Annotated in this window: 104 protein-coding genes and 1 other RNA gene (2 of these 105 only partly in view); 68 read left to right on the top strand and 37 right to left on the bottom strand. The window is 58.5% G+C overall.

All coding sequences use genetic code 11. The features are described from left to right. A protein-coding gene (locus ACZ5A6_RS14705) for a cupin domain-containing protein (protein ID WP_112178511.1) crosses the window boundary here: on the top strand, positions 1–31 show its 3' portion. Its footprint begins 404 nt before the window's first position; 31 of the gene's 435 nt are visible here — the last part of the coding sequence; its start codon lies beyond the left edge, outside the window; it ends in the stop codon at positions 29–31. Continuing rightward, positions 28–603, top strand: coding sequence for a DUF4865 family protein (locus ACZ5A6_RS14710; protein ID WP_035199704.1), 576 nt, complete (start codon positions 28–30; stop codon positions 601–603). Before ACZ5A6_RS14705 ends, ACZ5A6_RS14710 begins: the two co-directional genes overlap by 4 nt. 47 nt (positions 604–650) lie before the next feature. Here the strand turns inward: ACZ5A6_RS14710 and ACZ5A6_RS14715 are convergent, their stop codons facing one another. Continuing rightward, on the bottom strand, positions 651–1,682 hold the full coding sequence (locus ACZ5A6_RS14715; protein ID WP_003511482.1) for a fatty acid desaturase: 1,032 nt from the start codon (positions 1,680–1,682) through the stop codon (positions 651–653). Positions 1,683–2,252: 570 nt separating this feature from the next. Then, entirely contained in the window at positions 2,253–2,867 is a 615-nt protein-coding gene (locus ACZ5A6_RS14720; RefSeq protein ID WP_019564940.1) for a TetR/AcrR family transcriptional regulator, read from the bottom strand. Positions 2,868–3,173: 306 nt separating this feature from the next. Between ACZ5A6_RS14720 and ACZ5A6_RS14725 the strand changes: the two genes are divergently transcribed. The 4 genes from ACZ5A6_RS14725 to ACZ5A6_RS14740 all read left to right on the top strand — a co-directional run bounded on the left by ACZ5A6_RS14725 (position 3,174) and on the right by ACZ5A6_RS14740 (position 9,337). Further along, on the top strand, positions 3,174–4,250 hold the full coding sequence (locus ACZ5A6_RS14725; protein ID WP_025595357.1) for an efflux RND transporter periplasmic adaptor subunit: 1,077 nt from the start codon (positions 3,174–3,176) through the stop codon (positions 4,248–4,250). Beyond that, positions 4,250–5,335 (top strand): efflux RND transporter periplasmic adaptor subunit, encoded by a 1,086-nt coding sequence (locus ACZ5A6_RS14730; protein WP_076845428.1) that lies wholly within the window; start codon positions 4,250–4,252, stop codon positions 5,333–5,335. The genes ACZ5A6_RS14725 and ACZ5A6_RS14730 overlap by 1 nt, the downstream gene beginning before the upstream one ends. Next, a complete protein-coding gene (locus ACZ5A6_RS14735; RefSeq protein WP_112291819.1) occupies positions 5,332–8,403 on the top strand; it encodes an efflux RND transporter permease subunit in 3,072 nt (1,023 codons plus the stop codon). Before ACZ5A6_RS14730 ends, ACZ5A6_RS14735 begins: the two co-directional genes overlap by 4 nt. A gap of 217 nt (positions 8,404–8,620) precedes the next feature. Continuing rightward, entirely contained in the window at positions 8,621–9,337 is a 717-nt protein-coding gene (locus ACZ5A6_RS14740; protein ID WP_019564936.1) for a FadR/GntR family transcriptional regulator, read from the top strand. On the opposite strand, the gene ACZ5A6_RS14745 is transcribed toward ACZ5A6_RS14740, so the two are convergent. Further along, entirely contained in the window at positions 9,306–10,718 is a 1,413-nt protein-coding gene (locus ACZ5A6_RS14745) for an aspartate ammonia-lyase (RefSeq protein ID WP_013761875.1), read from the bottom strand. The two genes, ACZ5A6_RS14740 and ACZ5A6_RS14745, sit on opposite strands and share 32 nt — an antisense overlap. 289 nt (positions 10,719–11,007) lie before the next feature. On the opposite strand from ACZ5A6_RS14745, the gene ACZ5A6_RS14750 reads away from it, so the two are divergent. From ACZ5A6_RS14750 to ACZ5A6_RS14795, 10 genes are all read left to right on the top strand, one after another. Then, positions 11,008–12,465, top strand: a complete 1,458-nt coding sequence (locus ACZ5A6_RS14750) for an amino acid permease (RefSeq protein ID WP_013761874.1) — start codon at positions 11,008–11,010, stop codon at positions 12,463–12,465. Then, positions 12,462–13,415: an asparaginase gene (locus tag ACZ5A6_RS14755; protein WP_038494287.1), complete on the top strand. Its 954-nt coding sequence runs from the start codon at positions 12,462–12,464 to the stop codon at positions 13,413–13,415. The genes ACZ5A6_RS14750 and ACZ5A6_RS14755 overlap by 4 nt, the downstream gene beginning before the upstream one ends. A 166-nt stretch (positions 13,416–13,581) precedes the next feature. Next, entirely contained in the window at positions 13,582–13,719 is a 138-nt protein-coding gene (locus ACZ5A6_RS14760; RefSeq protein ID WP_003497749.1) for a hypothetical protein, read from the top strand. 12 nt (positions 13,720–13,731) lie between these two features. Next, positions 13,732–13,821, top strand: a complete 90-nt coding sequence (kdpF, locus tag ACZ5A6_RS14765) for a K(+)-transporting ATPase subunit F (RefSeq protein WP_003511473.1) — start codon at positions 13,732–13,734, stop codon at positions 13,819–13,821. Between the two features lie 33 nt (positions 13,822–13,854). Then, positions 13,855–15,558, top strand: a complete 1,704-nt coding sequence (kdpA, locus tag ACZ5A6_RS14770) for a potassium-transporting ATPase subunit KdpA (protein ID WP_003511472.1) — start codon at positions 13,855–13,857, stop codon at positions 15,556–15,558. Between the two features lie 9 nt (positions 15,559–15,567). Beyond that, the gene (locus ACZ5A6_RS14775) at positions 15,568–15,732 is read left to right on the top strand and encodes a hypothetical protein (protein WP_162995269.1); all 165 of its coding nucleotides are present in this window, start codon (positions 15,568–15,570) and stop codon (positions 15,730–15,732) included. 44 nt (positions 15,733–15,776) lie between these two features. Then, positions 15,777–17,861 (top strand): potassium-transporting ATPase subunit KdpB, encoded by a 2,085-nt coding sequence (gene kdpB / locus ACZ5A6_RS14780; RefSeq protein WP_035199695.1) that lies wholly within the window; start codon positions 15,777–15,779, stop codon positions 17,859–17,861. Between the two features lie 11 nt (positions 17,862–17,872). Then, positions 17,873–18,439, top strand: a complete 567-nt coding sequence (gene kdpC, locus ACZ5A6_RS14785; RefSeq protein WP_112292097.1) for a potassium-transporting ATPase subunit KdpC — start codon at positions 17,873–17,875, stop codon at positions 18,437–18,439. A gap of 54 nt (positions 18,440–18,493) precedes the next feature. Beyond that, positions 18,494–21,196 (top strand): DUF4118 domain-containing protein, encoded by a 2,703-nt coding sequence (locus tag ACZ5A6_RS14790; protein WP_112291821.1) that lies wholly within the window; start codon positions 18,494–18,496, stop codon positions 21,194–21,196. 18 nt (positions 21,197–21,214) lie between these two features. After that, positions 21,215–21,904, top strand: a complete 690-nt coding sequence (locus ACZ5A6_RS14795; RefSeq protein ID WP_003511468.1) for a response regulator transcription factor — start codon at positions 21,215–21,217, stop codon at positions 21,902–21,904. 36 nt (positions 21,905–21,940) lie between these two features. Here the strand turns inward: ACZ5A6_RS14795 and ACZ5A6_RS14800 are convergent, their stop codons facing one another. Then, complete coding sequence (locus ACZ5A6_RS14800) at positions 21,941–22,993, bottom strand: threonine aldolase family protein (RefSeq protein WP_003511467.1); 1,053 nt, start codon at positions 22,991–22,993, stop codon at positions 21,941–21,943. 371 nt (positions 22,994–23,364) lie between these two features. Here ACZ5A6_RS14800 and gltB point away from each other — a divergent pair, with 371 nt between their 5' ends. Genes gltB through ACZ5A6_RS14815 form a run of 3 tightly spaced genes read left to right on the top strand, consistent with a single transcriptional unit; the run spans position 23,365 to position 29,747 of the window. After that, positions 23,365–28,110, top strand: a complete 4,746-nt coding sequence (gene gltB / locus ACZ5A6_RS14805; protein WP_038494278.1) for a glutamate synthase large subunit — start codon at positions 23,365–23,367, stop codon at positions 28,108–28,110. Positions 28,111–28,118: 8 nt separating this feature from the next. Next, positions 28,119–28,277, top strand: coding sequence for a hypothetical protein (locus ACZ5A6_RS14810; RefSeq protein ID WP_155846257.1), 159 nt, complete (start codon positions 28,119–28,121; stop codon positions 28,275–28,277). Between the two features lie 15 nt (positions 28,278–28,292). After that, on the top strand, positions 28,293–29,747 hold the full coding sequence (locus ACZ5A6_RS14815; protein WP_003511464.1) for a glutamate synthase subunit beta: 1,455 nt from the start codon (positions 28,293–28,295) through the stop codon (positions 29,745–29,747). A gap of 181 nt (positions 29,748–29,928) precedes the next feature. On the opposite strand, the gene ACZ5A6_RS14820 is transcribed toward ACZ5A6_RS14815, so the two are convergent. From ACZ5A6_RS14820 to ACZ5A6_RS14835, 4 genes are all read right to left on the bottom strand, one after another. After that, positions 29,929–31,284 carry a sensor histidine kinase gene (locus ACZ5A6_RS14820; protein WP_019564928.1) on the bottom strand — a complete coding sequence of 452 codons (1,356 nt, stop codon included), beginning with the start codon at positions 31,282–31,284 and terminating at the stop codon, positions 29,929–29,931. Beyond that, entirely contained in the window at positions 31,281–31,955 is a 675-nt protein-coding gene (locus ACZ5A6_RS14825; protein ID WP_003511462.1) for a response regulator transcription factor, read from the bottom strand. Before ACZ5A6_RS14825 ends, ACZ5A6_RS14820 begins: the two co-directional genes overlap by 4 nt. Positions 31,956–32,161: 206 nt before the next feature. Then, a complete protein-coding gene (locus tag ACZ5A6_RS14830) occupies positions 32,162–33,397 on the bottom strand; it encodes an SGNH/GDSL hydrolase family protein (protein WP_112292098.1) in 1,236 nt (411 codons plus the stop codon). A 64-nt stretch (positions 33,398–33,461) separates the two neighbouring features. Next, a complete protein-coding gene (locus tag ACZ5A6_RS14835) occupies positions 33,462–34,685 on the bottom strand; it encodes a lytic murein transglycosylase (protein ID WP_003511460.1) in 1,224 nt (407 codons plus the stop codon). Positions 34,686–34,880: 195 nt separating this feature from the next. Between ACZ5A6_RS14835 and galU the strand changes: the two genes are divergently transcribed. After that, the gene (gene galU, locus ACZ5A6_RS14840; protein WP_025595371.1) at positions 34,881–35,768 is read left to right on the top strand and encodes a UTP--glucose-1-phosphate uridylyltransferase GalU; all 888 of its coding nucleotides are present in this window, start codon (positions 34,881–34,883) and stop codon (positions 35,766–35,768) included. Positions 35,769–35,827: 59 nt separating this feature from the next. Here the strand turns inward: galU and uppP are convergent, their stop codons facing one another. Further along, entirely contained in the window at positions 35,828–37,306 is a 1,479-nt protein-coding gene (uppP, locus tag ACZ5A6_RS14845) for a polysaccharide biosynthesis protein UppP (protein WP_065660457.1), read from the bottom strand. A 404-nt stretch (positions 37,307–37,710) separates the two neighbouring features. Between uppP and ACZ5A6_RS14850 the strand changes: the two genes are divergently transcribed. Beyond that, complete coding sequence (locus ACZ5A6_RS14850) at positions 37,711–38,076, top strand: PAS domain-containing protein (RefSeq protein WP_013761857.1); 366 nt, start codon at positions 37,711–37,713, stop codon at positions 38,074–38,076. Between the two features lie 60 nt (positions 38,077–38,136). Further along, entirely contained in the window at positions 38,137–39,132 is a 996-nt protein-coding gene (locus tag ACZ5A6_RS14855; protein ID WP_013761856.1) for a KpsF/GutQ family sugar-phosphate isomerase, read from the top strand. Between the two features lie 3 nt (positions 39,133–39,135). Here the strand turns inward: ACZ5A6_RS14855 and ACZ5A6_RS14860 are convergent, their stop codons facing one another. The 6 genes from ACZ5A6_RS14860 to ACZ5A6_RS14885 form a co-directional block, all read right to left on the bottom strand. Continuing rightward, positions 39,136–39,603 (bottom strand): NfeD family protein, encoded by a 468-nt coding sequence (locus tag ACZ5A6_RS14860; protein ID WP_003511454.1) that lies wholly within the window; start codon positions 39,601–39,603, stop codon positions 39,136–39,138. A 2-nt stretch (positions 39,604–39,605) separates the two neighbouring features. Continuing rightward, the gene (locus ACZ5A6_RS14865; protein ID WP_003511451.1) at positions 39,606–40,655 is read right to left on the bottom strand and encodes an SPFH domain-containing protein; all 1,050 of its coding nucleotides are present in this window, start codon (positions 40,653–40,655) and stop codon (positions 39,606–39,608) included. Positions 40,656–40,715: 60 nt separating this feature from the next. Next, on the bottom strand, positions 40,716–41,750 hold the full coding sequence (gene hemH / locus ACZ5A6_RS14870) for a ferrochelatase (protein WP_003511450.1): 1,035 nt from the start codon (positions 41,748–41,750) through the stop codon (positions 40,716–40,718). Positions 41,751–42,105: 355 nt separating this feature from the next. Next, positions 42,106–44,037, bottom strand: coding sequence for a 5'-nucleotidase C-terminal domain-containing protein (locus tag ACZ5A6_RS14875; protein WP_112291824.1), 1,932 nt, complete (start codon positions 44,035–44,037; stop codon positions 42,106–42,108). 217 nt (positions 44,038–44,254) lie between these two features. Continuing rightward, positions 44,255–44,629 (bottom strand): outer membrane lipoprotein Omp10, encoded by a 375-nt coding sequence (gene omp10 / locus ACZ5A6_RS14880; protein ID WP_003511448.1) that lies wholly within the window; start codon positions 44,627–44,629, stop codon positions 44,255–44,257. 148 nt (positions 44,630–44,777) lie between these two features. Next, positions 44,778–46,223, bottom strand: coding sequence for a homospermidine synthase (locus ACZ5A6_RS14885; RefSeq protein ID WP_019564920.1), 1,446 nt, complete (start codon positions 46,221–46,223; stop codon positions 44,778–44,780). Between the two features lie 323 nt (positions 46,224–46,546). Here ACZ5A6_RS14885 and ACZ5A6_RS14890 point away from each other — a divergent pair, with 323 nt between their 5' ends. Then, positions 46,547–47,455 (top strand): sensor domain-containing diguanylate cyclase, encoded by a 909-nt coding sequence (locus ACZ5A6_RS14890; protein ID WP_003511446.1) that lies wholly within the window; start codon positions 46,547–46,549, stop codon positions 47,453–47,455. On the opposite strand, the gene ACZ5A6_RS14895 is transcribed toward ACZ5A6_RS14890, so the two are convergent. Both ACZ5A6_RS14895 and ACZ5A6_RS14900 read right to left on the bottom strand, forming a co-directional pair. Next, positions 47,452–48,087 carry an aminotransferase class IV family protein gene (locus ACZ5A6_RS14895; protein ID WP_013761850.1) on the bottom strand — a complete coding sequence of 212 codons (636 nt, stop codon included), beginning with the start codon at positions 48,085–48,087 and terminating at the stop codon, positions 47,452–47,454. The genes ACZ5A6_RS14890 and ACZ5A6_RS14895 overlap by 4 nt on opposite strands. Before the next feature lie 42 nt (positions 48,088–48,129). Then, entirely contained in the window at positions 48,130–49,980 is a 1,851-nt protein-coding gene (locus ACZ5A6_RS14900; RefSeq protein WP_112291827.1) for a M3 family oligoendopeptidase, read from the bottom strand. A gap of 169 nt (positions 49,981–50,149) precedes the next feature. On the opposite strand from ACZ5A6_RS14900, the gene ACZ5A6_RS14905 reads away from it, so the two are divergent. Together ACZ5A6_RS14905 and ACZ5A6_RS14910 are read left to right on the top strand one after the other, a co-directional pair. Next, positions 50,150–51,694: a sigma-54-dependent transcriptional regulator gene (locus ACZ5A6_RS14905; RefSeq protein WP_112291830.1), complete on the top strand. Its 1,545-nt coding sequence runs from the start codon at positions 50,150–50,152 to the stop codon at positions 51,692–51,694. A gap of 176 nt (positions 51,695–51,870) precedes the next feature. Then, complete coding sequence (locus ACZ5A6_RS14910) at positions 51,871–53,778, top strand: peptidoglycan L,D-endopeptidase MepK (protein ID WP_019564917.1); 1,908 nt, start codon at positions 51,871–51,873, stop codon at positions 53,776–53,778. Positions 53,779–53,863: 85 nt separating this feature from the next. Here the strand turns inward: ACZ5A6_RS14910 and pyk are convergent, their stop codons facing one another. Together pyk and ACZ5A6_RS14920 are read right to left on the bottom strand one after the other, a co-directional pair. Beyond that, positions 53,864–55,303: a pyruvate kinase gene (gene pyk, locus ACZ5A6_RS14915; RefSeq protein ID WP_003511440.1), complete on the bottom strand. Its 1,440-nt coding sequence runs from the start codon at positions 55,301–55,303 to the stop codon at positions 53,864–53,866. Continuing rightward, entirely contained in the window at positions 55,303–55,707 is a 405-nt protein-coding gene (locus ACZ5A6_RS14920; RefSeq protein WP_370647635.1) for a DUF1036 domain-containing protein, read from the bottom strand. The genes pyk and ACZ5A6_RS14920 overlap by 1 nt, the downstream gene beginning before the upstream one ends. Before the next feature lie 273 nt (positions 55,708–55,980). Between ACZ5A6_RS14920 and ACZ5A6_RS14925 the strand changes: the two genes are divergently transcribed. From ACZ5A6_RS14925 to ACZ5A6_RS14935, 3 genes are all read left to right on the top strand, one after another. Continuing rightward, on the top strand, positions 55,981–56,769 hold the full coding sequence (locus ACZ5A6_RS14925) for an N-formylglutamate amidohydrolase (RefSeq protein ID WP_038494249.1): 789 nt from the start codon (positions 55,981–55,983) through the stop codon (positions 56,767–56,769). Positions 56,770–56,784: 15 nt separating this feature from the next. After that, positions 56,785–57,090 carry a DUF1244 domain-containing protein gene (locus tag ACZ5A6_RS14930; protein WP_038494246.1) on the top strand — a complete coding sequence of 102 codons (306 nt, stop codon included), beginning with the start codon at positions 56,785–56,787 and terminating at the stop codon, positions 57,088–57,090. A 151-nt stretch (positions 57,091–57,241) separates the two neighbouring features. Next, a complete protein-coding gene (locus ACZ5A6_RS14935) occupies positions 57,242–57,499 on the top strand; it encodes a DUF2312 domain-containing protein (protein WP_006314683.1) in 258 nt (85 codons plus the stop codon). A 69-nt stretch (positions 57,500–57,568) separates the two neighbouring features. Here the strand turns inward: ACZ5A6_RS14935 and ACZ5A6_RS14940 are convergent, their stop codons facing one another. The 5 genes from ACZ5A6_RS14940 to ACZ5A6_RS14960 all read right to left on the bottom strand — a co-directional run bounded on the left by ACZ5A6_RS14940 (position 57,569) and on the right by ACZ5A6_RS14960 (position 60,480). Then, positions 57,569–58,189 (bottom strand): tetratricopeptide repeat protein, encoded by a 621-nt coding sequence (locus ACZ5A6_RS14940; protein ID WP_112291832.1) that lies wholly within the window; start codon positions 58,187–58,189, stop codon positions 57,569–57,571. A gap of 100 nt (positions 58,190–58,289) precedes the next feature. Next, positions 58,290–58,415, bottom strand: coding sequence for a type B 50S ribosomal protein L36 (gene ykgO / locus ACZ5A6_RS14945; RefSeq protein ID WP_003497670.1), 126 nt, complete (start codon positions 58,413–58,415; stop codon positions 58,290–58,292). A 139-nt stretch (positions 58,416–58,554) separates the two neighbouring features. Then, complete coding sequence (locus tag ACZ5A6_RS14950; RefSeq protein ID WP_003511433.1) at positions 58,555–59,643, bottom strand: 5-(carboxyamino)imidazole ribonucleotide synthase; 1,089 nt, start codon at positions 59,641–59,643, stop codon at positions 58,555–58,557. An 11-nt stretch (positions 59,644–59,654) separates the two neighbouring features. Next, a complete protein-coding gene (purE, locus tag ACZ5A6_RS14955) occupies positions 59,655–60,155 on the bottom strand; it encodes a 5-(carboxyamino)imidazole ribonucleotide mutase (RefSeq protein WP_112291834.1) in 501 nt (166 codons plus the stop codon). Between the two features lie 121 nt (positions 60,156–60,276). Continuing rightward, positions 60,277–60,480 carry a YdcH family protein gene (locus ACZ5A6_RS14960; protein ID WP_003511431.1) on the bottom strand — a complete coding sequence of 68 codons (204 nt, stop codon included), beginning with the start codon at positions 60,478–60,480 and terminating at the stop codon, positions 60,277–60,279. Positions 60,481–60,716: 236 nt separating this feature from the next. Between ACZ5A6_RS14960 and ACZ5A6_RS14965 the strand changes: the two genes are divergently transcribed. After that, positions 60,717–60,893, top strand: a complete 177-nt coding sequence (locus ACZ5A6_RS14965) for a YdcH family protein (RefSeq protein ID WP_003511430.1) — start codon at positions 60,717–60,719, stop codon at positions 60,891–60,893. Positions 60,894–60,993: 100 nt separating this feature from the next. On the opposite strand, the gene ACZ5A6_RS14970 is transcribed toward ACZ5A6_RS14965, so the two are convergent. After that, the gene (locus ACZ5A6_RS14970; protein ID WP_112291836.1) at positions 60,994–61,758 is read right to left on the bottom strand and encodes a sulfite exporter TauE/SafE family protein; all 765 of its coding nucleotides are present in this window, start codon (positions 61,756–61,758) and stop codon (positions 60,994–60,996) included. Positions 61,759–61,861: 103 nt separating this feature from the next. On the opposite strand from ACZ5A6_RS14970, the gene ACZ5A6_RS14975 reads away from it, so the two are divergent. From ACZ5A6_RS14975 to ACZ5A6_RS15000, 6 genes are all read left to right on the top strand, one after another. Further along, positions 61,862–62,515: a thiamine phosphate synthase gene (locus tag ACZ5A6_RS14975; protein WP_003511427.1), complete on the top strand. Its 654-nt coding sequence runs from the start codon at positions 61,862–61,864 to the stop codon at positions 62,513–62,515. Positions 62,516–62,523: 8 nt separating this feature from the next. Then, positions 62,524–63,624 carry a tetratricopeptide repeat protein gene (locus tag ACZ5A6_RS14980; RefSeq protein ID WP_013761840.1) on the top strand — a complete coding sequence of 367 codons (1,101 nt, stop codon included), beginning with the start codon at positions 62,524–62,526 and terminating at the stop codon, positions 63,622–63,624. Positions 63,625–63,788: 164 nt separating this feature from the next. After that, positions 63,789–64,589, top strand: a complete 801-nt coding sequence (locus ACZ5A6_RS14985; protein WP_003511424.1) for an inositol monophosphatase family protein — start codon at positions 63,789–63,791, stop codon at positions 64,587–64,589. 200 nt (positions 64,590–64,789) lie between these two features. Then, positions 64,790–65,809 (top strand): hypothetical protein, encoded by a 1,020-nt coding sequence (locus ACZ5A6_RS14990; RefSeq protein WP_013761839.1) that lies wholly within the window; start codon positions 64,790–64,792, stop codon positions 65,807–65,809. A 2-nt stretch (positions 65,810–65,811) separates the two neighbouring features. Beyond that, positions 65,812–66,843, top strand: a complete 1,032-nt coding sequence (locus ACZ5A6_RS14995; RefSeq protein ID WP_003511422.1) for a peptidoglycan -binding protein — start codon at positions 65,812–65,814, stop codon at positions 66,841–66,843. Between the two features lie 89 nt (positions 66,844–66,932). Next, positions 66,933–68,579, top strand: a complete 1,647-nt coding sequence (locus ACZ5A6_RS15000; protein WP_112291839.1) for an FAD-binding dehydrogenase — start codon at positions 66,933–66,935, stop codon at positions 68,577–68,579. A gap of 11 nt (positions 68,580–68,590) precedes the next feature. Here ACZ5A6_RS15000 and ACZ5A6_RS15005 read toward each other — a convergent pair whose 3' ends face one another. Then, entirely contained in the window at positions 68,591–70,390 is a 1,800-nt protein-coding gene (locus tag ACZ5A6_RS15005; protein ID WP_111788891.1) for an ABC transporter transmembrane domain-containing protein, read from the bottom strand. 261 nt (positions 70,391–70,651) lie between these two features. Between ACZ5A6_RS15005 and rpmE the strand changes: the two genes are divergently transcribed. Continuing rightward, entirely contained in the window at positions 70,652–70,873 is a 222-nt protein-coding gene (gene rpmE / locus ACZ5A6_RS15010) for a 50S ribosomal protein L31 (RefSeq protein ID WP_003506183.1), read from the top strand. Between the two features lie 152 nt (positions 70,874–71,025). Here the strand turns inward: rpmE and rcdA are convergent, their stop codons facing one another. The 3 genes from rcdA to ACZ5A6_RS15025 all read right to left on the bottom strand — a co-directional run bounded on the left by rcdA (position 71,026) and on the right by ACZ5A6_RS15025 (position 73,424). Continuing rightward, positions 71,026–71,541 carry a protease adaptor protein RcdA gene (rcdA, locus tag ACZ5A6_RS15015; protein WP_003511419.1) on the bottom strand — a complete coding sequence of 172 codons (516 nt, stop codon included), beginning with the start codon at positions 71,539–71,541 and terminating at the stop codon, positions 71,026–71,028. A 405-nt stretch (positions 71,542–71,946) separates the two neighbouring features. Next, entirely contained in the window at positions 71,947–72,138 is a 192-nt protein-coding gene (locus tag ACZ5A6_RS15020) for a DUF1192 domain-containing protein (protein WP_003511418.1), read from the bottom strand. Continuing rightward, the gene (locus ACZ5A6_RS15025) at positions 72,135–73,424 is read right to left on the bottom strand and encodes an MFS transporter (RefSeq protein WP_003511417.1); all 1,290 of its coding nucleotides are present in this window, start codon (positions 73,422–73,424) and stop codon (positions 72,135–72,137) included. The genes ACZ5A6_RS15020 and ACZ5A6_RS15025 overlap by 4 nt, the downstream gene beginning before the upstream one ends. A gap of 136 nt (positions 73,425–73,560) precedes the next feature. On the opposite strand from ACZ5A6_RS15025, the gene ACZ5A6_RS15030 reads away from it, so the two are divergent. Continuing rightward, a complete protein-coding gene (locus tag ACZ5A6_RS15030; protein WP_013761835.1) occupies positions 73,561–73,716 on the top strand; it encodes a hypothetical protein in 156 nt (51 codons plus the stop codon). Positions 73,717–73,772: 56 nt separating this feature from the next. Here the strand turns inward: ACZ5A6_RS15030 and ACZ5A6_RS15035 are convergent, their stop codons facing one another. The 3 genes from ACZ5A6_RS15035 to ACZ5A6_RS15045 all read right to left on the bottom strand — a co-directional run bounded on the left by ACZ5A6_RS15035 (position 73,773) and on the right by ACZ5A6_RS15045 (position 78,125). Next, positions 73,773–74,798 carry a class I fructose-bisphosphate aldolase gene (locus ACZ5A6_RS15035; RefSeq protein WP_003511414.1) on the bottom strand — a complete coding sequence of 342 codons (1,026 nt, stop codon included), beginning with the start codon at positions 74,796–74,798 and terminating at the stop codon, positions 73,773–73,775. Between the two features lie 190 nt (positions 74,799–74,988). Beyond that, the gene (locus ACZ5A6_RS15040; protein ID WP_464111083.1) at positions 74,989–76,191 is read right to left on the bottom strand and encodes a phosphoglycerate kinase; all 1,203 of its coding nucleotides are present in this window, start codon (positions 76,189–76,191) and stop codon (positions 74,989–74,991) included. Positions 76,192–76,259: 68 nt separating this feature from the next. Continuing rightward, entirely contained in the window at positions 76,260–78,125 is a 1,866-nt protein-coding gene (locus tag ACZ5A6_RS15045; protein ID WP_026330715.1) for a potassium/proton antiporter, read from the bottom strand. Positions 78,126–78,511: 386 nt separating this feature from the next. Between ACZ5A6_RS15045 and ACZ5A6_RS15050 the strand changes: the two genes are divergently transcribed. Then, positions 78,512–78,778, top strand: a complete 267-nt coding sequence (locus ACZ5A6_RS15050) for a hypothetical protein (protein ID WP_112496005.1) — start codon at positions 78,512–78,514, stop codon at positions 78,776–78,778. 198 nt (positions 78,779–78,976) lie between these two features. On the opposite strand, the gene gap is transcribed toward ACZ5A6_RS15050, so the two are convergent. Then, on the bottom strand, positions 78,977–79,987 hold the full coding sequence (gap, locus tag ACZ5A6_RS15055) for a type I glyceraldehyde-3-phosphate dehydrogenase (protein WP_003511409.1): 1,011 nt from the start codon (positions 79,985–79,987) through the stop codon (positions 78,977–78,979). 62 nt (positions 79,988–80,049) lie between these two features. Further along, complete coding sequence (gene tkt, locus ACZ5A6_RS15060; RefSeq protein ID WP_019564906.1) at positions 80,050–82,032, bottom strand: transketolase; 1,983 nt, start codon at positions 82,030–82,032, stop codon at positions 80,050–80,052. A 324-nt stretch (positions 82,033–82,356) separates the two neighbouring features. On the opposite strand from tkt, the gene ACZ5A6_RS15065 reads away from it, so the two are divergent. The 7 genes from ACZ5A6_RS15065 to ACZ5A6_RS15095 all read left to right on the top strand — a co-directional run bounded on the left by ACZ5A6_RS15065 (position 82,357) and on the right by ACZ5A6_RS15095 (position 87,232). Beyond that, the gene (locus ACZ5A6_RS15065; RefSeq protein WP_003511407.1) at positions 82,357–82,629 is read left to right on the top strand and encodes a DUF4164 domain-containing protein; all 273 of its coding nucleotides are present in this window, start codon (positions 82,357–82,359) and stop codon (positions 82,627–82,629) included. A gap of 11 nt (positions 82,630–82,640) precedes the next feature. Then, the gene (locus tag ACZ5A6_RS15070; RefSeq protein ID WP_003511406.1) at positions 82,641–83,018 is read left to right on the top strand and encodes a cell division protein ZapA; all 378 of its coding nucleotides are present in this window, start codon (positions 82,641–82,643) and stop codon (positions 83,016–83,018) included. A 78-nt stretch (positions 83,019–83,096) separates the two neighbouring features. After that, positions 83,097–83,255, top strand: a non-coding RNA gene (gene ssrS / locus ACZ5A6_RS15075) — 6S RNA. A 233-nt stretch (positions 83,256–83,488) separates the two neighbouring features. Beyond that, on the top strand, positions 83,489–84,751 hold the full coding sequence (locus tag ACZ5A6_RS15080) for a hemolysin family protein (RefSeq protein WP_003511405.1): 1,263 nt from the start codon (positions 83,489–83,491) through the stop codon (positions 84,749–84,751). Continuing rightward, entirely contained in the window at positions 84,751–85,332 is a 582-nt protein-coding gene (locus tag ACZ5A6_RS15085; RefSeq protein WP_035199653.1) for a 5-formyltetrahydrofolate cyclo-ligase, read from the top strand. The genes ACZ5A6_RS15080 and ACZ5A6_RS15085 overlap by 1 nt, the downstream gene beginning before the upstream one ends. A gap of 105 nt (positions 85,333–85,437) precedes the next feature. Continuing rightward, the gene (locus ACZ5A6_RS15090; protein WP_003511403.1) at positions 85,438–86,262 is read left to right on the top strand and encodes a TIGR00282 family metallophosphoesterase; all 825 of its coding nucleotides are present in this window, start codon (positions 85,438–85,440) and stop codon (positions 86,260–86,262) included. A 127-nt stretch (positions 86,263–86,389) separates the two neighbouring features. Continuing rightward, positions 86,390–87,232 carry an MBL fold metallo-hydrolase gene (locus tag ACZ5A6_RS15095; RefSeq protein WP_013761825.1) on the top strand — a complete coding sequence of 281 codons (843 nt, stop codon included), beginning with the start codon at positions 86,390–86,392 and terminating at the stop codon, positions 87,230–87,232. A gap of 37 nt (positions 87,233–87,269) precedes the next feature. On the opposite strand, the gene ACZ5A6_RS15100 is transcribed toward ACZ5A6_RS15095, so the two are convergent. After that, a complete protein-coding gene (locus tag ACZ5A6_RS15100; RefSeq protein ID WP_003511401.1) occupies positions 87,270–87,773 on the bottom strand; it encodes a pyridoxamine 5'-phosphate oxidase family protein in 504 nt (167 codons plus the stop codon). Positions 87,774–87,973: 200 nt separating this feature from the next. Here ACZ5A6_RS15100 and ACZ5A6_RS15105 point away from each other — a divergent pair, with 200 nt between their 5' ends. Beyond that, a complete protein-coding gene (locus ACZ5A6_RS15105; RefSeq protein ID WP_003497595.1) occupies positions 87,974–88,720 on the top strand; it encodes a YebC/PmpR family DNA-binding transcriptional regulator in 747 nt (248 codons plus the stop codon). 52 nt (positions 88,721–88,772) lie between these two features. Here ACZ5A6_RS15105 and ACZ5A6_RS15110 read toward each other — a convergent pair whose 3' ends face one another. Next, positions 88,773–89,774 carry an LLM class flavin-dependent oxidoreductase gene (locus ACZ5A6_RS15110; protein WP_019564904.1) on the bottom strand — a complete coding sequence of 334 codons (1,002 nt, stop codon included), beginning with the start codon at positions 89,772–89,774 and terminating at the stop codon, positions 88,773–88,775. Positions 89,775–89,907: 133 nt separating this feature from the next. Continuing rightward, a complete protein-coding gene (locus tag ACZ5A6_RS15115) occupies positions 89,908–92,217 on the bottom strand; it encodes a methyl-accepting chemotaxis protein (protein ID WP_464111084.1) in 2,310 nt (769 codons plus the stop codon). Between the two features lie 248 nt (positions 92,218–92,465). Here ACZ5A6_RS15115 and ruvC point away from each other — a divergent pair, with 248 nt between their 5' ends. The 22 genes from ruvC to ACZ5A6_RS15225 all read left to right on the top strand — a co-directional run. Then, positions 92,466–92,978: a crossover junction endodeoxyribonuclease RuvC gene (gene ruvC / locus ACZ5A6_RS15120; protein ID WP_003511398.1), complete on the top strand. Its 513-nt coding sequence runs from the start codon at positions 92,466–92,468 to the stop codon at positions 92,976–92,978. 31 nt (positions 92,979–93,009) lie between these two features. After that, entirely contained in the window at positions 93,010–93,627 is a 618-nt protein-coding gene (ruvA, locus tag ACZ5A6_RS15125) for a Holliday junction branch migration protein RuvA (protein WP_003511397.1), read from the top strand. A 126-nt stretch (positions 93,628–93,753) separates the two neighbouring features. Next, positions 93,754–94,794, top strand: a complete 1,041-nt coding sequence (gene ruvB, locus ACZ5A6_RS15130) for a Holliday junction branch migration DNA helicase RuvB (RefSeq protein ID WP_003511396.1) — start codon at positions 93,754–93,756, stop codon at positions 94,792–94,794. A 52-nt stretch (positions 94,795–94,846) separates the two neighbouring features. After that, complete coding sequence (locus ACZ5A6_RS15135) at positions 94,847–95,065, top strand: hypervirulence associated TUDOR domain-containing protein (protein ID WP_075807662.1); 219 nt, start codon at positions 94,847–94,849, stop codon at positions 95,063–95,065. A 37-nt stretch (positions 95,066–95,102) separates the two neighbouring features. After that, on the top strand, positions 95,103–95,681 hold the full coding sequence (locus tag ACZ5A6_RS15140; protein WP_142851197.1) for a DinB family protein: 579 nt from the start codon (positions 95,103–95,105) through the stop codon (positions 95,679–95,681). Next, positions 95,681–96,208 carry an NUDIX hydrolase gene (locus ACZ5A6_RS15145; protein ID WP_142851196.1) on the top strand — a complete coding sequence of 176 codons (528 nt, stop codon included), beginning with the start codon at positions 95,681–95,683 and terminating at the stop codon, positions 96,206–96,208. Before ACZ5A6_RS15140 ends, ACZ5A6_RS15145 begins: the two co-directional genes overlap by 1 nt. After that, complete coding sequence (locus ACZ5A6_RS15150) at positions 96,205–96,741, top strand: NUDIX hydrolase (protein ID WP_065662464.1); 537 nt, start codon at positions 96,205–96,207, stop codon at positions 96,739–96,741. Before ACZ5A6_RS15145 ends, ACZ5A6_RS15150 begins: the two co-directional genes overlap by 4 nt. Then, positions 96,738–97,178: a tol-pal system-associated acyl-CoA thioesterase gene (ybgC, locus tag ACZ5A6_RS15155; protein ID WP_003511391.1), complete on the top strand. Its 441-nt coding sequence runs from the start codon at positions 96,738–96,740 to the stop codon at positions 97,176–97,178. Before ACZ5A6_RS15150 ends, ybgC begins: the two co-directional genes overlap by 4 nt. A 261-nt stretch (positions 97,179–97,439) precedes the next feature. Then, on the top strand, positions 97,440–98,159 hold the full coding sequence (gene tolQ / locus ACZ5A6_RS15160; protein WP_003511390.1) for a protein TolQ: 720 nt from the start codon (positions 97,440–97,442) through the stop codon (positions 98,157–98,159). Between the two features lie 46 nt (positions 98,160–98,205). Continuing rightward, complete coding sequence (tolR, locus tag ACZ5A6_RS15165) at positions 98,206–98,664, top strand: protein TolR (RefSeq protein ID WP_003511389.1); 459 nt, start codon at positions 98,206–98,208, stop codon at positions 98,662–98,664. An 8-nt stretch (positions 98,665–98,672) separates the two neighbouring features. Beyond that, positions 98,673–99,842, top strand: coding sequence for a hypothetical protein (locus ACZ5A6_RS15170; RefSeq protein WP_013761817.1), 1,170 nt, complete (start codon positions 98,673–98,675; stop codon positions 99,840–99,842). A gap of 20 nt (positions 99,843–99,862) precedes the next feature. Further along, a complete protein-coding gene (gene tolB, locus ACZ5A6_RS15175; RefSeq protein ID WP_003511387.1) occupies positions 99,863–101,170 on the top strand; it encodes a Tol-Pal system beta propeller repeat protein TolB in 1,308 nt (435 codons plus the stop codon). Between the two features lie 210 nt (positions 101,171–101,380). Continuing rightward, entirely contained in the window at positions 101,381–101,914 is a 534-nt protein-coding gene (gene pal, locus ACZ5A6_RS15180; RefSeq protein WP_003511386.1) for a peptidoglycan-associated lipoprotein Pal, read from the top strand. A 158-nt stretch (positions 101,915–102,072) separates the two neighbouring features. Beyond that, positions 102,073–103,065, top strand: coding sequence for a tol-pal system protein YbgF (gene ybgF / locus ACZ5A6_RS15185; RefSeq protein WP_464111085.1), 993 nt, complete (start codon positions 102,073–102,075; stop codon positions 103,063–103,065). A 30-nt stretch (positions 103,066–103,095) separates the two neighbouring features. Beyond that, positions 103,096–104,433 carry a tRNA lysidine(34) synthetase TilS gene (tilS, locus tag ACZ5A6_RS15190; protein ID WP_464111086.1) on the top strand — a complete coding sequence of 446 codons (1,338 nt, stop codon included), beginning with the start codon at positions 103,096–103,098 and terminating at the stop codon, positions 104,431–104,433. A 154-nt stretch (positions 104,434–104,587) separates the two neighbouring features. Beyond that, positions 104,588–106,552: an ATP-dependent zinc metalloprotease FtsH gene (gene ftsH, locus ACZ5A6_RS15195; RefSeq protein WP_013761814.1), complete on the top strand. Its 1,965-nt coding sequence runs from the start codon at positions 104,588–104,590 to the stop codon at positions 106,550–106,552. A gap of 188 nt (positions 106,553–106,740) precedes the next feature. Next, positions 106,741–108,093, top strand: coding sequence for a phosphoglucosamine mutase (gene glmM / locus ACZ5A6_RS15200; RefSeq protein WP_003511381.1), 1,353 nt, complete (start codon positions 106,741–106,743; stop codon positions 108,091–108,093). A 188-nt stretch (positions 108,094–108,281) separates the two neighbouring features. Next, positions 108,282–109,127 (top strand): outer membrane protein, encoded by an 846-nt coding sequence (locus ACZ5A6_RS15205; RefSeq protein ID WP_112291860.1) that lies wholly within the window; start codon positions 108,282–108,284, stop codon positions 109,125–109,127. Positions 109,128–109,343: 216 nt separating this feature from the next. Then, positions 109,344–110,522, top strand: a complete 1,179-nt coding sequence (locus tag ACZ5A6_RS15210; RefSeq protein WP_065660478.1) for a phosphoserine transaminase — start codon at positions 109,344–109,346, stop codon at positions 110,520–110,522. An 83-nt stretch (positions 110,523–110,605) separates the two neighbouring features. Beyond that, entirely contained in the window at positions 110,606–112,201 is a 1,596-nt protein-coding gene (gene serA / locus ACZ5A6_RS15215) for a phosphoglycerate dehydrogenase (RefSeq protein WP_003511378.1), read from the top strand. A gap of 225 nt (positions 112,202–112,426) precedes the next feature. Then, on the top strand, positions 112,427–113,509 hold the full coding sequence (locus tag ACZ5A6_RS15220; protein WP_003511377.1) for a Tim44 domain-containing protein: 1,083 nt from the start codon (positions 112,427–112,429) through the stop codon (positions 113,507–113,509). A gap of 489 nt (positions 113,510–113,998) precedes the next feature. After that, on the top strand, positions 113,999–114,859 hold the 5' portion of the coding sequence (locus ACZ5A6_RS15225) for an OpgC family protein (protein WP_035199646.1). Its footprint extends 330 nt past the window's final position; the window shows 861 of its 1,191 coding nt (coding positions 1–861); its start codon is at positions 113,999–114,001; its stop codon lies beyond the right edge, outside the window.

Here is a 114,859-nt window from a genome sequence, read left to right on the forward strand (position 1 = left end):
ACCTGTCAAAAAAGAGGAGAGCACGTCATGATCGCCATGCAATACAGCTTCACGCTGCCTGCCGGCTACGACATGGCGATCATAGACCGGCGCATAAGGGAGAAGGGGCCGCTGCTCGATGGCTTTCCACGCCTGCGTTTCAAGGCCTATCTTTCGGCCAGAAAGCAGGATGCCGGCTTCACCAGTGCTGAAAACCTCTACGCGCCGTTCTATCTCTGGGACGAGCCAGAAGGGATAGACAGCTTCCTGTCCGGTCCAGGTTTTGCGGTTCTGACACGGGACTTCGGCTGGCCATCGGTGCAGACATGGCTGGTCTGGCACGCCGACCACGTACCTGATCTTACAGCTTCGCGATATGCCACACGGGAGGCTCGGTCCATAGCGCCCCATTCTGATCTGGCCAAGCTGCGCGATACTGCGACCGCGGACGCGCGTTCAGCAATCAGGGCCGGCGCGCTCGCGGCCATAGCCGCATTCGATCCAACAAAATGGCTGCTGCTACAATTCAACCTCTGGCCGACAGTGCCGGCCGTTACTGAAACAATGCAAACCTACACTGTTGGCCACGTCTCATTGGGGTCGGTTCTGCATTTAGCGGAATGATACCTCACACACCGGCTCCAGGGGTATTGCGTCGTTCCAGCTCTCGTCTATCGCGGTTGCTTTTCTGCCTCACGTAGCGAAATCAGCCGTTTGGTGGATTCGTCCCACAGAATGAGCTTTACGCAGCCCAGGCTGTCGCGAAGGCTGATGCGACCAAGTTTCGCAAGCTCCGGGTAGTCGTGCAGAATCTCTGGCAACCTGTAAAAAGGTACCTTGCTCGACAAATGGTGGACATGGTGCATGCCGATATTGCCGGTGATCCAACGCAGCGGACCCGGCAGATCGTAATACGAGGCGCCATGCATCGCCGCATGGGGAAAAGCCCATTCCGGAGGCTTGGACCAGTGGGTTTCTTCAAACTGGTGCTGGACATAAAACAGCCAGACACCTGCTGACCCGGCAAGCAGCACTATTGGCAGATGAACCAACAGAAAAGGCACGAGCCCTATCGCCCAGATAAGAAGAATGGCCAATACGGCCACACCGGCATTTGTTGCCATTGTCGAAATCCAGGGCAACGCTCCAGACCGCATCATGCCAAACGGTAGCCTTTGTTTGAACAGAAACAGGAAAGCAGGACCGATGCCGAACATCACTAGCGGATGCCTGTACAAGCGATAACCGAGTTTTCCGCGCGGGGAGAGCGCACGATATTCGGTCACGGTCAGAGTTGTAATGTCGCCAACCCCTCGCTCATCGAGATTGCCGGCTGACGCATGGTGTTCCGCATGCGCGCGGCGCCAATAGTCGTAGGGCGTCAGCGTCAGGATACCGATTGCGCGACCCGTCCAGTCATCCCAGCGACGGCGCCCGAAAAAAGAGCCGTGTCCGCAATCGTGTTGCAGTATGAAGAGCCTCAACAGGAATCCGGCTGCGGGGATCACCAGAAGCAGGCCAAGCCAGTAACCAAAATGAATCGATACCGACGCTGCTGCCCAAAGGAATACGAAGGGAACAAGCGTCACAGCAAGTTCGTACAAGCTGCGGCCGGTCCGGGGTTTGCGATAATTCGAAAGTATTTTAAGCAGGGCCTTTTCACTCGCGCCGCCAGGTAATTGGGCTGTTAACGTCGCGGTCATGGTTGATAGCAATCCTTCTGGTCGCCTGCATTTCGAAAAAAGTGTTCGCCGCGCTGGCGGTCGTTTTCTGGAATAGCCCGATCTCTAGCCAACACGCGTTGCCGCGGCGGTTCCGTGCTCTGCTCGGCGCGGGCATTCACTGTTTTGTTCATAAATGTTCGAGCTGTAAGCTCGCTCCTGAAATCTGAAACGGTTAATTAAGTCGATCTGCTCGGCGAGGATCTCGCACAACTCTGCGCGGCTGGAACCTGTTCTGTCTAATTGTACCGGCGCTGTTTGCACAGAGGGGCAGGGTGACCTCAAATTGATTGAAGGGTACTAGAATTTAATCGGCACTGGCATTCTCGCGCAGGAGCATAGCTCGACTCGGCAACTAAAATCGCTGAAAAGTTGGAGTGGTGAGCGGTTCTCGGCAGCAGGATGGCAATTACTCGTTCAAATACGAGCAATATGCTCGAGGCAACAAACCCTTACCGCAGCATTGTGGCTGTATCGCGCCCGACATGTAAGGTTTCTTGCGATGTATCAGATCGCAGCATCAGGGGTCATCGACTGGCAGGAGAGTGCCCCTTATGCCAGCAGCCCGCGCATGATCAGTTCGAGATGAATCTTCAGAACGACCTGCTTGTCCAGACTGCGCCGATCGTCGAAAATCAACCGGAAAACCAATGTTCCGACTATGGGTGACATGACGACCTTGGCCAGTTCGGTGGGGTTGGCTCTAAACCTTTTTTTCGCCACGCCCTCTTCGAGGATCGTATTGATCCGCTCGAATACCGGCGCCATCACCACGTCATGGTGCTGGTCGATGAGATCGGGAAATTTTGCTCCTTCCGCAACGATGAAGCGAAACAGTTCCCGCATCTTTCTATTGTCGACGAGGGCGTCGAACAGGAATTCAAGAAGCATCCGAAGCTCCTCGACGGGATCATCCGACGTGCGTGCATAAGCCTTGAATGCCTCCTGAAAAGGTGCCGAGGCATGCCTGATCATCGCCTCGAAAAGAGCCTCCTTGGTTTCGAAATAGACGTAGACCGTGCCTTTCGTCACTCCCACCCGCTCGGCAATGTCCTCCACCCGCGTGGCCGTAAATCCTCTCTTGGTGAATTCCTCGAATGCGGCGTCGAGAATTTCCAACGGACGTTGTATCTTCTGTTCTGCGCGTGTCAGTTTTGCTTTTGCCATAACCCCGGATCCCTACGTATTCTTTCGGCACTTGCCTTTTTACCCGTCGCAATCGGCGGAAATGACAGGTGGTTTGCCTATAGCACCGGCGTAAAAACCGGAATCGATTTTTACAAGACGTGGTGCGTGGTTCAATATGTCGGCACATCCCCCGATGCGTCCGAGAGGACGCGCCGGGCAATTCGGAATGATCATTCGGGGAGCCCGGTTTGACGTCCGGACGGTTCCCGATCGGCGACACAAGAATTTCATTGACTATTCAGTCAGTCAAATATTATAGGGTGAGGCGAAGATCAAGAGGTCACCATGAAAAGCATTCTTTTAGCAATGGCGGTCGGCGGCATTTTCGCCCTGTCGTCCTGCAGCAACGAAGAGCCGCCTGCTGAAAAGCCGTTGCGTGTCGTCGATGTGGTTGCGGCAGCGAAAAAGCCCGTCGGCCGTGGCAGCGTCATCACCGGTGAAGTAAGGGCACGGGTCCAGACGGACCTTTCCTTTCGGGTGAGCGGCAAGATCACCGAGCGGCTGGTGGATGTGGGTACCCCGGTAAAGGCCGGGCAATTGCTTGCTCGCATCGACCCGGAAGAGCAAAAGGCGGATATCGACGTTGCGGTGGCCAACCTGCAATCTGCCGAAGCGCAGATGACGCAGGCGCAGTTGGCATTCGATCGCCAGCAAAGTCTTTTCAAGACGCAGGTGACTTCGCGCTCCGCGGTCGACAAGGCGCAGGAAACCCTGCTCACCACACAAGGCGCCGTCAGATCGGCGCAGGCCCAGCTGGATACGGCGCGCGATGCGCTTTCCTACACCGAACTCAGGGCCGATGCGGATGGTGTGATCACCGCGCGCAATGTCGAAGTCGGTCAGGTGGCGCAGGCCGCTCAGCTCGTTTTCACGCTGGCGCATGACGGGCCGCGCGATGCGGTATTTGATGTCTACGAATCCCTGTTCCTCGAGCGCGATATCGACAATCTCGTCAATGTCAGCCTCCTGTCGGATCCCGCCCGCGCTGTCGAGGGACCGGTGCGGGAGATTTCCCCGACGATCGATCCCGACAATGGGACGATCCGGGTCAAGGTTGGCCTGAACGGCGATATGACCATGCCGCTCGGAGCACCGGTATCGGGTCATTTCCGCTTCAAGCAGGTGGAGGCGATTGAGCTTCCCTGGTCGGCAATGGCGTCGCAGAACGGCCTTCCCGCCGTCTGGGTGGTCGATGCGCAGTCCTCGGAAATCGCCATGCGCCGGGTTGAGGTCTCCGACTATGAGACGGGTCAATTCGTCGTGGCGGAAGGACTTCTTCCCGGCGATCTCGTCGTGACCAGCGGGACCAAATTTCTCCGTACCGGTGAAAAGGTCGCCTATGAAAAGGGGCAGGCACAATAATGTTCAGGATAAACAGAAGCTTGTTTTTGCTGCTTCCGGCGATTGCGGTCTCGTCCTGCCAGGAAAAGCAGGAAGCGCCCGCTGAGGCGCCGCGCCCGGTGCTCTCCGTTGTCGTTGGGGAGACGCGCGCCGATGCGCTGCGGCTGACCGGCACGGTGGAATCGAGAATTCAGACCGATCTCGGCTTTCGTGTTCTCGGCCGGATCATTGCCCGCAATGTCGATGTGGCCGATCTGGTCAAGAAAGGCGATGTGGTGGCCTCGATCGATCCGCTCGCGCTGGAACTTTCGGTAAAGAGCGCCCAATCCGATCTGTCCAACGCCGAAGCGCAACTGGCCAATGCGGTGACGACCGAGCAGCGTCAGCGCGTGCTGGCCGAGGCCCGCAGCGGCACGGAAGCAGCACTTGAAGAGGCCGAGCAGGCCACGCGAACGGCCAATGCCGCCGTCGCCAAAGCCCGTGCAAATCTTGATAAGGCCGAGGAGCAACTGGGCTATACGCAGCTGCACGCGGAATTTGACGGCGTGGTGACTGCGACATCCGGTGAAATTGGCCAGGTCGTCTCTGCCGGACAGACGGTCGTGACCATTGCCCGCCCGGAAGTGCGCGATGTTGTGGTCGATGTTCCGCAATTTGCGGCGCAGCGACTTGATATCGGATCGACCTTCGATATCGCCCTGCAACTGGACCCAAAGATACGCACCACCGGCGTGGTGCGTGAGATTGCCCCAGAAGCCGAAACCGCGACACGCACGCGCCGCACGAAAATCAGCCTTCAGGATGCGCCGCCGACATTCCGGCTCGGCTCGGTCGTCACGGCCTCGGCAGTTGCCGCCTCCGAATCGCAGATCATGCTCCCCTCGTCGGCCCTGCTGAAAACCGAAGACGGTTGGAGTGTCTGGATCGTCAATACCGATACGGCCACGGTCACCTCGCGCCCGGTCAAAATAGAGGGCGAGCCCGCTGAAGGCGGCAGTGTACGCATCACCGGCGGCGTCAAGCCCGGCGAACGTGTCGCCAGTGCCGGCGTTCACAAGCTTAAGGATGGTCAAGCCATCAGGATCGATCAGGAGGTCCATCAGTGAAGAAATTTAATCTTTCCGACTGGGCGCTCGAGCACCGTTCGCTCGTCTGGTACTTCATGCTGGTCTTCGTTCTTGCCGGTGTTTTCTCCTATCTCAACCTCGGACGTGAGGAAGATCCGAATTTCACCATCAAGACAATGGTGATCAGCGCGCAATGGCCCGGCGCTTCTGCGGAGGAAGTGGCCAGGCAGGTGACCGACAGGATCGAGAAGAAGCTCGAGGAGCTCGACAATCTCGACTATCTTCGCAGCCAGACAGTGGCTGGCAAGACGACGATTTTCGTGGAACTCGTGCCGGAAACCAAAGCCAAGAATGTTGAACCCACCTGGGTGCGCGTGCGTAACATGATCGGCGACATCAAGGGCGACTTCCCCTCGGGCGTTGTCGGCCCGTTCTTCAACGACCGTTTCGGCGATGTTTATGGCAATATCTACGCCTTCACCAGCGACGGTCTCAGCCAGCGGCAATTGCGCGATCTGGTGGAGGACGCGCGTGCCAAGGTTCTGACTGTCGATAATATCGGCAAGGTTGATGTCATCGGCGCGCAGGACGAGGCGATCTATCTGGAGTTTTCCACGCGGCAGATCGCAGCGCTGGGAATCGATCAGCAATCGATCATCAAGACGCTGCAAGCCCAGAATGCTGTCACCCAGTCCGGCTTCGTCAATGCCGGGCCGGAACGTGTTGCGCTGCGTGTCAGCGGCCAGTTCACCTCGGAAGACAGCCTTCGCGCCATCAATCTGCGCGTCAACAACCGGTTCTTCCCGCTGACGGAAGTGGCGACGATCCGGCGCGGTTATGTCGATCCGCCGTCTTCGCTGTTCCGCTTTAACGGGCAACCGGCCATCGGTCTTGCCATAGGCATGAAAACCGGTGCGAACCTCGTGCATTTCGGCGAGGAGCTGGATGCACAGATGAAGCGTATCGTGGCGGACCTGCCTGTTGGCGTCGATGTGCATCGCGTGTCCGATCAGCCGGCCGTGGTCGATGAGGCGGTCTCCGGCTTCACTTCGGCGCTGTTCGAGGCAATTGCAATCGTTCTCGTCATCAGCTTCATAAGCCTCGGATTGCGGGCGGGCATGGTGGTTGCGGTCTCTATACCGCTCGTGCTGGCGATCACCTTCGTCTACATGGAATATACCGGCATTTCGCTGCAACGCATCTCTCTCGGCGCGCTTATCATCGCGCTCGGGCTTCTCGTCGACGATGCTATGATTGCTGTCGAGATGATGGTCGCACGCCTCGAGGTCGGCGACGATCTCAGAAAAGCGGCGACCTATGTTTATACTTCGACCGCATTCCCGATGCTGACCGGTACGTTGGTCACCGTTGCCGGCTTCATTCCCGTCGGCCTCAACAACAGCGCGGCGGGTGAGTTCACATTCACCCTGTTCGTGGTGATCGCCGTTTCGCTGATCGTATCGTGGATTGTCGCGGTTGTGTTCACGCCACTGCTTGGCGTGGCGATGTTGCCCAAGACGATGAAATCGCACCATGAGAAGAAGGGCCGTTTTGCCTCTGGCTTTTCCTGGCTTCTATCCCGGGCGCTGCGCTTTCGTTGGGTTACGATCATCCTCACGGTTGCGTTGTTTGCCATTTCCGTTGGCGGCATGAGCCTCGTGCAGCAGCAGTTCTTCCCGGCCTCCGACCGTGTGGAACTGATCGTGGACTGGAACCTGCCACAGAACAGCTCGATTGCCGAAACCAACCGGCAGATGGCACAGTTCGAGCAGGAAGCGCTGGCGAAAAACCCTGACATCGACCACTGGACGACCTATGTCGGTGAAGGCGCACCACGTTTCATCCTCTCCTTTGACGTGCAGACGCCTGATGTCACCTTCGGCCAGACGATCATCGTCACCAAGGGGCTTGATGTGCGCGACAAGGTGCGCGCTGAGTTGCAGGACTATCTGAACCGGACGTTTACCGGCACCGACGCCTTCGTGAAATTGCTCGACATCGGCCCTCCGGTCGGAAAGCCGGTGCAATATCGCTTGAGCGGTCCGGATATCCAGCATGTCCGCGAACTCGGCCAGCAGCTGGCGGGCATCGTCGGCGAACATCGGCTGCTGTCCAACATGGTCATGGACTGGAATGAGCCGACGCGGGTGGTCAAGGTCGACGTTTTGCAGGACAAGGCCCGCCAGCTCGGTGTCTCTTCGGAAGACATCGCCAATGCCATGAACAGCATTGTCGAGGGTTCCACCGTGACGCAGGTCAGGGATGATATCTACCTCGTCAATGTGGTGGCGCGTGCGCAGCTGGCGGAGCGCGGCTCCATCGAAACATTGCAGAACCTGCAATTGCCGGCCACGAACGGCAAGGCCGTGCCGCTGTCGGCAATCGCCAATTTCCGCTACGAGCTGGAACAGCCGACCATCTGGCGTCGCGACAGAATTCCGACAGTCACGGTCAAGGCTGCCATCATCGGCCCGACGCAGCCGGCGACGATCGTGGAGCAGTTGAAGCCGAAACTCGAGGCTTTCGAAAAGTCGCTCCCCGTGGGGTACAAGGTGGAAATAGGTGGCTCGGTGGAATCCAGCGCGGATTCGCAGGCGCCAATCGTAGCCGTGGTGCCTCTGATGCTGTTTGCGATGGCAACGATCCTTATGGTTCAGTTGCAGAGCTTCAGCCGGCTGTTTCTTGTCTTTGCCGTTGCCCCGACGGCGCTGATCGGCGTGGTGGCAGCGCTGCTGCTCTCCAACGCGCCGATGGGTTTCGTCGCCATTCTCGGCATATTGGCACTGATCGGTATTCTGATCCGAAACTCGGTCATTCTCGTCGTTCAGATCGAACATCTCAGAAGCGAGGGGGTCTCGGCCTGGCATGCCGTCATCGAGGCGACCGAGCATCGCATGCGACCGATCATGCTGACGGCTGCGGCGGCAACACTTGCTCTCATCCCCATATCTCGGGAGATATTCTGGGGTCCGATGGCCTATGCCATGATGGGCGGCATCGTGGTTGGCACGGCGCTCACGCTGCTGTTCCTTCCGGCACTCTATGTCGCGTGGTTCCGCATTCCGCGCGAGCATGACAAACAGGAAGTTCAGGAAATCAAGACGTAATTTCCTGCGAGACAGCCACACCCTCGTGATCGCGAGGGTGTGGCGCCGGCAAAGCCACTGTCCCGCTTAAATTCTGCAAATGTGCCCGCCATCGTTGTTCCTTCGGCGCAGATAGTGTTAGGAAGATCGGCTTAGCTGCGGGAGCGGCGCTGTCCTTCAATAGATAAGCGTTTGCTTCTGCGTCGTTGACAGACCAAGGGTGCCGGAGGGTTCAAGGATGGGCGGGTTGTCGGATTGGCTTGCGGACGCAAAGCCGATCAATCGCAAGAATGCCGCAGAAGTGGTGTTCGAAGATATCCGTTCGGCCATCACCTCTGGTCAGCTCGTGGTCGGAACCCGGCTGCCCTCCGAAGCCCATCTGGCGGAAAGATATGGTGTCAGCCGGCCGATCGTGCGCGAGGCGTTGCGATCTCTCCAGACTCTGGGGTTGACGCAGACGCGCACGGGTAGCGGCACCTATGTAATGACCGCCACACCGCCTGCTGAATTGAGTTACGGAGCATATTCCGCCCGTGATCTGATCGAGGCACGCCCCTTCATCGAGGTGCCGGCGGCCGGTTGGGCGGCGCTGCGGCGCACGGATGCCCAACTAGAGACCCTGCTCGAACTCTGCGACAGGATGGAGGCTGAGGAAAGGCCGCATCCGTGGGTGCTGCTGGACGGGCAGTTTCATTGCGCCATTGCGGAAGCCTCGTCCAATGCACTGTTTGCCAAGGTTGTGGCCGATGCGCGCGAGGCTCTTTCCCAACAGTCCGAGATGGTCAACCTGATGGCTGGCCGGCGCGTTGCATCGAATTTGGAGCACCGCCGGATCGTCGAGGCGATCCGGCGGGGTTCATCCCCCGATGCGCGCGAAGCGATGGAGCTTCATCTGGGTCAGGTGAAGCAAGTGGTAACGACCATTATTGGAGAAGATCGGGCTCGACACCCGTGAGCGCGGGTAGGTTGGCGAGGTGGCGGGGGCTCAGTGCCTGCTGAAGTTGCGCCTCTGTCAGATAGCCGCGCTCCAGCACCACCTGCGGGACGGTGCGGCCGCTAGCCAGCGCCTCCTTTGCGACGTCAGTTGCTGCATAGTATCCGATAAGCGGGTTAAGCGCGGTTGCGAGACCGATCGATTCCTCCACACGCTGTGCCATGATGGCGGGATTGGCGACGATGCCATCGACACAACGTGCCGCCAAAGTCCGGCAAGCGGCGCTTAGCTGGCTGATGCTCTGGGAAAGGGCACGCACCATGATCGGCTCGAAGGCGTTCAGCTGAAGCTGCCCGGCTTCGGCGGCCATTGTGATGGTGATGTCGTTGCCGATTACCGCATAAGCCACCTGATTGACCATTTCGGGAATGACCGGATTGATCTTGCCCGGCATGATGCTCGACCCTGCCTGAACGGAGGGCAGGGTGATTTCGCCGATGCCGGCGCGTGGGCCGGAAGAGAGCAGGCGAAGGTCGTTGCAGGTTTTTGACAGTTTGACGGCGACACGTTTCAACACGCCAGACAGATGCACAAATGCGCCGGGGTCCTGCGTCGCTTCGATCAGGTCGGCGGCCGTCACCAGCGGGCGTCCGGTCAACCGCGCCAGATGCTGGCAGGCAAGCGCCGCATAACCTCGCGGTGCATTGAGCCCGGTGCCGATGGCGGTGGCGCCGAGATTGATCTCGTGCAGCAGGGCTGCGGATTCGATGAGGCGGGCCTGATCCTCACCCAGCATCACCACGAAAGTGCGGAACTCCTGACCGAGCGTCATCGGCACGGCATCCTGCAATTGCGTCCGTCCCAGCTTGATGAAGCCGGAAAACTCCTGTGCCTTGCGATCGAACGCGTCTTTCAACACACCCATCGAAGCCGCGAGATCGTCGATCGCTTCGATCATTCCTACATTGACCGCCGTCGGATAAGCATCGTTGGTTGACTGGCTGAGATTGACGTGGTCGTTTGGGTGAAGGTGGGCATAATCGCCTTTCGCGTGGCCGAGCAGTTCAAGTGCCCGGTTGGCGATGACCTCGTTGGCGTTCATGTTGGTGGAAGTGCCAGCACCGCCCTGAATTTCATCCACGACGAACTGCTCGTGAAGCGCACCCTCACGAATTTCGCGGCAGGCTCTGACGATTGCTTCCATTCGCTCCCGGTCAAGCAAGCCAAGCTCGTGATTGGCGAGGGCGGCGGCCTCCTTCACATAGGCCAGTCCCCTGACGAGATAGGGGTTGTGGCCGATCGTTACGCCGGTGATCTGAAAGTTCTCCACCGCGCGCGCCGTGTGCACGCCCCAATAAACATCTGCCGGAATTTCCTTCGTTCCGAGCAAATCATGCTCCATGCGCGTCACGCCCACTTTTTCCTCCAATAGCTCAAAGCGTTACCTAAATCTGTAAAGCTGTCTTACAGATTTTTCGACCTTAATCCTTCGCCGTACGAAGGTCAATAATGCTTCGATCCCCTTGACGAACGGCATTCTCTGCAATTATGAGGGCAAAAATCTGTCATGCAGCTTTACAGCGATGCATGAGCTTGCTGGTGCTGTATCCAGCACCGAGCATGCCAGTTCCAATTATGATTTCCGGCGTATCGCCGACTGCAAAGCAAATTCATTGGGAGGAGAAATATCAATGAAATCTGTAAAAACGGCACCTGCCGAACGCGAGGTCTTCACGGAAGAAGACCTCGGATACCACAAGGCACTCAAACCGCGTCAGATCCAGATGATCGCGATTGGTGGCGCAATTGGCACCGGGCTGTTCCTGGGCGCCGGTGGACGGCTGGCGCAGGCCGGTCCGGCGCTGGTGTTCGTTTATGCGCTTTGCGGCTTCTTTGCGTTTCTGGTGCTGCGTGCACTTGGCGAACTAATCATGCATCGCCCGAGTTCCGGCTCGTTCGTGTCCTATGCCCGCGAGTTCTATGGCGAGAAGATGGCTTTCTTTGCCGGCTGGATGTATTGGTTGAACTGGGCAATGACCTCGGTGGCCGATGTGACCGCCGTTGCGCTCTATATGAACTTCTTCAAGCACTACGTCCCCTGGCTGGCGGGCATCGACCAATGGGTGTTTGCACTTACGGCACTTCTGGTCGTGCTGGCGATGAACATGCTGTCGGTGAAGGTTTTTGGCGAGCTTGAGTTCTGGTTCAGCCTGATCAAGGTGCTGGCGCTTGCGATCTTCCTCGTCGTTGGCGTCTATTTCGTCATCTTTGGCACGCCCATTGAAGGGCATGTGACAGGCTTCAGCATTATCACCGACAATGGCGGCTTCTTCCCGAACGGCATTCTTCCCGCCTTCGTCATCATTCAGGGAGTAGTGTTCGCGTACGCCTCGATCGAACTGATCGGCACGGCGGCAGGGGAAACCGAAGACCCGCGCAAGGTCATGCCCCGTGCCATCCGTGCCGTGGTGCTGCGCCTCGTGGTGTTTTATGTCGGCTCGGTATTGCTGTTCACGCTGCTTCTGCCTTATACCGCCTATAAGGCTGGCGAGAGCCCCTTCGTTACCTTCTTCGGTTCCATCGGTGTTCAGGGTGCGGATGTGATCATGAACCTTGTGGTGCTAACCGCCGTGTTGTCTTCGCTCAATGCCGGGCTTTATTCTACCGGCCGTATTCTTCATTCGATGGCGGTCTCCGGATCGGCGCCGGCAGCGCTGGCAAAGATGAACAAGGCCGGCGTGCCCTATGGCGGTATTGCGGTGACCGCCGCCGTCACCGTTCTCGGTGTGGCGCTGAACGCCGTCGTGCCAGCTGCGGCCTTCGAAATTGCACTCAACCTGTCGGCGCTCGGCATCATCTGCGCATGGGCCGTCATCGTGCTCTGCCAGCTCAAACTCTGGCAGCTTTCCAGGCGCGGCGAACTGGCTCGCCCGGATTTCCGCATGTTCGGTGCGCCTTACACTGGCATTCTCACACTCGTCTTCCTGTTCGGCGTGCTGGTGCTGATGGCTTTTGATTACCCTGTCGGCTCGTGGACCATCGCTTCGCTGCTGGTCATCATCCCGGCGCTGGTCATCGGCTGGTATATGCTGCGCGACCGTATCCACCGTCTGGCCGGCGAACGTGCAGGCGTGGGAGCATCGCATTGAGCGGGCATGGTGAAGCTCCACTGGTGGCGGTCATCGCCACCGGTGGTACCATCGCCAGCAGGCGCGGCGCCGATGGCGCCAGCACACCAAGCCTTTCGGGTGAAGACTTGCTTGCACTGGTTCCGCAAATCAACGCGAGGCTGAAGCCGGTCGATCTGATGGCGAAGGATTCCTCCAGCCTGACATTGGCCGACATGCAGCGCATCAGCGATGCGGTAGGCGTGGAGCTCAATGATCCCGCTGTCACCGGTGTCGTCGTTCTGCATGGAACCGATGCGATGGAAGAATCCTCGCTGCTCGTGCATTTGCAGCATGCTATCACCAAGCCGGTTGTCTTCACCGGCGCACAGTTTACGGCCGACCATCCGAATGCGGACGGGCCGTCCAATCTGGCCGCGGCCATAGAAACGGCGCTTGATCAGACGAATGCCGAACGCGGCGTGCTTTTATCCTTCGGTGGCAGATGTCTGCCGGCATGGGGGCTGTACAAGCTGAGCGCGGATGCGGCGGATGCGTTCCGCTCTGCGCGGCCGGCGGCCCATGCCGCAGCGCTGGAGCTTGCTGTGCCCCTCGCCGATCTGCGGGTTGATATCGTTGCCATTTATCCCGGTTGTGATGCCGCCCATATCGAGGCAAGCCTGCAGGCCGGTGCGGATGGGATCGTGCTTGCCGCACTTGGCTCCGGCAACGCCAATCCGGGCATCGCTGTGGCGGTGAAGCGCTGTGCCGAGCGAGGCGTTCCCGTTGTCGTCTCCAGCAGGGTCCCGGAAGGACTGCTGGTGGCGAGTTACGGCGGTGGCGGCGGCGGTCACGATCTGGTCGCGGCCGGTGCCATCCATTCGTCAACGCTGCGCCCCGGACAGGCGCGTATACTGCTTGCGGCGCTGATTGCCGCCAACAGCCCGGCGGAAAAGATCGTTTCCGCGTTCAAAGACGGCTCGCTCTCTTAAGCAGCGGCTGCAAGGCCCGCATTGGCGAGCATCGAAATTCCTATGGGATTCCTATTTTATTCCATCTGCCGCCGTCTCGAACCTTTATGCGGTTCGGGTGCATTCTTCTGTGCGGGAAGGGATGGTGTTTCTTCCCAGCCAGAAAGAATGAAAAGCGACGTCCCACATGACGGCGCTTTTCTTCCTGTCCGGCTCCTCGGTTAAAAAAGGAGTCCCATCGATGATGGACGTTATTCTGATCGGCGCAGCCACGGTGTTTTTCGCGCTCTGCTTTGCCTATACGCGCGCCTGCGACCGGCTTTAGGCGGAGGTCGAGATGTTATTCGACTATGTTTTGAGCGGTGCCGTCACCGTCTTTATCGCCGCCTACCTCACCTATGCTCTCATTCGCCCCGAACGCTTCTGATCGGGAAGCGGCGGCTATTGAAAGTTCAATACCATGACCCTCAATGGATGGTTTCAGATCCTGCTTTTCTGCGGGATCGTTGTCGCGCTGGTGAAGCCTCTCGGCTTCTATATGGCGCGAGTCTTCAATGGCGAACGCACCCTGCTTTCGCCGGTTCTCGCACCCGTCGAGCGCGGCCTGTATGCCCTTGCCGGGACAAGCGAGCGCGAAGAACAGCACTGGACGACCTATGCGTTTTCCATGCTCCTCTTCAACCTCTTCGGTTTTGCCCTGCTTTACGCCCTGATGCGCTTTCAGGGTATGTTGCCATATAATCCGGAAGGAATGGCAGCAGTCGGGCCGGAACTGTCTTTCAACACGGCAGTCAGCTTCGTCACCAACACCAACTGGCAGAACTATGGTGGCGAAAGCACCATGTCCTATCTGACCCAGATGGCTGGTTTCACCGTGCAGAACTTTGTTTCTGCCGCGACGGGCATGGCGATTGCAATCGGGCTAATCCGCGCCTTCGCGCGCGCTTCCGGCAAGGCCATCGGCAATTTCTGGGTGGATATGGTGCGCTCGACGCTCTACATCCTGCTGCCCGCCTGTATCGTGCTGACCCTGGTTTACGTATGGCTCGGCGTGCCGCAGACGCTTGGCGCTTATGTCGGCGCCCAGACGCTTGAAGGCGCGCGGCAGACGATCGCAGTCGGCCCGGTAGCGTCGCAGCTGGCGATCAAGATGCTCGGCACCAATGGCGGCGGTTTCTTCAATGCCAATTCCGCGCATCCGTTCGAAAACCCTGATGCCATCTCCAACATGATCCAGATGGTGTCGATCTTCGCGATCGGTGCTGCCTTCACCAACGTCTTCGGCCGTATGGTCGGCAACACCCGTCAAGGCTGGGCAATCCTTGCTGCCATGGGTGTTCTGTTCATCGCCGGTGTTGCAGTGACCTATTGGGCGGAAGCAGCCGGAAATCCGCTGATGCACAGCTTCGGCCTTGCCGGAAGCAACATGGAAGGCAAGGAAGCTCGCTTCGGCGTGGCACTCTCGTCGCTCTTTGCGGTCATCACCACCGCTGCCTCCTGCGGTGCGGTCAACGCCATGCATGGTAGCTTCACGGCGCTCGGTGGTCTCATTCCGCTCATCAACATGCAACTGGGTGAGGTAATCGTCGGCGGCGTTGGCGCGGGTTTCTATGGCATTCTTCTCTTCATCATCATCGCCATTTTCGTGGCGGGGCTGATGGTCGGGCGCACGCCGGAGTATCTCGGCAAGAAGATAGAGGCCAAGGAGATGAAGATGGCGGTTCTGGCCATTCTCTGCCTGCCGCTCGCCATGCTGGTTTTCACAGCCACCGCCACAATTCTGCCCTCGGCGGTCGCGTCGGTCGGCACAGCCGGACCGCACGGGTTCTCCGAGATTCTTTATGCCTATACCTCGGCTGCTGCCAACAACGGCTCTGCCTTCGGCGGCCTCACGGGCAACACGACCTGGTACAACATCACGCTTGGTTTTGGCATGTTGATGGGACGTTTTCTGGTGATCATCCCGGCGTTGGCGATTGCCGGCTCGCTGGTTACCAAAAAGACCGTTCCGGCATCAGCCGGCACCTTCCCCACGGACGGCCCGCTCTTCGTCGGTCTGCTCGTCGGCACGATCGTGGTCGTCGGTGGCCTCACCTTCCTGCCGGCCCTGGCGCTTGGTCCGGTCGTGGAACATCTGGTCATGGCCGCCGGCCAGGTATTTTGAGGTGGTGCCATGACGAAGGATACTCCCCGACGTAACCGCACCCTTCCTGTCCGCACTGGCGCTCCTGTTCACGGGAGCGCCGGCCCGGGCGGCTGGTGCGCATCCAATCTCATTCTTGCAATGATGGCGGCTCTGTTCGCCGCCGTCTGCGCTCTCGAAGTTCTCACGGGCTGATCGACCCTCATCGGTCGCCCTGTTTCAAACGCTGGAGTCTCTTCATGAGCCAGTCCAAACAAGCGAGCATCCTTGATTCTCGCATTCTCGTTCCGGCAATTGCCGACGCATTCAAAAAGCTCAATCCGCGCACGCTTGCGCGCAATCCGGTCATGTTCGTCGTGGCAACGGTATCGGTGCTGACAACCGTGCTGTTCGTTCGCGATCTCATCATCGGCAATGCAAATCTCGGCTTTTCCTTCCAGATCAATCTGTGGCTTTGGTTCACCGTTCTCTTCGCCAATTTTGCCGAGGCCGTAGCCGAAGGGCGCGGCAAGGCGCAGGCGGATTCGCTGCGGAAAACCCGCACGGAAACCCAGGCGAAACTTCTGACAGGTGATGATCGTAGCCAATACACGATGGTAGCTGGCGCTGGCCTCAAGGTGAACGATGTCGTTCTCGTCGAGGCTGGCGACATCATTCCGTCCGACGGTGAAGTCATCGAAGGTGTTGCCTCAGTCAATGAAGCGGCAATAACGGGCGAATCCGCCCCTGTTATCCGCGAATCCGGCGGCGATCGCTCGGCCGTCACCGGTGGTACGCAGGTGCTGTCGGACTGGATAAGGGTTCGCATCACCGCTGCTGCCGGCTCCACCTTCCTCGACCGGATGATTTCGCTCGTTGAAGGCGCCGAGCGCCAGAAGACGCCGAACGAAATCGCGCTCAACATTCTGCTTGCGGGCATGACGCTCATCTTCGTTCTGGCCACCGCGACCATTCCGAGCTTTGCGGCCTATGCCGGTGGCTCCATCCCGATCATCGTGCTGGTGGCGCTGTTCGTGACGCTCATCCCGACGACCATCGGCGCTCTCTTGTCGGCGATCGGCATTGCCGGCATGGACAGGCTGGTGCGTTTCAACGTGCTTGCCATGTCCGGCCGCGCGGTGGAAGCCGCCGGCGACGTCGACACGCTGCTGCTCGACAAGACCGGCACGATAACGCTCGGCAACCGCCAGGCAACCGAATTCCGCCCCGTCACCGGTGTTTCCGAACAGGAACTGGCCGATGCGGCGCAGCTTGCATCGCTTGCCGACGAAACGCCGGAAGGCCGTTCCATCGTCGTTCTCGCCAAGGAAAAATACGGCATCCGTGCCCGCGACATGCAGAAACTGCACGCCACTTTCGTGCCCTTCACCGCCCAGACCCGCATGAGCGGTGTGGATTTCGAAGGCTCTTCCATTCGCAAGGGGGCTGTCGATGCCGTTCTTTCCTATGTCGATGGGGGTGTTACGCAGCAAGGCAATACGGCGCTTGCCGTTAAAACCGAAACGGATGTAACGCGCGACATCCGCACGATCGCGGAAGAGATAGCCAAGACAGGCGGCACACCGCTTGCCGTCGTGCGCGACGGTAAGCTGCTCGGCGTCGTGCAGCTGAAGGATATCGTCAAGGGCGGCATTCGCGAGCGTTTCGCCGAACTTCGCCGCATGGGCATCCGCACGGTGATGATCACCGGCGACAATCCCATGACGGCCGCTGCCATCGCGGCGGAAGCAGGGGTGGACGATTTCCTCGCCCAGGCGACCCCGGAAAACAAGCTGGAGCTTATCCGCGAGGAACAGGCCAAGGGCAAGCTCGTCGCCATGTGCGGTGACGGCACGAACGATGCGCCCGCACTGGCGCAGGCCGATGTGGGTGTCGCCATGAACACCGGCACGGTCGCAGCGCGCGAGGCTGGCAACATGGTCGATCTCGACAGCGATCCGACGAAGCTCATCGAAATCGTCGAAATCGGCAAGCAATTGCTGATGACGCGCGGCGCGCTCACCACATTCTCCATCGCCAACGACATCGCCAAATATTTCGCCATCATCCCGGCAATGTTCCTGGCCTTCTATCCGCAGCTTGGCGTGCTGAATGTCATGGGTCTTTCGACACCGCAAAGTGCGATCCTGTCTGCCATCATCTTCAACGCGCTCATCATCATCGCGCTCATCCCGCTCTCGCTGAAGGGCGTCAAATACCGCCCGATCGGGGCCGGGGCGCTGCTGTCGCGCAATCTCGTCATCTATGGTCTGGGCGGCATCATCGTGCCCTTCATCGGCATCAAGGCCATTGACCTCGCCATTACGGCGCTTGGTCTCGCCTGAGGAGTATGGAAATGTTGAAACAGCTACGTCCCGCACTGGTGCTGATCCTTGCCACCACCGCAATCACCGGCCTTGCCTATCCTCTTGGAATGACGGGCCTCGCACAGGCTATCTTTCCCTTCCAGGCAAATGGCAGTCTGATCGAGAAGAATGGGACTGTTGTCGGGTCGCAATTGATAGGGCAGGCCTTCACCGGCGAGAAATATTTCCACGGCAGGCCGTCGGCTGCCGGCGACGGCTACAATGCCGCGTCGTCTTCCGGCTCCAACCTGGGACCGACGAGCGCAAAGCTTATCGACCGGGTGAAGCAGGACTACGAGGCTGCTAAAGCCGAAAATCCGGCAGCCGAGGTTCCCATTGATCTGGTGACGGCATCGGGCAGCGGTCTTGACCCGCATGTGTCGCCTGAGGCCGCCTATTTTCAGGTCTCGCGTGTCGCCAAGGCAAGGGGCATGAACGAAGCGTCACTGCGCGCCGTCGTCGACGCCCATGTGGAGGCGCCTGAATTGGGCTTCATGGGCGAGCCCGTTGTAAATGTGCTGGCTCTCAACATGGCTCTTGACGCAGCCGGCTCATGAACTGAAATGGCTATGGCTTCTTTGGAAGCCATAGCTTGTCCACTGGTGGGTTAAATGCCTGACGATAATCGTGATATGCCGAGCAGACCATCGCCGGATGCGCTGCTTGAAAACGCCCGGCGCGAGGCGCGAGGGCGGCTGAAGATTTTTCTGGGCGCAGCTCCCGGTGTCGGCAAGACCTATGAAATGCTGATGTCTGGCCGGGCAAAACTCGCAGATGGTGTCGATACCATTATCGGTGTCGTGGAAACGCATGGCCGCAAGGAAACCGAAACACTTGTGCAGGGTTTCGAGATCATTGCGCGCCGGAACATTGATTATCGCGGCCAGGCGCTGAACGAGATGGATCTCGACGCCATTCTTGCCCGTCGACCGGCGCTGGTTCTGGTCGATGAGCTGGCCCACACCAATGCGGCCGGCAGCCGGCATCCCAAGCGCTATATGGATGTTCAGGAAATTCTCGCGCAGGGCATCGATGTCTATACGACATTGAACATTCAGCATGTGGAAAGCCTGAACGATGTGGTGGCGCAGATCACCCGTATCCGCGTGCGCGAAACGGTGCCGGACAGCATCATTGACCGGGCTGACGATGTTGAGATCATCGATATCACCCCCGACGATCTGATCAAGCGCCTGCAGGACGGCAAGGTCTATATGCCCCGCACCGCGCGGCGCGCCATCGAGAACTATTTTTCGCGCGGCAATCTGACGGCCCTGCGCGAGCTTGCGCTACGGCGCACAGCGCAGCGGGTGGACGAGCAATTGCTCAACCACATGCAGTCGCACGCCATCTCCGGGCCGTGGGCTGCGGGAGACCGTGTTCTAGTCTGTCTGGACCACGGCGGCAACGGCCCCGGTCTGGTGCGTTATGCCCGAAGGCAGGCCGATCGCCTGCGCGCGCCGTGGACGGCACTGCATCTGGACACGCCTCGCTCTCAGCAATTGTCGGAGGCGGAGAAGGATCGGCTGGCCGGCACCATGCGGCTCGCGCAGCAGTTGGGCGGCGAGACAGTAACCCTGCCGGCGCTCGACCTGACGCACGAAATCATATCTTATGCCAACGCCAATAACTTTACCCACATCATCATCGGCCGTCCCAGAAGGTCGTGGTGGCAGAGAATTCTGCAGCGTTCGCTGACGCATGATCTGATAGACCATGCCGGCGATATCAGCGTGCATGTCATTTCCGGCGACAAAAACGTGGAGAAGCCGGTCCAGACCGTGAAACCGGCAACGGCTCAATCGCGGTTTTCGATACTGCCCTATCTCAACAGCACCCTGTTTGTCGGACTGGCAATAGTGGCCGGCATCGTGCTTGACCAAGCCCTTGATGTTCAAAATCTGGCGCTGGTGTTCCTGATGGCGGTTTTCGCGGCAGCCGTGCGCGGAGGGCTGGGGCCTGGCCTATATGCTTCCCTGCTTGGTGCCTTTGCGTTCAATTTTTTCTTTCTTGAACCGCGTTATACCCTGACTGTCCGCGATCCCGAAAGCGTCGTGGCGCTGCTGTTCTATCTCGGTGTGGCGCTTGTCGCCTCAAATCTGACTGCGGCGGTGCAGCGGCAGGCCGCAGCTGCACGGATGCGTGCGCGAACCACGGAAGATTTGTACCTTTTTTCCAAAAAACTCGCGGTTACCGGCACGCTGGATGACGTATTGTGGGCAACCGCGTTCCAGATGGCGTCGATGCTGAAAGTCAGGGTCGTCCTGCTTCTGCCCGAAAACAATTCGATCACCGTCAAGGCGGGCTATCCGCCCGATGACACGCTCGTGGATGCTGACATTGCGGCCGCACACTGGGCCTGGGAACACAACAAGGCTGCAGGCCGGGGTGCCGATACGCTCCCGGGTGCCAAACGCCTTTATCTGCCGCTGCGCACCGGCAGCGGCGCCGTCGGGGTGGTGGGGCTGGACGACGACCGGCTTGGCCCGCTTTTCACACCTGAGCAGCAGCGGCTTTTCGATGCGCTGGCGGATCAGGCGGCACTTGCCATCGAGCGCATCCAGCTGGTTTCGGATGTCGATCGGGCAAGGCTTGCGGCGGAAACCGACCGGCTGCGCACCGCGCTTTTGACCTCCATCTCCCACGACCTGAAAACGCCGCTCGCCGCCATTCTGGGTTCCGCCGGAACGCTGAAGGATTTCGCCGACGACATTCCGCTCGAGGCGCGCACCGAACTGCTTCTAACCATCGTCGAGGAATCCGAACGGCTGAACCGCTTCATTTCCAACCTGCTCGATATGACGAGGATCGGTTCGGGCGCGATGGAGCCGAATTACGGATTGCATTTTGTTGGCGATATGGTCGGAACAGCGCTTTCACGCGCGGCGAAAATCGTTGTCAGGCACGAGATCGTTCTGGACATTCCCTCCGATCTGCCGATGCTGAAGGTCGATCCGGTGCTTTTTGAGCAGGTTCTGTTCAATCTGATCGACAATGCCGCCAAATACGCGCCCGAACAAACCGTAATCCAGATTCGCGGGTGGCGGCAGGGCAGACATGTCTTCCTGTGCGTTGCCGACGAGGGGCCGGGTATTCCCCCTGATGATACCGAGCGGGTGTTCGACAGTTTCTACCGTGTGCGCAAGGCGGACCATGTGCAGGCCGGGACCGGCCTCGGGTTATCCATCTGCAAGGGGTTTATCGAGGCCATGGGTGGATCTATTCGCGCTGAAAACAGATCAGGTCGCACGGGCGCGCAATTTATCATAAGCCTGCCCGTTCCCGCCGAAGTGCCGGTGCTGAATCATGACTAGGGCTGAAGGAGATCGGCAATGACCAATTCCGCCGTTCGCATTCTGATCGTCGACGATGAACCGCCGATCCGCAAACTTTTGCGGGTCGGTCTCTCGACGCAGGACTATGCGGTCAGCGAGGCGATGAATGCCCGCGTCGCGATGGAGTTGATGAACGAGGACAAGCCCGATCTCGTGGTCCTTGATCTCGGTCTTCCGGATATGTCGGGACACGAGCTTCTGGAGAAATGGCGGGGCGAGGGGCTTTCCCTACCCGTCATCATTCTTTCCAGCCGCACTGACGAGGCGGGTATCGTCAAGGCACTGGAGCTGGGTGCCGACGATTACATCACCAAGCCTTTCGGCATGAACGAGCTTGTTGCCCGCATTCGTGTCGCCCTGCGCCATCGCCTTCAGAGCCAGGGTGAGAGACCGGTGTTTCATACCGGCGATCTTTCGGTCGATCTCGTCAGACGCATCGTCAAGGTGGAGGACCGGGAGGTGAAACTCTCGCCCAAGGAATATGATATTCTGCGGGTTCTGGTCCAGCATGCGGGCAAGGTGCTGACGCACCGTTTCCTGCTGGAGCATGTGTGGGACGAGTTGACCGACGTGCAATATTTGCGCGTTTATGTACGCCAGCTTCGCCAGAAGATCGAAAAAATTCCGGATCAGCCGCGCTATATCCTTACGGAAACTGGTGTCGGCTACCGGCTGCAGGAGGTTTGAGGGCGCCGTTACGACACGGCGCCCCCGAATGTTTTGTCAGACAGCGGCGCAGATCGACAGGAATTCGTCGACATCAGTCTCGGTCGTTGCGAAGCTGGTGACCATGCGGATCAGCACCTCGTCCTTTCCAACCTTTTCCGGCATATCGCGGGGCACCAGCCAGTCGTAGAACTTCGCGCCTTTCTCCGTTGCCGCTTCAGCGGCGGCCTTCGGCAGAATGGCGAAAACCTCGTTTGCAGTGGTCGGCCATGCCAGACGGGCACTGTTAAGCGAGGCGAAGCCGGCGCGCAGCCGATTAGCCATGGCATTGGCGTGGCTTGCGAGACCCAACCAGAGATCGTCCTGCAGATAGGCTTCGAATTGTGCGGCGATGAAGCGCGACTTCGAAAAAAGCTGGGCGGTGCGCTTGCGCAGGAAGGCGAAGTCTTTGGCGAGCGCGGGGTCGAAAAACACGATGGCTTCCGCGCACCAGCAGCCGTTTTTCGTGCCACCGAAAGAGAGCACATCAACGCCGCGTTTCCAGGTCATTTCGGCGGGCGTGGTGCCGAGTGCGGCAAGCGCATTGGCAAAGCGTGCGCCGTCCATATGCAGCGGCAGGCCGTTCTCCTTGGCGATTTTGGCAATCGCGTCGATTTCATCGAGCGTATAGACAGTACCGGCCTCGGTTGCCTGTGTCATCGTAACCGCTGCGGCACGTCCGTGATGAACGGCGTCCTGCGGATAGCGCGAAATGCGCTCGATCAGATTTTCCGGCAGCATCTTGCCGTTCGGTCCCTCGACGGCAACCATGCGCATGCCGGAGAAGAAATCCGGCGCTCCACATTCATCCTCGATCACATGGGCTTCGGAATGACAGAAGGTCAGGCCGCCGGGGCGGGCAATGCTTGCCAGCGAAAGAGAATTGGCCGCCGTACCTGTAGCGACGAAAAACACCGCCACTTCGCGTTCGAATATTTCATTGAAGCGCTTTTCTATAGAAAGGTCGAGGGCGCTGGTGCCATAGGCAGCCGCAAATCGGGTGGATTCCCGCGAAAGGCGCTCGTTGATGGCAGGGTGGGCACCGGCCCAATTGTCTGAGGCAAAAAACATCTCTGAAAGCTTTCCGATGGCTGTTGTGCTGGTGTTGGGAATGCGTTGACGATGAACCGCAAAGTTCTAGGACCTAACCTCGCGGTTGGCAAATCCGGCAATGAAAGCAACGGCCCGAAGCGTTTTGTGACAAGAAAGTTTCGCGCAATGGGTCAGTATCGAAACTTCGCTGCAAATCTGCACTGCGACTAATTGGATTCGCACCCTTGCTAAACCCGCGGGTTTCTGCCAAAATTCTCTCGAATTGAGACAGCTTTGCTGTCCTAAATTTGGTCGAGCCGGATTGAATGCGGATTTTTCGGAAAGCGAAATTCGTGTCGAGCCGGATCTTCGCATGAAACCATGCAAGTAATTTTGCAGGAGGGACGAAAATGACAAACAAGCTGCAGGCAGACAACGTCGCCGCAACCCTGACCACAGACTGTCCCACCGCGGCTGCGGCCGCACCCGTTTCTGCGAAGGGGCGTTTCGCGGGCGGCCTGCCGGAAAAGCAGGGTCTTTACGATCCGCGCAATGAGCACGATGCCTGCGGCGTCGGCTTTGTTGCCCATATGAAGGGTCAGAAATCCCACCAGATCGTCAAGGACGGCCTGTTCATTCTTGAAAACCTGACGCATCGCGGTGCTGTCGGCGCTGATCCGCTGATGGGCGATGGTGCGGGCATTCTCGTGCAGATCCCCGACCGCTTTTTCCGCGAGGAAATGGCGAGCCAGGGTGTGACGCTGCCGAAGGCCGGCGAATATGCCGTTGGCCACATCTTCATGCCCCGCGATCCGTCCCGTATCGATCACTACAAGAAGGTCATTGTCGACGTGATCGGCGAGGAGGGACAGCAGTTCCTCGGCTTCCGCGACGTGCCAGTCGATAATTCTTCCCTTTCCAAGGCACCCGATATCGCTGGCACCGAACCGCACCATGTTCAGGTTTTCATCGGCGCCGGCCGCGATGCCGCGACCAATCATGACTTCGAGCGCAAGCTGTTCCTGATCCGCAAGGTTCTCTCCAACCGCATCTACGACGAGGGCGGCGGTAAGGAAACGCAGGATTTCTATCCCGTCTCGCTGTCCTCCTCCACCATCGTCTACAAGGGCATGTTCCTCGCCTATCAGGTTGGAGCCTATTACAAGGATCTGGCGGACCCGCGTTTCGAATCCGCGGTTGCGCTGGTGCACCAGCGTTTCTCCACCAACACCTTCCCGTCCTGGAAGCTCGCGCATCCCTATCGCATGGTCGCCCATAACGGCGAGATCAACACGCTGCGCGGCAACGTCAACTGGATGGCGGCGCGTCAGGCGTCTGTTTCGTCGGCGCTGTTCGGTGACGATATCTCCAAGCTCTGGCCGATTTCCTATGAAGGCCAGTCGGACACCGCCTGCTTCGACAACGCGCTCGAATTCCTCGTGCGCGGCGGTTACTCCATGGCCCACGCCGTGATGATGCTGATCCCGGAAGCCTGGTCGGGCAACCTGTCCATGTCGGCTGAACGCAAGGCTTTCTACGAATATCATGCCGCGCTTATGGAGCCGTGGGACGGCCCGGCCGCCGTTGCCTTCACCGACGGCAAGCAGATCGGCGCAACCCTCGACCGTAACGGTCTGCGCCCGGCGCGCTATCTCGTCACCGACGACGACCGCGTCATCATGGCATCCGAAGCCGGTACGCTGCCGGTGCCGGAGGAACGCATCATCAAGAAGTGGCGCTTGCAGCCGGGCAAGATGCTGCTGATCGACATGGAAAAGGGCTCGATCATTTCCGACGAGGATGTGAAGCACGAGCTTGCTGCCAAGCACCCCTATCGCACCTGGCTAGACCGTACCCAGCTCATTCTTGAGGATCTGAAGCCGGTGGAGCCCCGGGCGCTGCGGCGTGACGTGTCGTTGCTCGATCGCCAGCAGGCCTTCGGTTACACCAGCGAAGATACCAAGCTCCTGATGTCGCCGATGGCAACAACGGGCCAGGAAGCCATCGGCTCGATGGGTACCGATACGCCGATTTCGGCGATGTCGGACAAGTCCAAGCTGCTTTACACCTATTTCAAGCAGAACTTCGCGCAGGTCACCAACCCGCCGATCGATCCGATCCGCGAAGAACTGGTGATGAGCCTCGTTTCGTTCATTGGCCCACGCCCGAACCTTCTCGATCACGAGGGTGCGGCCCGTGCCAAGCGTCTGGAAGTGCGCCAGCCGATCCTCACCAATGGCGATCTGGAAAAGATCCGCTCCATCGGCCACACCGAAGACCGTTTCGATACCAAGACGCTCGACTTTACCTATGATGTGGAGCGCGGCGCCGAAGGCATGCCTGATATGCTCGACCGTCTGTGCGAGCGGGCTGAATCCGCTGTTCGCGGTGGTTACAACATCATCGTTCTGTCCGACCGCCAGCTTGGCCCGGACCGGATTGCGATCCCCGCGCTGCTGGCGACGGCTGCTGTGCATCACCACCTGATCCGCAAGGGTCTGCGCACCTCTGTCGGCCTCGTCGTTGAAACCGGCGAACCGCGCGAAATCCATCATTTCTGTCTGCTCGCTGGCTATGGCGCGGAGGCCATCAACCCCTACCTCGCCTTCGACACGCTGCTCGACATGCACAAGCACGGCGCCTTCCCGAAGGAAGTGTCGGACGACGAAGTCGTCTATCGCTACATCAAGGCGGTGGGTAAGGGCATCCTCAAGGTCATGTCCAAGATGGGCATTTCCACCTACCAGTCCTATTGCGGCGCGCAGATTTTCGACGCCATCGGCCTGTCGTCGGAATTCGTCGAGAAGTATTTCTTCGGCACCGCCACCTCCATCGAGGGCGTGGGTCTGACCGAGATCGCCGAAGAAACAGTAACGCGCCACACGGCGGCTTTCGGCAAGGATCCGATCCTCGCCAACACGCTCGATATCGGCGGCGAATATGCCTATCGCATGCGCGGCGAAAGCCACGCCTGGACGCCGGATGCCGTCGCCTCGCTGCAACACGCCGTGCGCGGCAACAGCCAGGAGCGCTACCGTGAATTTGCCGCCATGGTGAATGAGACGGCGCTGCGCATGAACACCATTCGCGGCCTCTTCAAGGTCAAATCGGCGGAAGCGCTCGGCCGCAAGCCGGTTTCCATCGACGACGTCGAACCGGCGGTCGATATCGTCAAGCGCTTCTCGACGGGCGCCATGTCCTTCGGCTCGATCAGCCGCGAGGCGCATACCACGCTTGCGATTGCGATGAACCGCATCGGCGGCAAGTCCAACACCGGCGAAGGCGGCGAAGAATCCGACCGTTACATGCCGCTTCTGAACGGCAAGCCGAACCCCGAGCGTTCCGCCATCAAGCAGATCGCATCCGGCCGCTTTGGTGTGACGACGGAATATCTCGTCAATGCCGACATGTTGCAGATCAAGGTCGCGCAGGGTGCCAAGCCCGGCGAAGGCGGCCAGCTGCCCGGCCACAAGGTGGATGCCACGGTTGCAAAGACCCGTCACTCCACGCCGGGCGTCGGCCTCATTTCGCCGCCGCCACACCACGATATCTACTCCATCGAAGATCTGGCGCAGCTGATCTACGACCTGAAGAACGTCAACCCGGAAGCAGATGTTTCTGTGAAGCTGGTGTCGGAAGTGGGCGTTGGCACGGTTGCGGCGGGTGTCGCCAAGGCGCGCGCCGACCATATCACCATCGCCGGTTTCGATGGCGGCACCGGTGCTTCGCCGCTGACGTCGCTGAAGCATGCCGGTTCGCCCTGGGAAATCGGCCTTGCCGAAACCCAGCAGACGCTGGTGCTGAACGGCCTTCGTTCGCGCATCGCGCTGCAGGTGGATGGTGGTCTGAAGACCGGCCGCGACGTCATCATCGGCGCGCTGCTTGGTGCGGATGAATTCGGCTTTGCCACCGCGCCGCTGATTGCTGCGGGCTGCATCATGATGCGCAAGTGCCATCTGAACACCTGCCCCGTCGGCGTCGCAACGCAGGACCCGGTTCTGCGCAAGCGCTTCAAGGGCACGCCGGAACACGTCATCAACTACTTCTTCTTCGTGGCTGAAGAAGTGCGCGAAATCCTCGCCTCGCTTGGCGTTACCAAGCTGGACGAGATCATCGGCGCTTCCGAACTTCTCGAAAAGGATGAGATGCTGGCGCACTGGAAGGCCAAGGGTCTGGATTTCAGCCGCATCTTCCACAAGGTAGAGGCTCCCAAGGAGGCAACTTTCTGGACCGAGCGTCAGAAGCACCCGATCGACGATATTCTCGATCGCAAGCTGATCGAGAAGTCGCTACCGTCGCTGGAAAACCGCGAGCCTGTCGTTTTCGAAGTGCCGATCAAGAACGTCGACCGTTCCGCCGGTGCCATGCTGTCAGGCGCGCTTGCCAAGCGCTGGGGCCATAAGGGTCTGAAGGACGATACGATCCACGTGACGCTGCGCGGCACGGCCGGTCAGTCCTTCGGGGCGTTTCTCGCTCGCGGCATCACCTTCGATCTGGTAGGTGACGGCAACGACTATGTCGGCAAGGGTCTTTCGGGTGGCCGCATCATCGTGCGCCCGCCGGAAAACACCCGTATCGTCGCGGAAAACTCGATCATTGTCGGCAACACCGTTCTTTACGGCGCCATCACCGGCGAGTGCTATTTCCGCGGTGTTGCGGGTGAGCGCTTTGCAGTGCGCAACTCCGGCGCGGTCGCGGTTGTCGAAGGTGTCGGCGACCACGGTTGCGAATATATGACGGGCGGTATTGTCGTGGTGCTCGGCGAGACGGGCCGTAACTTCGCGGCCGGCATGTCCGGTGGCGTGGCTTACGTTCTCGACGAGAAGGGCGATTTCGCCACCCGCTGCAACATGGCCATGGTCGAGCTGGAGCCGGTTCCGGAAGAGGACGACATGCTCGAGAAGCTGCACCATCACGGTGGCGACCTCATGCACAAGGGACGCGTTGACGTCTCCGAGGACATGACGCGTCACGACGAGGAGCGGCTCTACCAGCTGATTTCCAATCACTTCCACTACACCAACTCTGCACGCGCCAAGGATATACTCGACCGCTGGAGCGAGTTCCGTCCGAAATTCCGCAAGGTCATGCCGGTCGAATACCGTCGTGCGCTTGAGGAAATGGAGCGCATGCGCATGGGCGTCGCGGCGGAATAATCCGCCGCGTGAGGATACTACACCAACTGGTCTCGCTGATGATCGCGGTCGCCGTTCCCATGGTGATCTATTGGACAAGCGGCGAGACCGGATTTGAATTCATCGTATTGGGGGCGGCTTTCGGTTTCGCTTACTGGTACTGGGGCCCGACAGGCGCTCCGCTTTGATGTGAGGACATAAACGTGGGCAAGGTTACAGGTTTTCTTGAGATCGACCGGCAGGTGGGCAAGTATCAGCCCGCATCGGACCGTATCCGCCATTTCCGCGAATTCACCATTCCGATGTCGGATGCCGAGGTGCAGAAGCAGGCGGCGCGCTGCATGGATTGCGGCATTCCCTACTGTCACGGCCCGACGGGCTGTCCCGTGCACAACCAGATCCCCGACTGGAACGATCTGGTTTATAACAACAATTGGGAAGAGGCGATCCGCAACCTCCATTCCACCAACAACTTCCCGGAATTCACCGGCCGCGTCTGTCCGGCACCCTGCGAGGAAGCCTGCACGCTGAACCTTGAGGATGCGCCGGTCGCCATCAAGACCGTCGAGCAGGCGATTGCCGACAAGGCCTACGAGCTGGGCTTTATCGTGCCGAAGCCGGCGACGATCCACACCGGCAAGAAGGTCGCCATCATCGGTTCCGGTCCTTCCGGCATGGCGGCAGCGCAGCAGCTTGGCCGCGCTGGTCATGAGGTCCACGTTTACGAGCGTGAATCGAAGCCCGGCGGTTTGCTGCGTTACGGTATTCCGGATTTCAAGATGGAGAAGAACTTCATCGACCGCCGTGTCGAGCAGATCAAGGGTGAAGGTGTTACCTTCCATTGCGGCGTCAACGTCGGCGTGGATGTAACGGTCGAAGCGCTTCTGGCTGATCACGATGCGGTTCTTTATTGCGGCGGTTCGGAAACCCCGCGCCCGGCCGGCATCGGTGGCGCCGATTTCAATGGCGTTTACGACGCAATGCCCTATCTCGTGCAGCAGAACCGCCGCGTTGGCCGCGAAAACATCGACAGCATCGGCTGGCCGGCCGATCCGATCCTCGCCGGCGGCAAGCATGTCGTCGTCGTCGGCGGTGGCGATACGGCGTCTGACTGCGTCGGCACGGCCTTCCGTCAGGGTGCGGTTAAAGTCACACAGCTCGATATCCGCCCGATGCCGCCGGAAAAGGAAGACAAGCTCGCCGTATGGCCCTTCTGGGCAACGAAAATGCGCACCTCTTCTTCGCAGGCAGAAGGTGCCGTTCGCGAGTTCCAGGTTGCCACGCTTGAATTCGTCGGTGAAGACGGCGTTTTGACGGGTGTGAAGTGCTGTCAGGTGGACGACCGGCGCAAGCCCATTGCCGGTACGGAATTCATCATCAAGGCTGATCTTGCCTTCATCGCCATCGGTTTCTCCGGTCCTTTCACCGATAGCGTGCTGAAGGAAATGGATGGCAAGCTGTCGCTCAACACCGATCGTCGCGGCTCCACCAACGTGATCGCCAACGAAACGGACTACAAGACCTCGGTCGACAAGCTGTGGGCGGCGGGCGACGTTCGCCGTGGCCAGTCGCTGGTGGTCTGGGCAATCCGCGAAGGCCGTCAGGCCGCACGTGCGATTGACGAAGAGCTGATGGGCGCAACCGTCCTTCCGCGCTGAGCGAGTTGATGCGGCGCAAGCCGTCGTAACGAAAACAAAAAGGCCTGTTGTATTTTACAACAGGCCTTTCGTTTGACTGGAGAACTGAAACGCGATGGAGGTTTCGCATTCAGGGGGATGGGCAACATATCGCGCCTGAGAATTGCAATGACATTACGTGCTTCCGAAGACAGGATTCGTTTCAGCAATAGGGAAGGCTGATGCGGAAGGAGGCGCCGCCAGATGGGGAATCACTGATGCTGATCTCGCCTCCATGGTAGCGGACGATTTCCTGCACGAGATTGAGACCGAGCCCGGTACCGCGATCCTTCGGTATCAACCGGTGAAATGCGTCAAACACGGCTTCCCGGTCCTCTTCGGGAATTCCGTTGCCTTCGTCGGATATGTCGATCACGCGGTTGGCCCCCACTTTTATGGTGATCGTTCCGCGATTGCCGCCATGTTCGATGGCGTTTTGCACGACGTTCATCAGGGCGCGTTGCAGCGAGGCGTCATCGGCAAGGGCAAGGATCGGCTCTTCGTCCGGCTCGAACGAAAGTTCGTAGCCTTGAGAGATTGCAAGCGGCGCCATATCAGCGACGACTGACCGGCAGAGGCCAACAAGATCTAGTGGAATAAGCGGCGCCTTTTGCCCGCCAAGTCGTTGCAGATCGAGCAACTGTTCGGCAAGCACGGCGATGCGGCTGGCATCGGCTAATATCCGGCTCCGGTCCGGTCCGTCCAGCAACGTTTCGACACGGGTCTGGAGAATGGCGACAGGGGTCCGCAATTCATGGGCGGCGTCGAGAATGAAGCGCTTGTGCCGCTCGTAACCATCGTCCAGCCGTTTCAGCGCGCCGTTGACGGCATGCACGAGCGGCTGCACCTCCCATGGAATATCGCCATCCGGCAATCGATATCCGCGCTTGTCGATGTCGATGCTTTCCGCCGTTCGCGCAATAGCGGAAAGTGCAAAAAATTCCCGACGAATGATCCATGGAATGGTCACGATTGTCACAATGGACATGATAAGAAGGATCGGCATGATCAGTATGTTGGAGAACAGCAGGACGGGGAATGCCATACTGAAGGCTCCGCCCTTGCCGACCATAACGAATTCGCCCGCCGGTCCCGATGCACGACGCACGACGGCGATTCGCAAGACAGCAAGATAGGAGTAGGACAATGCCGCATCGCGTACGTCCGACACTTTGACGTCGCTAAGCTGTTGGTCCATGTTGCTAAAGGCCTCAGGCACCGGCCCACCCTGCACGATCTCACCTTTCTCGCTGACTGCAACGAACCAGAAGCCGGGCATGCTGTCGCGCAGCTCGACAAATTCATTTGTTTCGTCAAGCATCAGCCGGCCATCCTTGTCACGCATGATGGCATTGGCTGTAATCTGGGCCGCTGCCGGGCTGAGAAGGGCGCTGCCAGAGGCGCCGCTGGACAGGTAAGCGACGAAGGCGGCAGTGACGATGAAAAGGCTGCCGATCTGGAAAAGCAGCAATTGAATGGTCAGGCGTCGCTTGAGCGATTTCCTTCCGGCCGATTTCATGAGGCCGCCCTCAGCAGATAACCGACGCCGCGAATACCGTGAACCTCCAGACCCGCATCCGCTGCCTGCAATTTGCGGCGCAGACGGGAGATATGGGAATCAAGCGCATTCGACTGGATTTCATCGTCGAAATTATAAACCGCCTCTTCCAGTACCGATCGCAGCACCGTTCTGCCCTGCCGACGCAACAGGGCTTCAAGGATCAGCAATTCGCGTCTGGTCAGAGGAATAAACTCTCCCTTGATGCGGACTTCGCGGGTTTCGAAGCAAAATTCCAGCTTGCCCAGTTTCGCCGTCATCGTCACGCTGCCGGCTGGCCGGCGCATCAGGGCGCGGATGCGCGCAAGGAGTTCCTCGACAGCGAAGGGCTTGGCCAGATAATCGTCCGCACCAAGGTTCAGGCCGTTTACCCGATCCGCAAGCGTGCCTTGCGCTGTCAACACGATGACGGGCGGTGTGACGGGCAGCAGACGCAGATCTTCTATAAGCTGGATGCCATCGCCATCGGGCAATTGCCGGTCGAGTACGACAAGATCGTGAACACCGTCCATGATCGCATGCCGGGCAAGATCGAGCGTGCCGACATTGTCCACGATGATATCGAACCGGTGCAGGGCGGCGGAAAGGGCTGCTGCCATTTCGCGTTCGTCTTCAACAAGCAGCAGGCGCATGAATTGTTCTCGGCAGTGTCTGGCGTACGCCTTCCCGGAGAGGAAGGGGCGCGGGGGCATCGGATAAATATCACCGTGCAGTAAGACGCGGGCAGGGGAGGGCAATTGGCCGACCCCGCATTTGCTGCAAAGCTGAATTTATCCTGCCATTGCCGGGTTGCCTCAACATTACGCCGGTTCGAGCCCTAGCGACGGCGGAGAAGTGGCTACTGTCTGGCCTGAGCAGTATCCGGGACAATCCGGTAGTCATCGATACGACCCGCCGGTGCATCGGCCATCTCGCCCCGCTTGGTCAGCCGTTCGCGTGGCGATTCCACCACCGAGACACGTGTCGATACGGTCGTCGAAGGGACATCGCCAAGCAGCTTGTCACCGCCATCGAGGTTCGGATCGGTCAGGCTGATCGGCTGGGTGCGCACCTGTCCCGCGTCGATGCCAAGCGCGGGCAGGGAGGTGAGTGCAGGCAAATTGCTGCCGTCCAGTTTCACGAGGTCCGGTCCGGCGCTGTCGAGGTGCCTGCGCACGAATTTCTCGACGTAAAAAGCAAGCTTGCGTTTGCCGGCCTGCGTCATGCCGACGCCATCTGCCTCACGCAGACGGGCCTGCTGGCCGTTCATGTCGTAGCCGGTGATGACAAATTTACCGGCCTCGTCGACAAAGCCGTCCCAGACATCGACGAATTCGCCGCCGAATTTTTCGATATGGCTGCGATAAAGCCGGTTGAAGCCGACGAGATCGGCCGAGAGTGAGGTTGACTGGAAGGCCGGCAGGCCAACCCACAGCAGCGGCACCTTCGGGCGGCCGGCAAGGGTCAGAAGTTCATCGATCCGCCGCTCATATTCCTTGAACCAGACATCGGTGCCAAATTTTTCCCTGGTATCGCCGATCTGCATCTGCTGGCGATCGTTCGATCCCATCATGATGACGATGTTGGCGGGATTTGTTTCGGTTATGAACTGCGGCAGATTGGCGAACCAGTCGTAATAATCCGTGCGTACGAGGCCCGAAGAACCATTCGCGCGCACATCGACCGAAATTCCCGGAGAGCTGGCGAAGGCATTGACCAATTCTTCCCCCATCCCACCGGCCAGAAAATCACCGACGACCAGAACACGCCTTGCATTTTCAAGCTTGGCGGTCGGCTCCGGTTTTATGGTTCGCATCTGAACCACCGAAGGCGCTTTTCTTGCGGGTTGCGGGCGGGTGACTGATTTTTCACGCGGGGCAGCCGGGAAATCCCGGCGACTGCGGGGCTGGTATTCGCGGCCGGGCGTGTCCTCCCGGCCCACGGGCCGGCCAAACAGCATTTCGAACAGGGTGCGTCGCTGTTCCTGGGCGAAGGTTTGCGAAGGGACAAGCGGCGTGCACAAGACAGCACAAAGAATGATGGCGCAGATGCGCCAGCCCGTACTTGTGCTTTTCGCCGCAGGTTTCCTACTCATGACATCGATCCTTCCGGATGCTTCGGCGGCGTTGAAGACCGCCGCCGAATTCACCGGCATATTATCAATTCCGCAGTGCTCTCAGCAATCGCTGCGACGGCTGACCGTCGGTTTCGAGGCCCATGCGCGACTGGATGGCGCTGATCGCCGCCTTCGAGCCGGAGCCGAAATTGCCATCGACTTCGCCATCGTAATAGCCAAGTTCTTTCATGCGGGTCTGGAGTTCGAATTTTTCACGAATATCCAGCGTGCCGTCCGGACGCGGCCATTTCTGCTGCATGCCGCCATAACCGGCGATCTCGTCAGCAAGCAGGCCAACGGCCAGCGCATAGCTGTCGGATGCGTTGTATTTCTTGATGGTGAAGAAGTTTTTCATCATCAGGAAACCTGGACCATTTGCCCCACCCTGCAGTTTCAGCATGGCGCGATCGGAGCCGCGGGTGAAATTCTTGCCGTTCGGGCGGGCAAAGCCAAGCTTGGTCCATTCCGCAATGGACTTCGTTTGCCCCTCATAACGGGCGCCGCCACGCGGCACGGCTGTTTCGTAACCCCAGGTCCGTCCGGGTTCCCAGCCGTTCTTGGCGAGTAGATTGGCGGCCGTCGCCAGCGCGTCCGGAACCGAGTGCCAGATGTCGCGCTTACCGTTGCCGTCCGCATCGACAGCATAGAGCAGGTAGCTGGTCGGAATGAACTGGGTATGGCCCATCGCACCCGCCCAGGAACCCGTAAGCTGCTTGGGCGTGACATCGCCTGCCTGCAGGATTTTGAGTGCGGCGATCAATTGCGTGCGCGCGAACTTGGCGCGTTTGGGGTCGGAATAGGCGAGCGTGGCCAGTGCCTGCGGAATATTGTGCAGGCGCTCCGGCTTTTCGAGAACCGCGCCGTAATTCGATTCCATCGACCAGATGGCGAGAATAATATGTTTGTCGACGTTGAAGTTACGCTCGATCCAGTTGAGCGTCGTCGCGTGCTTCATCTTCATCTCGCGGCCGATGCGCACCGTATAGGGGTTGACGCGGGAATCGAGATAATCCCAGATCTGGGTGGTGAATTCCGGCTGGAAGGTCGCCTTTCGCAGCGCATCCGGATCCGGCTCGCTGACACCAGCAAAGGCTTTCTGGTACGTCGCCTTGCTAATGCCTTCTTTCGCGGCTGTTGCGTAGAACTGGTTGATCCACTGCTTGAACCCAGCATCGGCCCGGGCCGAGACGGGGGCCAGCGAGATCGCCAGACCTGCAACCATCATGCAGCCGAATTTGCGGACATTTGAAAGGATCATCTTTGTCATCGTCAGTCTTTCGTTCTCTCGAATATCATTTCGATTGCGAAAACGCATCGGGCGTCGTCATGCATAACAAAAGAATGTCAACAAATTCTTTACCATTAATAGATGGTAGCGTCACCCTTTACAAAACGTTGTTATTTTTGAAATAACAACACTGTGCGGGGATTGTGATCAAGTTTTATCTCTCAGGAGGGATATGTGGTAGAACATAAGAAAATTCGGAAGGCCGTATTTCCGGTCGCAGGTCTGGGTACGCGTTTCCTGCCCGCAACCAAGGCGGTTCCGAAAGAAATGCTCACTGTCGTTGACAAGCCGGTCATTCAATACGTCGTCGACGAGGCGGCGGAAGCGGGCATCGAGCATTTTGTATTTGTCACCGGCCGCGGCAAGGCGGTGATTGAAGATTATTTTGATATTCAATTTGAACTCGAACAAATGCTGCGCGAGCGCAACAAGAATGCCGAGCTGACATTGCTTGCCGGCCTTCTGCCCAAGGCGGGCACGGCAAGCTTCACGCGTCAGCAGGTGCCGCTCGGTCTTGGCCATGCGGTCTGGTGTGCGCGTGATATCGTCGGCGACGAGCCTTTCGCCGTGCTGCTGCCTGATATGATCATGCATTCACAGAAAAGCTGCCTCAAGGGCATGGTCGAACTTTATGACCAGACCGCCGGCAACGTCATCGCGGTGCAGGAATGTGCTCCCGATCAGACGCATAAATACGGCATCGTCGGCGTGGGTAACGCCGTGGGCGAGGGTTTCAAGATCACTGAAATGGTCGAGAAGCCTGCCAAGGGTACGGCACCTTCGAATTTCTACATCAACGGTCGCTACATCCTTCAGCCTGAGATTTTCGACATTCTGGAAAATCAGGAACGGGGCGCCGGCAACGAAATCCAGCTGACGGACGGCATGTTGACGCTTGCCAAGTCGCAGGAATTCGCTGGCTATCATTTCCGCGGGCAGACGTTCGATTGCGGCGCCAAGGATGGTTTCATTCTTGCCAACGTCGCTTTCGCGCTCGAACGCTCTGACATCCGCCCCGCAATCGAGGAGCCGATCAAGGCTCTTATCGACGGACTGAAGTAATTTATCAACTGGACAACGGGATCCCGGCCTTCGCGCCGGGATTTCTGTTTGGGGCGACGTTATCGTTTCAGGACAAGACCCGCGCCGACGCGCAGTTCGTTGCTGTCATAAATCGGCGTCCACTGATAACTGACGTCCGCCGTCAGATCGAGATAGCGGTTCAGCCCCCAGGTTAAGCCAGCGCCTGCGGTGTATTCCACAGCATCCTCGATATCGGAGGAGGGAAATGTCCGGTGCACGATCTGCCCGGTCAGCCGCGCGACTAGATTGCTGCGCAACTCATGGGTCAGCCCGGCATCCAGCCGATAGGAAATCCAGCCGCCCTGCGGTCCGCCGGCGAAATCCTCTATCGTCGTGCGCAGGCCAAGATTGACGTTGGTGCCGCGCTGCGGCGACCAGTTCAGTTCGCCGTCCAGTGTCAGCGCGCCGATGGAAGCGATGCGGTCGTCGTCATATTGCTTGCGTAGATAGCCGATGGCGGCCTCGCCGCGGGTCTTCTCGCCAAGATCGACCTCGGCTCCAATTTTGGCGCCGTAGGAATTCGAGGACCGTGCGTAACCGGTATTGTCCAGGCGCCTGTCATATTTGGTCGTTCCCGCGTTCAATTCGAGGAACGGGATCAGGGCCGGTGACAATTCGTAGCCGATGCGGCCGCGCAGGTTCGCGCCGTTCTGGTCGCGATCGCTAAGACTGATCGGCTGGCCGTTTATGCCCTTTGCATCCGTGTAGACCGTACGCGACAGATCGAGCGCAGCCAGCCCGCGCAGCTTGCCGAAATCCCGTTGGATCGATGCGCCGGTCGTGAAACGGTGTTCTCCGCCCTGCACGGCAGCGCCGGTCAAAGCGTTGGGGTCCGTGGTGCCTTCACGACTGAATTCGTAACCCGCCTTGAGATTAGCCGTCGTTTCTTCGCCGAGATCGAGGCGCAGATCGGCTTCTATCCGCGCCCTCGGCTCTTCACCATTCTTGCTGCCGAAATTTTTCTCCCAGGCGCCATCGCCTGTTACAGTCAGCGCATGGCGGGACCAGTCGCTGGTTAGCGTGCCGCGAATACCCGTCGTCAGGTAGTTACGTCTGGAAGGGCCGCCGGTGTTCGTCTGCTTTTCCGTATTGATCGTCTGGCTGATCGAGGGCCGCAGCAGGAATGTACCGAGCCGGATGCCGGGGGTTTGTCCGGGTTCGGTGGCTCTTTGCGGGTTTTCACCGCCGTCTACCGTTGGCTCATATGGGTTTTCCGCGTCGGCATAAGGCTGGCCCGCTTCTTCCTGCTGTTCGGAAATCGGGTCGCCCGGATTATTCGAGGGGCGCCATAGTTGCTGTGGCGGTGCTGCTCGCACCGTGCTTGCCTCGTTTTCAGTTGTCGTTGTCGGGTTCTCGGCCGGCGTTGCATCGCCGGATGGAACTGCGACCGGCAGCCGCGTGGCCGCTGTTTGCGCGAAAACAGTTCCCGGGGTGTAGAGAAGCGTACAGGCAAGCAGCAGCAGGGTTGCTGCTTTCCGCGACGTCGGCAGACGTGTGGCGGTGCCCTTCACAATCATTCCTCTTCACCCGGCGCATTTGGCCCATGTCGGATCGAAAGTTCGTCTCAGCATTTCCTGAAGCCGAATGAGCGGCAGACAGATGAAGTGGACGACCAAGAGACCAGACACGCGACGCAAGTTTTAATATCGCTTTAACAATAGGATTTTTATGGTTAACAGTTGATAAAGACCTCCCCGATTTCACCACATCTGTGGCTGCGGCAAAGCTGGGGGGCTTCCTCGTTCGATCTGGCCGCTTCGGCACCGCGACTGAAGAAAATTTGCCGAGATGCCCAATATTTCGAATATGATCAGATTTAAACGTTTCATTTTGATACGGAATCGCCCTATGATTGGGTGGAACTCATCCGTTTTATTTTAGCAATCCAATTGATTTTTATTTTGTGTCACAGCGTCGTTTCATGAATCCCGTTTTGAACGTCAAGCAGGTCGGTTTTTATTGCTGGGATATTACCAATGACCGATTCTATCTAGACGAAGTCTGCGCTGAACTCTTGGGCATTCCTTTGCGGCAGGCGATGCAGGGCATCAGCATTTTTCAGATGCTCGAAAAAGTGGATATCGGCCATCGCAATCATGTGATCGAAACTGCGCTCACGACGCTCAAGGCCGCCAGCTTTTACCATCAGGAATATGCCGTGCGCCGTGATGACGGCTCTATCTCGTGGATAAGGACAGTAGGGCGATATCTGGTCGATGAAGAGAACATCCCTTTCAAGCGGATGGGAACGATGGAGGAGATTTCTCCGCCGAACCTGCGCCACTAAAGAGCGGCGATTTTCGGCTGTAGAGTGGACTTATTCCGGTTGAAATAGTAACAGTCGGCCATGATTACGAGAGCCGTCAAACTGGTTGAAGACAATGCGATTGAATCCGCCGTGCGGACGATTTCGATGGAGAGGGCTGGCCTTGCCGCTCTTGAAGAGGCCCTCAGGAACGGGCTTTCCGAACCTTTCTGCAAGGCGATCGAGACGATCGGCCAGTCTAATGGCCGCCTCATCATCACCGGTGTCGGTAAAAGCGGCCACATAGGCGCCAAGCTCGCGGCCACCTTCGCCTCCACGGGAACGCCTGCGTTTTTCGTGCATGCGGCAGAGGCCAACCACGGCGATCTGGGCATGATCGGCGGTGATGACGTAGTGCTGGCGATCTCCAAAGGCGGTGAAAGTTCAGAGCTGCGTAGCATCATCAACTATTCGCGCCGTTTCTCCATCCCGCTGATTGCACTTACATGTTCGGAGAGTGCATCGCTGGCGAAGGCAGCCGATATCGTGCTTCTGGTTCCCAATGAACAGGAAGCCTGCCCGCTCGGTCTTGCGCCTACCACCTCCACATTGATGCAGCTGGCACTTGGCGATGCCCTTGCCGTTGCGCTTCTGGAAGCACGCAATTTCACTGCCGGTGATTTCAAGGTGTTTCACCCCGGCGGCAAACTGGGCGCGGGCCTTACGCTGGTCAGCGATATCATGCATACCGGCGACCGGGTGCCGCTAGTCGGCAAGGGAACTTCCATGCCGGAAGCAGTCAGTGTTCTTTCCCGCAAGCATTTCGGCTGCGTCGGTATTCTGGACGAGGATGGCCGTCTGTGTGGCATCGTCACCGAGGGCGATATGGCGCGCAACCTGTCGCGCAACCTCGCGGAATTGACGGTGGACGACATTATGACCCGTACTCCGAAAACGGTCAAAAAATCGGTGCTGGCGACCAGCGCTCTCGCGACGCTGGAAAAATTCCATATCGGTGCGCTGATCGTCGTTGATGACGATAACCGACCGATAGGGCTGGTGCATTTCCACGATCTGTTGAGAATCGGTGTAGCCTGATCGCTATGGGCGGTCGAGCGGCTCTATTGTCAGGGTGCGGCCACGCGCAGCTGCGATCCTGACACGTGTTCCGGCTGGCATGTCCTCACCGTTAACGGACCACCAGGTATCGTCCAGCCTTATGCGGCCGCGTCCTTCGACAACTGGCTCCTGCAGGGTCGCTGTGCGTCCAACAAGGCTTGCTTCCCGTTGATTGAGGAAGGGTTCGTCGCTTGCCTCACGGTTTTTGCCGAAATATTTCCTGCCAAGCAGGGCGAAGGCGATGGAGAGGGCGGCAAACAGCACCAGTTGCAATTGCCACGCCCAGAATGCAGCATCCCAGAGCAGCAGGGAGAGCGCGCCGATCACCAGCGCGGCAATGCCAATCCAGATCAGAAACACGCCCGGAGCGACCAACTCGGCAGCCAGCAGAATGAAGCCGGCAATCCACCAGCTCCATGGTCCCAGTTCCGTGGCAAGCCGTTGCAGCATCGTCACTTCTCCGATGAAGAGCCGAAGGGATTACCGGGAATTGTCACGTTGATGGCCTGGGCCGAAGGCCGCGACGGCGGCACCGAGCGGGAAGATGCGGGGACGGCGGGCGCGGTTGGTGCATCGCCCTTGTCGCCGAAAACGTCACGGGCGATTGCCCCTATGCCGCCGAGCGAGCCGATCAACGCAGAAGCCTCCATCGGCATCAACACGATTTTCGAGTTTTTGGCGGTGCCGATATTGGAGAGCGCTTCGGTATATTTCTGGGCAACGAAGTAATTGATCGCGTGGACATTGCCGGCAGCGATGGCTTCCGACACCATGCGGGTGGCGCTGGCTTCGGCCTCGGCCAGACGCTCGCGGGCCTCGGCATCGCGAAACGCCGCTTCGCGCTGGCCTTCCGCCTCGAGAATGGCAGATTGTTTTGCGCCCTCTGCGCGCAGAATCTGAGCATTGCGGGCGCCCTCGGCCTCCAGCACCTGCGCGCGTTTTTCACGCTCCGCCTTCATCTGTCTTGCCATGGAATCGACGAGATCTTTCGGCGGCGCGATATCCTTGATCTCGATGCGCGTAACCTTGATACCCCATGGTCCCACCGCCTCGTCAACCACGCGCAGCAGGCGATCGTTGATGGCATCACGGTTCGACAATAACTCATCGAGATCCATCGAGCCCATTACCGAGCGGATGTTGGTCATGGTGAGGTTTTCAATCGCCATTTCCAGATTGGTGATCTGGTAAGCGGCCTGTGCGGCATTGAGGACCTGATAGAAAGTGACGGCATCAGCTGAGACACTGGCATTATCGCGGGTGATAACTTCCTGTGTCGGTATATGCAGAACCTGCTCCATCACATTCATCTTCGAACCGATGCTTTCGAAGAACGGCACGATGAGGTTGAGGCCCGGCTCGAGTGTGCGGGTGTAGCGCCCGAACCGTTCAACCGTGTAGCGATGTCCCTGCGGTACGGTCTTGATGCCGGCAAAGAGCACCAGAATGACCAAAACAACCGCCGCTATGACGACGATATCGAAACCGCCCAATGCAATCATCACTTCCTCCTCCAGCACCACAACCTTTTGGGATCGTACACCCGCATCGTTATGGCAAGATTACACCCAACCTTGCAACTCTTGTCGTACAACCTTTTCGAGAACTGTCATACCCTCGACGCTGTCGTTGAGACACGGGATGTGGGTGAATTTCTCGCCGCCATTATGCAGGAAGATTTCTCCGGCCTCACCGGCAATTTCCTCCAGCGTTTCAAGACAATCCGATACGAAACCGGGGTTCATGACGGCGATGCGTTTGATGCCCTCGGATGCCAGCTTTTCCATGGTCTTGTCGGTATAGGGCTGCAGCCATTCTTCTGGCCCAAAACGCGACTGGAAGGTGATCATGAAGTTCTTCTCGGTCCGTCCCAGCGCGTCCTTCAGCAGACGGGCGGTCTTCTGGCAGTGGCAATAATAGGGATCGCCCTTCCTGAAGTAGGATTGCGGAATGCCGTGGAAGGAGGTGATCAGCATCTCGGGTTCCCAGTCCAGCGTTGCCAGATGGTTTTTGACGGAGGCGGCAAGCCCCTCGATATAGGCAGGATCGTCATGATAGGGCGGAACGGTACGGATGGCGGGCTGCCAGCGCAGCTTCATCAGATGTTCGAAAGCCTTGTCGTTCACCGTCGCCGTGGTCGATGCGGCATATTGCGGATAGAGCGGGAATAGCAGGATTTTCTCGCATCCCTGCTCCTTCAGCGCGTCGATTTTCGAGGCGATGGAAGGCTGGCCGTAGCGCATGGCCCAGTCAACGACGACATTCGGCAAATCCTTCAGCGCCTGTGCCATCAGTTCGCCTTGGCTGCGAGTATAGGTGCGCAGATAGCTTTCGTTGCGATCGCGGTTCCAGATTGCCTCATAGGCCTTGCCGACCTTCTGCGGGCGCTTGTTGAGGACGATGCCGTACAGGATCGGATACCAGTAGAGGCGCGACCATTCGATCACGCGTTTGTCGCTCAGAAATTCCGCCAGATAACGGCGCATCGGCCAATAGTCCGTACCATCCGGCGTGCCAAGATTGACAAGCAGAACGCCAACCTTGCCAAATCTTACGCGGGGATGGTCTACGGGAAGTGCGGATAATTCTGTCGTCATGAATGACACCCTGAACTCGTACTGGTTGCGTGAGAACGTTTCCGTTTGGGATAAAGGGCGGAAACGCTCCATTTTTTGTTTTTATACATGGCCGGACGCAAACCGTGACGCGGTTTTGCCGGAAATGCTCAAGCTATATGCTCGTGCCGTCAATTTGTTCACGTGTTCTAGACGAAATTTGTAAGGATTGAACCACCTGCGGAGGTGATTTCCGAGGTGCGGTAACGGACGCATTGTCTTTTGATAAAACGCAGCCTGTAATGATCTGTTTTTAAAGGGAAAATAAGAAGCCGGCCTCATGGTGCGAGGCCGGCTTCCCGTCTGCGGCAAATTGCCCTGTCTGTGTGTTCGCGGCTTATTGAGCCGGAACCTCCAGTTCCTCGCCGATCTCGATATGGTTCGGCTGCTTCAGCGTGTTTGCCTTGGCAATCCTGGTCCAAAGGGCACCGTCGCCATACTTCTCCGCCGCGATCTTCCAGAGCGAATCGCCCTTTGCGACAACATATTTGCTGGCGGCAGCCGCGGCCGCTGCCGGCGTGGTGGTGGCAGGTGCGGTCGCGGCAGGTGCTGTGGGAGCCGGGGCCGGTGTGGCGGCCGGAGCGGTTGCAGTTGCCGCCGGTGCTGTTGCGGCAGGCGCTGGTGCAGCGGGCTTTGCCGGAGCTACATAACCGGCAGGCGTCACTTCAGTGATGCGGCCGTCCGTGAAGGGCTTATAGGGGCTGTTGGCCGTAATATATGCAGCTACAGCCTCTTCGAGGTTGGGGCCGAAGTCATAGGCGTTGATCGCCTTGGTCGCGAATACCTTGAAGCCATCGCCGCCGGTGCGAACGTAATTATTCGCCGCAACAGTGTAGGTCTTTGCCGGGTCGAGAGGCACGAAAGCGTCGCCCTCCTTGACCTCGACCGCAGTAACACGGCTGCCGGCCGGCTTGGAGCGGTCGAAGGAATATTTCATGCCTGAAACCTGCATGAAACGACCTGCGCCATCGTCGATCTGGCTGACGCCGTTTTCGAGGGCAGCGCGAATATCCTCGCCCTTCAGCTGGAAAGTCGCGACCGTGTTCTGGAACGGCAGAACCGTCAGGACTTCGCCCATCGAGACATCGCCGCTATCGATGGAGGAGCGCAGGCCACCGCTATTTGCGAAAGCGATGGTGACGCCCTGATCCTTGACGCGGGCCAGGGTCGCATCCGCTACCAGATTACCCATAGAGCATTCTTTGACGCGGCAAACCTTGCGGTCACCTTCGATCGGGCCTTCCGAAGTGCCGACGACCTTCGATTTCAACGCCTCGATTGGTGCTTTCAGTTCATCGATACGCTTGAGCGTTGCTTCGTCGGGTTTGAAGGATGAATCGATCAGGATCGGATCGCCCTTGCTTTCCTTGACCACGCCGCTGTCATCGAAGACGACGCGCAGGTCACCCAGGTATTTGCTGTATTGCCCTGCCTGAACGACCGGAACCTTGTAGCCGCCGGGATTGTCGACGAGTGTCGGATAAGGCCCTTCGGCCTTCTGATCGGTGTTGGAGAGCAACGTATGCGAGTGGCCGCCGACAACGACGTCCACATCCGGGATTTTCGCGATGAATTCGAGGTCGCGCGGATATCCGACATGGGTCAGGGCAATGATCTTGTTGACACCCTCGCCTTTCAGCTTCTGCACCTGTTCGCTGATTTTCGCGACATCTTCCGCAATGGTGATGTTGGGGCCGGGGGTCGCAAGTTCCGCCGTGTCGTTGGCGACAGCGCCGACAATACCGATTTTCTGGCCGCCGACTTCAAGGACGATGGACGGCTTGACGCGATCGCCGATTTTCGAGGCGGCGCTGGCAACCACATTGGCGGTCACGACCGGAAACTGAACCTTGTCGAGGAAGCCCGCAAGCCCGTCTTCGCTATCGTCGAATTCATGGTTGCCGACGGTCATGGCGTCGAACTTCATGGCGTTCAGCACTTCGGCTTCAACGGTACCCTTGTAGGTGGTGTAGAACAGCGAGCCTTGAAAATTGTCGCCGGCATTGAGCAGGAGAACGTTCTTGCCTTGAGCCTTGAGCGCGTCCCTTGTCTGGTTGATTGCGGTCAAGAGGCGCGCGGCGCCGCCAAAGCATTCGTTTTTGCCTTCCTCTTCCGCTGAGCAGGTCGAGTCGAATTTATTGATCGATTCGATACGGGAGTGAAAATCGTTAATGTGAAGAATGTTGAGTTCGTAGTCGGCCAGAGCCGCTCCGGCTGAAAGCGTTATCGCGGAAACGCTCAGCATACTCAGTCTCAAAATTTTCTTCATGGTCCCTCTCTCCTGTTCAAAGCGGAAGCCTTGGCCGGTCGATCATCATCAGGCCGTGCTCATTCTCTAGTCTGAAAGTATGTCAGTCTTTCAAAGCGCGATGTTTCCATTTAGCGGCAGCTGCCGCAAGCGGAAATTGTGACAGTGGCGCAATAAAGCAAAACGCACGCTTGAGGCGTGCGTTTTAAAAGCTCATGCCATTGAAAAGTCTGTGTTATCAGCCCTGACGCGTTAGCGAGAACTGGCTGTTGCTGTCTGTCGTGCAATTCAGTTGCGACGGGGAGACGAGCGCGCAGTTGACGCGCGATTGCGTGTTGCGCACCAATGACGTCATGTTGATCTCATAGAGCGTCGGCGAAATCGTAACATAGGTGCCGGATGCGAGAAGCGTGTTGGTATCGGTCGAACGGGTGGAGAAAGCACCGTTCTGGAATGTCGATACGATGCCGTTGCGGTCGATCCAGCGGCCATCCACGGCCGGGCCGCGGGCAAGCGAGGGTGCCATCGACGTCTGCTGGGAGGGACCCGGCGCAACGCATGAAGACACCGCGATTGCGGCACAAAGCAAAGCAGCGCTTGTCTTGAAGTTCATGAGCCTGTTCTCCTGCGATTCGATGAAACCCTGATGTTTCGACCATGCCGTGAAGCGTTATTTATTTCAAGGCAACGTTGTTTGCTCTCCCGGGTTCCTGACATCCGTCATGAAAACACCTGCGTGACAAATATGAGACGCCATGCCCTCAGCGCACGAGGATGTTGCGGAACTGCCAGGGATCCGAGGTGTCGATATTGTCTGGAAACAGTCCCGGGCGACCGTCGAGCGGCGTCCAGTCCGTGTAATGTCCTTCGACCGGTCCAAGATAGGGACGCTGCACCTCAAGGCAACGGCGATAATCCATTTCATCCGCCTCGACGATGCCGGCTTGCGGATTTTCCAGCGCCCAGACCATTCCGGCCAGTACCGCGGAGCTGACCTGCAATCCGGTCGCGTTCTGGCTGGGGGCGAGCGCCCGTGCCTCCTGCAAGGTTAGCCGCGAGCCATACCAATAGGCATTTTTGTCATGGCCGTAGAGAAGAACACCCAGCTCGTCGGCACCATCGACAAGCTCGTCTTCGCCAAGCACATGCTGGATCGGCTGCGGCGTGCCGCCATTACCGAAAAGTTCGTGCAGGGAAAGGACGGCGTCGTTGCAGGGGTGGTAGGCATAGTGACAGGTGGGCCGGTAGATCAGATCGCCATCGTCATTGCGGACGGTGAAATAGTCGGAAATCGAGATCGCCTCGTTGTGGGTGACCAGAAATCCATATTGCGGCCCTTGTCCGGGACACCATGTCCGTACCCGCGTATTGGCGCCGGGCTGATCGAGATAGATCGCTGCCTTGCTGCCCTTTTTTTGTTTTTTCGCGTTTTTTGGCATCCAGTTTTCATGCGTTCCCCAGCCGAGTTCGGCGGGCTGAAAACCTTCGGCGATAAAACCCTCGACGGACCAGGTGTTCCAGAATGCGCCGAATGGCTTGGGATTTTTTGCCCGCTGCGTATCGCGCTCTGCCACATGCACGCCCTTGACGCCGAGCTGCTGCATGAGCTTTGCCCATGCCTGCTGGTCATGCGGTCGCGGCTCTTCGATGTCGAGACCGCTATCCTTGGCGAGATTGACCAGCGCCTGTTTTACGAACCAGGACACCATGCCGGGATTTGCGCCGCAGGTGGAAACGGCCGTTGTGCCGCCCGGTTTCCGAGCCTTTTCTTTCAGCATGGTCTCGCGCAGCGAATAATTGGTACGGGAGGCATTGTCGGCGTCTGCATCGAAGTAAAAGCCGGGCCACGGCTCCACTACGGTGTCGATGTAGAGCATGCCATGTTTGCGGCAGAGCCTCATCAGATCGACGGATGCGGCATCGACCGAAAGATTGACGCAGAAGCCCTGACCCTGAACCCCTTTAAGGAGTGGCTTGAGCACCTCCTTGTAGTTTTCTTTGGTCAGATGCGTACGGATATGGCGAATGTTTCTCTCGGCCAGATACGCTGCGATATCCTCGCGCGGGTCGATGACGACGAGCCTGGTCTTGTCGAAGTTGAAATGACGTTCGATCAACGGAAGAGTGCCGCGCCCGATGGAGCCGAAGCCGATCATGATGATGGGGCCGTCAATATCGCCGTAAATCGGATGGTTTGCGTCCGTCATTCGTCATTTTTCCTTTTTAAGCCAATAAGTAAGCTAGATCATAAAAGCGTGCCACAATAAAGGGCAGGTGCATGACGGACATATGACGGTGGCGCAAGCCCGGGATGCGAAAGTTGTGACGGGTTGGTGTGTGGTGATCCCGTTCTGCGCGGTTGCGATCCGGCGAGATTGAAGTCGAGACCTTCCGACCGCATTCTTCCCCTTCGCATTTTAGAGACTACGTTTATAATCAAGTTCTTCTTTTCGTGTATATGCCCTAGGGCTTGGGGGCTTTTGCAAGATGACGAAAAGGGGGCTTTTCGTCATCACAGGAGTGTTGCCTGTTGAATAGTCTTATCGAGCGTGTCGCAGCGCTTCAGAGCGCCACCCCCGTTCTTATTGCACTTTACGATTCCGAAGACCGGTTGCGGCATGCCAACCCGTCGTTTCGGCAGAGCTTTCAGCTTGCCGACGATGATTTTTCGACCTGGGCGGAAATCATGCGCTTGAACCACCGTCTGCGAACCGGCGTGGTCGTCAGAAACAGCGATTTCGAGGGCTGGCTTTTGTCGGCGCAGTCCCGGCGCGGCAAGCTGCCGTATCGTGCCTTCGAGATGGACATGTATGACGGCCGCTGGTTCTGGATGACGGAGACGGTGCAGCAGGATGGCTGGATGCTGTGTGTCGCAAGCGATGTCACCGAATTGCGCCAGGGCTACAGAACCCTGCGGCAGGACCGGGATCTGGCGGTGCGCGCCTCGCAGACCGACGAATTGACGGGAACGGCGAACCGGCGTTTTGTTTTCGCCAAACTCGCGCTACAGGTGGAGCGGGTCGGCAAGGGGCTTGAAGCACCCTTTTGCCTTTGCACGCTCGACATCGACTTTTTCAAGCACATCAATGATCGTTTCGGCCACAAATGCGGCGATGCGGTGCTGCGCGATTTTGTCGGGATCGCCCATTCCGTCGTCCGGCGGGTGGATTGTTTTGGCAGGATCGGCGGTGAGGAATTCATGCTCATCCTGCCGCGCAGTTCGGTTGTTGAGAGCCGGGAGATCGTCGAGCGGCTACTGCAAAAGGTGCGTCTTTCCAGACCTCTGGCCGAGTTTCCGGATTTTTCCTATAGCTGTTCCGCTGGAATGACGACCTATCGGATGGCAGAAAGTGCCGACGATGTTTTCATGCGCGCCGATCAGGCGCTTTACGCTGCCAAGGAAAAGGGCCGCGACCGGCTTTTGGCGGTGACGGTTTAGACCAGCTCCGCCGCAATCAGCCCATGCAGCGAATTTCCCACGAACAGCCGTCGACCGGCAATATCCTCCGGCTTCAATGCCTGCCCGCGTGCCTTGCGCTGGCGGATGAGATCGGCACGCAGAACGCCCGGCAGAATACCGCTGTCGAGCGGCGGCGTCAGCAATTGCCCGTCCGGCATTTCGACGAAGATGCTGGTCGATGATCCCTCGCACAACTCGCCGCGCTCGTTGAGCAGCAGAACCTCGTCTGCATCCCCGGCTGAAAATTCGGCGCGCGCGGCATCATAGGGTTCCCGGCGCGATGATTTGTGGCGATAGAAGGTGTCGGTGGAATCAAGCCTGGTTTGCGTCGCGATGCGGATCCGCCAGACGGTTCCCTCCTGCAACGGCCGAAACTCGGCCGTTTCGATATCGAGCTCACCCTTGTAGTTCATGACCAGCTTCACGCAGAGCGGACTTTCGCCGCCCACCTTCTTCTCCAGTACCTGAACCGCGTTGGCCGGTGCTCGGAAACCGAGCGCATCGGCTGAGCGCAATAGCCGGCGCATATGCTGGTCAATGCGCTGAAAGCCCGATTGCGGCTCCCAGCGCAGCGTTTCTCTCAAGGTCAGATCGGCGGGTTTGCGTTTCATTGCCTTTGCTCGTCGCCTGTCATCGGTATTTTTCGGAGGCAATCAGGCCTGTTTGCTGTCAAGCGCCTCCAGTTCGTCGATCAGCCCTTCGATCATGGCAAGACCCTTGTCCCAGAAGGAAGGGTCTGTTGCATCGAGCCCGAATGGTTTCAGAAGTTCCGAATGGTGCTTGGTGCCGCCTGCTTTCAAAAGCTCGAAATATTTCTCCTCAAAGCCGGTCTCGGCCTTCTGGTAAACGGCATACAGCGAGTTCACCAGGCAATCACCGAAGGCATAGGCGTAAACATAGAAGGGAGAGTGGATGAAATGGGGGATGTAGGTCCACCAGGTCTCATACCCTTCGGAAATCTTGATCGCCGGGCCGAGGCTCTCGGCCTGAATGGAAAGCCACAATTCACCGATCTGTTCGGAGGTCAACTCACCCTGCTTGCGGGCGGTGTGCAGCTTGCGTTCGAATTCATAAAACGCGATCTGTCGCACGACCGTGTTGATCATGTCCTCGACCTTGCGGGCGAGCATGGCCTTGCGTTCCCTGACGTCCTTCGTGTCGTCAAGCAATTTGCGGAAGGTCAGCATTTCTCCGAAAACGGAGGCAGTTTCGGCAAGCGTCAGCGGCGTCGCGCACATCAGCGCGCCTTGGTCGCCGGCCAGCACCTGGTGCACGCCGTGGCCAAGCTCATGGGCAAGCGTCATCACGTCGCGCGGTTTGCCGAGATAGTTGACGAGGACATAAGGATGGGCCGAAGGCACGGTCGGATGCGCGAAGGCGCCCGGCGCCTTGCCGGGCCGGGCGGGGGCGTCGATCCATTGCTCATCGAAGAAACGGCGGGCGATATCGGCCATCTCCGGCGCAAAATCGCCATAGGCGGACAGCACGGTGTCCTTCGCCTCATCCCATGGAATGATCGTATTCGATGTATCGGGAAGCGGCGCGTTGCGGTCCCAGTAGTTCATCTGTTCCATGCCGAGCCATTTCGCCTTCATGGCGTAATAACGATGCGAAAGGCGCGGATAGGCATTTTTCACGGCGGCAGCCAGAGCGTCGACTACCTCGCGCTCCACACGATTTGCCAGATGGCGGCTGTCGGCGATGTCTTCGAACTTGCGCCAGCGGTCGGAAATATCCTTGTCCTTGGCCAGTGTGTTGGTGATGAGGGTGAAGACCCGCAGATTATTGGTGAAAGTGGTGCTGAGCGCCTGTGCTGCCTTCTTGCGAGTTTCCGGCTCCGGCTCCTGAAGCATATTGAGCGTTACTTCCAGCGAAAGGCTTGCGCCATCTATCTCGAAGCGCAGGTCGGCCATCGTCTCGTCGAACAGGCGGTTGAAGGCGCTGGCACTCGTCATCGATTTTTCGAGGAATAGCTGTTCGAGCTGGTCATCGAGCTGGTGCGGCTTGTCCTTGCGCAAATCCACCAGCCACGGCCTGTAGTGCCCTGCTAAGGCATCGTTTGCCACGCAGGCATCCATTACGGCGTCGTCGATGCGGTTCAGTTCAAGCGTAAAGAACAGCAGATGTGCGGAAATATCCGTCAGTTTCGCCTGGGCGTCGCCGTAAAGCTTGCCGTTTGCCGGGTTGGAGGTATCTGAAAAATACGTCAGCCCCGCAAAGGAACCGATGCGGCCGATAAGATCGTCCAGCGCTTCATATTCCTTGAGAGCAGCGCCGATGCCGTTGGCGCCCGTCGCCTTTGCAGCGGCTTCAAGCTTGCCCTTCCATTTATCCTCGAAAGCCGCCGCCAGCGCCGCCGCCTTCTCAATGTCGCCCTTGTATTCCGGCGAATCGCCCGAGGGATAGAGATCCGAGAGTTTCCAGCCGGGCAGGTCGCCAAGGGCAGGGCCGGAGGTTTCGGCAAGCGAAAATACGGGGTGCGGTGTTGGGCGATTGAGGGTCATCGAACGCGTCCTTGTCGTTATGCCTGCGCAGCATATGGGGCCTTTGTTTCCCGCAGCAATGGATAAAATGCAAGCAAATCTCAAAACTGGATGTTCAAATCTCCCGTGCCAGAGTGCGCCACAAGGGACCGCATGACGCAGGTCCATAAACCGGAAACCGGAGCCAAAAATGACCGCGCATGTTCTCGTGATAGACGATGATCCCGTCCAGCGCCGCCTGCTCAAAAATGCGGTGGAACGTTATGGGCATCTGGCCTTGCTTGCAGAAAACGGCAGGGCGGGGCTGGAGCTGCTCAAGCAATATAGCGGCGAGATCAATGTTGTCGTCCTCGACCTGATGATGCCGGAAATGGATGGCCTCACCTTCCTGAAAGCCGTTGGCGAACTCGGCACCGACGTCCCGGTCATCGTCCAGACGGGGCAGGGCGGCATCGATACCGTCGTGCAGGCCATGCGCGCCGGCGCCTTCGATTTCGTCGTCAAGCCGGTCTCGCCGGAACGGATCGGCGCCGCCATCTCCAATGCCCTCAAGCTCGACAGGAGAGAGGCAAAGGCCCGCACGGGCAGGCGCGGACGGAGCAATGCCGTGAATTTTACTGATATCGTTTCCGCAAGCCCGGCCATGCTGAGGGTGATAGAACTGGCGCAGCGCGCCGCCCAGTCCAGCATTCCCGTGGTACTGGAAGGCGAATCCGGCGTCGGCAAGGAAATGGTCGCCCGTGCAATCCAGTCGGCTGGCGACAGGGCGAACAAACCATTCATCACCGTCAATTGCGGCGCTATCCCGCACAATCTGGTGGAGAGTATTCTTTTCGGTCACGAGAAGGGCGCTTTCACCGGTGCCACGGAAAAACACGTTGGCAAGTTCATGGAAGCGGATGGCGGAACGCTGTTCCTCGATGAAATCGGTGATCTGCCGCTCGACGTGCAGGTAAAGCTACTGCGGGCAGTTCAGCAGGGTGAAATCGAAACTGTCGGTTCCGCGCGTGTGCAGAAGGTGAATGTCCGCCTGATTTCCGCCACCAACAAGAATCTCATCGAAGAGGTGAAGGAAGGCCGCTTCCGCGAGGACCTGTATTATCGCCTCAACGTCTTTCCTATCACCATTCCGGCGTTGCGCCGGCGCAAGGAGGATATTCCCCATCTAGCACGGGTGTTCGCGGAGCGTTTTTCGGTGGAACAGAAATTGCCAAATCCCGTCGGCCTCGATGCCAGCGCGCTGGCACTGCTAACGGCCTATGACTGGCCGGGCAATATCCGCCAGCTTGAAAATGCGGTCTTCCGCGCCGTCGTGCTGTCGCAGGGCGAGGAACTGGCGGATTCCGATTTTCCGCAAATCGCGCTGCAATTGCCAGAATTCGCAGGTGGGGACGATGCGGGTGAGTCGATCCGGTCGCCGTCTGGATCGTCGCTGAAACTCGCCGCCTATTCTCCGCCGCCGCCGGCCTCCGAAAGTCACGCCATTCTGGATGAGGCGTCAGATATTTCCACCACGATATACCGGGGAGGAAACTTGATCTCCAGCATGGACGGTTCAGGCAATATCAGGAAGCTGGCTGAGATCGAAGAGGAGCTTATCCGTTTTGCCCTTCGTTTTTATCGCGGGCAGATGAGTCAGGTCGCAAGGAAACTTGGTATCGGCCGCTCGACGCTTTATCGCAAGCTGAAGGATTATGGCATTGATCCGGACGATCCGTTGCGGGATGCGGCCTGATTGCACAAACCGCCTGTTCGACGGCAGATAGCAAGATTCGTTAACTTCTGAGCAAGGATATCCGCTTACCGTCTATAAACCTCTTGTTAGTGGCTGATTCACTATATAGAGGAAGGTTGCATCTGTGTGGCAATTTTGCCATCGTGTCACCGTATTTGACGTTCATTTGAGGCAATGTGACAGAAATTGTCTTCCAGGCGGGGATCGAATTGCCATATCTGCATCGAAATATCGCGCTGTCGACCAAGATCGCGCGCGGCTTGATCAAGGATATATGCACGAAGCTGTCGGCACGCGCTGTCACCTTTGCCTGCTTGATGCTCGCCGCAATGCCATTCGCAGGTGTCTCGGCGACGGAAGCTTTCGCCGAAACGCGCAGTCTCAAACTGTATTATATCCATACACGCGAGAAGGCGGTCATAACCTTCAAGCGCAACGGAAAATACGACCAGAAGGGTCTGCAGGAGCTGAACCGCTTTTTGCGTGACTGGCGTCGTAACCAACCGACGCGGATGGATCCGCGTCTTTTCGATCTTGTGTGGGAAGTCTACCGCCGCAGTGGCGCGACCGATTACATCAACGTTGTTTCGGCCTTCCGTTCGCCTGAGACTAACGGCCTCCTGCGCACGCGCACCAAGGGCGTGGCGGAAAAAAGCCAGCATATGCTCGGCAAGGCCATGGATTTCTACATTCCGGGCGTGAAGCTTTCCACACTGCGCGAAATCGGCATGCAGATGCAGATTGGCGGCGTAGGTTTCTACCCGACCTCGGGTTCTCCCTTCGTGCACATGGATGTCGGCGGCGTTCGTGCCTGGCCGCGCATGAGCCGTCAGGAACTCGTGCGTATCTTCCCCAAGGGCAATACGCTGCACGTTCCTTCCGATGGCAATCCGCTTCCCGGTTATGAACAGGCCTTGGCTGACTACAAGAAGCGCGTCAATTCTTCTTCCATTCAGGTTGCTTCCAGCGCCGGTGCCGGCCCTGCGTCCTCCGGTGGTGGCGGCAAGCGCAAGACACTGTTGCAGGCGCTCTTTGGCGGAGGCGACGAGGATGAAGATCCCGATAGCATCGCTACGCCGCAGCCCGCAGAACGTCCGGCTGTCGCTCGCCCTGCAACGCCACCGCCTGCTGCACCTGAGCCAGAACCGACGATCGCCGTTGCTTCCGCCCAACCGCTTCCCGGTGTGAGCACTGCGCCGCTGCCCATTGCACGTCCAGCTTTCGGCAACCAGCCTCCGGCCAATACGGGCCTTGCCACCGCGCTTTATTCTCCGGCCCGTAATGCGGCGCAGGATGCCCTCCAGGCTGCGACAACGCCGACGCCGACCTCTGCTCCGGCCGAGCGTCAGCAGTTTGCCGATCTGGCTGAGGTATCCGTGCCTGTGCCGACGCTTCTTGGGCCGCGTGGCATGCGTGGCGATGCTGAAGGATCGATCCTGACCGCATCCGCAGATGGTGCGACACCCGCAGCGAGTGGCGAACTTGCGTCTATTCCGGTGCCGGCCAATCGTCCGGCTGTGGCGGAAGCCCTGCTGGCACAGGCCAATGCTGATCCGGAAGGCGACGAAGATCTCGCCGAAGAGCGGAAAGATACGCTTTCGCCGACTGTGGTTGCTGCTCTGGAACAGAGCGGTCAGGCCGCCCGTTCGCAGATCAATTCCGCTACCGTGCCGACAGCCGCGCCGTTCCCGGCTGCCGTCAACCACAAGGTTACAGTCGCGCCCGCCGAAACGGCTAAGGCTGAGCCAGAGGCAGGTTTCGGTGACGCCTTTGATCTGAAACCTTCCATCAATGGTGGGCTGACGGCCGGCTTACCGACCAAGGGCTCACGCCCGAGCAGGCAGGATGCCGCCGTTTCCCATCAGGCCATGGTCGGCGGTGGTCGTCTGACGCAGGATCTGATCTCTGACTGGGCGCTCAACCAGAACAAGGGCTCGACCGGCCGTTCGGTGAAGGCGCCGCGCGTCGTCGCCAACCGTATGCTCAGCCACGACATGTCGGCTTCCGCCACATCGGCTAGCTTCAAGCCCGGTGCAGCGGCGATCGAGTCCAGCCGTTTCAGCACGCCGGTGAAGATGCACTGAGCCCCGCTTTCTGCAATGCGGCCGAAAGGCCAACAAAAAACCCGCCGGTGACGGCGGGTTTTTTATTATGCTTGATATCGCGATATCAGACGCCGCTCTGGCCGTCCGAACCGATATAGGCGATGCGCACCATGTTGGTCGCGCCCGGGGTGCCGAGCGGCACGCCGGCGGAGATGATGATGCGGTCGCCCGGCTTGCCGAAACCTTCGGACACGACGATGCGACAAGCGCGGTTCACCATATCGTCCAGATCGCTGGCGTCACCGGTAACCACGCAATGCAGGCCCCAGACGACCGACAGGCGGCGTGCGGTCTGGATGATCGGCGAAAGCGCAATGATCGGAACCTGTGGCCGCTCGCGCGCGGCGCGCAGACCCGTTGTGCCGGACGAGGTGTAGGTGACGATCGCCGCGAGCTTCAGCGTTTCGGCAATCTGGCGGGCAGCAAGCGAAATGGCGTCTGCACCCGTTGCTTCCGGCTGTGGGCGCTGCGCGTAGATGATGTTGGAATAATAGGGGTCCTGTTCCACCGTGCTGGCGATGGATGCCATGGTCGATACGGCTTCGATCGGATAATCGCCGGAAGCGGACTCGGCTGAGAGCATGATGGCGTCGGCGCCTTCGAATACGGCAGTCGCAACGTCCGAAACTTCCGCACGGGTCGGAACCGGAGCTGTGATCATCGATTCCAGCATCTGTGTGGCAACGACAACCGGTTTGCCGGCACGACGGCAGGCGCGGGTCAGCTGTTTCTGGATGCCCGGAACGGCTTCCAGCGGCATTTCCACGCCGAGATCGCCGCGTGCGACCATCAATGCGTCGGAAAGCTCGATGATTTCTTCGATGCGCTCAATAGCCTGCGGCTTCTCGATCTTGGACATCAGGCCAACGCGACCGCGCGAAATCTTGCGCACTTCGGCCAGGTCTTCCGGGCGCTGAACGAAGGAAAGGGCAACCCAGTCCACTTCGTTGGTTGCAAGAACGGCGTCGAGGTCGACGCGGTCCTTGTCGGTCAGAACGCCGACGCCGAGCAGGGTGTCGGGCAGGCTAATGCCCTTGCGGTCGGAAATCCGGGTGCCCGAAACAACAGTGGTGACGATGCTCTTGCCGTCGCTCTTCTCAGCGCGCAGATGCAGCTTGCCGTCATCGATCAGCAGGCGGTGGCCAGGCTTGACCGCTTCGAGAATTTCAGGATGCGGCAGGAAAACGCGGGTGTTGTCGCCGGGCGTATCGTTATTGTCCAGCGTGAAGGTCTGGCCGGGAACGAGATCAACCTTGGTTTCGGCAAATTTACCGACGCGCAGCTTGGGACCCTGCAAGTCGGCCAGAATGCCGATGGGACGGCCGTTACGGCTTTCGACGGAGCGAATACGCTCAATCAGCGTCCGCATCACGTCGTGGCTCGCATGGCTCATATTGATGCGGAAGAGATCGGCGCCGGCCAGATGCAGCTTTTCGATCATTGCCTCGTCGGAAGAGGCGGGGCCGAGAGTTGCAAGAATTTTGACTTTGCGGTTACGCTTCATCAGTTTTGATTTCCCTGTGTGCCTGGCGTATCGGAAAGCTGGACCATCCAGCTGCCCTGTCTGCCCGTGTCATATTCCTTGAAACCCATTCTCTGGAAGCTGCGGGCATAACAATCGTCTACGCCGGCGATTTTGAACTCGTTTTCCGCCACGCACATGTTGACGTCACCGGTCCAGCGGCCGCCGTGAGCGGCGTCCTCGGCATAAAGATAATAATAACGCGACTGCAACTCACCCTCTATCAGCGTTGCGCAGGTGGAGGAGGGGACCTGCCACCAACCTTCACTGACCCAGCCGTCCTGCGCCCGGTAGCCGATTGCGACCCCCACGAGGTTTTGCGTGCTGTTGCAGACGCGGAAATCCGCATGCGCGGCCTCCACGAAGACAAACGGGGTCAGAAACAATGCCGCTGCGGAGAAAAGACGGGCAAGATGCCGAAAGTGGCGAGGAAGAGCGAGAGATGACTGAGTCACGGCTTCCATCCGGATTCCATGGTTATAATGAACACACTTCTTGGCGTGGCCGCCAAAGAAAGTCAACGCGAGTTTAATCGATTATATTGTTCGTGGGATCGTGAGTGCGATAAGGTAGATGGCTGTTCTGTCGCCGAAACTTGCGCCCGGCCTCAAGCCATGCCATCAAGCTTTTCTCCTCAATCCTGCCCCAGAAAATTATCGATGAACGACTTCATACCCTATGAAATCATAGAAGGCGATTATGACAAAGGCATGGTTCTTCTGGCGGACCATGCCATGAACCTCCTGCCGGCACACTACGGCAAACTTGGCCTTCCGCAAACCGCTTTTCATCGTCACATCGCATTTGATATTGGCATTGAAGGGCTGACGCGCTCTCTTGCGGCCCGCCTCGGCGTGCCGGCCGTGCTTGGACGATTTTCGCGCCTCCTGATCGACCCCAATCGCGGCGAGGACGATCCGACCCTTATCATGAAGATTTCGGACGGGGCGATCATCCCCGGCAACCACCCGATTTCGGATGAGGAATGGCAAAGACGGATCGAGATTTTTCATCGTCCCTATCACAATGCCGTCGATCGCGTGCTCACCGGTGTAGCGCAGTCGTCGGGGGAAGCGCCGCTTGTTCTGTCGCTGCATTCGTACACGCCGTTCTGGAAAGAAACACCGCGGCCCTGGCATGCGGCGGTTCTGTGGGACACGGATAATCGTGCGGTCGATCCGCTTCTGGCGCATCTGCGCGCGACCGGCGACATTCTCGTTGGTGACAACGAACCCTATGACGGGGCGCTGAAGGGCGATACCATGTATCGCCATTGCATGATGAAGGGCATACCGCATGCGCTTCTTGAAGTTCGGCAGGATTTGATCGCGGATGAGGAAGGGATTGCCGAATGGTCGGACCGTCTCGCTCCCATTTTCGCCGCAATGAACGACGATCCCATTTTGCATGAATATGAGCTGTTCACCTCTCGCACCGGCCCCTACTGAGCCTGGAGCTGCGCCATGACGACACCGAATGACAAACAGCAGATTGAATTCGAGGCCGCCGCATTTCGCCGTCTCGTCGAGCATCTTCGCGAGCGTCACGATGTGCAGAACATCGACCTGATGAATCTCGCGGGCTTTTGCCGGAATTGCCTTTCCAACTGGTATGGGGAAGCCGCTAACGAGGCCGGCGTTGCACTCACCAAGGAGCAATCCCGGGAAATCGTCTACGGAATGCCCTATGAGGAGTGGAAGGAAAAATATCAGGCGGAGGCGAGCGACGCCCAGAAAGCCGCCTTTGAGCAGAACAAGCCAACGGAATAACCCCCGATCGAAGGAAACGACTTGACGTGAGGCCCGTCAGTGGGCAGGTCACAGGCCGGAATTTTTGCTGCCCGGCTGGCGGCGACCGGCGAAGGCTTCGCCTGGATTTAATGAACAAGGCTCACCCGAGCTGCTACCAATGAAGGATGATATGATGGACGAAACGAGCACCACCGAAACCGTCGCCGCCGCCGAACTGCGTCAATTCATCGAGCGCGTCGAGCGTCTCGAAGAGGAAAAGGCCGCCATTCAGGGAGACATCAAGGATGTCATGGGTGAGGCGAAGGGTCGTGGCTACGATACCAAGGCGATCCGCACCATCATCCGCCTGCGCAAGAAGGACGCCAACGAGCGTATCGAGGAAGAAACCATTCTTCAGACCTATATGGCTGCGCTCGGCATGGAATGATCGGTTAACGGTCCCACAATGAAAAATCGCCGCTTTTGCGGCGATTTTTGTTTGGATCGTCTGCGATATTCAGCTGCGAGTGCCAGCCAGCTTTTCAGAAAGGTCAGCGGCCTCTTTGCGAGCGTCCTTGTCCGCGGGATAGAGCGCGAGATAGCGTTCCCAGGCTTTCAGCGCCAGATCGTTACGGCCTGAGGCTTCGAGGATGTTTGCAAGGCTCGCCAATGCCGGAAAATAGCGCGGCTCCTTCTCCAGCGTCAGATTGATATCCGCCATCGCCTTTCGGGTGTCGCCATCCGCAAAATGCACCATGGCGCGGCGATAGGGCGCCTGCACGTAGTCCGGATCGAGTAAAATAGCCTGGTCGAGAAAATCGTAAGCGGCGGCGTTGCGCTTCTCGTCTGCGGCTTCACCTGCCCATTGCATCAGGAGATTGATTGTCGCGCTGCCGGAATCGTTCCATTCGGAAGCGATCTGGTTGGCAATGCTGCGCGCCTTGACCGCATTCCGCTCTTTTTTCAGCGATGCGAAAAGACTGTCAACTGTCTTTGCAGGTGAAGGCGCAGCCTCCAGGGCTGCGGGAGGCTGACCATCTGCCGCATGACCAAGGGACGCCATTCCTGAAAGCAGGAGGCCCGAAAGCAGGAAACCCTGAGCGACGATGATAGCCGTGCAAAAACGATTTGGGCGCATGGGTTAAAGCTTAACCCGACTGCGCCCAATATCAAATGCAAAGTTCTGCACTGTCAACAAAGTGATCCGCGATGTGATCGCGAACCGCAGTGGCACTCAATCAGCCCTGACGAGCCTTGAAGCGCGGGTTCTGCTTGTTGATGATGTAGACGCGGCCCTTGCGGCGAACCAGGCGGTTATCGCGATGACGGGCCTTAAGCGCTTTAAGCGAATTCTTGATTTTCATTTTACTGGTCCGCAGTTTTGCACGGCTTTTACCGTGCTTATTCAAACAATCAAAAGCGCGCAACGGGGCGCGCTCTTTTCGGTTGGCAGGCAAATACCCGTTTGACCCCTGCCTGTCAACACTTCCAGACGTCTTTGCCTTAAAAGACTGAGGCTTTTCCTGTGTGCAAAAGCTCGGTCACATGGCCCATCTTGCGGCCAGGCCGTGCTTGTGTCTTGCCGTAAAGATGCACGAGACAGTCTTTTTTCGAAAGCCATGCTGGTACATCGTTGATGTCATCGCCGATGAGGTTGGTCATGACGCAATCCGAATGGCGGGCCGTGCTGCCGGGGACAAGACCGGAGACGGCTCGTATATGCTGTTCGAATTGCGAGACCACGCAGGCCGCTTCCGTCCAGTGGCCGGTATTGTGCACGCGCGGCGCCATTTCATTGGCAACGAGCGAACCATCGGGCAGGACGAAAAACTCGATGCCGATCACGCCGACATAGTCGAGCGCGGCCAGAAGCTTTTCCGCCGATTGCACGGCAACCGCCTTCGCCGCATCGGAGAGTGCTGCCGGCACGGTGGATGTATGCAGAATGCCGTTCAGATGAATGTTTTCGGCCGGATCGTAGCAGGTAACGGTGCCATCCCTGAAACGGGCGGCAATGATCGAGATTTCACGCTCGAAAGCGACGAAGCTTTCGAGGATGAGCGGCACGCCACCGAGTGCTGCAAAGGCGCCTGCGATGTCCTCACCACCCTTGAAAAGCCTCTGGCCCTTGCCGTCATAGCCCATGCGGCGGGTTTTCAGCACACCCTTGCCACCAAAAGCGGCCAATGCCGCTTCCAGTTCTTCCTGATTATCCACGGCGCGGAAATCGGCGGTCGGAATGCCGCAACCGTTGAGGAAGCGTTTCTCCGTCAGCCTATCCTGCGAGGCGCTGAGAGCTTGCGGTGGGGGATAAACGGGAACTGAAGCGCTGAGCGTCTCGGCTGCGGTGACGGGTACGTTCTCGAATTCGTAGGTCACGACATCGCAAAGGCGAGCGAGTTCCGCAAGCGCCGTCTCGTCACCGTATTCCGCGACGATCTGGCTGTTGCAGACCTGCGCCGCCGGACAATCGGCTTGCGGTTCGAGAACGATGGTGCGGTGGTTGAGGCGCGCGGCGGCCATTGCCAGCATGCGGCCAAGCTGCCCGCCGCCGATGATGCCGATGGTGAGATTGTTCGTATTCATCGTCATGTTAGAGGCTGTCACTGGGCGCTGTCCATGGGATATTCGGCAACGGCCGCTGACTGGTGCGCGCGCCATGCATCGAGCCGGTCTGCCAGGTCCTCGTCACCCAGCGCCAGAACCGCAGCTGCCAGAAGTGCGGCATTGATAGCGCCGGCCTTGCCGATGGCAAGCGTTCCGACGGGAATGCCAGCGGGCATCTGGACGATGGAATAGAGGCTGTCCTGCCCGGACATCGTCTTGGATTGTACCGGGACGCCGAAAACCGGCAGCGGGGTCATGGCGGCGGTCATGCCCGGCAGATGGGCGGCGCCGCCGGCACCCGCGATGATGACCTTGAAGCCTTCGTCTTTCGCGCCATTGGCAAAATCATAAAGGCGATCAGGCGTGCGGTGGGCGGAAATGATGCGGGCTTCGTATTCCACGTCCAGCGCATCCAGCGTATCGGCGGCATTCTTCATGGTCTCCCAGTCGGACTGGCTGCCCATGATGATGGCGACGGGGGGTGTCTCTGCTGTCACTTCGCTTCTCCGGCTTACAGCATAGGCGCAAAAATCGATTTTGATTTCTGCAAGGCACGATGCGTAAATTCAATAGATTAGAGCGTCTCTCGTGCATCCGGCAGGAAGCACGGAAGCCACTCTAGGCAATGATATCGGGAATGACCTGATCTTCGATCTGGGTCATCTTGTCCTTGACGGCCAGCTTTTTCTTTTTCATGCGTTGTATTCTCAGCGCATCGCAGTTGGTCTGGATCATCGCGTTGATCGCAGCGTCATAATCCTCATGCTCCTGGCGCAGCCGCGCCAGCGTAAGCCTGATGTCCGCCTGGTCCTGATCGGGCATCTTGTCATCCCCATTTTATGCCAGCCGGAGAGCCTCCGGCGCGTATGTCATCGGTTCTCGAGCCTCTATCATCAAATCGCGGTAACGGGAAGTTATCCCTTGCGACCAAATTGCCCACTTATTGCCTTCATTTCGCCTTCGACAAGACCAACGATCCATGTCACATTGTCGTCGCAAACCTGAAACTCCAGCGATGGAGAGCTGGAGGTAGGCTTAAAAATGGAAGGACGTGCCGCATGACCATTCAGGCTCATATTGCATCGCTCGAAAAGAAACACGGTGCTCTGGAGGAGGAGCTCGAAAGTATTCTTGCTTCCCCGTCCTCTGACGATAGAGAGATCGCCGATCTCAAACGCCGTAAACTGCGCCTGAAGGATGAACTACAGAGGCTTCGCGCCTCCACAAGGCATTGATTGATGCCATTCCCCAGCCTTCGATGAAGGACTGACGGATTCTTTTTCGGCCCTGGCGGTACGTGCGTGCTGCCAGGGCTTTTTAGTGGCCGCCTTGGGTCTAGAAAGGCAGCCCGTCCCACAGCAGTTTCAGCGCCGCGATCAGCGCCATGGTATACATCAGCGGGTAGAACACTGATGGTTTCAGATATTTCACCACCCTTGCGCCGGCAAGCGTCGCCAGCATTGCCACCGGCAACAGGCTCGCCGATGTCTTGAGGTTGGCTGCATCAAGCGCTCCCAGCGCGAAATAGGGAATGAGCTTGATTGCATTCATGATCGCGAAGAAACGCACACTCATGCCGGTATAGGTCTTGGGATCGAGCTTCAGCGGCAGAACATAGATCTGGAAGGGTGGGCCACCCGCATGGGCCACGAAACTCGCATAACCGGACAGGCTGGACCAGAGTGTTGCAGCCACCGGACGCTGCGGTCTGGCCGGAATCTCCTGCCCTTTGCGGCTTTTGAAGCTCTCCTGGAAATAACGCAGTACGAACAGGATCGTCACCGAGGCGACGACGAGGCGCATGGCGTCTGCCGAGATGAGGCTTGAGGTTGCCCAGCCGAGAGTAATGCCGGCGATCGCGCCCGGAAGCATGATGAGGAGCGTTTGCCGGTGGTTGTGGTGCCGCCAGGCCCATAGCGCCACAAGATCCATCACGATCAGGATCGGCAGGAAGATTGCCGCCGCCTGCACGGGCGGGATGGCAAGCGCCATCAGCGGCACGCCCATCAGTGCCAGCGCACCGCCCAACCCGCCCTTGGAAAGGCCGACAAGCACGACTGCGGGGATGGCGACGAGGAAAAAATGAAAATCGGTCAGCATGGATGAAGGTTGATCCTTTCGCCGGTCCGGTCTATCGGATTTATCATATCAAAACGAGTGCAGATAACGCCGAAAGTGTCTTCTGCCTGAAATGGACGAACCGATGACCAAAGTTGATAACCGTTGCCGCCTTGTTCTGATCGTCCCGCAATTGGACGACGCGCAAAAGCAGGCGACAGAATTGCAAGAAGCACTGCGAGGCGGCGATGTGGCTTCGGTCATCATTCCGCAATATGATCTGGATGACGCCACTTTCCAGAAACGCGCCGAATTGATCGTGCCGATGGTGCAGGAGGCTGGTGCCGCTGCCCTTATCGCGGGCGACAGCCGCGTTGCGAGCCGGGTGAAGGCGGATGGCCTGCATGTGGCGGGCAATGCCGAGGCGCTTGCGGAGGCCGTGGAAAATTTCGCGCCGAAGCTGATCGTTGGCGGCGGCAATGCCGATGATCGCCATAAGGCTCTGGAGATGGGTGAGTCCAATCCGGACTACGTGTTTTTTGGAAAGCTCGAAGGCGACATCAAGCCGGAAGCGCATCCCAAAAATCTGGCACTCGGCGAATGGTGGGCATCGATGATCGAGATTCCATCCATCGTCATGGGCGGCACCGATATCTCTTCGGTGGTTGCCGTGGCCGAAGCCGGCGTGGAATTCGTGGCGATGCGAAGCGGCGTTTTTGACAATGCCTCGGGTGCTGCCCAGGCCGTTTCTGAAATCAACGCGTTGCTTGACGAAAAAGCGCCACGGTTTGACGGTTGATACAGGCGATGTTGATGCGCTCGGTTCACGTCTGCCTTTCTATTTCGCTGCTGGCGCTGTCTTTCGGCGCGCCGGCGGGCGTCGCTTTTGCCCAATCCGGACCGCAAAGCGAAAGCAACGCGCTTTCCCGCCAGTTGGAGGATGAGGCGCAGCCTTCCCGTCAGGGCAGGGTGCAGTCCGAAGAGCAGAAGGACTTGCAACCGTCGCAGGGCGTCAACGTCTATCAGCGCATGGGCGCGGACCTGCCGGCCTTGCCGCCTGAAAAGGAGTTCAAGGGCCGGGTGGATGAGGCCTATGGGCATTTCCAGCGCGGCGAATATGTCCAGGCGCTCGACAAGGCGCTCAACCGTGCGCAGAACGGCGATGCGGCCGCCCAGACGCTGGTGGCGGAAATGATGTCGCGTGGTCTCGGCATCGCCCGCGACGAAAAGACCGCGGCCTTCTGGTACCAGCAGGCGGCACAGGGTGGCGATCCCGTCGCGATGTTCAAATTCGCCCTCATTTTGATGGAGGGCAAGTTCGTTACCCGCGACAAGGCGAAGGCCGACGATTACATGCACCGTGCGGCGGAAGCCGGCAATGCTTCGGCTCAGTTCAACTGGGGGCAGATACTGGTTTCGGAAAATCCCGGCGTAAAGGGATTACTGATGGCCATGCCGTATTATGAAAAGTCCGCCGAGCAGGGCATTGCCGACGCGCAATATGCAGTGTCGCAGATCTACCACTCGGTCAAGGATGTGCCGGCCGAAAAGAAGGCCAAGGCGCGCGATTGGCTGACGCGGGCCGCAAAGGCCGGCTACGATACCGCGCAGGTCGATCTCGGCATCTGGCTGGTCAACGGTTTTGGCGGCGAGCGAAATCTGGATGAAGGCTTCCGCTGGCTTTACGGTGCTGCACAGCGCGGCAATGTCGTGGCGCAGAACAAGGTGGCGCATCTTTACATTCAGGCGCTCGGCACACGGCCCGATCCGGTGGAGGCGGCCAAATGGTACGTGCTTTCCCGCCGCGCCGGGCTGAAGGATCCCTCTCTCGAGGATTTTTATCTCGGGATCACCGACGAGCAGCAGAAAAAGGCTATCGAGGCGGCAAATCGTTTCCGTCCGATGTGATGCAAGGCCGGTTGTTCGGCGCCAGCGTGCATGTGCAGGCTTTTTGCCTTGAATTTCCGCGCGTTTTGTGGTCTTGAACCGCAAACTTTCAATTCAAGAAAATAATGACGTTCCTGCCCGGCTAGCTTGCGGGTGGTTCGCAAGCTTTCCAGGAAACAAATTCGATGGCACGTTCAGCCCTTCTCAATGTGATGGTTCAGGCCGCCCTCAAGGCGGGTAAGTCTTTGTCGCGTGACTTCGGTGAAGTGCAGAACCTTCAGGTTTCGGTCAAGGGACCGAGCGATTTCGTATCGCAGGCGGACCTAAAGGCTGAAAAGATCGTGCGCGACGAGCTGATGAAAGCCCGCCCCACCTACGATTTTCTGGGTGAGGAAGGCGGCGAGGAAAAGGGCAGTGATGGTGCGCATCGCTGGATCGTCGACCCGCTGGATGGCACGACCAACTTCCTGCACGGCATTCCGCATTTCGCCGTTTCCATCGCGCTCGAGCGTAACGGCGAAGTCGTAGCCGGCGTGATTTTCAATCCCGCGACCGACGAACTCTACACCGCCGAGCGTGGCGGCGGCGCGTTCCTTAACGATCGTCGTATCCGCGTTGCCGCGCGCAAGGCCTTGACGGATTGCGTCATCGGCTGCGGTGTGCCCCATCTCGGTCGCGGCAATCACGGCAAATTTCTTGTCGAACTTCGCCATGTCATGGGTGAAGCAGCCGGCATCCGCCGCATGGGTGCTGCAGCACTCGACCTTGCCTATGTTGCAGCAGGTCGCCTCGACGGTTTCTGGGAAGCAGAGCTTTCGCCGTGGGATATGGCGGCCGGTCTGGTGCTGATTCGCGAAGCTGGCGGGTTCACCTCCGACGCCAAGGGCGGCGCGGATATCTTCGGCAGCGGCAGTGTTGCTGCCGGAAACGAATATATCCACAAGGCACTTGTGGAAGTTGCCAACCGTCCGATTCCGGGTCGTTGATCGATTTCGGCAGAAAACCTGCCGTTTAATCCAGGTTTTAGGCGCCCGGCGAACTATCGCCGGGCGTTTTTGTTTTTTCGGTCTTCGGTCAAGGTGGCTTTCGTGAAATGCCTGTGACGAAAGACAGGCTTTTCGCTTCAAATCGTCGCAATTTTCAAATAGCGTCCGGTTGATACGTGACCGAAGGGAATGCGAACGTTATGGCGGATTCGGAGTTGCTCGATCTCGGCGTGGAAAAGCCGGTGACCACACGGCAATACAGCCACAAGCTGTCCAGCCCCACACCGTTTCTGTGGACGATGGTTCTGTTTCTGATCCTCGTCGGCTTTCTGGCGGCCATTCTTTACCGGCAGGCGCACACGGCCTTCATGACGAATCCGGGCTTGAACGGCTTCATTCTCGGCGTTCTCGTCATCGGCATCATTCTGGTATTCACGCAGACCATGAGCCTGCGTTCGGAAGTCCGCTGGTTTAACGCATTCCGGGCCGCCGGCAGCGCCGAGAAAGTCGGCCGCGCTCCAAAACTGCTGGCGCCCATGAGCACGTTGATCGGCAAGCGTGGCGAAGTCCGGCTTTCTGCAGTTACGCAGCGGACAATTCTCGATTCCATCGCGACACGCCTTGATGAATCGCGCGATACTTCACGTTATCTTGTCGGCCTTCTGGTGTTTCTCGGCCTGCTCGGCACCTTCTGGGGTCTGATCGGCACCATCGGCGCCATCAGCAATGTCATTCAGTCGCTCGATCCCAGCGCCGGCACCAGCAACGATATTCTAAGCTCGCTCAAGACCGGTCTCACCGCGCCGCTTTCCGGCATGGGAACGGCGTTTTCCTCGTCGCTCCTCGGCCTTTCAGGCTCGCTGATCCTCGGTTTCCTCGATCTTCAGGCCGGCCGTGCCCAGAACCGTTTTTACACCCAGCTCGAAAACTGGCTGTCGTCGGTGACGGATACGTCGGCGGATGGGCCAAGGGAATTCAACGCTGAACCCGGCGCAATGGTCAGCACTGAGCGCTCGCTCGCCGCCATGACGAGTCTTGCTGAAGGCATTCAAGGTCTGGTCAAGAACATGCGCAGCGAGCAGCAGATGTTGCGTGACTGGATCGAGGCGCAGCAGGAGGAATCGAAATCGCTTCGCCGCACGCTCGACCGGTTGTCGACACGTATCGACGGCGAGACAAAATCCTCCGGACGCACCCGGCACGATAACGGGAGCGAGTAGCCATGGCGCTTGCGCGCAACCGCCGCCGCGACAGGGGTGTGGATTATTGGCCAGGTTTCGTCGATGCGCTGTCGACGCTGCTCATGGCCATCATGTTCCTGCTGACGGTCTTCGTGCTGGCGCAATTTGTTCTGTCGCGGGAAATTAGTGGCAAGGACGAGGTGTTGACGCGCCTCAACAGCCAGATTGCCGAATTGACTGAACTTCTGGCCATGGAAAAGGGCAGCAAGCAGGATATCGAGGATGCGCTGGCGAGCCTGCAATCAACCCTTGCCGCATCTGAAAGCGAGCGCTCACGTCTGCAGTCGCTTCTCGATGCGGGATCGGGCAACAATGCAAGCGCCAATGCCCGGATTGGCAGCCTGACCGGCGAGCTGGATGACCAAAGACAGGCCAATTCCCGCGCCTCCGCACAGATCGAATTGCTCAACCAGCAGATTGCGGCGCTCAGGGCGCAGATCGCATCGGTGGAAGCCGCCCTGCAGGCGTCGGAAGCCAAGGATACCTCATCACAAGTCAAGATCGCGGATCTCGGCCGCCGTCTCAATGTTGCGCTCGCGCAGAGGGTTCAGGAACTCAACCGCTATCGTTCTGATTTTTTTGGGCGTCTGCGTGAAATCCTCTCGGATCGCGAAAACATTCGCATCGTCGGCGACCGCTTTGTCTTCCAGTCCGAGGTGCTCTTTCCATCCGGTGGCAACGACCTCAATCCGCAAGGGCAGGCGGAGATGGAGAAGCTGGCGGCCGCGCTGATCGATCTTGCCAAGGAAATCCCCACCGAGATCAACTGGGTTCTGCGCGTGGATGGCCACACGGACAATGTCCAGCTTTCCGGGTCCGGCCGCTTCCGTGACAATTGGGAACTTTCCTCGGCACGCGCAACCTCCGTGGTGAAGTTCCTGATCTCCAAGGGTGTTCCGGCCAACCGGCTGGTCGCTGCCGGTTTCGGTGAATATCAGCCGATTGCCGAAGGCGACACGCCGGAAGCACGCCAGCAGAACCGCCGTATCGAACTGAAGCTCACCGAGCGCTGACACCTTAAGCCGTATCATAGCGGTTGCCTTGAGCTGCAAGTGAATTTACGTTCGCGTAAACGTAATTCTGTCGCATCTGGGAGGAGCTGATGGAGCGATATGATGTGATCGTTGTCGGCGCGGGGCTTGCCGGTCTGGTCGCAGCGACAGAGGCTGTTGAGCGCGGTTTCAGTGTTTGCCTTGTGGATCAGGAGGGGGAGCAGAACCTTGGCGGGCAGGCCTTCTGGTCGCTGGGTGGTCTGTTTTTTGTTGATAGTCCCGAACAGCGCCGAATGCGGGTGCGCGACAATCTCGATCTTGCAAGGCAGGACTGGTTCGGCTCCGCCGGTTTTGATCGCCTGGAAGATCATTGGCCGCGCCGCTGGGCGGAGGCTTATCTCAATTTCGCCGCGGGGGAGAAACGTCAATGGCTGCATCGGCTGGGCATGCGCTGGTTTCCCGTGGTCGGCTGGGCCGAGCGTGGCGGTGCCCTTGCTCATGGCCACGGCAATTCCGTTCCGCGTTTCCATGTCACCTGGGGCACTGGCCCCGGTGTGCTGGCGCCTTTCGTTGAAAAGGCAAAGATCATGACGGCAAGCGGTCGGCTCACCTTTCGGTTCCGCCACCGCGTCGATCATCTGGATATCACCGACGGCAGGGTGACGGGCATTTCCGGTGTTGTTCTTGCCAGGGATCCGGTGTTGCGCGGGCAACCAAGCAGCCGGGAAGAGCAGGGTAATTTTGTCCTTTCGGCCTCGGCGGTCATCGTCAGTTCCGGTGGCATCGGCGGCAATCAGGAACTGGTGCGGCGCAACTGGCCGCTGGAGCGGCTGGGCAGTCCCCCCGCGACCATGGTCTGCGGCGTGCCTGCGCATGTGGATGGCCGTATGATCGCCATTACGGAATCAGCGGGCGGAACGGTCATCAATCGCGACCGTATGTGGCATTATACCGAGGGCGTGAAAAATCACGATCCGATCTGGCCGGACCATGGCATTCGTATTTTGCCCGGCCCCTCGTCTTTCTGGTGCGATGCGGATGGAAACCGGCTCGCAGCACCCGCGATGCCGGGCTTCGATACGCTCGGCACGCTTAAGATGCTGGGCGAACGCGGCATCGGTCACAGCTGGTTCATTCTGACCAAGGCAATCATCAAGAAGGAATTTGCGCTTTCTGGTTCGGAGCAAAATCCAGATCTGACGGGCAAGGATGTGCGGCTACTGCTCAAACGGTTGGGCAAGGAGCCGCCGGGGCCGGTGGGGGCTTTCATGGAACGCGGCGAGGATTTCGCCGTCCGTGATACGCTGGAAGAACTCGTGGCGGCGATGAATACCATCAACGGCGACAATCGGCTGAATATTGACCACATCCGCTATCAAATAGAGGCACGAGACCGGGAGATCGAAAACGGTTTCAGCAAGGATGCGCAGGTTACGGCGATCCACGGAGCGCGACGTTATCTTGGTGATCGGTTGATGCGCACTGCAAAACCACATCGGTTGCTAGACCCGACAAAAGGGCCACTGATTGCGGTGCGCCTGCATGTGTTGACGCGCAAGACGCTTGGCGGTTTGCATACGGACCTAGAGGCGAGGGTGCTGGACGCGGCCGGCAACCCTGTTCCGGGCCTTTATGCTGCCGGAGAGGTGGCAGGCTTCGGCGGCGGCGGCATGCACGGATATAATGCGCTGGAGGGCACATTCCTCGGCGGTTGCCTGTTTTCGGGCCGTGTCGCGGGGCGTAGCGTGCTGGCTTAAGCCCACACGGCTCACGCTTGAGCGCGCAGCTCGTCCGGCCCTGTCTGGAATTGCAGCCGCGCAAGTCTCGCATAAAGGCCATCCTGGCGGATAAGGCTCTGGTGCGTGCCTTCCTCGATGATACGGCCCTCATCCATCACCAGAATGCGGTCGGCCTTCAGCACAGTGGCGAGGCGATGGGCAATGACGATGGTGGTGCGGGTTTTCATCAGTTCATCGAGCGCCTTTTGCACCAGCGTTTCGCTTTCGGCATCCAGTGCGGAGGTCGCTTCGTCAAGAAGCAGGACAGGGGCGTTGCGCAGGATGGCGCGGGCAATGGCGATGCGCTGGCGTTGACCGCCGGAAAGCGTTACGCCGCGCTCGCCCACCTGCGTGTCATAACCATCGTTCAGCCGGGCGATGAAGCTGTCTGCCTGAGCGGCGATAGCGGCCGTGCGCACTTCTTCGCGTGTCGCAGCCGGCCGACCGAATGCGATGTTATCGTGGATGGAGGAGGCAAAGATCGCCACATCCTGTGGAACAATGGACAGTCGCGCGCGCAGATCGGCAAGGCTAACATCGCGGATATCGACGCCATCGATGGTGATGCGGCCCTCCTGCGGATCGTAGAACCGCATCAGCAGCGAAAAGACCGTGCTTTTTCCCGCCCCGGAAGGGCCGACGATGGCGACGGTTTCGCCGGCATTGACCTTGAAGGAGAGGCCGGAGATGATCGGGCCACCGGTTGCGAGTGGATAAATGAAACCGACATTCTCGAATGCCGCTTCGCCGCGCGGCGGCTGAACCATCGAAACGGGTGCTGACGGTTCGGCAACGGGCGAGCGCTCGTTCAGCAGTTCGGAAAGCCGTTCAGCCGCGCCGCCCGCCTGCGCCAGTTCACCCCAGACTTCGGAGAGCTGGCCTAGGCCGCTTGCCGCGATGACCGAATAAAGCACGAACTGGCCAAGCGTACCCGCCGTCATGCCGCCGGACAAAACGCTTTGCGCGCCATACCAGAGAATGCCGACGACGCTGCCGAAAACGAGCGCGATGGCGACGGCGGTGAGGATGGAGCGGGCGCCTATCGCCGCCCGCGCACCCTGATAGGCTGCTTCTACGGAGGCGCCGTAGCGGGCATTCGCAAGCGCCTCGGCGTTAAAGGACTGCACGGTGCGGCTCGCCCCGATCGTTTCCGAGGCATAGGCGGCGGAATTGGCCAATGTGTCCTGCGTATTGCGGGAGCGGGCACGAACCGAGCGCCCGAAAGCAATCAAAGGAAAAACGATGAACGGGATGGCCAGGAGCGCGAGGCCGGAAAGGCCGGGGCTGGTATAGATCATCATCGCCACCGCGCCGCAGCACATGATGATGTTACGCAGCGCAACGGAAGCTGACGAACCGAACGCCGAGCGAATCTGTACGGTATCCGTGGTCAACCGCGAGGTCAGCTCTCCCGAGCGGTTGGCATCGAAAAACTGCTGCGACAGCGTGGTGAGATGAGCAAAGACATCCCGGCGCAGATCGGAAACGACCCTTTCGCCGATGGTCATGACATAATAATAGCGCATGGCGCTGGCGAGAGCGAGAAGGACGGCAATGGCCAGAAGCACGGCGAAGTAGCTGTTGATCATGCCACCGTCCGGCGTCTGGAAACCGTGATCGATGATACGGCGAACGGCAAGCGGCAAGGCAAGTGTCGTGGCGGAAGAAAGCACAAGCGCAAACAGGGCCGCCGCCATCAGGCCGCGATACCGCCTGAGATAGGGAAACAGGCCAAGCAGCGGCTTCAGGTTTCTCTGTTTAGCCGCTTTCTGCTCTTCAATGTCTGCCACGTCCGCTACACTCCTCGTTCCGTGCCGTTTTTCGGCCTTTTGCGGGTGAATTTCCGGCGCGCGGTAAAATTCTAGTCCCTGTGGCTATCTCCTTTCACAAGGGGATAGCAGGCTCTTGTTATCTGGGCGACCTTCATGTATAGGCTCCGCATCGAATTGGGAAGCCATAGCCCATCAGGACTATGGCTTCATTTATTGAAATGGCTCAGTTGACGCAATTGCGGCAAATGGACCGCACGTCACTTAACCAGGAAGATTGTCATGAAGGCTGATATCCATCCCGCTTATCACACGATCAAGGTCGTCATGACCGATGGCACCGAATACGAAACCCGCTCGACCTGGGGTTCGGAAGGCGCAGTCATGAACCTTGAAATCGACCCCAAGTCCCATCCGGCATGGACGGGCGGCAACCAGCAGCTTATGGACCGCGGCGGTCGCGTTTCCAAGTTCAACAAGCGTTTCGGCGGCCTCGGCCTCTAATCCACTTGTGGACGGATCATTTAAAAAAAGCCCGGTTTTACCGGGCTTTTTTATTGTCTGTCGATCCGGTGAAACGAGCCCATTGTAGGCCAAAACAAAAAAGCAGGCCTATGAGCCTGCTTTTCAAATTGTCTGGATAAGGTCGTCTTTTCTCAGTTGATCGAGAAAGCCGTGCGCAGAAGGTTAAGCTGCGCCTGCACGCTGTTTTCGTTGTCAGGTACCTTGGTGGCTTCGGACGGGCGGTAGATTTCGCGGTCGAGAAGGGCAACGCGGTTCTGGAGGCGGAGCGACCGCTCGATGAGGTCACGGAAGGACTCAGGCAGGTCGTTCCAGCCCGGAGCGTTGCGATCGACGTTGAAGCTGTCGAGCCGCACCTTGCTTTTTTCGCTGAGAACCTGATCGCGTGTCATCTCGCCATTGTTGACGGCGCGCTGCAGAAGCAGCCAGGACGCCATCTGCATCAGGCGGGTGGTGAGGCGCATCGATTCTGCCGCGTAAAGGACAGACGCCATGCGCGGCAGAACCTTTGAAGCGGTACGACCGGCTCCATCAAGATAGCTCGCCGTTTCCTCAACCAAGGTCATGCCTTCGGTATAGAGGGTCTTGAACTGGTTGGAAGCAGCCGCGCGACCCGCAAAGCTAATGGTATTTAAAACCTGTTCCGACATTTTCTTTAAATCCCTGCTCACGCACCACACTGTCAGGCAACGACGACCGGTAATATTTTGTTCCGGCCTTTAGTGTTTTCAGGATGGTATCTTTACCTGAAATGCGCAAGGCAATTATTAAAGAAGGGTTAATACCCACAGTTTTACGAAATCTGGTGATCGGTAAAAAAAGAGCCGCGAAAGCGGCTCTCAAGGTAAAACAGGGAGAAAAATCAGACCAATTCGCCGTATGGAGAAGATGCCTGAGGCCCAGAAGAACTGGACATGTATAGTAATCTCTCAGAAAGCTTAATTTTTGGTTAATGGTAAACGAAAAACTGCATCAGAATCGTTAATCTCGTTTGCCTTTGTGGCAGCAGCTTATCGAGTTAAGACTTGGCCGGAGGTTTTGCTGAAGGCCGCCTGTCAGGACCGGAAGAGGTTCTCCGCCGCAAGCCGGCCGGCAGACTTCCTTTTCCTCTCCTCTTCAAGTCGGGTGATTTCGGTTTGAAGAATGTCGATGCGGTTGCTCAGCTCGTCCACCGAAAGAAGGCTGAGATCGCTGCCGATCTCATGCGCTACCGGTTTTTGCGGACGGTCATCGTCCAAGAGGCTCATATGCCTGCTCCTTTTTCAACATGGTCGCCATCGTCCTCGGGATATTGCGGCGCGCGCGGGTCAAGCGCAATGCTTTCCGGTGTCACGAGCGGTGAGGGCGTTGTCGGCATCATCGTCGAGAAATTGTCCTTTTCGGCGTTCGAAAGCGTGGCGCGCTGACGGCTTCTGATGATGGCATAGGCCGTGATCAGCACATGGGCGACGGCTGTCACCAGGAACAGCGCATAGGGGCCGGAATAGGTCATGACCGCGCCGCCGAGCGTCGGGCCGATGATGGTGCCGATGCCATAAAGCAGTAGCAGTCCACCGGAAACCTTGACGAAGTCTTCCGATGCCGCAAAGTCGTTGGCATGCGCCACGGCGATGGGATAAAGCGCGTTGGCGGCGGCGCCGTAAATGGCGATCATCGGAATGAGCACATAGACATCATGCGGCTGCACGGCCGCTACGGCCAGGCCCGCAACCGCGCCAAGCCCCGCCAGTCCGGCAAGCACATAACGGCGGTCAATCCGGTCCGAAAGGCGGCCTGCTGGAAACTGGGCGAGTGCGCCGACGAAAATCGTGACGGAAACCATGATGGCGATCATGGTCGGATCAAGGCCCGCCCGCGCGCCGAAAACGGCGCCAAGCGTACCGTAAGCACCATTGGCGATGCCGATCATCAGGATACCGACGAAGGAGACCGGCGAATTCCGATAGAGGGCGGGTAAGTCCAGCTTCACCTTTTGCAAGGGCTGGGGACTGGCAGCCTTAGAAAGCGTGGCCGGCAGAATGGCGATGCAATAGATGATGCCGCAGATCATGAACAGCGAGCTATTGCTGATATCGCCCATCGGCACGATCATCTGCCCAGCCACGACGCCAAGCAGCGTTATGGCGATATAGAGCGAAAAGATCATGCCGCGGCTCTCATTGGTCGCGCGCTCGTTCAGCCAGCTCTCGATGATCATGGAAGTGCCGGCGGTGCAGAAGCCTGTAAGCGCGCGGAGCGTAATCCACCAGACATCATCGATAACGAGGCCGGTCATCAGCACGGTCAGGCAGACAAGCGCCACGAAGGAGGCAAATGCCCGCACATGCCCCGCACGGCGCACGATGGCGGGCGCCACAAAACAGCCAATGACAAAGCCTGCCGCCCAGGAGGTGCCGAGAAAGCCCAGAATTTCATTGGAATAGCCTTCCGCCGAACCGCGCATGGGTAGCACGAGACCCTGAAGGCCGTTACCGAGAAAAAGAAACAGAGTGCTGGATAAAAGAGCGAATACGGGTAGAAGATTTCTGCTCATGAAGACACTCTCATGCGTTCGAACGTATGGTCGGCAGGCCATAAGACGGGGGTTACCCGAATGAGTTGCACTCTTCTGGTGAACGGTAAAAATGTCCAGCCTGTGACGATGCAGAAATAAAGAAAAGGCTCAATAAATGACAAAGGCGATCGGCCTTTTTTTACTGCTGGCGATGATTGTGCAGATCATCCGCCCCTTGGGCCTGCCCGGCCTCAAGAAAAGAGGCGATTGCTGGAAGATAGCGGTTGCCGCCTTCGTCATCTGGTCGGCGACGCTGCTTTTGCGCCCATAAAGAAAAAGCCGCCCAAGGGGCGGCTTCAATTTTTTATAAATGCCTGGGGCTATGCCTCAGGCAGCCTTTTCGAGTTCCTGCTTCCAGTTGCCCTTGGCAGCCAGGGTGTTCATCATCGCGCGGTGTGTGAAAGCACGCTGGCCGGCCGCGACATTTTCCTGCTTGCCGCCCCACGCCTTGAGTGCGGTGTCCTGAAGGGCGCGGCCGTACGAATAGGTCAGCGACCAGGGCAGGTCGTAACCGGCATTCATGGCGGAGAGATGTGCCGTCGCCTCTTCGGAGGACTGGCCGCCGGAAAGGAAAGCGATGCCGGGAACGGCAGAAGGCACGGTCGCCTTCAGAACCTTCACGGTCTTTTCCGCCACTTCATCAACGGAAGCCTTGCGGGCATTCTTGCCGTCGATGATCATGTTCGGCTTGAGGATCATGCCTTCAAGGTTGACGCGGGCGTCGAACAGATCCGCGAACACGGTCTGGAGAACCCATTGCGTGACTTCCGCACAGCGATCGATATCGTGCGTACCGGGTTCGCCGTCCATCAGCACTTCCGGTTCCACGATCGGCACGATGTCCGCCTGCTGGCAGAGGGCGGCGTAACGGGCGAGCGACTGGGAGTTTGCCTTGATCGAACCCCAGCTCGGACGCTGATCACCGATGGTGATGACGCCGCGCCACTTGGCGAAACGCGCGCCGGCTTCATGGTACTTGCGCAGGCGCTCATACAGGCCGTCAAGGCCTTCGGTGATGAATTCACCCGGGTGGAAAGCCATCGGCTTGGCGCCGATATCCACCTTGATGCCCGGCAGGCTGCCGGCGGCCTTGATGATGTCCACGAATGGCGTACCGTCGGCGGCCTTCTGGAACAAGGTTTCTTCGTAAAGGATGACGCCGGAGATGCACTTCTTCATGGCGTCGTCGGAGCGGAACAGCATTTCGCGATAATCGCGGCGGGCGGTCTCGGTTGATTCCAGGTTGATGCTGTCGAAACGCTTCTTGATCGTTCCTGTGGATTCGTCGGCGGCGAGCAGGCCTTTGCCGTCTGCAACCATTTTGATTGCGATGTCTTCGAGACGTTCGGTCATTTGCTATTCTCCCAAGGCACAATAAATTCCCGATAACAGAAGTTCCAGGGCAGGGAAATGGCATGCTAACTCATTGAAACGATTGAAATCATTTCAATCGTTTGAAACTTTCCTCCCATGCGCACTTACCAAAAAACAAGGCCGGCCAAGCATCGCTTGTCCGGCCTCGTGTCAGGCAAGTGTGGGAAGTCTACTTGGCGGCGGTCAGGATGGCAACGCCCGGCAATTCCTTGCCTTCCATCCATTCGAGGAAGGCACCGCCTGCCGTCGAGATATAGGTGAAATCGTCCGAGACTCCGGCATGGTTGAGTGCCGCGACGGTATCGCCGCCACCGGCGACGGAGACGAGCTTGCCGGCCTTCGTGCATTCGGCGGCATGTTTTGCGGCAGCAACGGTTGCCGCATCGAAGGGCTCGATTTCGAAGGCGCCAAGCGGGCCGTTCCAGACCAGCGTTTCCGCGCGCGAAATCCAGGCTTTGATGCTATCGACCGATTTTGGGCCGACATCGAGAACCATGGCGTCAGCGGGAATGGCGTTGATATCGACGATTTCATTTGCCGCACCGGCCTTGAATTCGCGGGCAACCACGCCGTCTTCCGGCAGTACGATCGCACAGCCGGATGTCGCCGCCTCGATCATGATCTGTTTTGCGGTTTCGGCAAGGTCGTGCTCGCAGAGGGACTTACCGACTTGTGCGCCACGCGCGGCAAGGAAGGTATTGGCCATGCCACCGCCGATGACGAGGGCATCGACCTTCTTGACGAGGTTCATCAGGAGATCGATCTTGCTTGAAACCTTGGCGCCGCCGACAATGGCGACGACCGGGCGAACAGGCTGGCCAAGGCCTTTTTCCAGCGCCTCAAGCTCGGCCTGCATGGTGCGACCGGCATAGGCGGGCAGATGACGCGCCAAGCCCTCGGTGGAGGCGTGCGCACGGTGCGCGGCAGAGAAGGCGTCGTTCACATAGATATCGCCATTGGCTGCCAGAGCCTCGACGAAGGCGGTGTCATTCTTCTCTTCGCCCTTGTGAAAGCGGGTGTTTTCCAGAAGCAGGATATCGCCATCATTCATTTTCGCGACTGCGTCGGCTGCCGGCGCACCGATGCAATCGGATGCGAAGAAAACGGCGTGATCCAGCACTTCCTCGACCGCAGGCACGATCTGGGAGAGCGACATGTCGGCGACCGGTTCACCCTTGGGGCGACCGAAATGGGCGAGCAGAATGACTTTTGCGCCTTTTTCGGAAAGCTCCAGAATGGTCGGTGCAACCCGCTCGATACGGGTGCTGTCCGTCACTTTGCCATCCGCAACCGGCACGTTGAGATCAACACGGACAAGGACGCGCTTTCCGGCAATATCGTTAAGGTCATCGATGGTCTTGAAGGCGGGCATAGGTCGATCCTGATTTCGTTGCGAGTTCGGGACGGACCATACTATGCCTGATTGCCGACGCAAGCCGGTCAGGCCTCATTTTCTCTTGCCTCGTCTGAAGGCGCGGAAATGCCCTTGCCGGCAGCGGTGGAGCCCGACTGGCGCCGCTGCGCCAGATAAGCGCGCACGCGGCGGAGAATTTCCGAAAAGCTGATAAAGATCGGCAGGCCGATAGCCGGTTCGACCGGCTCAAGCGAAATTCCGATCCCGGTAATCGCCTCATGTTCGTCCAGCGCCCGAACGATGAGAACAATAGAACCGAGGCGCACCCGGTCGGCATAATCTGCCTTGCCAGAAAGGCGCGCCTCGATCAGTTCCGCGATGCTCATGGCATGCTCGTTGGCCGAAATAAGGCCGGGGCCGTAGGCGGCGTCAAGCTCCGTGGCCGGACGCGCGGGAGAGATTGCAAAGATCCCGAAGAAATCGGCGTCGTCATCCGCAACCGGCAGGGCGCTTGCAAACAGCCGGTCGATCAGCCGCGTATAACCGGGCGCGATAAAAAGATAGACGAGATCATTTTCGCGCAGGCGCCCGGCATATTGGTAGCGGATGGATTTGCCATCACGCACGACGAGCGAAGGCATCGCCCAGCGGGGAATTCGCTCGCCCTGCATGATGGCGCTGCCTTTGGCCACGCGGTATGAAATCAGTTCGTGATTGGCAGTGCCGGGAAGGTCCACTTCCAGCTTGTCGACATCACCCATGCGCGGCGGCACGATCAGCCCGAGCCGTGTTGCCACCGGCTTGATCGTCCAGCCTTGCAGCAAGAGCGACACGAGCACGATGATGAAGGCGGCATTGAAATAGATTTGCGCATCGTCCAGGCCGCCAAGAATGGGCATGATGGCAAGCAGGATGGAAACCGCTCCACGAAGGCCCACCCATGCCACGAAGGAGGTTTCCTGCTGGGTATAGTTGAAGGGCATGAGGCTGAGCCACACCGCAAGCGGGCGGGCGACAAAGATCAGGAAAAGCGCAAGCAGCACGGCCGGAATGGCAATCGCTGGAAATTGCGATGGCGTTGCCAGAAGGCCGAGCATCAGGAACATGATGATCTGGGCAAGCCAGGTCAGCCCTTCATGGAAACGGCGGATGGTCTCCTTGGCAAAAATCCGGCGGTTGCCGGCAACGATGCCCGCCACATAGACCGCAAGAAATCCACTGCCGCCAATAGCGCCGGTGAACGAGAAGACCAGCAGGGCAAGAGCCAGCACGAAGATCGGCGCCAGCCCGCGGTCGGCAGCGAAACGGTTGACGACTGTTGCGATCATGACGCCGCCGAGCAGGCCGAAGATAACACCGAGACCCATTTCCTCGACGAACAGCAGCAGGAAGCCGGTGTCGATGCCGGCCAGTCCCTGTCCCTTGGCGATGATCTCGACCAGCGCGACGGTGAGGAAAATCGCCATGGGATCATTGGTGCCGGATTCGACCTCAAGCGTTGAGCGGACCTGATCGCGGATATGAATGCCGCCGATGCGCAAGAGAAAGAATACGGCTGCCGCATCCGTAGAGGCGACGATGGCGCCGAGCAGCAGGCCTTCCAGCCACGACAGTCCGAGCAACAGGGCGGCAGCGCCTGCGAAAAACACGGATGTGAGGATGACGCCGACGGTGGCGAGGGCGACGGCGGGCGCTGCCGAAAGCCGGAAAGATTGTATCGACGTACCGAAACCGGAATCGAAAAGGATGACGGCGAGAACGAGCGAGCCGAGCATATAGGCGAGCGGATTGTTGGTGAACTGGATACCGAGGCCATCCACGCCTGCCGCAAGGCCAATCATCAGGAAGAGCAGCAGGAGCGGTGCGCCGAACCGGAAGGCGATGAGGCTTGAGAACGCTGCGACGAGAACCAGAACAGTTGCCACCAGCAACAGAAGATAAAATGATTCCACGTCCACCGCCTCTTTCAAACCGCGCTGGCCGTCGCAATCAATGCCCTGCACGTTTGCAGTCAATGCGCCACGGGTTGCGGTCTGTCAGCGCTGTTGTGGGTGGCGATGAAAGGCGACGCAAGGCGGGGTGTATCGAATGATACGGCAGGGCCGAAGTGCATTGCGCACGACCGTTGTCCCTGTTCTTCTTGTCCGTTTCAAAGTGGACCAGACGAAGGCAGGAAATGGGATTTTTTTCGGCGCCCGGGCGAAACGTTCATGGCGTGTAGCGCTGTGGATGTTTCGCGCAAACAATTCGCATGCCGGCGTTTCGACGTAACATAGAGACAATGCAGCTACGTTAGTTGTCGCGTCCGAGTTGCTTTCACCATGACCGGAGCGATCGGATGAAACGGAAATCCATTACTATATTTATTGCCTTGCTGGCGGTCGGCCCAATTGTTCCGGCCTGTTCTAGCACGGAACAGACGGCTGAAAACATGGCCGCCCAACGCGAGCGTTGCCGGGTGTTTGGTTACCCTGAAGGTTCGCGTGATTTCGCTGACTGCATGATGAAGCTTTCCATGCAGCAAAGCGATTTGAGGCAACAGACTTTCGATACGATCTGGAGCGGTAGCAGTTCGGATCAGATTATCATCAACAACAAGAAATAACGGGTTGTGCAGTTCATCAGACTTGGTCGGCTTGGTCTCATGCGCCTCTTGCCGGGCGACGGTTTTCGATCCGAAGCGCCCGCCTTGCTTCAGGAGCGATGCCGGCGGGTCCCTCGTCCGCCGGCAATTTTTTGGCAAAGAAAAACCGGCAGGATTGCGCCTGCCGGTTTTTCGTAATTCGCGAACCGTGGTGCTTGTTCAGATGGTCTTCGCAAATGCGACGGCCGTATCCGACATGCGGTTGGAGAAGCCCCACTCGTTGTCGTACCAGGAAAGAACGCGCACGAACTTGCCTTCCATGACCTTGGTCTGATCGATCGCGAAGATCGAGGAGTGGCTGTCGTGGTTGAAGTCGCGGGAGACCAAAGGCTCTTCGGTGTAGCCGAGAATGCCCTTCAGCTTGCCGTTGGAAGCGGACTTGATTGCTTCGTTGACTTCCTCAACCGTCGTGTCGCGCTTGGCGATGAACTTGAAATCGACGACCGAAACGTTCGGGGTCGGAACGCGGATCGACGTACCGTCCAGCTTGCCCTTGAGGTGCGGCAGAACGAGGCCAACGGCCTTGGCTGCCCCCGTCGAGGTCGGGATCATGGAAAGGGCTGCGGCGCGGGCGCGGTACAGATCCTTGTGCATGGTGTCCAGCGTCGGCTGGTCGCCCGTGTAGGAGTGGATCGTCGTCATGAAGCCGTGATCGATGCCAACGACGTCATCGAGAACCTTCACAACTGGCACGAGGCAGTTGGTAGTGCAGGACGCGTTGGAAATGACCAGATGGTCTTTCGTCAGCTGATCGTCGTTGACGCCGAAGACAACCGTGAGGTCAGCGCCGTCAGCAGGAGCGGAAACGATGACGCGCTTGGCGCCTGCCGTCAGGTGGGCAGCGGCCTTGTCGCGGGCGGTGAAGATGCCGGTGCACTCGAGCGCGATGTCGACACCCAGTTCCTTGTGCGGCAGCGTTGCTGGATCGCGAACGGCCGTAACCTTGATCGGCTTGCCGCCGCCAACGATGATCGTGTCGCCTTCCACCTTCACATCTGCCGGGAACTTGCCGTGGATCGAATCGTAGCGCAGCAGGTGGGCGTTGGTTTCAACCGGGCCGAGGTCGTTGATGGCAACGACTTCGATATCGGTGCGGCCGGATTCGACGATGGCACGCAGAACATTGCGGCCGATGCGGCCAAAGCCGTTAATGGCAACTTTTACAGTCATTTATAGTCTCCCGAACAAGATATGTGCTTGGTCTTTGCGGAATGTGAGGGCTTGGGAAGCCCTCATGCAAGTTTTGCCTCGACTGCGGCGACGACAGCTTCCGCCGTGATGCCGAAGTGCTTGAAGAGATCCTTCGCCGGCGCGGACGCACCAAAGGAATGCATGCCGACGAAAGCGCCGTCGGAGCCGATGAAGTAATCCCAGCCCTGGCGGATGGCGGCTTCCACCGCAATTTTGACCGGAGCCTTGCCGATGATGGCGTTGCGGTAGGTTTCCGGCTGTTCCTTGAAGAGCTCGAAGCAGGGAACGGAAACGACGCGGGCGGAAACGCCCTTGTCCTTCAGCGTCGCTGCGGCCTTGAGCGCTACTTCCACTTCCGAACCGGATGCAAAGATCGAAACCTTGGCATCGCTTGCGGATACGAGTTCGTAGGCGCCGTAAGCGGAAAGGTTCTTTTCTTCGTATTCCTTGCGCGAAGGCGCAAGGTTCTGGCGGGTGAGCGCCAGCGCCGAAGGACGATGCTTCTGCTCAAGCGCCAGCTGCCAGCATTCCGCCGTCTCGGTTTCATCCGCCGGGCGGAAGACGAGCAGGTTCGGGATGGCGCGCAGCGCGGCGATCTGCTCCACCGGCTGGTGGGTCGGGCCGTCTTCGCCGACGCCGATGGAATCATGCGTCAGAACGTGGACGACGCGGATGCCCATCAGGGCAGCCAGACGGATCGATGGACGGCAGTAGTCCGAGAAGATCAGGAAGCCGCCGGCATAGGGAATGAGACCGCCATGCAGTGCGATACCGTTCATGGCTGCTGCCATGCCGTGTTCGCGGATGCCGTAATGCAGGTAACGGCCGGAGAAATCCGTCGGGGTGATGGACTTCATCTGGCTGGTCTTGGTGTTGTTGGACGGCGTCAGGTCGGCAGAGCCGCCGATCATTTCCGGCAGAATGCCGTTGATGACTTCAAGCGAGTCTTCCGAGGCCTTGCGGGTCGCAACGGTTGGGTTGTTCTCGATGATCTTCTTCTTGAAGGCATCGATCGCGCTGTCGAAGTTGCCGGGCAGATCGCCGGCGAAGCGGCGCTTGAATTCGGCCTTCTTGCCGGCTTCGGTGGCTTCGAGACGGGCTTCCCAGTCCTGACGGGTCTTGGTGGAGCGCAGGCCGGCGAGACGCCATGCATCCAGCACGTCTTCCGGAATGACGAAAGCTTCGGCTTCCCAGTTGAGGCTCTTGCGGGCGGCGGCGATTTCTTCGGCGCCCAGCGGGTTGCCGTGAACCTTGTGGGTGCCCTGCTTGTTGGGTGCGCCGAAACCGATCACGGTCTTGCAGGCGATGAAGGTCGGGCGGTCGGATTTATGTGCAGCTTCGATCGCGGCGGCAATCGCATCCGGATCATGGCCGTCGACGCGTATGGTGTTCCAGTGAACAGCCTGGAAGCGGGCGATCTGGTCGGTGCTGTCGGAAAGGCCAACTTCACCGTCGATGGTGATGTTGTTGTCATCCCAGAACAGAACGAGCTTGTTGAGCTTCAGGTGGCCGGCAAGCGCGATGGCTTCATGGCTGATGCCTTCCATGAGGCAGCCGTCGCCACACAGCACATATGTGAAGTGGTTCTGCAGATCGGAGCCGAATTCTTCTTCCAGCTTGCGTTCGGCGATTGCCATGCCAACGGCGTTGGCGATGCCTTGGCCGAGCGGGCCGGTCGTCGTTTCGATGCCGGTCGCGTGGCCATATTCGGGATGGCCGGCAGTCTTGGAGCCGAACTGACGGAAACGCTTGATCTCGTCGATCGTCATGTCCTCGTAGCCCGTCAAATAGAGCAGCGAGTAAAGCAACATCGAACCATGGCCCGCAGACAGCACGAAGCGGTCACGATCCGGCCACAGCGAGCTCTTGGGATCGAACTTCAAAAAGCGGGTGAAAAGAACAGTGGCGACATCAGCTGCGCCCATCGGCAGGCCGGGATGGCCGGAGTTGGCCTTCTCTACTGCATCCATGGCAAGAAAGCGGATTGCATTGGCCATCCGGTCGTGTTTGTCGCGAGAAATCATGGCTTTTCCGTCTGTTTCCGGGTGAAGGGAGATAGTTTTACGCAACTATCCAAAAAGCGGGTTGATCCATAGCAGGTGAGGCAGGCAAGTCAATAAATCCACGGGCAATTGCGGTTCTCTCAAGGATAAAAATCGTTTAGCAAAACGGGTGTCTCGAGAAAAATCGTGCGATATGTGTCGCCATTTCCTCGTTCATCCACAGAGCAAAACGCCTCAATGCACTGGTTTGATTGACGTGATGATAAATCGGGTAATAACCTCTTGGATGTTGAAAAGGCCTGAAACCGGACGATTCGGCCGGTTACTTGCGAGTTGGAAAAAACGATGTCGGCTGAGAAGACCGTACAATCTGCGGTGACGGAGCTGAGCGCTGCCATCACAAATCTCGAAAATGCCATCGATATGCGTATCGAACGGCAAAGGGAGACGGGCGAAATCGATAACGAGGTCAAGCGGGTCCATGTCGATCGCGCAAGGCTCGCGCACGAGCTGGACCAGGCCGAGTTTCGCGCCAATCGTCTCGAAGAAGTCAACCGCGAGGTTTCCCGCCGTCTGGTGACGGCGATGGAGACGATTCGCGCGGTGCTGGATCGATAGGGAGCGGTTTCATGGCGCAAGTTACTGTTATGATCGACGGCAAGGCCTACCGCATGGCTTGCGAGGCAGGGCAGGAAGAGCACCTGACCGATCTCGCTACCCGTTTTGACCGTTATGTGGGGCATCTAAAGAGCCAGTTCGGCGAAATCGGTGATCTGCGCTTGACCGTCATGTCGGGCATCATGGTGATGGACGAACTTTCCGAGCTCAACCGCAAGATCGAAAAGCTGGAGGGGGAAATAGCGTCCCTTTCTCGCAACCGCGACGGTATGGCCGAACACAAGGCAAGATCGGACGAGATGGTTGCCGTTGCCATCAGCGATCTGGCCGACCGTCTGAACGGTATTACCGAAAAACTCCTGGCGCGGCCAAAGCCTGCGGCGCATTGATCGCCGGCAAAGCTCTCCAGCAACAAAATTCGTTCTTGGCCCTCTGGTGGTTTGGTTGGATACGTCCTATATCTAAGAGGCGTTCTGCGCTTCCCGACAGGAACCACAATCCCTGGGGCCATACTCGATCCAAAGGGAGCTGTCCCTGGCCAGTCCCGTGGGGCTGGACACATGGCGCCCACCTACATTTGTAGGCACCCAGGATCGTAAATCTCCATCGGTCGCCGTGGATCGCACTTGAAGTTTCGGGTCACTCCCCGATTCTTCTTCTGACTCATATAGTGTCGACAGTTATTTTTCATTGCTGCCGGAGACGGCTTTTTTATGCTGCTGTCATTGCAATGGCGGAACAATTCCCTATTATCTCAATTGGTATGTCTGTCATGCCCTTTTTTTGAAAGAGGGCGCTGCGGCCAAAACCGCGACGTGCCGTTCAACAGCCCAAAGAGCTAAACTTGTTTACTGAAATTATGATCGTGGTCCTGCTCACCGTATTGAACGGTGTGCTTGCCATGTCCGAGCTTGCCGTTGTCTCCTCCAGACCGGCGAGGCTCAAGGTGCTTGCCGCGCACGGCAGCAAGGGCGCCACGATGGCGCTCGGTCTTTCCGAAAATCCCGGACGCTTTCTTTCCACGGTGCAGATCGGCATCACGCTGGTCGGCGTTCTCTCCGGTGCGTTTTCCGGCGCCACCCTCGGCGCCCGGTTCACGGCATGGCTGTCGGTGCAGGGCGTCCCTGATCGGGTTGCCGATGCGTTGGGCGTGGGCTCCGTGGTCGTCGCCATCACGTATTTGTCGCTGATCGTCGGCGAACTGGTGCCGAAGCAGATTGCGCTGCGCGATCCGGAAAAGATCGCTGCCCGTGTTGCACCCACCATGGTGATGCTCTCCAAGGTCGGCGCGCCGCTGGTCTGGTTTCTCGACAAATCCGGCAAGGCCATCCTTGCGCTTCTCGGCCATAGCGGCACGTCCAATGCATCGGTCACGGATGACGAAATCCGCACGGTTCTGGCGGAAGCTCATAGCGCCGGCGTCATCGAAACCGAGGAATCGGCGATGATCACCAGCGTCATGCGCCTTGCCGACCGTAATGCCCGTGGCCTGATGACGCCGCGCCGCGACGTGGAAGTCGTCGATATTGAAGACAGTGCGGAAGAAATCCGTGTTCAGCTTCGGGAAACGCAGCGTTCCCGCCTGCCCGTGCGCAACGGCGCTTCCGATGAAATTCTCGGCGTGCTTTTCGCCAAGGACGCTTTCGATGCGCTGGCATCCGGCAAGGAGCTGAATGTGCGCGAGCTTCTGCGCGAAGTTCCCGTCGTCTCGGATCTGACGAGCGCTGTCGATGTCATCCAGTCATTGCGCCGTTCCACCGTGCATATGGTGCTGGTCTATGACGAATACGGCCATTTCGAAGGTATCGTCAGCTCTGGCGACGTCCTGGAAGCAATCACAGGTGCCTTCCAGGAAGACAATGACGAGGAGCCGGCGATCGTCGAGCGCGAGGACGGTTCGTTCCTCGTTGCCGGCTGGATGCCCGCCGATGAGTTCGCTTACCGCATGGGCTTCCAGATCGACGAAGACGCCGAGTTCGAGACCGTTGCCGGTCTGGTGCTTGACGAGTTCCGTCGCCTGCCGGAACTGGGCGAACACATCACCCGCAACGGCTGGCGTTTTGAGGTCATAGACCTTGATGGACACCGTATCGACAAGGTGCTCGTGAGCCGGGCTGCCTGATGTCTGGCGACATCGCCGAAAAAGCAAGGCTGCGCGGCGAAAGGCTTGCCGCGCGTGATGCGTTGCCACAAGCCGAGCGTCAGCAAAAAAGCGAGGCGATGACGGCATATGGTGCATCTGCCATTCCGTTCTCGCCAGGTGCCGTTATTTCCGGTTTCATGCCCATCCGTTCAGAGGCCGATATTCGGCCGCTGATGGAGGCACTGCGGACAAGAGGCGGGCGCCTCGCCCTTCCCGTTGTGCTGAACCGGGAGACCATCGTTTTCCGCGCCTTTGATGCGGATGCACCGCTGGTGAAGACGGGCTTCGGCACGACCGGTCCGGCGGAGGACGCAGAAGTTCTCGATCCGGATATTCTGCTCGTCCCGCTCTCCGTCTTTGACGGGCAGGGTCAGCGTATCGGTTATGGCGCGGGTCATTATGATCGCGCTATTGCGAGATTGCACAGCAAAGGCCGAGCCCCCGTTCTCATCGGCGTCGCATTTGATTGTCAGGAAGTGCCATCCGTGCCGGCGGAGCCGCATGACGTGCCGCTTCAGGCGGTTCTGACGGAGAGTGGCTTGCGCTGGTTTTCGGCGTAGCCGTTGATGACCGGTCGGAAAAAGGCGCTTTAGCACTTTTTAAAAGATGGATTACCCGTTAGAGGGGACGGAATTTAGGAACATGCGCAAGATCGGGGCGGGTGAATGAGGCTTCTTTTTCTCGGAGATATGGTTGGCAAGACCGGACGCACGGCTGTCTGGGACAGGTTGCCCGGGCTTATTTCCGATCTGAAGCTCGATTTCGTCATCGTTAATGGCGAAAACGCCGCCGGTGGTTTCGGCATCACCGAGGATATCTATCTCGAAACCATCAATGCCGGTGCGGATGTGGTGACGACCGGCAACCATGTCTGGGACCAGAAGGAGGCCGTTTCCTTCTGCGAGCGCCATGACCAGTTCCTGCGGCCAGCCAATTATCCCGATGGTACGCCGGGCAAGGGCTCGGGCATCTTTTACGCCCGCAACGGTGCGCGTGTGCTTGTCGCCAACATCATGGGCCGGGTCTTCATGCATCCGGAACTGGACGATCCCTTCAAATCGGCGGAGAACATTCTCGCTGCCTGCCCGCTGAAGGAGCAGGCCGACGCCATCATCTTCGATTTCCACGCGGAAGCGACGAGCGAAAAACAGTGTTTCGGTCATTTCGTTGATGGACGTGCAAGCTTCGTCGTCGGCACCCACACCCATGTTCCGACTGCTGACGCCCAGATCTTGAACGGTGGCACGGCCTATATGTCGGACGCCGGCATGTGCGGTGACTACGACAGCTCGCTTGGCATGGAAAAGGAAGAGCCGATCAACCGCTTCATTTCCAAAATGCCGAAGGGCCGTTTCGAAGCCGCCAGTGGACCTGCGACGATCTGCGGCGTCGGCGTCGAGATTTCCGACCGGACCGGCCTTGCGGAAAAGATCGCACCGCTGCGAATTGGCCCGAGGCTCTCCGAAACCCTCCCGTCCTTCTGGGCGTGAGCTTTCGGCTTCTAGCGCTCATCATCCGTTCACAATGACGAGATCGTGAGCGTTCCGCCGCTGTTGGCGCTGGACGCCCTGCAAAACCTGCCTCATCTTCCTTTCTTCGCAAGTTCGAGGGAGTGGCATGATGCTGCGCGTGCTAATGCTTGCAATGGCCGGACTGGTTGCGTGCGCGGGAGCGGCCTTTTCCCAGGCTGGAAGCCGCCCTCCCGTTAGCCAGTGCCAGGCAATCGCCCGCAACATTCCCGGCGTCATGTTCGCCAGCTTCAAACCGGCAGGTGCCCAGCTGGCGCAGGCCACGGCTAAGGAAGAGGTGAAGATCAGCTTCATCGGCCATTCCACCTATCTCATCGAAAGTCCTGGCGGCGTGACGATCGCCACAGATTATAATGGCGTCTATCGCCCACCGGTCACGCCGACAGTGGTGACGATGAACCGGGCGCATATGACGCATTTCACTCTTAGTCCGGATCCGGCCATTCAGCATGTGCTGCACGGTTGGAGCGATACGCCCGGAGAAAAGGCCGAGCACAAGCTTCTGGTCGGTGATGTCTATATCCGCAACGTCGCGACTGACATTCGCAACCGCTGGGGCGATTACGAATCCTTTCAGGAAAACGGCAATTCCATTTTCATCTTCGAGGTTGCGGGGCTGTGTATCGGCCATCTCGGCCATCTGCATCACGAACTGACGGACAAGCATTATGCCGAAATCGGTCGTCTGGATGTGCTGATGGTTCCAGTGGATGGTGGTTTGACGATGGGGGCCGACAGCATGAGCCGCGTGGTCAAGCGCCTGCGCTCCGCACTGATCTTGCCCATGCACCGCACCGGGCCGCCGTTGGAGCAGTTTCTGACGATGTTTGGGGAAAGCTTCCAGATCGCCTACGCAAAAGATGCGATCATCCGGGTCTCAATGAGGAACCTTCCCCGCCAGCCGCAGATACTGGTGCCAAAAGGCATGTAGTAAAGCGACCGGCGAGGAAAGTCGGGGGAGTCGTATCTCAGGCGAAGGCGAGGTGCTGGCGAACGCCGACATCAGGCATTTTATCGTCGGACATATTGGCCTTGGCGATTTCCCAGCCGAATTTTAGCGTGCTGTCAGTCGAGGCCCAGATTTCCGCGTCGTCAACATGCAGCGCCAGCATCGTCAGTTGCGGATCGCTCTTACCGTGCTCGTACCAGGCTGCGGTTACGGAGTTCCAGTATTCTTCGATCTTTGTCCTGTCGTCGCGCGCCTCGAGCACACCCGAGAGGCAGGCGTGATAATCATGGTCCTTGCCGACGACACAAAAATGCGCCCGCGAACCCGGCTTCAGCGTTTTGACGAGATCGGTGTCTTTCTTGGAGAAAAACCAGATCGTGTTGGTCTTGGGGTCGGCGTGCGGTGCCATCGGCTGCATATGATTGTGCAGGCCCTCGAGGCCAAGCATGCCGGCATGGACCGAATTGACCTCATCCCAGAGCTGGCGGGCAGGGTTTTCTCTTGCTTCAGTCAGGCTGACCATGTGTTTCCTCCGTTGGGTTTGCTGCGGCGACCGGGAGGGTGAAAAATGTCCCGCTCTTCCGCTTTCATTGTCAAAACGAAAAGCGGATAAATCAGTTCCTTATATTCTTGCGGCCAAGAGAAAGCGCTTGCGGGCTTGAACGGCGGGCATATCGCACTTATAAGGCCCGCAATCTCCAAATTAAGACAATCAGGTTTTCCATGGCTGGTCATTCACAGTTCAAGAACATCATGCACCGCAAGGGCAAGCAGGACTCCGTTCGGTCCAAAATGTTTTCCAAGCTTGCGCGTGAAATCACCGTTGCGGCAAAGGCGGGCATGCCCGACCCGAACATGAACGCGCGCCTGCGCCTGGCAATTCAGAACGCCAAGGCCCAGTCCATGCCGAAGGACAATATCGAGCGCGCGATCAAGAAAGCTTCCGGTGCAGACAGCGAAAACTACGATGAGGTCCGTTACGAGGGTTACGGCCCGGGTGGCGTCGCGGTCGTCGTCGAGGCCTTGACCGACAACCGCAACCGCACCGCCTCCAACGTCCGCTCCATCTTCACCAAGGCTGGTGGCGCACTCGGCGAAACCGGATCGGTTTCCTTCTCCTTCGACCGCGTCGGTGAGATCACTTACAAGGCCGAAGTCGGCGATGCCGACAAGGTCATGGAAGCGGCTATCGAAGCTGGTGCCGACGATGTCGAATCTTCTGAGGACGGTCACACCATCATCTGCGGTTTCGAGGCGATGAACGAGGTTTCCAAGGCGCTGGAAGGCGTGCTCGGCGAAGCTGAAAGCGTCAAGGCCATCTGGAAGCCGCAGAACACGGTGCCGGTGGATGAGGAAAAGGCGCAGTCGCTGATGAAGCTCATCGACAATCTCGAAGACGATGACGACGTGCAGAGCGTCTATTCCAACTTCGAAGTTTCGGAAGAAATTCTCGCCAAGCTTTCCGCCTGACGGTTCAGACTAAAAAAAGCCCCGGCAGCGTCATCGCTCCGGGGCTTTTTGTTTAGGCGGCCTTCCTGATGGAGGTCCGCACATCGGCGAAGATCTCCACGGATCGCAGCCGTTTTTCGATATTGTGGATCGGCATCGAGACGATCAGTTCGTCGGCCTGCGTTTCGGCGAGGAAGCCGTCGAGGTGGCGTCCGATTGTTTCAGGCGAGCCGACGGCGGCGAAACGCAAGGTATGTTCCACCGAAAAACGCTCCATCTCGTTCCAGTGGTCGTCCATGCTGTGAACCGGCTTGGGGAACGGGACGCGTACATTGCGGCGCAGGTTGACGAATTGCTGCTGTGACGAGGTGAAGAGATATTGCGCTTCCTCGTCGGTATCGGCGCCGACTCCCATCACTCCAACCATCACATAGGGCTTGTCCAGCGTCGCAGAGGGCTGGAAGCGCTCGCGATAGATATGGATCGCCTCCATCAGCATGTCAGGCGCAAAATGCGACGCAAAGGAATAGGGCAGGCCGAGTGCCGCTGCCAGATGCGCGCTATAGGTGCTTGAGCCAAGCAACCAGAGCGGCACGTGCGAATTCATGCCGGGCACGGCAAGGATCGCCTGATCCTGCTGGGGCTGGCCAAGGTACTGCTGGAGCTCGATGATGTCGTGCGGGAAGTTCTCCGCACCGGCATCAAGATTGCGGCGCAGCGCCCTTGCCGTCCGCATATCGGTTCCCGGCGCGCGGCCAAGTCCGAGATCGACCCGGCCAGGCAACAGTGCCGCCAGCGTGCCGAATTGTTCGGCAATGACGAGCGGGGAGTGGTTAGGCAGCATGATGCCGCCTGAACCGACGCGAATATGTTTCGTGGCGGCACCAACATGGGCGATCACGAGCGATGTGGCTGCGCTCGCAATACCAGGCATGCCATGGTGCTCCGCAAGCCAGATGCGGTTGTAACCGTGGTCTTCAGCCTTGATCGCCATGCGGCGAGAATTTTCAAGCGCCTGGCTGACGCTCTCGCCTTCGCCGATTGGCGAAAGGTCGAGAATGGAAAAGGGGATCATCCAACGCTCCTACACAAATTCTGTCTTTGATGCGGATGTAAGGCGCGTGTCCCGATTTACCATAGAAGTCGCGCAGAATTGAAGGATGGTTCAAAAAAATTGGGGCCTCGAAAGAGGCCCCTTTTCCATTTTTTTAGCCCGCTCGACGGAATTGCCGGGTTTCGCGATGTTCTGGAGGTTGCCGGTCGGAAGCGAGCACGAATTGTCCGAGCCTGCCGTCCATCTCGCCCGCCTCGGAAGCGAGATTATGAATGGCCGCCGTCGTCTCCTCCACCATCGCGGCGTTTTGCTGCGTCATGGTGTCGAGGCTGGTGACGGTGCTGTTGATTTCCGCAAGCGTATGCGCCTCCTCGCGGGTGGATTCCATGATTTCTTCAATGCGGGAACTGATGGTCTGCACGTGCTTGCCGATGCCGGTTAGCGAGGCCCCCGCCTTTTCGACCAGTGCCACGCCGGTGGAAACCTCGTCGGTGGAGCGCTTCAGCAGGCTGGTGATTTCTTTTGCGGCGGCGGCCGAGCGTTGTGCCAGCTCGCGCACCTCCTGCGCCACAACGGCAAAACCCTTGCCGGCCTCGCCCGCACGCGCGGCTTCCACACCTGCGTTCAGGGCGAGAAGGTTGGTCTGGAAGGCGATTTCATCGATAACGCCGATGATCTGGTTGATCTGGCGTGACGACGTCTGGATCGCTTCCATGGCGGCGATGGTCTGCTCCATGACGTGGCTGGACGCAGTGGCCTGCGTACTGGCGTCGCGGGCGATCCGTGTTGCCTGTTCGGCGCGTTCGATCTGGTCGCGGACGGCTTCGGTGATTGCCTTGATGGCGCTTGCCGTCTCGGTAATGGAGGCGGCCTGCCGTTCAGTGCGCTCAGCGAGCTGGTCTGCACCTACCCGCATTTCCTCCGAGCCGCCGCGAACGGCGGCGGAATTGCCGCCGATGGCCTGCATGGTCTCGCTGAGCCTTGCAAGCGCCGTATTGAAGTTGTGGCGCAGACTTTCAAGATCGTCTGGGAAGACAGTCTCAATGCGATAGGCGAGATTGCCGTTTGCCAGTCGATCCAGCCCTTCGTCAAGAGAATGCACGACCATTTGCAGCGTGCCGGCCTCGGCCTCTCGTTCCGCAAGATGTGCGCGGCGTGCCGTTTCGGCTTCCTCGCGCGTGCGAGACGTGGTCGCTTCCATTTCCCGCTGCAAAATGAGTTTTTCGCGGAAACTGCCAAGCGCGCGCGCCATGCGGCCGATCTCGTCCTTGCGGTCCTGATTGCCGATCTCGGCATCGAGACGGCCTGCCGCCACTTCGCCGGTCAGCCCGGCCAGCTTCTCCAGCGGTGCGAACAGGCGCCGTGCAAAAAAGGCGGTTGCCGCGCACATGGCTGCCAGAACGCAAAGGCCGATGACGGCTAGCGTGCCGGCAATCGAAATGGAACCGGCGTTCAACTCGCTGCGCAACATGCTTTCCACCGCGAGGTATTTTTCACCGGCAAACGAAAAGGCGCGGGCATAGGCATTGGCTTCGCCGTCCGGACGGTTGATCTTGGCAATCGTCATACCGGACGTATTGAGTGCTTGTGCATGGAAGCCATAGATTGCCGGATTAAGGCTGACGAGCCCGTTTCCGTCCACGCCCAGAACCTTGCCATCGGCGGAAACGATCGCGGATTGTTCGGAGCTGCCGGCGGAGATGCCTTTCGCGAGGATCTGGCTGAAGACCTCTTGTTTGACGCGGAAGAGAACGATGCCCTTGAACGCACCGAATTTGACTACCGGAATGCCGAAATAGATGCCGGCCTCTTTGGTCGCGGCGTCGACGCGCAGGCCGGAGAAACTCGTCTGCGCCACGTCGTTCACGGCTTTTCCTGCGTTGGTGGCTCCGCGCGCAAAAGCAGCCCCAAGGCCGCTTTCCGCCCAGGCGCCCCCCGTGACGGTTTCCCCGAAAGCCGGTCCTTTCAGATAGGAGTAATAAACCGTGCCGGCCGGATCGATGAAGAGAACATCGCTGAATGGGGTTCCCTTGAGGTAGCCGCCGATATCCGTCTGGGTTTTTTCATGGGTGGAATAATAAAAGCCGCTCGGATTTTCGGGCTTGATGAGCTTTTCTTTTTCGCCGTAGGGGTTCTCCTTGACGAAGACGCGTTGCAGTTCCGCTTTTGCGTCGCCGGAACTCTTCTGCACGGTGCCCCAGCCGCTGCGCATGGAAACTACCGCCATTTGCAGGGATTCGATCTTGGCGATGGAATCCGCCTGCGTTTCAAGCTGCTCAAGGCGTTCCTGCAGCATATCGCCCCTGAAGACGAGAATGCTCTCCATGGATTTCGACGCCTGTTCCTCGAGAACGCCGCTGCTGCTTTGATAGCCGAGAAGCGTGAGAGCCCCGGTCGAGATCGTCATCAGCGCAAGGAAAATCACGAGCACTTTGGTGGATATGGAATGAAAACGGTTCAGCATGGCCGATGCAGCCCTCAATGCCGTATCACTTCCCGCACCATGCATTGATGGCGCCACCGGATGGCTGATATGGCGAAAATATTGCGCTGCGGATCATCATGTCCGCAGCTCCCCTTTTTTGATTTTGTGCGGGAACAATGCGGTACGCGGTTTAAGCAGAGGTAAATGCTGCACTGCAAATTTGATCAATGTTGTCGTTTTGTTCACTTATCGCTGGCAGGGTCGCAGCCGAAAAGATAGGGTGGCTTATGCAAAAGACGATTCGAATCATCGGTATCGACCCCGGGTTGCGGCGCACCGGATGGGGTGTCATCGAAACCTTCGGCAACAGCCTTCGGTTTGTCGCTTCTGGCACGGTGACATCGGATGGTGATATGGATCTCGCCTCCCGCCTGTGCCAGCTGCATGATGGGCTGGCGGATACCGTTCACAGCTATCAGCCCGATGAGGCGGCGGTGGAGCAGACGTTCGTGAACAAGGATGCTGTCGCCACGCTGAAGCTCGGTCAGGCGCGCGGCATTGCCATGCTGGTTCCGGCGCGGGCAGGGTTGCCTGTTTTCGAATATGCGCCGAACGCGGTCAAAAAAGCCGTCATAGGTGTTGGGCACGGCGAAAAGCAGCAAATCCACATGATGCTGAAAATCCTGATGCCGAAAGCAGAATTCAAGGGTAACGATGCGGCGGACGCCTTGGCGATCGCAATCTGCCACGCCCATAATCGCGGCGGCGACAGGATGGCGCGGCTATTGGCAGCCGGTTGAATATTGAAGTCTCATTGCAGCGGGCGGCATCATGATCGGAAAACTTAAAGGCACCATCGAGGAAATCGGCACGGATTACGTGCTGGTGGATGTGCACGGCGTTTGTTACGTCGCCTATTGCTCGGCGCGCACACTCTCAAAAATAGGTTCCGCTGGTGAAGCGGTCGTCCTCTTCATCGAAACCTATGTGCGCGAAGACCAGTTGAGGCTGTTCGGCTTTTTGTCGGCACTTGAGCGGGAATGGTTCAATTTGCTCCAGAGTGTGCAGGGGGTCGGTTCGAAAGTGGCGCTGGCCGTCTTGTCTACCCTGTCGCCTTCTGAACTCGCCAATGCGATAGCGCTGCAGGACAAGGTGATGATTTCACGTGCGCCGGGCGTAGGGCCGAAGGTGGCGGTGCGCCTCGTTACCGAGCTTCGCAACAAGGCGCCTGCCTTTGCAGGAGAAGCTTCGGCTTCCATCGGGCTCAAGCAGGAACTTGGCGAGGGTGTCGCCTCCGCGCCGGTGGCGGATGCCGTGTCGGCGCTCACCAATCTCGGCTATTCACGCGATCAGGCCGCAAATGCCGTTGCGGCCGCGCTGAAGAACGGCGGGGAGGGCGGCGACAGTGCCAAACTCATCCGGCTCGGCCTGCGCGAACTTTCACGCTAAGCTGCGCGCAGCAAGCGAACGAAGCCGGGTGCGATGCTGAATTTCGTGAAGCGCCTTCGTGCGACAGTCGTGATATAGCGGCGAAGACCATCTCTTGAATTGGTTTAGAACAATGGAATGCCCTCTATGAGCGATGCGGACAGACTGATTTCGGCGGACAAGCGCGGTGAAGATATCGACACCACAATGCGCCCGCAGTCGCTGGACGATTTTACCGGCCAGGCCGAGGCTCGCGCCAATCTCAAGGTGTTTATCGAGGCGGCAAAGAACCGTGGCGAGGCGCTGGACCATGTGTTGTTCGTCGGGCCTCCCGGTCTCGGCAAAACCACGCTGGCGCAGATCATGGCCAAGGAGCTTGGCGTCAACTTCAAGTCCACCTCCGGACCAGTGATCGCCAAAGCTGGCGACCTTGCCGCACTTTTGACCAATCTCGAGGAGCGCGATGTGCTCTTCATCGATGAAATCCATCGTCTCAACCCGGCAGTCGAGGAAATTCTCTATCCGGCGATGGAGGATTTCCAGCTCGACCTCATCATCGGTGAGGGGCCTGCGGCCCGCTCGGTGAAGATCGATCTTTCCAAGTTCACCCTCGTTGCCGCGACCACGCGTCTTGGTTTGCTGACAACGCCGCTGCGCGACCGCTTCGGCATTCCTGTCCGTCTGGCCTTCTACACTGTCGACGAGCTGGAACTGATCGTTCGGCGCGGCGCGCGGCTGATGGGTCTGAACATGACCGACGATGGCGCACGCGAGATAGCAAGGCGTGCACGCGGCACGCCGCGCATCGCCGGACGGCTCTTGCGCCGGGTTCGCGATTTCGCTGAGGTGGCACGGGCGGAAGCCGTCACCCGTGAGATTGCCGACGAAGCACTGACGCGGTTGCTTGTCGACAAAATGGGTCTCGATCAGCTGGACATGCGCTATCTGACCATGATCGCGGTCAATTTCGGCGGCGGCCCTGTTGGTATCGAGACCATCGCCGCTGGCTTGTCGGAGCCGCGTGATGCGATCGAAGACATCATAGAACCCTACATGATCCAGCAGGGTTTCATCCAGCGCACACCGCGCGGCCGCGTTCTGACCGGCACTGCCTGGAAACATCTGGGCATGCAGCCGCCTAAAGATCTCGAGGCGGCGCAATTCCGGCTGACGCTGGAAGAGGATTGAGGGAACAAGCCCGGCGCTTTCGCATTTGATTTTCTTTGGTCAGGAAATGATGATGTCTGGATATCGCAAGGGTACGAAGGTTCGCTGGAAATGGGGCAACGGAACCGGCGAAGGAAAAATCGTCGAGACGTTTACTGATGATGTCGAAAAAACGATTTCCGGTTCCACGATAAAGCGCAAGGCCAGCAAGGACGAACCCGCTTATCTTATCGAGCAGGAAGATGGGGCGAAGGTTCTGAAGAGCAAGTCCGAGCTTGAACACGTCGATTGAAAAGCGCCGTTATCAGGCGCCATGAGAAGGGACGTCGATGGCCTACGATCCGATGCGGGTTTTCCGCAAACTCGCGCGCAACAACCGGCTGGCTAATTTAAGGCTGCATCAGGCTTGTCTTCAGCTGTTGCAGGAGGAATTCGTGGCCGCTCGCGTCAGCTTCTTTCCAACCCTTCGGGCGACCCTGAACCACATCTACACCGTTGACCTGTTTTATATCGACGCTGTCAAAGGCGGGACGCTCGGCCTTGCCGCTTTTGAAGAGGAAGAGCCTTTCGCCACCATGGCGGAGCTGCATGCTGCCCAAGCGAAACTGGACGAAGAACTGATCGATTTTGTCGACATGCTGGATGAAGACGGCCTCGCTGCCATCGTCAATATTCATCGTGGAACACGCATCCAGCAGGATCGCTGCGATGATGTGTTGTCCCATCTCTTCCAGCATCAGACGCATCATCGCGGGCAGGTGCATGCCATGTTGTCCGGCACCATGATCAAGCCGCCACAACTGGATGAATTCATTGTGGGAGACGACGCAAAGGCGAGAAAAGTCGAGATGGATGCGTTAGGGTGGACGGAAACCGATTTGATGTTTCCAGCCAGCAGGTTCAGTTAATGACGCAAAACACCACGGTGCAGGACACCCGTATCCGCATGAAATTCAAGCCGAAACGCATTTTCCAGATGCGCGTTGCGGGGCTGGCGTTTCGGGATGGCCACGTGTTGGTGCACCGCGCGTCCCATGAGAAATTCTGGACCTTTCCAGGTGGCCGCGCCGAAATGGGCGAGCGTTCCGAAGAAACGCTGGCGCGCGAAATGGTCGAGGAACTTGGCGTCGAAGCGAAGGTCGGGCGGCTTCTATGGGCGGTCGAGAATTTTTTCCATTATGAGGGTAAGGACTGGCACGAACTCGGTTTCTATTACCTGATGGATTTGCCGGAGACCCTTGCCTTTCACCCCACGGATATCATTCACCGCGTTCAGGATGGCGATAACGAGCTTGAGTTTCGCTGGGTCGCTGCCACCCGTCATGCATTGACCGAACTCGATATTCCGCCCTATTTCATCGCGGATGAAATAGAACACCTGCCTGAGACCACACGACACCTTGTCTGGTATGACGGCGACCTGGACGCCAAATGACTTCTGCCCCTGAGCGCCATATGATCCGGCTGGACCGCAAGCCGCAGCTGTTCAGCATGCGTGTGGCGGCGTTGATTTTCCACGACAACTATCTTCTCGTCCAGCGTGGCGCCAAGGATAGCTATTGGGCCCTGCCGGGCGGGCGGGCGGAAATCGGTGAAAGCTCAGAGCAGACCATCATCCGCGAGATCGGCGAGGAGCTCGACCGGGATTGCGCCGTCGAGCGTCTTCTCTGGTCGGCGGAGAATTTTTTTGCCTATGATGATTATGCCGCGCATGAACTGGCATTTTATTATCTGGTTTCGCTGCGCCAGCCTTTGCCGTTCCATGAAAGCGATATAGTGCATCGCGTGCTGGATGGCGTCGAGGTGGAGTTCCGCTGGCTGCCCGCGCAGCCTTCCGCGCTGGTGGAACACGATCTCAGACCCCGTTTCATTGCTGAGCGCATCGAGATGCTGCCTCAGCGCCACGAGCATCTTATCGTCCGCGAGGGTCGTTCAGGTGCGGCCGAACTTTCCAAGGAGATATCATGAGCGAGCTTGTGGTTTCGCTTTCCGGCGAACTCATCGAACATGGGCACCGCCTGACGCAGCGGGTCTATTATGAGGACACGGATTTTTCCGGCCTCGTTTATCACGCGCGCTATCTGCATTTTCTCGAGCGCGGTCGAACCGACTACCTGCGTTGCCTCGGCTGCGAGCAAAGCGCACTCCTGACCGCCGACGAGGAGGGTCTCGTTTTCGTCGTCCATCGTATGGAGATCGATTTCAAGAGCCCGGCCCGGATGGATGATGTGTTGACGATCACCACCCTTACCGAAAAGGCCGGGGGCGCAAAAATGGTGCTCAATCAGGAAATCCGGCGCGGCGAAACTCTGCTTGTTGCCGCCAAGGTCATCATCGCCGTCATCAATGCCAATGGCCGGCCAAGGCGCCTTCCGGAGACGGTGGCCGAAAAATTCCTGAAGTAAGTTCGGGGCTGGTCCAGTAAATCCATCAGACGTGGCGCGGTTGTAACACTCCTTTAACCATAATGGTGTCTTACTTTAGCAACTGGCATTTGTGCGGCGCACGCCTTCCTTTCACCAAATTTATTGGCAAGTAAGGCTTACTGGCAAGTATCGGGGTATGGCAAAGGGGTTTGCGGCTGTTGCTGCATAGCTTCGAGCGTTAACACGCGTTTGAATCGCCCGGTCCCGTACCGGGCGTTTGGATTCGGGGATTGGATATTTATGGAACAGGCAGGTTTGGCAGCGGCGACGCACGATGTAAGTCTCTGGGCGCTGTTTATGCAGGCGGGCCTCATCGTGAAGTTCGTGATGATTGGACTTATCGCCGCCTCGGTCTGGACGTGGGCGATCGTCTTCGACAAATACGTAAGCTTCGGCAAGGCAAAGCGCCAGTTCGACCAGTTCGAACAGGTTTTCTGGTCTGGCCAGTCGCTCGAAGAGCTTTACCGCACTCTGGCAGAACGCCAGAATGTTGGTCTCGCGGCAATTTTCGTTTCCGCCATGCGGGAGTGGAAGAAATCATTTGAACGCGGCGCCCGTTCACCCATCGGTCTGCAAATGCGTATCGACCGGGCAATGGACGTGACGATTGCTCGTGAAGGCGAACAATACGAGGCCCGCCTCGGTTCGTTGGCGACGATCGGTTCTGCCGGTCCGTTCATCGGCCTCTTCGGTACGGTCGTTGGTATCATGACCTCGTTCCAGGCGATTGCCGGTTCGAAGTCCACCAACCTTGCGGTCGTGGCGCCGGGTATCGCCGAAGCGCTTCTGGCAACGGCCATCGGTCTTGTCGCGGCTATTCCGGCGGTTATCGCCTACAACAAGTTCACGGCCGACGCGCACAAGCTTTCCGCTCGTATGGAAGGTTTCGCCGACGAGTTCTCCGCGATCTTGTCGCGCCAGATCGATGAAAAACTTCAGACGCGGCAGGCAGCCCAATAAGCGCGCCGCGCAGTAATTTGCCGCAAGGCAAAATGGAGTAGATGTTATGGGTATGTCAGCAGGTGGCAGCAGCGGCGGTTCCGGTGGACGCCGTGGGCGCGGCGGACGTCGCAGGGGCGGCGCGATCAGCGAAATCAACGTGACGCCACTGGTTGACGTCATGCTTGTGCTGCTCATCATTTTCATGGTGGCCGCACCGATGATGACGGTCGGCGTTCCGATCGACCTGCCGCAGACATCTGCCAACGCGCTGAATTCGGATACGCAGCCGATCACGATTTCCGTCAATGCCAATGGCCAGATCCATTTGCAGGAAACGGAAATCCAGGCGGCCGAGGTGGCCGACAAGCTGCAGGCAATCGCCACGACAGGTTATAACGAACGCATCTTCGTGCGCGCGGATTCCGTTGCCGCCTATGGCGTCGTCGCCGACGTGATGGCGCGTATCCAGGCAGCGGGCTTCAAGAATATCGGCCTTGTGACCCAGCAGAAACAGGATAATTGACGTCAGCGATGAAGGGCAGCCTTACCACATCCGCGATCGTGCACGCATCGCTTCTGGCTTTCGCCCTCGTTTCCCTGGGCTCGCCGGAGCCTCTTGACGTGTCGCAGGCTGAGGCACTGCCTGTGGAGCTGGTGCCAATCGAGGAATTGAGCCAGATCCAGCAAGGCGACAAGAACGCGCCGAAGGCGGAAAAGTCGGCCCCGGTTCCGACTACACGTCCGGATATCGTTCCGAACGCTCAGAATGTCGGCAACAACGTGGCCGATATAGAAGCGCCGCCGACGCCTACTACAAAGCCGAACGACAATATCAGTGCGGCCGCTCCGCCAAAGCAGGAAAAGCCGCAGCCGGTTGTCGACACCAAGGCGAATGAGGTGAAGGAAATCGTCAAGGAAGAGACCTCGGCTCCGAAGCCGCAGGAAATGGCCGCCTTGCCGCAGACCAAGCCCGAGATCGCGCCGCAACCGAAGACGGAGCCGCCGCCGCAGGAAACGAAAGCGGAAGAGCCGCCCCCGGTGCAACAGGAACCGGCCGAAATTCCCGTGCCGCCGAATGTGCCGCGCCCGAATTCCCGCCCGGAGCCGCCGAAGCCGGAAGTGCCGAAACAGGCTGAGACCAAACCTGCCGAGCAGAAGCCCGCTGAGAAGCCTGCAGAGACCAAGCCCGATCAGGCAAAGTCCACGGACAAGCCTTCCGACAAGAAGCCGGGTGAGAAAAAGCAGGAAACGGCGAAATCCGCTTCGTCGAAGGAAAGCGATTTTAACGCTGACGATGTTGCCGCGCTTTTGAACAAGCAGGCGCCCTCCGGCGGTGGTGCAAAGCGCTCCACCCAGCAGGCATCGCTTGGCGGCAAAAAGACCACGGGCGGTTCGACGCTCAGCCAGACGGAAATGGATGCGCTGCGCGGCGCAATCCAGAAAAACTGGCAGATCATTCCCGGCATGGCGGATGCCTCGGACGTTCGCGTTCGGGTCACCATGAAGCTTGACCGTGATGGATCCATAATCGGCCGACCCGAGATCGAAGCAACGGGTGGTTCCGAGGGAACGCGTCGCGCCCTTTCCGGTGGTGCCTATCGCGCCATCATGCGTTCTGCTCCGTTCACGAACCTTCCTGCCGACAAATATGATGCATGGAACGAAGTCGTAGTGAATTTCGATCCCAGTGAATTGCTATGAATGCTGAAAGGCCTGGCAACATGAAGATATTTTCGCCGATCCGGCTGGTGCTCGCTGTCGCGGCCCTTATGTCGGTTTTCTCCGCACCGGCTTTTGCGCGGGTGGAAATCAACATCAACAAGGGCAACGTCGAACCCTTGCCCATCGCCATCACCGACTTCATCTCGGGTGACGGCATCGGCGCGCAGGTATCGGCCGTAATTGCTGCCGATCTGCAGCGTTCCGGCCTGTTTGCGCCAGTCAACAAGAGTGCCTTCATCGAAAAAATCGCCAACCCGGATCAGCAGCCGCGTTTTGAGGACTGGAAGGTTATCAACGCGCAGGCACTCGTAACGGGCCGCGTGACGCGTGAAAGCGATGGCCGTCTGCGTGCGGAGTTCCGCCTTTGGGATACTTTCGCAGGCCAGCAGATGACCGGGCAGCAGTTCTTCACGCAGCCGGAAAACTGGCGCCGTGTCGCCCACATCATCGCGGACGCCATTTATGAGCGCGTCACCGGTGAAAAGGGTTACTTCGATACCCGCGTCGTTTTCGTCTCCGAAAGCGGCCCGAAGACAGCCCGCAAGCGTCAGCTGTCGATCATGGACCAGGACGGCTTCAACGTCCGTAACCTCACCAATTCGAACGACATCGTTCTGACGCCGCGTTTTTCGCCGAACCGTCAGGAAGTCACCTACATGTCGTTTGAAGGCCAGCAGCCGCGCGTTTACCTGCTGCAGCTGGAGACCGGACAGCGCGAAGTGGTCGGTAATTTCCCCGGCATGACATTCTCGCCGCGCTTCTCGCCGGATGGCCAGAAGGTCATCATGAGCCTTCAGCAGGATGGTAACGCGAATATCTACACCATGGACCTGCGCTCACGAACCACGACGCGCCTGACGAACACGTCCGCGATCGATACTGCACCGTCATTCTCCCCGGATGGGCAACGTGTTGCCTTTGAAAGCGACCGTGGCGGCCGTCAGCAAATTTACGTAATGAATGCCGATGGTTCAGGACAGCAGCGTATTTCGTTCGGCGACGGGTCGTATTCTACGCCGGTCTGGTCGCCACGCGGCGATCTGATCGCCTTCACCAAACAATCGGGCGGCAAGTTCTCGATTGGCGTGATGAAAACCGACGGTTCGGGTGAGCGCATTCTGACCAGCGGCTTTCATAATGAAGGCCCAACATGGGCGCCGAACGGCCGTGTGCTGATGTTCTTCCGCCAGAACGCTGGTGCTGGCGGTCCGCAGCTCTATTCGATCGACTTGACCGGCTACAACGAACAGCTGATCAAGACTCCCACCTTCGCTTCGGACCCGGCCTGGTCGCCGCTTCTGGACTGATATGGACTGCCATGACGGCGCTGGCCCAACCGGCGCCGTCATGTTTTTACACATGCCGTACGGGAAACTGCCTCTTTCTTGCCGCAAAGTGTTGTGAGGGAGCAAAAAAGTGGGACGTTTCCTTTCTGTTAACCATAAGCGTTTGTCGGCTATTAACCTCGATCCGTTAGTGTCTGGCAACGTTATTGCAATCCCAAGGAGAGACCGGCGATGAGCCGTACACACACTTCGGCACTCAGCCCGATGCAGAAACTGGCCCGTAATCCGGCTGTTATCGCCATGACGCTCGCTCTTGCTCTCGCAGGCTGCGCGAACAAGAAGAACATGCCGAACAGCGCCGGTGAGCTTGGTCTCGGCGGTGCGGGCTCTGCGACGCCCGGCTCCCAGCAGGACTTCACGGTTAATGTTGGCGACCGCATCTTCTTTGATACGGACTCGACGTCCATCCGTGCAGACGCGCAGCAGACGCTGCAGCGCCAGGCACAGTGGCTTGCCCGTTACCCGAAATACGCCATCACCGTCGAAGGCCATGCCGACGAGCGCGGTACGCGTGAATACAACCTGGCGCTCGGCGCCCGTCGTGCCGCTGCAACCCGTGACTTCCTGGCGTCCCAGGGCGTTCCGGCAAGCCGCATGAAGACGATCTCCTACGGCAAGGAAAAGCCGGTCGCCGTTTGCGATGACATTTCCTGCTGGTCGCAGAACCGCCGCGCTGTGACGGTTCTCGGTGGCGCAGGCATGTAATCGCCTGACGCTTTTGTGATCTCGAATGGAAGGCGGTCTATGGGCCGCCTTTCGTTTTTTTCATAGTTTGGCCGAAGTTAAGTTGCTTTTTCGGTTGATATGGAAAAAATCCGGCTTGCGCCATTCCGGTGCAAATCAGTTAAGGCAGGGCAAATGAGATGAAGAAACTTGTCGTGGCGGGAATGCTGGGGCTTGCAGCCTGCACCGGCTTGAGCGGCACAGCCGTTTCGGGTCCGCTGTTCGGTGCGGGGGGTAGCTTCGGCACGATCAACTCTCAGCAGGTCCCAATTGTGCGGGTTCAGGCCAATGAAGCCTATAAGGTTCAGCAGCTTGAAGAACAGATCCGGCAGCTCAACGGCCGTATCGAAGAAATGAGCTTCCAGCTTTTGCAGATGCAGGAAACGATCCGCAAGGCGCAGGAAGACAATGAATTCCGCTTCCAGGAACTGGAAGGCGGCAAAGGCGCGAGTACCACCGCGCCGAAAAAGAAGGCGGAGGCCACTCCGGCCGCTCCGCCGAGCGACGACGTTGCAACGATCATCGAAACGCCACCTCAGGGTGGCGCTTCCGTTTCGCCGTCCTCTTCCGCGAACGCGCCGACGAGTGCACCGGGAGAGACGACGCTTGGCTCCATCGAGCTTGATTCCAAGGGCATGCCGATCGGTGGCTCATTGAACCAGGGTGCCAACAATTCTTCCGGTAGTCTTCCGGGCGTTACCACCGGCAACGGTTCGCGCAAGACCGATCCGGTCAACACCGCAGCACTCACCAGCGAGGGCGATATCTATCAGGCTGCTTACGGTCATGTTCTTTCCGGCGATTACAAGCTTGCGGAGCAGGGGTTCCAGCAATATCTCCAGGGTTACCCGAAGGGCAGCAAGGCCGCCGATGCCAGCTTCTGGCTGGGCGAGGCACAATATTCGCAGGGCAAGTTCAACGAGGCCGCAAAAACTTTCCTGAACGGCCATCAGACCTATGGAAAGTCCCCGAAAGCGCCGGAAATGCTGATGAAGCTCGGCATGTCGCTTGCAGCTCTGGACAACACCGAAACCGCCTGCGCCACGCTGCGCGAAGTGCCGAAGCGTTATCCCAGTGCTTCAAAGACTGTGCTGAACAAGGTTGCCAGCGAACAGAAGCGGCTGAGCTGCTGATCTTGCTCCTGCCATGGCGGCGGTCTTTCCATGCCGGTTGATGTCCGCATTTTGAACGAAAAGACGGTTGCGCCGCTCGCTGCGGCAAGGTCCTTTGTCGAAAATCTTCGCAAACCCGTCCATATTCTCATCGCAATCTCCGGCGGTAGCGATTCCACCGGTCTGTTGCTGGCAATGCATGAGGCGAGGGCGGAGGCAGACCCCGACCGGGTGCAGCTTTCCGCCGTCACGGTTGACCATGCCCTAAGGGCGGAATCCGCTGATGAGGCTGACAAGGTCTCCCTGCTCTGCGCGGAACTCGGTATCCCGCATACCGTGCGCCGATGGGATGACCCCAAACCCGCTTCCGGCATTTCCGAAGCCTCTCGTCTTGCCCGATATACTCTGATCGCCGACGTTGCGAGCGACATTGGCGCTGATCTCGTCGTGACGGGGCATACTCTTGGCGACCAGCGGGAAACCGTGGCGATGCGTGCCGCCAGAAGCGGCAGCAGCGAAAATCTCGGCCTCGCCGGCATGGCGGATGCTGTGTTATACGGTGGACGCCACTGGATCATGCGGCCGTTCCTGGCCTGTGAAAGACAGGAGATCCGCGATTTCGTATCATCTCGCTCGCGTGGCTGGTTTGACGACCCGAGTAATGACAACGCGCGCTACGAGCGGGTTCGTGTGCGGCAGTCGCTTTCCGACTCTTCGCCGCCGTTTGATGCGCAGGCCGCTGTTAAACGACATGCATACTCCGAGAAAACCGCCTTTTTTCTCCAACAAAACGTAGAAGTCTTTCACGCCACGCTCGCCAGATTGTCGGTTGAAGGCCTGATGCCCGATCTTCCCGAATTTCGGCACGGGCTAGCGGTGCTCATCGCTAATCTCGGTGGAAGGGCCTATTTCCCGGCGGCCAGCAGCATGGATCGGGTGTTGCAGTTTCTAAAAACCGGCGAGAACGGACGGATAACGGTTGGCCGCGTTCTTCTCGATCGCCGAAAGGACGGGCTTTATCTTTTCCGCGAGCATCGGAATATGCCGGAACTGCAAGTCGAGGCTGGTGGGCAGGGCCTCTGGGACGATCGTTTCCTTGTGAAAAACACATCGGCTTTTCCGGTCAATATTGCGGCGGGCAGGACGGGTGGCATTGTGGATGCGGCAGCGCTTTTTCCAGCGGTGCCGCCAGGGATTGCAAAACAGGCGATGGCGATCCTGCCGCAAATTGCCACGTTGGTTCCCCCTCGAGCCTCTCCGGAAGGCGCCATCAGTATCGTGCCGAGGCTTGCCCCCTTCGATCTTTTTCTGCCGCGCTTCGACCTTGAGTTGGCGAATGCCATCGCGGTTTTATTCGGCCGTGCGGCCTATCCACAGCCGCCGGTTTAAATCCGGCCTCTTTTTCGTGAATTGCCTTGGAATAGTTTTTACACCAAAACGCATCAGATAACGCCCTTTGCCTTGGCAACGGCAGATGTCGTCCTTATGTTAGGGTCGAGTAATAGCGGGCAGCAAACATGTCCGTGTGAGTTCGGGGAGTTCGATGAACCCAAATTTCAGAAATTTCGCCTTGTGGGCCGTGATTGCCCTCTTGCTGATCGCTTTGTTCAGCATGTTCCAGACTTCGCCGACGCAAACGGGTTCGCGGGAAATTCCGTATTCCCAGTTTCTCCGCGATGTGGATTCCGGGCGAGTTCGCGACGTGACCGTCACCGGTAACCGGGTTCTCGGAACCTATACCGAAAACGGCACCGCCTTTCAGACCTATTCCCCAGTAATCGACGACAGCTTGATGGAGCGCTTGCAGAGCAAGAACGTCACCATCGTCGCGCGTCCCGAGAGCGACGGTTCTTCCGGTTTTTTGAGCTATCTCGGCACGCTTTTGCCGATGTTCCTCATCCTCGGCGTCTGGCTGTTCTTCATGCGGCAGATGCAGGGTGGTTCGCGCGGCGCGATGGGCTTTGGCAAGTCAAAGGCGAAGCTTTTGACGGAAGCGCACGGCCGCGTGACGTTTGACGACGTCGCAGGTGTGGACGAAGCCAAGCAGGACCTTGAGGAAATCGTGGAATTCCTGCGCGATCCGCAGAAGTTCCAGCGACTCGGCGGCAAGATCCCGCGCGGCGTGCTGCTGGTCGGCCCTCCAGGTACTGGTAAGACGCTACTGGCGCGCTCCGTCGCGGGTGAAGCTAATGTGCCGTTCTTCACCATTTCCGGTTCTGACTTTGTGGAAATGTTCGTCGGCGTCGGCGCAAGCCGCGTGCGTGACATGTTCGAGCAGGCCAAGAAGAATGCGCCGTGCATCATCTTCATCGACGAAATCGACGCTGTCGGTCGTCATCGCGGCGCCGGTCTTGGCGGTGGCAATGACGAACGCGAACAGACGCTGAACCAGCTGCTGGTCGAGATGGACGGCTTCGAGGCAAATGAAGGCATTATCCTCATCGCCGCCACCAACCGTCCGGACGTTCTCGATCCCGCACTTCTGCGTCCTGGCCGTTTCGACCGTCAGGTCGTCGTGCCGAACCCGGATATCGTCGGCCGTGAGCGCATTCTCAAGGTTCACGTTCGCAACGTGCCGCTGGCTCCGAATGTCGATCTCAAGGTTCTGGCCCGTGGCACCCCCGGTTTCTCGGGCGCTGACTTGATGAACCTCGTCAACGAAGCCGCCCTGATGGCTGCTCGCCGTAACAAGCGCGTGGTTACCATGCAGGAGTTCGAGGACGCCAAGGACAAGATCATGATGGGTGCGGAACGCCGCTCCTCCGCCATGACCGAAGCGGAAAAGAAACTGACCGCTTACCACGAGGCGGGGCATGCGATTACCGCGCTGAAGGTTGCTTTGGCTGATCCGCTGCACAAGGCGACAATTATTCCGCGTGGCCGTGCACTCGGCATGGTCATGCAGTTGCCTGAAGGTGACCGCTACTCCATGAGTTACAAATGGATGGTGTCGCGTCTGGTGATCATGATGGGTGGCCGCGTTGCCGAGGAGTTGACCTTCGGCAAGGAAAACATCACCTCCGGCGCATCTTCGGATATCGAGCAGGCCACCAAGCTTGCCCGCGCCATGGTAACGCAATGGGGCTTCTCCGACGCTCTCGGCCAGGTCGCCTATGGTGAAAACCAGCAGGAGGTCTTCCTTGGCCATTCCGTCTCGCAGTCCAAGAATGTCTCCGAGGCAACGGCTCAGACGATCGACACCGAAGTCCGCCGTCTGATCGACGAGGCCTATACAGAGGCACGTCGTATCCTGACGGACAATCACGACGGGTTCGTTGCTATTGCCGAGGGTCTTCTGGAATACGAAACCCTCACGGGCGACGAGATCAAGGCTTTGCTGAGGGGCGAGAAGCCGGCACGCGATCTGGGTGACGATTCTCCTGGCAGCCGCGGCTCGGCTGTTCCGAAAGCAGGCACCAAGAAGGACGGCCCAAGCGAAGTCAAGGGTGACGGCGAAGCCAAGGGCGACGGCGAGGCTGAAGGCGGCATGGAGCCACAGCCGCACTGATTGCGTGGCCAAGACGACTATTGAAAAAGGCCATCCGGTTTTCCGGGTGGCCTTTTCAGTTTGGTAACAAGATATAAGCCATTTTTGCTGTAATTTACGTGCTGTTTATCGTGGTTTGTGGCATTTAGCCAAAAACGCTTCCGGTAGTTTTATGCTATGCCGGAATGCCCGAAAGATTTGGAGTTCAAATGGCACGCCGTTATTTCGGAACCGATGGTATCCGCGGACAATCGAACGTCTTCCCCATGACGCCGGATCTGGCGATGCGTGTGGGCATTGCGGTCGGAACGATCTTCCGCCGGGGCCATCATCGCCATCGTGTCGTGATCGGCAAGGATACCCGGCTTTCGGGCTACATGCTGGAAAACGCGCTGGTCGCAGGTTTCACCGCGGCCGGCCTTGATGTCTTCCTGCTCGGGCCCATTCCAACCCCCGCTGTTGCCATGCTGACCCGCTCGCTGCGGGCCGATATCGGCGTAATGATCTCGGCGTCGCACAACCCATTTTCCGATAATGGAATCAAGCTTTTCGGACCCGACGGATACAAGCTTTCCGACGAGCTTGAGCTGGAAATCGAAGATCTTCTCGACAAGGATCTCTATGCCCAGCTCGCCAAGCCGAGCGAGATCGGACGCGCCAAGCGCGTGGATGGCGATATCTACCGCTATATCGAATTCGTCAAACGTACCCTGCCGCGTGATGTGACGCTGAGCGGGCTCAGGATTGCCATCGACTGTGCCAATGGCGCTGCCTACAAGGTGGCTCCCGCAGCGCTCTGGGAACTGGGCGCCGAAGTCGTTACCATCGGCAACGAGCCGAACGGCATCAATATCAATCTCGAATGCGGCTCCACCCACCCGGAAGCCCTGCAGAAAAAGGTGCATGAGGTGCGGGCCGATATCGGCATCGCGCTCGATGGCGATGCGGACCGTGTCATCATCGTCGACGAACGCGGCGAGATCGTCGATGGCGACCAGCTCATGGCGGTGATTGCCGACAGCTGGGCTTCCGACAATACCCTGCGTGGTGGCGGCATCGTCGCAACCGTGATGTCCAATCTCGGTCTTGAGCGTTTCCTTGGCGACAAGGGTCTCACCCTTGCCCGCACCAAGGTGGGCGACCGTTATGTTGTCGAACATATGCGCAACCACAATTTCAACGTCGGCGGTGAGCAGTCCGGCCACATCGTCTTGTCGGATTATGGCACGACCGGCGATGGGCTGGTGGCAGCTTTGCAGGTTCTCGCCAAGGTCAAACGTTCGGGCCTCACCGTCAGCGAGGTTTGCCGCAAGTTCGAGCCGGTGCCGCAGCTTTTGAAGAACGTCCGTATTTCCGGCGGCAAGCCATTGGAAAATCCGATTGTGCAGCAGGCGATCGCCGATGCGGAAAGCGCATTGGCCAATAATGGCCGCCTCGTTATCCGCCCCTCCGGTACGGAGCCTTTGATCCGCGTCATGGCGGAGGGCGACGATAGTGCGAAGGTGGAGCAGATCGTCAACGACCTCGTCGGCGTTATCACCAATGCCCGCTCGGCTGCATAAATTGCGCCACCAAATGTGAAAAGAAAAAGCCGGCTTTCGAGTCGGCTTTTTCTTTGAGTATTGCCTAATAAATATAGTGAATGATCGTGGTTAATCGGGACTTAACCATTTTACGCCAATCTCCGTGACTGAACAGTTCACTGGCATTTGCTGCCGCAACGGCAGGTGCCTCTTCTGGAGTGGAAGTCATGAAAAACGCTTTGGCCGGCATTCTGGCCGTTCTGATGACCGGCACGAGCGCCTTCGCTGCCGATCTTTATCAAGCTGAACCTGCGCCTGCCTATGTCGAGGCACCCGAAGTGCAGATCACGCAGGCAAGTGGTTGGTATCTGCGCGGCGACGTCGGTTATTCCTTCAACAAGCTTCGCGGCGCCAACTATTATCAGGGTGGACCGGGTGGTTATCTCGCCGATTTCGATACGGCTAATGTCAAGGATAGCTACATCGTCGGCGCCGGTGTCGGTTATCAGTTCAACAACTATTTCCGCAGTGACGTAACCTTCGATTACATGGGTAAATCGGATTTCCGCGGGTCTACCATCGGCGGCTGTGGTTCCGTGCCCGGTCCCTGCGTTTCAGCGGATCTCAGCTCGCTTAGAGCATACACGCTGATGGCAAACGCCTATGTCGATCTTGGTACCTATGGCCGCATCACGCCTTATGTTGGCGGCGGTATCGGCGGCTCCTACGTCAAATGGGATAAGCTGCGCAATACTTCGTGCAGCACCAACGGAATTGGCTGCGACCCGACCACCGAACATGGCGGCAGAGGCAAGTGGCGCTTCGCCTATGCCCTGATGGCCGGTGCATCGATCGATGTTACCTGTAATCTGAAGGCAGATGTCGGTTATCGCTTCCGCCAGATCAACAAGGGCGACATGTTCGATTTTGCGAATGGTGGCGGTCCTGGCCGCGACAAGGGTCTGTATTCGCATGAGGTTCGCGTCGGTGGCCGTTATGTCTTTAACGGCTGCGATACCGCGCAATACATGCCGCCTGCCGATATTCCGCTGCAGCCTGCCGTTTATAAATAAACGTCACGCCCGACTGTTAGCTTCAAGCCGCTCGCATCCTCCTCCGGTGCGGGCGGTTTTTGTTTTCAGCGGTATCCAGTTCGTCGCATGACGCATATGGACTAAAATTCTCATGCGTAGCGACATATTCCGCTTGACGGAGGCCGGTGAGAGGAATAGCAACGGCGTCAGGACACCTCTCCCTAACGAGAGGCGCCTATCTGAAAGGGTAGTCAAATGACAGATATAGTGAAGCCGGACCTCCGTCCGGGCAATACGCATTTTTCTTCTGGTCCCTGCTCGAAGCGCCCCGGTTGGTCGCTAGATGCTCTCTCCGATGCACCGCTCGGTCGCTCGCATCGCGCCAAGGTTGGCAAAGCCAAGCTGAAGCAGGCCATCGATCTCACCCGTGAAATTCTCAATGTTCCCGCCGATTATCGCATCGGTATTGTTCCCGCGTCTGACACCGGCGCCGTTGAAATGGCCCTTTGGTCGCTGCTCGGTGAACGCGGTGTCGATATGCTTGCCTGGGAAAGCTTCGGTGCCGGCTGGGTTACCGATGTCGTCAAGCAGCTGAAGCTGAAGGACGTACGCAAGTTGGAGGCCGATTACGGCCTGCTGCCGAACCTGGCAGAAGTCGATTTCGACCGCGATGTGGTTTTCACCTGGAACGGCACCACCTCCGGTGTCCGCGTTCCCAATGCCGATTTCATTCCTGCTGACCGCAAGGGTCTGACGATCTGCGATGCCACTTCGGCGGCCTTCGCGCAGGATATGGACTTTGCAAAGCTCGACGTCGTCACCTTCTCCTGGCAGAAGGTTCTGGGCGGCGAGGGTGGCCACGGCGTCATCATTCTTTCGCCGCGCGCTGTCGAGCGTCTGCTGAGCTACGCGCCGGCATGGCCGCTGCCGAAAATCTTCCGCATGGTCTCCGGCGGCAAGCTCATCGAAGGCATCTTCACTGGCGAAACCATCAACACCCCGTCCATGCTCTGCGTTGAGGATTATATCGACGCGCTGCTGTGGGCGAAGAATCTTGGTGGCCTGAAGGCGCTGATTGGCCGTGCTGATGCCAATGCCAAGGTCATCTACGACTTTATCGAGAAGAACGACTGGATCGCCAACCTGGCCGTCAAGCCGGAAACCCGCTCCAACACCTCCGTCTGCCTGAAGATCGTCGATCCCGACGTACAGGCGCTGGATGCTGCTGCGCAGGCGGATTTCGCCAAGGGCATCGTTGCCCTGCTTGAAAAGGAAAATGTCGCCCTCGATATCGGCGCTTACCGTGACGCACCGTCCGGTCTGCGCATCTGGGCCGGCGCAACCATCGAGACGGCCGATATGGAAGCCGTCATGCCCTGGCTCGCCTGGGCCTACCAGACGCAGAAGGCAACACTTTCCAAGGTTGCCGCCTGATTTTGATACCGGCCCTGCGTTGATGCAGGGCCGCCGATTTCCCGCTTTTAAAACTGCACCGTTTTTCAAGGAGCCCCTGAACCATGGCACCTCGCGTACTCGTATCCGACGAACTGTCGGAAACCGCCGTCCAGATTTTCCGTGATCGTGGCGTCGAAGTCGATTTCCAGCCGAAACTCGGCAAGGACAAGGACAAGCTGGCTGAAATCATCGGCAACTACGATGGTCTTGCCATTCGTTCCGCCACGAAGGCGACCGAAAAGCTGATCGAAGCGGCGACCAATCTCAAGGTCATCGGCCGCGCCGGTATCGGCGTCGATAACGTCGATATCCCGGCCGCTTCGCGCCGCGGTATCATCGTCATGAACACGCCGTTCGGCAACTCTATCACCACTGCCGAACATGCGATTGCGCTGATGTTCGCCGTCGCGCGTCAGCTTCCGGCTGCCGATAGCTCCACGCAGGCGGGTAAGTGGGAAAAGTCGAAATTCATGGGTGTCGAAATCACCGGCAAGACGCTCGGTGTCATCGGTGCCGGCAACATCGGCTCCATCGTCTGCTCGCGCGCACTTGGCCTGAAGATGCACGTTCTGGCCTACGATCCCTTCCTGTCGCCGGAGCGCGCGCAGGAAATGGGCGTGACGAAGGTTGAGCTGGACGAGCTGTTGGCGCAGGCCGATTTCATCACCCTGCATGTGCCGATGACCGACAAGACACGCGGCATCCTCAATGCCGAAAACCTTGCCAAGACCAAGAAGGGCGTGCGTATCGTCAATTGCGCCCGTGGCGGTCTGGTGGATGAGGCGGCTCTTGCCGACGCCATCAAGTCCGGCCATGTCGCCGGTGCAGGCTTTGACGTTTTCGAAGTCGAGCCCGCCACCGAAAGCCCGCTTTTTGGTCTTCCCAATGTCGTCTGCACGCCGCATCTCGGCGCTTCGACCACGGAAGCACAGGAAAACGTTGCGCTTCAGGTTGCCGAGCAGATGTCGGATTATCTGGTCAAGGGTGCCGTCTCCAACGCCATCAACATGCCATCGATCACGGCGGAAGAAGCACCGCGCCTGAAGCCCTTCATCCGTCTGGCGGATGTCCTCGGCTCCTTCGTCGGTCAGGTGCAGGAAAGCGCCACCAAGGAAATCGAAATCCTTTATGATGGTGCAACCGCCAACATGAACACCAAGGCGCTGACCAGCGCGTTGCTGGCGGGCCTTATCCGCAGCCAGGTTGCGGATGTGAACATGGTTTCCGCGCCTGTTATGATCAAGGAAAAGGGTGTTATCCTGTCCGAGGTCAAGCGTGACAAGACCGGCGTTTACGACGGTTACATCAAGTTGACGGTCAAGACTGAAAACCAGGTTCGCTCGGTTGCTGGTACGGTGTTCTCGGATGGCAAGCCGCGCTTCATCCAGATCAAGAACATTAACATGGATGCGGATGTTGGATCGCACATGATCTACATCACCAACACCGACGTTCCCGGCATGATCGGCTTCATGGGCACCACGCTTGGTGAGGCTGGCGTCAACATTGCCAACTTCCAGCTCGGTCGTGAAAAGGAAGGCGGCGACGCCATCGCGCTTCTTTATGTCGATGGTCCGGTTTCCGAAGACGTGCTGGACAAGCTGCGCGCCAACCCGGCAATCCGCCAGGTCAGGCCGCTGACATTCAACATCGACTGATACCTATCGTTCCTCCCAAGGGGACAATAAGGGCCGGTGCAGGGGAAACCCTGTGCCGGTTTTTTTGTTTCTGAACCGCCGGTTTCACCGAAATGTGTGCGTGTTTCTCTCTTTGGTTGCATATCACGAAAAATTTAAGGCGGGCATACTAAAAATGATGATCATGAGTTGCTATATCGCGTTCTGATATGCCGCTCATGGGAGGGTGGCCAACAGGAGATAGTGATGTTTGCTGCCTTTCGGCGCTTCAAAGGTTTGTTCGCAGTCGCCGCGCTTGGTATCGCGGTATCTTTCGTAGCCGTCGATATGGCGGAAGCACGCCGTGCGAGCGGCGGTTTCGGTAGCCGCGGCACAAGGACTTTTTCCGCGCCGCCGTCGACCAGCACCGCCCCCGGCCAGACCGCGCCGATCAACCGCAGCATGACTCCTAACACCCAGCAAAACCAGGCGACGCCCGGTGCTGCACAGCCGGCGCGTCCCGGTGCGCAGGCACCGCAGCAGAGCCGTGGCCTGTTTGGCGGCATGATGGGTGGCTTGATGGGCGGACTGCTGATGGGTGGCCTGTTCGGCATGCTCATGGGCGGCGGTTTCGGCGGTATGGCCGGTTTCTTCGGTATGTTGCTGCAGGTGGCGCTGATTGGCCTTCTGGTCATGTTCGCCATGCGCTTCTTCGCATCGCGCCGTCAGGGCCAGCCGGCTTTCGGTGGCGCAGGCGGATCGCAGCGCACGGATCATTCCGGCTCCTCCTTTAACGGCGGCCCGCAGGCAGGTCCTTCCGCATCCTCGTTCAAGATTCCGAAGATCGGCGCGCTTGCAGGTGCTGCAGGCGGCGCAGCCGCGGCCACTGCCGCAACCGCAAAGCCGGTGGCACATGCCAATGCAATGTCCGAAGGTGACGAAATTGGCATTACCCAGAGCGATCTCGAAGTCTTCCAGAAAATGCTGCAGGATGTTCAGGCTGCCTATGGGGCTGAAGATTACGGCACGTTGCGCAAGCTGACGACGCCGGAAGCCATGTCCTATCTTGCTGAGGAACTGAGCGACAACGCGACGAGCGGCGTGAAAAACGACGTGCGCGACGTAACGCTGCTGCAGGGCGACGTTGCCGAAGCCTGGCACGAAGAGGGCCAGGACTATGCAACGGTAGCCATGCGCTACTCTGCCATCGACATTATGCGCGACCGCACCTCCGGCAAGGTGATCGAAGGGGACGAGCAGCATCCGTCCGAAGCGGTGGAAATGTGGACCTTCGTGCGCCGTGGCGGTAACGACAACTGGCAGGTCGCCGCCATTCAGGCCGCTGCCTGAGACGACGCGTAGTCTTGTCTGAATGAAATAGCCCGGAGGTTTTACCAACCTCCGGGCTTCTGCGTGCCGCGATGCGTGATGCCTCGACATTGTCTTTCGTCGATAATTCAGTGATCGCGGTGGCAGATCGCAACTCTCCAAAAAAATGATTGATAAATCTAACGGGTGATATCTGTATCGTCCCGCGAGTGGTTGTCCGCGTTTTCCCTGCCATGCAGGGGTTTGCGCCCTCTTCGTCGAGGTGTGGCGCTGGCGCATAGCTCTTTTGCTCCACGGAATTGCCGTTTTTCATTCATCCGGTGTTCAGTCCGCGCATCCTAACCAGCATGCGTACACGTCAATGTTACTTTTCGCGCCGGTTCTAAACCGCTTTGGGAAGGGAACCACAGGCGCAAAACAGCGTTGACAATCCAATTCCCGGCCCGCCTCCCGCAAGCCGGGCTGGGTGGCCGGGCAATGCACGGCCCGCGAGAACGGAGAGCTATCGAGATGAAACGCTTTGACCTGATCGACGGGATGCGTGGTTACTTCCTCGTCTTCATGCTGATCAACCATCTGGTGTTTGCAGGCGGTTTCTGGCTGGTGGAAATCAATCACCGCCAGTTTGCCTTCGTGGAAGACGCGCAGGGCTTCGTCTTTCTGTCCGGTCTGCTGATCGGCATGGTCTATGCCCGCAAGATGATGAAATACGGCTATGATGCCGGCAAACAGATGATCTGGAACCGGGCGATGGAACTCTATCGCTATGCGATGGGTCTCGTCATCGCCGTGCTGTTCTTCCGCATGGTCATCCCGCATGCGCCCTATATCTGGTACAACTGGCTGGGCATGACGTCGTTCGACGATCCGTTGCGTCTGGCGGCGATCGCCACATTCCTCTTCCAGCCGACATTCATGGATATTCTGCCGCAGTACATTGTTTACATGCTGTTCGCACCCGTCCTCGTTAAACTCTGCCTCGACGGCAAATGGGCTTATGTCATGGCAGGCTCACTGCTGGTCTGGATGGCCGGCCAGCTCGGTCTTCAGCAGATCGTGACGACGCCTCTCAATGAACTCGTCAAGGGTGCCGACGAGCAGGGTATCCGTGTCAGCTTCAATCTGCTCGGCTGGCAGCTGGTGTTCTACTCGGCGCTGGTGCTGGGCGCGATGACGGCGCAGAACCGCATTCCGTGGAAGGCGATCTTCTCACCGCAACAAACATGGCTTCCGAAGGCGGCACTTCTCATCTGCCTGTTTTTCATGCCGCTTCGTATTGCAACCGCCTGGGGCCTGATGCCGGAATTCGTGATGGGCAAGTTCTCCACGATGGAGATCCGTGCCGATTTCGGCCCGGTCTACCTCATCAAT

Source organism: Agrobacterium sp. 6Ca8 (assembly GCF_055382765.1).

Excerpts from the sequence above, each read along its gene's own strand:
- ACZ5A6_RS14710 (WP_035199704.1), top strand. The coding sequence starts at position 28 with ATGATCGCCATGCAATACAGCTTCACGCTGCCTGCCGGCTACGACATG.
- ACZ5A6_RS14715 (WP_003511482.1), bottom strand. The coding sequence starts at position 1,682 with ATGACCGCGACGTTAACAGCCCAATTACCTGGCGGCGCGAGTGAAAAG.
- ACZ5A6_RS14720 (WP_019564940.1), bottom strand. The coding sequence starts at position 2,867 with ATGGCAAAAGCAAAACTGACACGCGCAGAACAGAAGATACAACGTCCG.
- ACZ5A6_RS14725 (WP_025595357.1), top strand. The coding sequence starts at position 3,174 with ATGAAAAGCATTCTTTTAGCAATGGCGGTCGGCGGCATTTTCGCCCTG.
- ACZ5A6_RS14730 (WP_076845428.1), top strand. The coding sequence starts at position 4,250 with ATGTTCAGGATAAACAGAAGCTTGTTTTTGCTGCTTCCGGCGATTGCG.
- ACZ5A6_RS14740 (WP_019564936.1), top strand. The coding sequence starts at position 8,621 with ATGGGCGGGTTGTCGGATTGGCTTGCGGACGCAAAGCCGATCAATCGC.
- ACZ5A6_RS14745 (WP_013761875.1), bottom strand. The coding sequence starts at position 10,718 with ATGGAGCATGATTTGCTCGGAACGAAGGAAATTCCGGCAGATGTTTAT.
- ACZ5A6_RS14750 (WP_013761874.1), top strand. The coding sequence starts at position 11,008 with ATGAAATCTGTAAAAACGGCACCTGCCGAACGCGAGGTCTTCACGGAA.
- ACZ5A6_RS14760 (WP_003497749.1), top strand. The coding sequence starts at position 13,582 with ATGACGGCGCTTTTCTTCCTGTCCGGCTCCTCGGTTAAAAAAGGAGTC.
- kdpF (WP_003511473.1), top strand. The coding sequence starts at position 13,732 with ATGTTATTCGACTATGTTTTGAGCGGTGCCGTCACCGTCTTTATCGCC.
- kdpA (WP_003511472.1), top strand. The coding sequence starts at position 13,855 with ATGACCCTCAATGGATGGTTTCAGATCCTGCTTTTCTGCGGGATCGTT.
- ACZ5A6_RS14775 (WP_162995269.1), top strand. The coding sequence starts at position 15,568 with ATGACGAAGGATACTCCCCGACGTAACCGCACCCTTCCTGTCCGCACT.
- kdpB (WP_035199695.1), top strand. The coding sequence starts at position 15,777 with ATGAGCCAGTCCAAACAAGCGAGCATCCTTGATTCTCGCATTCTCGTT.
- kdpC (WP_112292097.1), top strand. The coding sequence starts at position 17,873 with ATGTTGAAACAGCTACGTCCCGCACTGGTGCTGATCCTTGCCACCACC.
- ACZ5A6_RS14790 (WP_112291821.1), top strand. The coding sequence starts at position 18,494 with ATGCCTGACGATAATCGTGATATGCCGAGCAGACCATCGCCGGATGCG.
- ACZ5A6_RS14795 (WP_003511468.1), top strand. The coding sequence starts at position 21,215 with ATGACCAATTCCGCCGTTCGCATTCTGATCGTCGACGATGAACCGCCG.
- ACZ5A6_RS14800 (WP_003511467.1), bottom strand. The coding sequence starts at position 22,993 with ATGTTTTTTGCCTCAGACAATTGGGCCGGTGCCCACCCTGCCATCAAC.
- gltB (WP_038494278.1), top strand. The coding sequence starts at position 23,365 with ATGACAAACAAGCTGCAGGCAGACAACGTCGCCGCAACCCTGACCACA.
- ACZ5A6_RS14820 (WP_019564928.1), bottom strand. The coding sequence starts at position 31,284 with ATGAAATCGGCCGGAAGGAAATCGCTCAAGCGACGCCTGACCATTCAA.
- ACZ5A6_RS14825 (WP_003511462.1), bottom strand. The coding sequence starts at position 31,955 with ATGCGCCTGCTGCTTGTTGAAGACGAACGCGAAATGGCAGCAGCCCTT.
- ACZ5A6_RS14830 (WP_112292098.1), bottom strand. The coding sequence starts at position 33,397 with ATGAGTAGGAAACCTGCGGCGAAAAGCACAAGTACGGGCTGGCGCATC.
- ACZ5A6_RS14835 (WP_003511460.1), bottom strand. The coding sequence starts at position 34,685 with ATGACAAAGATGATCCTTTCAAATGTCCGCAAATTCGGCTGCATGATG.
- uppP (WP_065660457.1), bottom strand. The coding sequence starts at position 37,306 with ATGATTGTGAAGGGCACCGCCACACGTCTGCCGACGTCGCGGAAAGCA.
- ACZ5A6_RS14850 (WP_013761857.1), top strand. The coding sequence starts at position 37,711 with ATGAATCCCGTTTTGAACGTCAAGCAGGTCGGTTTTTATTGCTGGGAT.
- ACZ5A6_RS14855 (WP_013761856.1), top strand. The coding sequence starts at position 38,137 with ATGATTACGAGAGCCGTCAAACTGGTTGAAGACAATGCGATTGAATCC.
- ACZ5A6_RS14860 (WP_003511454.1), bottom strand. The coding sequence starts at position 39,603 with ATGCTGCAACGGCTTGCCACGGAACTGGGACCATGGAGCTGGTGGATT.
- ACZ5A6_RS14865 (WP_003511451.1), bottom strand. The coding sequence starts at position 40,655 with ATGATTGCATTGGGCGGTTTCGATATCGTCGTCATAGCGGCGGTTGTT.
- hemH (WP_003511450.1), bottom strand. The coding sequence starts at position 41,750 with ATGACGACAGAATTATCCGCACTTCCCGTAGACCATCCCCGCGTAAGA.
- ACZ5A6_RS14875 (WP_112291824.1), bottom strand. The coding sequence starts at position 44,037 with ATGAAGAAAATTTTGAGACTGAGTATGCTGAGCGTTTCCGCGATAACG.
- omp10 (WP_003511448.1), bottom strand. The coding sequence starts at position 44,629 with ATGAACTTCAAGACAAGCGCTGCTTTGCTTTGTGCCGCAATCGCGGTG.
- ACZ5A6_RS14885 (WP_019564920.1), bottom strand. The coding sequence starts at position 46,223 with ATGACGGACGCAAACCATCCGATTTACGGCGATATTGACGGCCCCATC.
- ACZ5A6_RS14895 (WP_013761850.1), bottom strand. The coding sequence starts at position 48,087 with ATGAAACGCAAACCCGCCGATCTGACCTTGAGAGAAACGCTGCGCTGG.
- ACZ5A6_RS14900 (WP_112291827.1), bottom strand. The coding sequence starts at position 49,980 with ATGACCCTCAATCGCCCAACACCGCACCCCGTATTTTCGCTTGCCGAA.
- ACZ5A6_RS14905 (WP_112291830.1), top strand. The coding sequence starts at position 50,150 with ATGACCGCGCATGTTCTCGTGATAGACGATGATCCCGTCCAGCGCCGC.
- pyk (WP_003511440.1), bottom strand. The coding sequence starts at position 55,303 with ATGAAGCGTAACCGCAAAGTCAAAATTCTTGCAACTCTCGGCCCCGCC.
- ACZ5A6_RS14925 (WP_038494249.1), top strand. The coding sequence starts at position 55,981 with ATGAACGACTTCATACCCTATGAAATCATAGAAGGCGATTATGACAAA.
- ACZ5A6_RS14930 (WP_038494246.1), top strand. The coding sequence starts at position 56,785 with ATGACGACACCGAATGACAAACAGCAGATTGAATTCGAGGCCGCCGCA.
- ACZ5A6_RS14935 (WP_006314683.1), top strand. The coding sequence starts at position 57,242 with ATGATGGACGAAACGAGCACCACCGAAACCGTCGCCGCCGCCGAACTG.
- ACZ5A6_RS14940 (WP_112291832.1), bottom strand. The coding sequence starts at position 58,189 with ATGCGCCCAAATCGTTTTTGCACGGCTATCATCGTCGCTCAGGGTTTC.
- ykgO (WP_003497670.1), bottom strand. The coding sequence starts at position 58,415 with ATGAAAATCAAGAATTCGCTTAAAGCGCTTAAGGCCCGTCATCGCGAT.
- ACZ5A6_RS14950 (WP_003511433.1), bottom strand. The coding sequence starts at position 59,643 with ATGACGATGAATACGAACAATCTCACCATCGGCATCATCGGCGGCGGG.
- ACZ5A6_RS14960 (WP_003511431.1), bottom strand. The coding sequence starts at position 60,480 with ATGCCCGATCAGGACCAGGCGGACATCAGGCTTACGCTGGCGCGGCTG.
- ACZ5A6_RS14965 (WP_003511430.1), top strand. The coding sequence starts at position 60,717 with ATGACCATTCAGGCTCATATTGCATCGCTCGAAAAGAAACACGGTGCT.
- ACZ5A6_RS14970 (WP_112291836.1), bottom strand. The coding sequence starts at position 61,758 with ATGCTGACCGATTTTCATTTTTTCCTCGTCGCCATCCCCGCAGTCGTG.
- ACZ5A6_RS14975 (WP_003511427.1), top strand. The coding sequence starts at position 61,862 with ATGACCAAAGTTGATAACCGTTGCCGCCTTGTTCTGATCGTCCCGCAA.
- ACZ5A6_RS14980 (WP_013761840.1), top strand. The coding sequence starts at position 62,524 with ATGTTGATGCGCTCGGTTCACGTCTGCCTTTCTATTTCGCTGCTGGCG.
- ACZ5A6_RS14985 (WP_003511424.1), top strand. The coding sequence starts at position 63,789 with ATGGCACGTTCAGCCCTTCTCAATGTGATGGTTCAGGCCGCCCTCAAG.
- ACZ5A6_RS14990 (WP_013761839.1), top strand. The coding sequence starts at position 64,790 with ATGGCGGATTCGGAGTTGCTCGATCTCGGCGTGGAAAAGCCGGTGACC.
- ACZ5A6_RS14995 (WP_003511422.1), top strand. The coding sequence starts at position 65,812 with ATGGCGCTTGCGCGCAACCGCCGCCGCGACAGGGGTGTGGATTATTGG.
- ACZ5A6_RS15000 (WP_112291839.1), top strand. The coding sequence starts at position 66,933 with ATGGAGCGATATGATGTGATCGTTGTCGGCGCGGGGCTTGCCGGTCTG.
- rpmE (WP_003506183.1), top strand. The coding sequence starts at position 70,652 with ATGAAGGCTGATATCCATCCCGCTTATCACACGATCAAGGTCGTCATG.
- rcdA (WP_003511419.1), bottom strand. The coding sequence starts at position 71,541 with ATGTCGGAACAGGTTTTAAATACCATTAGCTTTGCGGGTCGCGCGGCT.
- ACZ5A6_RS15020 (WP_003511418.1), bottom strand. The coding sequence starts at position 72,138 with ATGAGCCTCTTGGACGATGACCGTCCGCAAAAACCGGTAGCGCATGAG.
- ACZ5A6_RS15025 (WP_003511417.1), bottom strand. The coding sequence starts at position 73,424 with ATGAGCAGAAATCTTCTACCCGTATTCGCTCTTTTATCCAGCACTCTG.
- ACZ5A6_RS15030 (WP_013761835.1), top strand. The coding sequence starts at position 73,561 with ATGACAAAGGCGATCGGCCTTTTTTTACTGCTGGCGATGATTGTGCAG.
- ACZ5A6_RS15035 (WP_003511414.1), bottom strand. The coding sequence starts at position 74,798 with ATGACCGAACGTCTCGAAGACATCGCAATCAAAATGGTTGCAGACGGC.
- ACZ5A6_RS15040 (WP_464111083.1), bottom strand. The coding sequence starts at position 76,191 with ATGCCCGCCTTCAAGACCATCGATGACCTTAACGATATTGCCGGAAAG.
- ACZ5A6_RS15050 (WP_112496005.1), top strand. The coding sequence starts at position 78,512 with ATGAAACGGAAATCCATTACTATATTTATTGCCTTGCTGGCGGTCGGC.
- gap (WP_003511409.1), bottom strand. The coding sequence starts at position 79,987 with ATGACTGTAAAAGTTGCCATTAACGGCTTTGGCCGCATCGGCCGCAAT.
- tkt (WP_019564906.1), bottom strand. The coding sequence starts at position 82,032 with ATGATTTCTCGCGACAAACACGACCGGATGGCCAATGCAATCCGCTTT.
- ACZ5A6_RS15065 (WP_003511407.1), top strand. The coding sequence starts at position 82,357 with ATGTCGGCTGAGAAGACCGTACAATCTGCGGTGACGGAGCTGAGCGCT.
- ACZ5A6_RS15070 (WP_003511406.1), top strand. The coding sequence starts at position 82,641 with ATGGCGCAAGTTACTGTTATGATCGACGGCAAGGCCTACCGCATGGCT.
- ACZ5A6_RS15080 (WP_003511405.1), top strand. The coding sequence starts at position 83,489 with ATGATCGTGGTCCTGCTCACCGTATTGAACGGTGTGCTTGCCATGTCC.
- ACZ5A6_RS15085 (WP_035199653.1), top strand. The coding sequence starts at position 84,751 with ATGTCTGGCGACATCGCCGAAAAAGCAAGGCTGCGCGGCGAAAGGCTT.
- ACZ5A6_RS15090 (WP_003511403.1), top strand. The coding sequence starts at position 85,438 with ATGAGGCTTCTTTTTCTCGGAGATATGGTTGGCAAGACCGGACGCACG.
- ACZ5A6_RS15095 (WP_013761825.1), top strand. The coding sequence starts at position 86,390 with ATGATGCTGCGCGTGCTAATGCTTGCAATGGCCGGACTGGTTGCGTGC.
- ACZ5A6_RS15100 (WP_003511401.1), bottom strand. The coding sequence starts at position 87,773 with ATGGTCAGCCTGACTGAAGCAAGAGAAAACCCTGCCCGCCAGCTCTGG.
- ACZ5A6_RS15105 (WP_003497595.1), top strand. The coding sequence starts at position 87,974 with ATGGCTGGTCATTCACAGTTCAAGAACATCATGCACCGCAAGGGCAAG.
- ACZ5A6_RS15110 (WP_019564904.1), bottom strand. The coding sequence starts at position 89,774 with ATGATCCCCTTTTCCATTCTCGACCTTTCGCCAATCGGCGAAGGCGAG.
- ACZ5A6_RS15115 (WP_464111084.1), bottom strand. The coding sequence starts at position 92,217 with ATGCTGAACCGTTTTCATTCCATATCCACCAAAGTGCTCGTGATTTTC.
- ruvC (WP_003511398.1), top strand. The coding sequence starts at position 92,466 with ATGCAAAAGACGATTCGAATCATCGGTATCGACCCCGGGTTGCGGCGC.
- ruvA (WP_003511397.1), top strand. The coding sequence starts at position 93,010 with ATGATCGGAAAACTTAAAGGCACCATCGAGGAAATCGGCACGGATTAC.
- ruvB (WP_003511396.1), top strand. The coding sequence starts at position 93,754 with ATGAGCGATGCGGACAGACTGATTTCGGCGGACAAGCGCGGTGAAGAT.
- ACZ5A6_RS15135 (WP_075807662.1), top strand. The coding sequence starts at position 94,847 with ATGTCTGGATATCGCAAGGGTACGAAGGTTCGCTGGAAATGGGGCAAC.
- ACZ5A6_RS15140 (WP_142851197.1), top strand. The coding sequence starts at position 95,103 with ATGGCCTACGATCCGATGCGGGTTTTCCGCAAACTCGCGCGCAACAAC.
- ACZ5A6_RS15145 (WP_142851196.1), top strand. The coding sequence starts at position 95,681 with ATGACGCAAAACACCACGGTGCAGGACACCCGTATCCGCATGAAATTC.
- ACZ5A6_RS15150 (WP_065662464.1), top strand. The coding sequence starts at position 96,205 with ATGACTTCTGCCCCTGAGCGCCATATGATCCGGCTGGACCGCAAGCCG.
- ybgC (WP_003511391.1), top strand. The coding sequence starts at position 96,738 with ATGAGCGAGCTTGTGGTTTCGCTTTCCGGCGAACTCATCGAACATGGG.
- tolQ (WP_003511390.1), top strand. The coding sequence starts at position 97,440 with ATGGAACAGGCAGGTTTGGCAGCGGCGACGCACGATGTAAGTCTCTGG.
- tolR (WP_003511389.1), top strand. The coding sequence starts at position 98,206 with ATGGGTATGTCAGCAGGTGGCAGCAGCGGCGGTTCCGGTGGACGCCGT.
- ACZ5A6_RS15170 (WP_013761817.1), top strand. The coding sequence starts at position 98,673 with ATGAAGGGCAGCCTTACCACATCCGCGATCGTGCACGCATCGCTTCTG.
- tolB (WP_003511387.1), top strand. The coding sequence starts at position 99,863 with ATGAAGATATTTTCGCCGATCCGGCTGGTGCTCGCTGTCGCGGCCCTT.
- pal (WP_003511386.1), top strand. The coding sequence starts at position 101,381 with ATGAGCCGTACACACACTTCGGCACTCAGCCCGATGCAGAAACTGGCC.
- ybgF (WP_464111085.1), top strand. The coding sequence starts at position 102,073 with ATGAAGAAACTTGTCGTGGCGGGAATGCTGGGGCTTGCAGCCTGCACC.
- tilS (WP_464111086.1), top strand. The coding sequence starts at position 103,096 with ATGCCGGTTGATGTCCGCATTTTGAACGAAAAGACGGTTGCGCCGCTC.
- ftsH (WP_013761814.1), top strand. The coding sequence starts at position 104,588 with ATGAACCCAAATTTCAGAAATTTCGCCTTGTGGGCCGTGATTGCCCTC.
- glmM (WP_003511381.1), top strand. The coding sequence starts at position 106,741 with ATGGCACGCCGTTATTTCGGAACCGATGGTATCCGCGGACAATCGAAC.
- ACZ5A6_RS15205 (WP_112291860.1), top strand. The coding sequence starts at position 108,282 with ATGAAAAACGCTTTGGCCGGCATTCTGGCCGTTCTGATGACCGGCACG.
- ACZ5A6_RS15210 (WP_065660478.1), top strand. The coding sequence starts at position 109,344 with ATGACAGATATAGTGAAGCCGGACCTCCGTCCGGGCAATACGCATTTT.
- serA (WP_003511378.1), top strand. The coding sequence starts at position 110,606 with ATGGCACCTCGCGTACTCGTATCCGACGAACTGTCGGAAACCGCCGTC.
- ACZ5A6_RS15220 (WP_003511377.1), top strand. The coding sequence starts at position 112,427 with ATGTTTGCTGCCTTTCGGCGCTTCAAAGGTTTGTTCGCAGTCGCCGCG.